The organism is Pseudomonas sp. AO-1 (assembly GCF_019775695.1).
Taxonomy (GTDB): Bacteria; Pseudomonadota; Gammaproteobacteria; order Pseudomonadales; family Pseudomonadaceae; genus Aquipseudomonas; species Aquipseudomonas parakoreensis.
In genome coordinates this window covers 3,376,148-3,491,490 of record NZ_CP079947.1, presented here as the reverse complement: position 1 = coordinate 3,491,490, position 115,343 = coordinate 3,376,148, and the positions used below count along the sequence as shown (strand labels likewise).

General features: G+C 59.3%; 91 protein-coding genes, 1 tRNA gene and 4 pseudogenes (2 of these 96 running past the window's edge). 63 read left to right on the top strand and 33 right to left on the bottom strand.

What is annotated here, in order from left to right:
* The 3 genes in view from KVQ82_RS15895 to KVQ82_RS15885 are tightly spaced (at most 16 nt apart) and all read right to left on the bottom strand, a layout consistent with a single transcriptional unit that may run on beyond the window.
* Nucleotides 1–110 carry the 5' end (the start) of a MaoC family dehydratase gene (locus tag KVQ82_RS15895; RefSeq protein WP_222014418.1) on the bottom strand. Its footprint begins 346 nt before the window's first position, so the window shows 110 of its 456 coding nt (coding positions 1–110); it begins with the start codon at nucleotides 108–110; the stop codon falls past the left edge of the window.
* A 16-nt stretch (nucleotides 111–126) separates the two neighbouring features.
* Nucleotides 127–960 carry a 3-methyl-2-oxobutanoate hydroxymethyltransferase gene (panB, locus tag KVQ82_RS15890; RefSeq protein WP_098479585.1) on the bottom strand — a complete coding sequence of 278 codons (834 nt, stop codon included), beginning with the start codon at nucleotides 958–960 and terminating at the stop codon, nucleotides 127–129.
* Between the two features lie 14 nt (nucleotides 961–974).
* Complete coding sequence (locus tag KVQ82_RS15885; protein WP_222014415.1) at nucleotides 975–1,589, bottom strand: LysE family translocator; 615 nt, start codon at nucleotides 1,587–1,589, stop codon at nucleotides 975–977.
* Nucleotides 1,590–1,728: 139 nt separating this feature from the next.
* Here KVQ82_RS15885 and KVQ82_RS15880 point away from each other — a divergent pair, with 139 nt between their 5' ends.
* Entirely contained in the window at nucleotides 1,729–2,184 is a 456-nt protein-coding gene (locus KVQ82_RS15880; RefSeq protein WP_041064251.1) for an Lrp/AsnC family transcriptional regulator, read from the top strand.
* Nucleotides 2,185–2,476: 292 nt separating this feature from the next.
* Here the strand turns inward: KVQ82_RS15880 and KVQ82_RS15875 are convergent.
* Nucleotides 2,477–2,948: pseudogene (locus tag KVQ82_RS15875) on the bottom strand (LysR substrate-binding domain-containing protein); the annotation flags it as partial.
* 54 nt (nucleotides 2,949–3,002) lie between these two features.
* On the opposite strand from KVQ82_RS15875, the gene KVQ82_RS15870 reads away from it, so the two are divergent.
* The 7 genes from KVQ82_RS15870 to KVQ82_RS15840 all read left to right on the top strand — a co-directional run bounded on the left by KVQ82_RS15870 (nucleotide 3,003) and on the right by KVQ82_RS15840 (nucleotide 11,288).
* Complete coding sequence (locus KVQ82_RS15870; RefSeq protein ID WP_313902810.1) at nucleotides 3,003–3,305, top strand: hypothetical protein; 303 nt, start codon at nucleotides 3,003–3,005, stop codon at nucleotides 3,303–3,305.
* Between the two features lie 79 nt (nucleotides 3,306–3,384).
* On the top strand, nucleotides 3,385–4,257 hold the full coding sequence (locus KVQ82_RS15865) for an AraC family transcriptional regulator (protein ID WP_222014414.1): 873 nt from the start codon (nucleotides 3,385–3,387) through the stop codon (nucleotides 4,255–4,257).
* A 148-nt stretch (nucleotides 4,258–4,405) separates the two neighbouring features.
* Complete coding sequence (locus KVQ82_RS15860; protein WP_222014412.1) at nucleotides 4,406–5,674, top strand: DUF1479 domain-containing protein; 1,269 nt, start codon at nucleotides 4,406–4,408, stop codon at nucleotides 5,672–5,674.
* A gap of 58 nt (nucleotides 5,675–5,732) precedes the next feature.
* Nucleotides 5,733–7,013: an ABC transporter substrate-binding protein gene (locus KVQ82_RS15855; RefSeq protein WP_041064242.1), complete on the top strand. Its 1,281-nt coding sequence runs from the start codon at nucleotides 5,733–5,735 to the stop codon at nucleotides 7,011–7,013.
* Nucleotides 7,014–7,293: 280 nt separating this feature from the next.
* Nucleotides 7,294–8,631 (top strand): aromatic acid/H+ symport family MFS transporter, encoded by a 1,338-nt coding sequence (locus KVQ82_RS15850; RefSeq protein ID WP_101270049.1) that lies wholly within the window; start codon nucleotides 7,294–7,296, stop codon nucleotides 8,629–8,631.
* A 23-nt stretch (nucleotides 8,632–8,654) separates the two neighbouring features.
* Nucleotides 8,655–9,917, top strand: coding sequence for a gallate dioxygenase (locus tag KVQ82_RS15845; protein WP_222014410.1), 1,263 nt, complete (start codon nucleotides 8,655–8,657; stop codon nucleotides 9,915–9,917).
* 123 nt (nucleotides 9,918–10,040) lie between these two features.
* Nucleotides 10,041–11,288 (top strand): OprD family porin, encoded by a 1,248-nt coding sequence (locus KVQ82_RS15840; RefSeq protein WP_222014405.1) that lies wholly within the window; start codon nucleotides 10,041–10,043, stop codon nucleotides 11,286–11,288.
* Here KVQ82_RS15840 and KVQ82_RS15835 read toward each other — a convergent pair.
* Nucleotides 11,263–12,498, bottom strand: coding sequence for a LysR family transcriptional regulator (locus KVQ82_RS15835; protein ID WP_222014404.1), 1,236 nt, complete (start codon nucleotides 12,496–12,498; stop codon nucleotides 11,263–11,265). The genes KVQ82_RS15840 and KVQ82_RS15835 overlap by 26 nt on opposite strands.
* Nucleotides 12,499–12,653: 155 nt before the next feature.
* Between KVQ82_RS15835 and galB the strand changes: the two genes are divergently transcribed.
* Genes galB through KVQ82_RS15820 form a run of 3 tightly spaced genes read left to right on the top strand, consistent with a single transcriptional unit; the run spans nucleotide 12,654 to nucleotide 15,192 of the window.
* Nucleotides 12,654–13,388, top strand: coding sequence for a 4-oxalmesaconate hydratase (galB, locus tag KVQ82_RS15830; protein WP_041064224.1), 735 nt, complete (start codon nucleotides 12,654–12,656; stop codon nucleotides 13,386–13,388).
* Nucleotides 13,385–14,101: a 4-carboxy-4-hydroxy-2-oxoadipate aldolase/oxaloacetate decarboxylase gene (locus KVQ82_RS15825; RefSeq protein ID WP_041064221.1), complete on the top strand. Its 717-nt coding sequence runs from the start codon at nucleotides 13,385–13,387 to the stop codon at nucleotides 14,099–14,101. The genes galB and KVQ82_RS15825 overlap by 4 nt, the downstream gene beginning before the upstream one ends.
* Before the next feature lie 2 nt (nucleotides 14,102–14,103).
* Nucleotides 14,104–15,192 carry a 4-oxalomesaconate tautomerase gene (locus KVQ82_RS15820; protein WP_101270055.1) on the top strand — a complete coding sequence of 363 codons (1,089 nt, stop codon included), beginning with the start codon at nucleotides 14,104–14,106 and terminating at the stop codon, nucleotides 15,190–15,192.
* An 831-nt stretch (nucleotides 15,193–16,023) separates the two neighbouring features.
* Here the strand turns inward: KVQ82_RS15820 and KVQ82_RS15815 are convergent.
* Nucleotides 16,024–16,938, bottom strand: coding sequence for a LysR family transcriptional regulator (locus KVQ82_RS15815; protein ID WP_047294579.1), 915 nt, complete (start codon nucleotides 16,936–16,938; stop codon nucleotides 16,024–16,026).
* Between the two features lie 269 nt (nucleotides 16,939–17,207).
* On the opposite strand from KVQ82_RS15815, the gene KVQ82_RS15810 reads away from it, so the two are divergent.
* The 4 genes from KVQ82_RS15810 (at nucleotide 17,208) to pgm (ending at nucleotide 23,436) form a co-directional block, all read left to right on the top strand.
* Nucleotides 17,208–18,230, top strand: coding sequence for a zinc-dependent alcohol dehydrogenase family protein (locus tag KVQ82_RS15810; RefSeq protein WP_041064212.1), 1,023 nt, complete (start codon nucleotides 17,208–17,210; stop codon nucleotides 18,228–18,230).
* 553 nt (nucleotides 18,231–18,783) lie between these two features.
* Complete coding sequence (locus KVQ82_RS15805) at nucleotides 18,784–20,244, top strand: hypothetical protein (RefSeq protein ID WP_260687672.1); 1,461 nt, start codon at nucleotides 18,784–18,786, stop codon at nucleotides 20,242–20,244.
* A gap of 48 nt (nucleotides 20,245–20,292) precedes the next feature.
* Entirely contained in the window at nucleotides 20,293–21,693 is a 1,401-nt protein-coding gene (locus KVQ82_RS15800) for a GntR family transcriptional regulator (protein WP_222014403.1), read from the top strand.
* A 96-nt stretch (nucleotides 21,694–21,789) separates the two neighbouring features.
* Nucleotides 21,790–23,436, top strand: coding sequence for a phosphoglucomutase (alpha-D-glucose-1,6-bisphosphate-dependent) (pgm, locus tag KVQ82_RS15795; RefSeq protein WP_222014402.1), 1,647 nt, complete (start codon nucleotides 21,790–21,792; stop codon nucleotides 23,434–23,436).
* Nucleotides 23,437–23,619: 183 nt separating this feature from the next.
* Here the strand turns inward: pgm and KVQ82_RS15790 are convergent, their stop codons facing one another.
* Nucleotides 23,620–24,315 carry a pirin family protein gene (locus tag KVQ82_RS15790; protein WP_222014401.1) on the bottom strand — a complete coding sequence of 232 codons (696 nt, stop codon included), beginning with the start codon at nucleotides 24,313–24,315 and terminating at the stop codon, nucleotides 23,620–23,622.
* Nucleotides 24,316–24,592: 277 nt separating this feature from the next.
* On the opposite strand from KVQ82_RS15790, the gene KVQ82_RS15785 reads away from it, so the two are divergent.
* Nucleotides 24,593–27,067 (top strand): UvrD-helicase domain-containing protein, encoded by a 2,475-nt coding sequence (locus KVQ82_RS15785; RefSeq protein WP_222014400.1) that lies wholly within the window; start codon nucleotides 24,593–24,595, stop codon nucleotides 27,065–27,067.
* Between the two features lie 62 nt (nucleotides 27,068–27,129).
* On the opposite strand, the gene KVQ82_RS15780 is transcribed toward KVQ82_RS15785, so the two are convergent.
* Nucleotides 27,130–27,402 carry a DUF1652 domain-containing protein gene (locus tag KVQ82_RS15780; protein WP_222014398.1) on the bottom strand — a complete coding sequence of 91 codons (273 nt, stop codon included), beginning with the start codon at nucleotides 27,400–27,402 and terminating at the stop codon, nucleotides 27,130–27,132.
* Nucleotides 27,403–27,665: 263 nt separating this feature from the next.
* Here KVQ82_RS15780 and KVQ82_RS15775 point away from each other — a divergent pair, with 263 nt between their 5' ends.
* From KVQ82_RS15775 to KVQ82_RS15710, 14 genes are all read left to right on the top strand, one after another.
* Entirely contained in the window at nucleotides 27,666–28,481 is an 816-nt protein-coding gene (locus KVQ82_RS15775) for an AraC family transcriptional regulator (protein ID WP_222014396.1), read from the top strand.
* 52 nt (nucleotides 28,482–28,533) lie between these two features.
* Nucleotides 28,534–29,940: an FAD-binding oxidoreductase gene (locus KVQ82_RS15770; protein ID WP_047294559.1), complete on the top strand. Its 1,407-nt coding sequence runs from the start codon at nucleotides 28,534–28,536 to the stop codon at nucleotides 29,938–29,940.
* Between the two features lie 31 nt (nucleotides 29,941–29,971).
* A complete protein-coding gene (locus tag KVQ82_RS15765; RefSeq protein WP_222014394.1) occupies nucleotides 29,972–30,316 on the top strand; it encodes a cupin domain-containing protein in 345 nt (114 codons plus the stop codon).
* Nucleotides 30,317–30,371: 55 nt separating this feature from the next.
* Entirely contained in the window at nucleotides 30,372–31,457 is a 1,086-nt protein-coding gene (locus KVQ82_RS15760) for a polyamine ABC transporter substrate-binding protein (RefSeq protein ID WP_047294555.1), read from the top strand.
* Between the two features lie 436 nt (nucleotides 31,458–31,893).
* A complete protein-coding gene (locus KVQ82_RS15755; RefSeq protein WP_145598185.1) occupies nucleotides 31,894–33,357 on the top strand; it encodes a serralysin family metalloprotease in 1,464 nt (487 codons plus the stop codon).
* A gap of 91 nt (nucleotides 33,358–33,448) precedes the next feature.
* The gene (locus tag KVQ82_RS15750) at nucleotides 33,449–33,877 is read left to right on the top strand and encodes an AprI/Inh family metalloprotease inhibitor (protein ID WP_198758677.1); all 429 of its coding nucleotides are present in this window, start codon (nucleotides 33,449–33,451) and stop codon (nucleotides 33,875–33,877) included.
* Nucleotides 33,878–34,080: 203 nt separating this feature from the next.
* On the top strand, nucleotides 34,081–35,856 hold the full coding sequence (locus KVQ82_RS15745) for a type I secretion system permease/ATPase (protein WP_047294551.1): 1,776 nt from the start codon (nucleotides 34,081–34,083) through the stop codon (nucleotides 35,854–35,856).
* Complete coding sequence (locus KVQ82_RS15740) at nucleotides 35,853–37,202, top strand: HlyD family type I secretion periplasmic adaptor subunit (protein ID WP_007963525.1); 1,350 nt, start codon at nucleotides 35,853–35,855, stop codon at nucleotides 37,200–37,202. The genes KVQ82_RS15745 and KVQ82_RS15740 overlap by 4 nt, the downstream gene beginning before the upstream one ends.
* A 2-nt stretch (nucleotides 37,203–37,204) precedes the next feature.
* Nucleotides 37,205–38,569 carry a TolC family outer membrane protein gene (locus KVQ82_RS15735; RefSeq protein ID WP_222014393.1) on the top strand — a complete coding sequence of 455 codons (1,365 nt, stop codon included), beginning with the start codon at nucleotides 37,205–37,207 and terminating at the stop codon, nucleotides 38,567–38,569.
* Nucleotides 38,570–38,741: 172 nt separating this feature from the next.
* Nucleotides 38,742–41,693, top strand: a complete 2,952-nt coding sequence (locus tag KVQ82_RS15730) for an autotransporter serine protease (RefSeq protein WP_222014392.1) — start codon at nucleotides 38,742–38,744, stop codon at nucleotides 41,691–41,693.
* A 344-nt stretch (nucleotides 41,694–42,037) separates the two neighbouring features.
* Entirely contained in the window at nucleotides 42,038–45,079 is a 3,042-nt protein-coding gene (locus KVQ82_RS15725; protein ID WP_260688122.1) for an autotransporter serine protease, read from the top strand.
* A 56-nt stretch (nucleotides 45,080–45,135) separates the two neighbouring features.
* Nucleotides 45,136–46,824 carry a polyurethanase gene (locus KVQ82_RS15720; RefSeq protein ID WP_222014390.1) on the top strand — a complete coding sequence of 563 codons (1,689 nt, stop codon included), beginning with the start codon at nucleotides 45,136–45,138 and terminating at the stop codon, nucleotides 46,822–46,824.
* A 197-nt stretch (nucleotides 46,825–47,021) separates the two neighbouring features.
* Nucleotides 47,022–48,875: a polyurethanase gene (locus KVQ82_RS15715; protein WP_222014389.1), complete on the top strand. Its 1,854-nt coding sequence runs from the start codon at nucleotides 47,022–47,024 to the stop codon at nucleotides 48,873–48,875.
* 256 nt (nucleotides 48,876–49,131) lie between these two features.
* Nucleotides 49,132–49,506: a hypothetical protein gene (locus KVQ82_RS15710; protein ID WP_041064152.1), complete on the top strand. Its 375-nt coding sequence runs from the start codon at nucleotides 49,132–49,134 to the stop codon at nucleotides 49,504–49,506.
* A 120-nt stretch (nucleotides 49,507–49,626) separates the two neighbouring features.
* Here the strand turns inward: KVQ82_RS15710 and KVQ82_RS15705 are convergent, their stop codons facing one another.
* Nucleotides 49,627–49,851, bottom strand: a complete 225-nt coding sequence (locus tag KVQ82_RS15705) for a YgdI/YgdR family lipoprotein (RefSeq protein WP_086791308.1) — start codon at nucleotides 49,849–49,851, stop codon at nucleotides 49,627–49,629.
* Nucleotides 49,852–50,056: 205 nt separating this feature from the next.
* Between KVQ82_RS15705 and KVQ82_RS15700 the strand changes: the two genes are divergently transcribed.
* The 4 genes from KVQ82_RS15700 (at nucleotide 50,057) to KVQ82_RS15685 (ending at nucleotide 56,599) form a co-directional block, all read left to right on the top strand.
* On the top strand, nucleotides 50,057–51,709 hold the full coding sequence (locus KVQ82_RS15700) for a VRR-NUC domain-containing protein (RefSeq protein ID WP_222014388.1): 1,653 nt from the start codon (nucleotides 50,057–50,059) through the stop codon (nucleotides 51,707–51,709).
* Nucleotides 51,706–53,997 carry an ATP-dependent DNA helicase gene (locus tag KVQ82_RS15695; RefSeq protein ID WP_222014387.1) on the top strand — a complete coding sequence of 764 codons (2,292 nt, stop codon included), beginning with the start codon at nucleotides 51,706–51,708 and terminating at the stop codon, nucleotides 53,995–53,997. Before KVQ82_RS15700 ends, KVQ82_RS15695 begins: the two co-directional genes overlap by 4 nt.
* Before the next feature lie 76 nt (nucleotides 53,998–54,073).
* Nucleotides 54,074–55,996 carry a PAS domain-containing sensor histidine kinase gene (locus KVQ82_RS15690; protein ID WP_222014386.1) on the top strand — a complete coding sequence of 641 codons (1,923 nt, stop codon included), beginning with the start codon at nucleotides 54,074–54,076 and terminating at the stop codon, nucleotides 55,994–55,996.
* 66 nt (nucleotides 55,997–56,062) lie between these two features.
* Complete coding sequence (locus KVQ82_RS15685; protein WP_041064140.1) at nucleotides 56,063–56,599, top strand: hypothetical protein; 537 nt, start codon at nucleotides 56,063–56,065, stop codon at nucleotides 56,597–56,599.
* 54 nt (nucleotides 56,600–56,653) lie between these two features.
* Here the strand turns inward: KVQ82_RS15685 and KVQ82_RS15680 are convergent, their stop codons facing one another.
* From KVQ82_RS15680 to KVQ82_RS15665, 4 genes are all read right to left on the bottom strand, one after another.
* Nucleotides 56,654–56,950, bottom strand: coding sequence for a hypothetical protein (locus tag KVQ82_RS15680; RefSeq protein WP_222019404.1), 297 nt, complete (start codon nucleotides 56,948–56,950; stop codon nucleotides 56,654–56,656).
* 187 nt (nucleotides 56,951–57,137) lie between these two features.
* Complete coding sequence (locus KVQ82_RS15675; RefSeq protein ID WP_222014384.1) at nucleotides 57,138–58,481, bottom strand: sodium:proton antiporter; 1,344 nt, start codon at nucleotides 58,479–58,481, stop codon at nucleotides 57,138–57,140.
* Nucleotides 58,482–58,487: 6 nt separating this feature from the next.
* Nucleotides 58,488–59,345 carry a glucose 1-dehydrogenase gene (locus KVQ82_RS15670; protein WP_086791300.1) on the bottom strand — a complete coding sequence of 286 codons (858 nt, stop codon included), beginning with the start codon at nucleotides 59,343–59,345 and terminating at the stop codon, nucleotides 58,488–58,490.
* A gap of 206 nt (nucleotides 59,346–59,551) precedes the next feature.
* Nucleotides 59,552–60,706, bottom strand: coding sequence for a MalY/PatB family protein (locus tag KVQ82_RS15665; protein ID WP_222014381.1), 1,155 nt, complete (start codon nucleotides 60,704–60,706; stop codon nucleotides 59,552–59,554).
* 320 nt (nucleotides 60,707–61,026) lie between these two features.
* Between KVQ82_RS15665 and fdnG the strand changes: the two genes are divergently transcribed.
* The 7 genes from fdnG (at nucleotide 61,027) to KVQ82_RS15630 (ending at nucleotide 70,098) form a co-directional block, all read left to right on the top strand.
* Nucleotides 61,027–64,092 carry a formate dehydrogenase-N subunit alpha gene (gene fdnG, locus KVQ82_RS15660; protein ID WP_222014380.1) on the top strand — a complete coding sequence of 1,022 codons (3,066 nt, stop codon included), beginning with the start codon at nucleotides 61,027–61,029 and terminating at the stop codon, nucleotides 64,090–64,092.
* On the top strand, nucleotides 64,093–65,028 hold the full coding sequence (gene fdxH / locus KVQ82_RS15655) for a formate dehydrogenase subunit beta (protein ID WP_222014378.1): 936 nt from the start codon (nucleotides 64,093–64,095) through the stop codon (nucleotides 65,026–65,028).
* Nucleotides 65,025–65,690, top strand: coding sequence for a formate dehydrogenase subunit gamma (locus tag KVQ82_RS15650; protein WP_041064117.1), 666 nt, complete (start codon nucleotides 65,025–65,027; stop codon nucleotides 65,688–65,690). Before fdxH ends, KVQ82_RS15650 begins: the two co-directional genes overlap by 4 nt.
* Before the next feature lie 3 nt (nucleotides 65,691–65,693).
* Nucleotides 65,694–66,620 carry a formate dehydrogenase accessory protein FdhE gene (gene fdhE / locus KVQ82_RS15645; protein WP_222014376.1) on the top strand — a complete coding sequence of 309 codons (927 nt, stop codon included), beginning with the start codon at nucleotides 65,694–65,696 and terminating at the stop codon, nucleotides 66,618–66,620.
* Between the two features lie 49 nt (nucleotides 66,621–66,669).
* Complete coding sequence (gene selA, locus KVQ82_RS15640; RefSeq protein ID WP_222014374.1) at nucleotides 66,670–68,082, top strand: L-seryl-tRNA(Sec) selenium transferase; 1,413 nt, start codon at nucleotides 66,670–66,672, stop codon at nucleotides 68,080–68,082.
* On the top strand, nucleotides 68,079–69,995 hold the full coding sequence (gene selB, locus KVQ82_RS15635) for a selenocysteine-specific translation elongation factor (protein WP_222019403.1): 1,917 nt from the start codon (nucleotides 68,079–68,081) through the stop codon (nucleotides 69,993–69,995). Before selA ends, selB begins: the two co-directional genes overlap by 4 nt.
* Before the next feature lie 7 nt (nucleotides 69,996–70,002).
* A tRNA-Sec gene (locus tag KVQ82_RS15630) sits at nucleotides 70,003–70,098 on the top strand.
* 214 nt (nucleotides 70,099–70,312) lie between these two features.
* Here KVQ82_RS15630 and KVQ82_RS15625 read toward each other — a convergent pair.
* Both KVQ82_RS15625 and KVQ82_RS15620 read right to left on the bottom strand, forming a co-directional pair.
* Nucleotides 70,313–71,605, bottom strand: coding sequence for an OprD family porin (locus KVQ82_RS15625; RefSeq protein ID WP_222014373.1), 1,293 nt, complete (start codon nucleotides 71,603–71,605; stop codon nucleotides 70,313–70,315).
* A 194-nt stretch (nucleotides 71,606–71,799) separates the two neighbouring features.
* A pseudogene (locus KVQ82_RS15620) lies at nucleotides 71,800–73,183 on the bottom strand (aspartate aminotransferase family protein).
* A gap of 159 nt (nucleotides 73,184–73,342) precedes the next feature.
* Here KVQ82_RS15620 and KVQ82_RS15615 point away from each other — a divergent pair.
* Nucleotides 73,343–73,948, top strand: coding sequence for a TetR/AcrR family transcriptional regulator (locus KVQ82_RS15615; protein WP_041064099.1), 606 nt, complete (start codon nucleotides 73,343–73,345; stop codon nucleotides 73,946–73,948).
* A gap of 172 nt (nucleotides 73,949–74,120) precedes the next feature.
* Nucleotides 74,121–75,744 (top strand): annotated as a pseudogene (locus KVQ82_RS15610) (mechanosensitive ion channel family protein).
* A 23-nt stretch (nucleotides 75,745–75,767) separates the two neighbouring features.
* On the opposite strand, the gene KVQ82_RS15605 reads toward KVQ82_RS15610, so the two are convergent.
* Together KVQ82_RS15605 and KVQ82_RS15600 are read right to left on the bottom strand one after the other, a co-directional pair.
* Nucleotides 75,768–76,439 (bottom strand): DUF3313 domain-containing protein, encoded by a 672-nt coding sequence (locus tag KVQ82_RS15605; protein WP_222014372.1) that lies wholly within the window; start codon nucleotides 76,437–76,439, stop codon nucleotides 75,768–75,770.
* A 36-nt stretch (nucleotides 76,440–76,475) separates the two neighbouring features.
* Nucleotides 76,476–76,799, bottom strand: a complete 324-nt coding sequence (locus tag KVQ82_RS15600) for a hypothetical protein (protein ID WP_041064083.1) — start codon at nucleotides 76,797–76,799, stop codon at nucleotides 76,476–76,478.
* 165 nt (nucleotides 76,800–76,964) lie between these two features.
* Here KVQ82_RS15600 and KVQ82_RS15595 point away from each other — a divergent pair, with 165 nt between their 5' ends.
* The 7 genes from KVQ82_RS15595 to KVQ82_RS15565 all read left to right on the top strand — a co-directional run bounded on the left by KVQ82_RS15595 (nucleotide 76,965) and on the right by KVQ82_RS15565 (nucleotide 84,296).
* Entirely contained in the window at nucleotides 76,965–77,675 is a 711-nt protein-coding gene (locus tag KVQ82_RS15595) for a response regulator (protein WP_041064082.1), read from the top strand.
* A complete protein-coding gene (locus KVQ82_RS15590) occupies nucleotides 77,672–79,000 on the top strand; it encodes an ATP-binding protein (RefSeq protein ID WP_041064080.1) in 1,329 nt (442 codons plus the stop codon). The genes KVQ82_RS15595 and KVQ82_RS15590 overlap by 4 nt, the downstream gene beginning before the upstream one ends.
* 62 nt (nucleotides 79,001–79,062) lie before the next feature.
* Nucleotides 79,063–80,247, top strand: coding sequence for a DUF2252 family protein (locus tag KVQ82_RS15585; protein ID WP_222014371.1), 1,185 nt, complete (start codon nucleotides 79,063–79,065; stop codon nucleotides 80,245–80,247).
* A 93-nt stretch (nucleotides 80,248–80,340) separates the two neighbouring features.
* Nucleotides 80,341–81,630, top strand: coding sequence for an FAD-binding oxidoreductase (locus KVQ82_RS15580; RefSeq protein WP_222014370.1), 1,290 nt, complete (start codon nucleotides 80,341–80,343; stop codon nucleotides 81,628–81,630).
* Between the two features lie 13 nt (nucleotides 81,631–81,643).
* Nucleotides 81,644–82,201, top strand: coding sequence for a helix-turn-helix domain-containing protein (locus tag KVQ82_RS15575; RefSeq protein WP_222014369.1), 558 nt, complete (start codon nucleotides 81,644–81,646; stop codon nucleotides 82,199–82,201).
* A gap of 21 nt (nucleotides 82,202–82,222) precedes the next feature.
* Nucleotides 82,223–83,569, top strand: a complete 1,347-nt coding sequence (locus tag KVQ82_RS15570) for a glutamine synthetase family protein (RefSeq protein ID WP_222014368.1) — start codon at nucleotides 82,223–82,225, stop codon at nucleotides 83,567–83,569.
* 325 nt (nucleotides 83,570–83,894) lie between these two features.
* Complete coding sequence (locus tag KVQ82_RS15565; RefSeq protein WP_260687670.1) at nucleotides 83,895–84,296, top strand: hypothetical protein; 402 nt, start codon at nucleotides 83,895–83,897, stop codon at nucleotides 84,294–84,296.
* Here the strand turns inward: KVQ82_RS15565 and KVQ82_RS15560 are convergent.
* Nucleotides 84,293–84,703 carry a VOC family protein gene (locus KVQ82_RS15560; protein WP_222014365.1) on the bottom strand — a complete coding sequence of 137 codons (411 nt, stop codon included), beginning with the start codon at nucleotides 84,701–84,703 and terminating at the stop codon, nucleotides 84,293–84,295. The genes KVQ82_RS15565 and KVQ82_RS15560 overlap by 4 nt on opposite strands.
* A 195-nt stretch (nucleotides 84,704–84,898) precedes the next feature.
* The gene (locus KVQ82_RS15555) at nucleotides 84,899–85,816 is read right to left on the bottom strand and encodes a LysR family transcriptional regulator (RefSeq protein WP_027611750.1); all 918 of its coding nucleotides are present in this window, start codon (nucleotides 85,814–85,816) and stop codon (nucleotides 84,899–84,901) included.
* Nucleotides 85,817–85,995: 179 nt separating this feature from the next.
* Between KVQ82_RS15555 and KVQ82_RS15550 the strand changes: the two genes are divergently transcribed.
* The gene (locus KVQ82_RS15550) at nucleotides 85,996–86,643 is read left to right on the top strand and encodes a hydrolase (protein WP_222014363.1); all 648 of its coding nucleotides are present in this window, start codon (nucleotides 85,996–85,998) and stop codon (nucleotides 86,641–86,643) included.
* A gap of 189 nt (nucleotides 86,644–86,832) precedes the next feature.
* Here KVQ82_RS15550 and KVQ82_RS15545 read toward each other — a convergent pair whose 3' ends face one another.
* The 4 genes from KVQ82_RS15545 to KVQ82_RS15530 form a co-directional block, all read right to left on the bottom strand.
* Nucleotides 86,833–88,143, bottom strand: a complete 1,311-nt coding sequence (locus KVQ82_RS15545) for a glycosyltransferase family 39 protein (RefSeq protein ID WP_222019402.1) — start codon at nucleotides 88,141–88,143, stop codon at nucleotides 86,833–86,835.
* A 347-nt stretch (nucleotides 88,144–88,490) separates the two neighbouring features.
* Entirely contained in the window at nucleotides 88,491–91,112 is a 2,622-nt protein-coding gene (locus KVQ82_RS15540; RefSeq protein ID WP_222014361.1) for an EAL domain-containing protein, read from the bottom strand.
* Nucleotides 91,113–91,250: 138 nt separating this feature from the next.
* The gene (locus KVQ82_RS15535; protein ID WP_222014359.1) at nucleotides 91,251–91,991 is read right to left on the bottom strand and encodes an anti-sigma factor; all 741 of its coding nucleotides are present in this window, start codon (nucleotides 91,989–91,991) and stop codon (nucleotides 91,251–91,253) included.
* Entirely contained in the window at nucleotides 91,984–92,496 is a 513-nt protein-coding gene (locus tag KVQ82_RS15530; protein ID WP_222014357.1) for a sigma-70 family RNA polymerase sigma factor, read from the bottom strand. The genes KVQ82_RS15535 and KVQ82_RS15530 overlap by 8 nt, the downstream gene beginning before the upstream one ends.
* Before the next feature lie 153 nt (nucleotides 92,497–92,649).
* On the opposite strand from KVQ82_RS15530, the gene KVQ82_RS15525 reads away from it, so the two are divergent.
* Nucleotides 92,650–93,618, top strand: a complete 969-nt coding sequence (locus KVQ82_RS15525) for a metallophosphoesterase (protein ID WP_086791274.1) — start codon at nucleotides 92,650–92,652, stop codon at nucleotides 93,616–93,618.
* 14 nt (nucleotides 93,619–93,632) lie between these two features.
* Nucleotides 93,633–93,941, top strand: coding sequence for a plastocyanin/azurin family copper-binding protein (locus KVQ82_RS15520; protein ID WP_041064040.1), 309 nt, complete (start codon nucleotides 93,633–93,635; stop codon nucleotides 93,939–93,941).
* A gap of 289 nt (nucleotides 93,942–94,230) precedes the next feature.
* Here KVQ82_RS15520 and KVQ82_RS15515 read toward each other — a convergent pair whose 3' ends face one another.
* Nucleotides 94,231–95,412 carry an Ig-like domain-containing protein gene (locus tag KVQ82_RS15515; protein WP_222014355.1) on the bottom strand — a complete coding sequence of 394 codons (1,182 nt, stop codon included), beginning with the start codon at nucleotides 95,410–95,412 and terminating at the stop codon, nucleotides 94,231–94,233.
* A gap of 469 nt (nucleotides 95,413–95,881) precedes the next feature.
* Here KVQ82_RS15515 and KVQ82_RS15510 point away from each other — a divergent pair, with 469 nt between their 5' ends.
* The 6 genes from KVQ82_RS15510 to KVQ82_RS15485 all read left to right on the top strand — a co-directional run bounded on the left by KVQ82_RS15510 (nucleotide 95,882) and on the right by KVQ82_RS15485 (nucleotide 101,753).
* Nucleotides 95,882–96,550, top strand: coding sequence for a GntR family transcriptional regulator (locus tag KVQ82_RS15510; RefSeq protein WP_041064037.1), 669 nt, complete (start codon nucleotides 95,882–95,884; stop codon nucleotides 96,548–96,550).
* Between the two features lie 78 nt (nucleotides 96,551–96,628).
* On the top strand, nucleotides 96,629–97,435 hold the full coding sequence (locus KVQ82_RS15505; RefSeq protein ID WP_222014353.1) for an ABC transporter substrate-binding protein: 807 nt from the start codon (nucleotides 96,629–96,631) through the stop codon (nucleotides 97,433–97,435).
* Nucleotides 97,436–97,446: 11 nt separating this feature from the next.
* Complete coding sequence (locus KVQ82_RS15500) at nucleotides 97,447–98,223, top strand: amino acid ABC transporter permease (protein WP_027611757.1); 777 nt, start codon at nucleotides 97,447–97,449, stop codon at nucleotides 98,221–98,223.
* Nucleotides 98,224–98,225: 2 nt separating this feature from the next.
* Nucleotides 98,226–99,005 (top strand): amino acid ABC transporter ATP-binding protein, encoded by a 780-nt coding sequence (locus KVQ82_RS15495; protein ID WP_047294482.1) that lies wholly within the window; start codon nucleotides 98,226–98,228, stop codon nucleotides 99,003–99,005.
* A 20-nt stretch (nucleotides 99,006–99,025) separates the two neighbouring features.
* Nucleotides 99,026–100,117: a polyamine ABC transporter substrate-binding protein gene (locus KVQ82_RS15490; RefSeq protein WP_222014350.1), complete on the top strand. Its 1,092-nt coding sequence runs from the start codon at nucleotides 99,026–99,028 to the stop codon at nucleotides 100,115–100,117.
* Nucleotides 100,118–100,142: 25 nt separating this feature from the next.
* Nucleotides 100,143–101,753, top strand: a complete 1,611-nt coding sequence (locus KVQ82_RS15485; RefSeq protein ID WP_222014348.1) for a gamma-glutamyltransferase family protein — start codon at nucleotides 100,143–100,145, stop codon at nucleotides 101,751–101,753.
* 132 nt (nucleotides 101,754–101,885) lie between these two features.
* On the opposite strand, the gene KVQ82_RS15480 is transcribed toward KVQ82_RS15485, so the two are convergent.
* The 4 genes from KVQ82_RS15480 to KVQ82_RS15465 all read right to left on the bottom strand — a co-directional run bounded on the left by KVQ82_RS15480 (nucleotide 101,886) and on the right by KVQ82_RS15465 (nucleotide 106,364).
* Nucleotides 101,886–102,599 (bottom strand): hypothetical protein, encoded by a 714-nt coding sequence (locus KVQ82_RS15480; protein ID WP_222014346.1) that lies wholly within the window; start codon nucleotides 102,597–102,599, stop codon nucleotides 101,886–101,888.
* 87 nt (nucleotides 102,600–102,686) lie between these two features.
* Nucleotides 102,687–104,246 carry an arylsulfatase gene (locus KVQ82_RS15475; RefSeq protein ID WP_222014344.1) on the bottom strand — a complete coding sequence of 520 codons (1,560 nt, stop codon included), beginning with the start codon at nucleotides 104,244–104,246 and terminating at the stop codon, nucleotides 102,687–102,689.
* Nucleotides 104,247–104,382: 136 nt separating this feature from the next.
* Complete coding sequence (locus KVQ82_RS15470) at nucleotides 104,383–105,057, bottom strand: DUF3313 domain-containing protein (protein WP_222014342.1); 675 nt, start codon at nucleotides 105,055–105,057, stop codon at nucleotides 104,383–104,385.
* 47 nt (nucleotides 105,058–105,104) lie between these two features.
* The gene (locus KVQ82_RS15465; RefSeq protein ID WP_222014341.1) at nucleotides 105,105–106,364 is read right to left on the bottom strand and encodes an OmpP1/FadL family transporter; all 1,260 of its coding nucleotides are present in this window, start codon (nucleotides 106,362–106,364) and stop codon (nucleotides 105,105–105,107) included.
* Between the two features lie 498 nt (nucleotides 106,365–106,862).
* Between KVQ82_RS15465 and KVQ82_RS15460 the strand changes: the two genes are divergently transcribed.
* On the top strand, nucleotides 106,863–108,722 hold the full coding sequence (locus KVQ82_RS15460) for an ABC transporter ATP-binding protein (RefSeq protein WP_222014336.1): 1,860 nt from the start codon (nucleotides 106,863–106,865) through the stop codon (nucleotides 108,720–108,722).
* On the opposite strand, the gene gabP is transcribed toward KVQ82_RS15460, so the two are convergent.
* Nucleotides 108,713–110,119 (bottom strand): GABA permease, encoded by a 1,407-nt coding sequence (gene gabP / locus KVQ82_RS15455; RefSeq protein WP_198758057.1) that lies wholly within the window; start codon nucleotides 110,117–110,119, stop codon nucleotides 108,713–108,715. The genes KVQ82_RS15460 and gabP overlap by 10 nt on opposite strands.
* 407 nt (nucleotides 110,120–110,526) lie before the next feature.
* On the opposite strand from gabP, the gene KVQ82_RS15450 reads away from it, so the two are divergent.
* On the top strand, nucleotides 110,527–110,982 hold the full coding sequence (locus KVQ82_RS15450; protein WP_222014335.1) for a VOC family protein: 456 nt from the start codon (nucleotides 110,527–110,529) through the stop codon (nucleotides 110,980–110,982).
* 755 nt (nucleotides 110,983–111,737) lie between these two features.
* On the opposite strand, the gene KVQ82_RS15445 is transcribed toward KVQ82_RS15450, so the two are convergent.
* The 3 genes from KVQ82_RS15445 to KVQ82_RS15440 form a co-directional block, all read right to left on the bottom strand.
* Complete coding sequence (locus KVQ82_RS15445; protein ID WP_222014333.1) at nucleotides 111,738–111,944, bottom strand: GNAT family N-acetyltransferase; 207 nt, start codon at nucleotides 111,942–111,944, stop codon at nucleotides 111,738–111,740.
* A gap of 173 nt (nucleotides 111,945–112,117) precedes the next feature.
* Complete coding sequence (locus KVQ82_RS31600) at nucleotides 112,118–112,354, bottom strand: hypothetical protein (protein WP_260687668.1); 237 nt, start codon at nucleotides 112,352–112,354, stop codon at nucleotides 112,118–112,120.
* Nucleotides 112,351–113,127, bottom strand: coding sequence for a hypothetical protein (locus KVQ82_RS15440; protein ID WP_260687667.1), 777 nt, complete (start codon nucleotides 113,125–113,127; stop codon nucleotides 112,351–112,353). Before KVQ82_RS15440 ends, KVQ82_RS31600 begins: the two co-directional genes overlap by 4 nt.
* A gap of 186 nt (nucleotides 113,128–113,313) precedes the next feature.
* Here KVQ82_RS15440 and KVQ82_RS15435 point away from each other — a divergent pair, with 186 nt between their 5' ends.
* On the top strand, nucleotides 113,314–114,363 hold the full coding sequence (locus KVQ82_RS15435; RefSeq protein ID WP_011154388.1) for a DNA-binding protein: 1,050 nt from the start codon (nucleotides 113,314–113,316) through the stop codon (nucleotides 114,361–114,363).
* A gap of 135 nt (nucleotides 114,364–114,498) precedes the next feature.
* Complete coding sequence (locus KVQ82_RS15430; RefSeq protein ID WP_033979952.1) at nucleotides 114,499–114,768, top strand: hypothetical protein; 270 nt, start codon at nucleotides 114,499–114,501, stop codon at nucleotides 114,766–114,768.
* 36 nt (nucleotides 114,769–114,804) lie between these two features.
* On the opposite strand, the pseudogene KVQ82_RS15425 reads toward KVQ82_RS15430, so the two are convergent.
* Nucleotides 114,805–115,343 (bottom strand): annotated as a pseudogene (locus tag KVQ82_RS15425) (OprD family outer membrane porin); its annotated part runs 222 nt beyond the window's last position; the annotation flags it as partial.

Genomic DNA, 115,343 nt, shown 5'->3' with positions numbered 1-115,343 from the left:
CGCGATAGCACCTCAAACTGAACGATATCTGCGTGCGAAAAAGTGCGTTTGATTTCGAAAGTATCGCCTTCCTTAAGTCCCTCAATTGCTTTCTGGCGCATTGCGTTCATTGGCATCTCCGACGATTTAAAACGTATGGTCAATCCCTGGGAATGAGCCCGACTCGACGTCTTTAGCAAAGGCTTTTGCAGCGTCACCCATCACCTTTCTCATATCCGCATACTGTTTGACGAATCGCGGCAATTGACCATCACGAAGCCCTACCATGTCCTGCCAGACGAGTACCTGGGCATCGCAGCCAACACCTGCACCGATTCCGACGGTAGGGATGGAGACTGTCTCGGTGATCCTCGTAGCCACGTCTCCTGGCACCATTTCAATAAGCAGGCCAAACGCCCCTGCACGCTCGAAGGCAACGCTCAAGTTAATCAAACTCTGAGCGTCCTCGCCCTTGCCTTGAATGCGGTATCCGCCCAGCTGGTGTTCTGCCTGCGGGGTAAAACCGATATGAGCCATAACTGGAATGCCTGCGCCTACCAACTTCTCAACCTGCGCAAGCATTTCGATCCCACCTTCGAGCTTTACGGCATGAGCGCCGCCTTCCTTCATGAAACGGGCTGCGGTATGGAAACATTGTTCAGGCGATCCCTGATAAGAGCCAAAAGGCAAATCCGCAATGACCAACGCCCGCTCAGTAGCGCGCGAAACCGCCCTGACCAGAGGCAGCATCTCGTCAACTGTTACCGGCAACGTCGAGTCGTGCCCATAAACGTTGTTGGCGGCGGAATCGCCTACGAGCAGTACCGGAATTCCTGCTGCCTCAAACACCGACGCGGCGTACATGTCATAAGCAGTCAACATGGCCCATTTTTGACCCCGTGCCTTCATGTCTTGTAAATGTGGAATTCTTACCCTGCCGAGACGAGGGCTGTTATAGGGGGCGGTGATTTGATCAGACATTTTGCTTCCTTAATTCAAATGGTCAGCCGTTCGGCAGCAAGAACCACAGCAATGACGATCATCGCGGCTCCCGATATCCGGCTCACATAGGTAGCCGCTGCTGGACGTGAAGCAAGCACCGTTCCGGCGCCGTAGCCAACCGCAAGATAGACGACGCCGCAACTGAAACCGTGGATCAAACCTAACGCGATAATCTGAGCCCCTACTGGCCACCCCGCTGACGCATCAGTGAACTGAGGTAGCAGTGCCAGGAACAACAAAAGAACTTTCGGGTTGAGACCGCTGACGCACAGTCCTTTTATCGCCCAGGCCATCCAGCTACTGTCACCGCTGGATGCTCCTTGAGCAGGCAACGAAGGCTTTAGCAACATGTTGAAGCCGAGCCATAGGAGATAGGCCGCCCCCATTAGCGTTAATGTCAGCAACGCATGGGGTATTTTGACCAACACCCCGCCCACGCCTGCAGCGACGATCAACGTGGCCAAAAGGTGACCGGAAAGCATGCCGACTACGGCGGGTAGAACACGACCTCGCAAACCTGCCGATATCGAGTAGGCCCAGTCGACTCCAGGCGTGATAACAAACAAAAATGATACGGCCCAGAAGGCCATCATCAAAGACACTGTCACGATCAAATCCTTCTTTTTTCATCAGTTCAGTGCGTCGTTTACCGCCCTGAAACACTGTCCTGGAAGGATAAAGAATGCCACGTGGTATTATCTTTCAAAGATATACGCAAAGGCGGACTTAATTAGAAGGTTTTTCTGAATGGATCGAATTGATAAGAAGATTCTTGCGCAGCTACAGCAGGATGGTCGCCAGTCGCTGACAGAATTGGCAGACCGCGTAGGTCTCAGTTTGTCTCCATGCCATCGACGTGTTCGGGCGATGGAGGACGCAGGCGTTATCAAAGGGTACCGTGCTCAGCTATCGGCGACCGAGATAGGTCTGAATTTCTCGTCCCTGGTATTCGTAACCCTTCGAGAGGGGCACCAAAAGGCGGTAGCAGATTTCGAAAATGCTCTACCGCGAATTCCTTATATAGTCCAAGCACAAAGACTTTTTGGCGATCCTGATTATCTGCTGATGGTGGTGACAGCAGATCTCCCAGCCTTTCAGAAGCTTTACGATGAAGAACTGTCTAGGCTACCTAACGTACAGCGCCTCACATCGACGTTAGTGATGAAGCACGTCATCACAGACCGTCCTCTGCCTTTAGAATAAGAGCTCAAGCAATACGGGAGAGTCAGTGGGAAGCAGTCATACGTTTGTCGAATCGTCCGATGCTGAGATACGACTACTTGTCTCGAACAAAGACTGTTGCATAGGGTCGTCTATGGCTGATAGCTGCTGCTGTTGAACGACCGGTTGAACCTACAGCCAATAGCTACCACTCAAAGTCAGCAGTAATCGCCCTATTGCAGCCGGTCGCTTCCGGCTGCAACCGATCAAAAGCATTTGCTCATTTACGGGTTTATGGGGCGGATAAAGCTCATGCGCCTTGAAGGTCGATGACTCAGCGCTTGTAGAGTAACGCTTCAACTACAACACCAAACGCTGATGAATGTTCACGACGATTCGGGTAGTAAAGGTGGTAACCGGCAAAAGGTTGGCACCAGTCCTCAAGTACCCCCAACAGTGTGCTGTTGGCCAACTGGCTCATGACCATATCTTCCGGTAGAAACGCCAGCCCCCAGCCTGCCTCCGCCGCACGCCAGATCGGCATGCTGCTGTTGAACGTCTATTGCCACTCAACGCGCACCTTGAGTTCGTGGCCGTCTTTTTCAAATCAGGCTGCCATGGGTAGGCAGGCGCAGATTGATGGAGTTGTGCGCAGCCAGATCGCTCGGTCCCTTCGGGATCAGTCGGTGCTTGAAATACTCGGGAGAACCTACTACCGCGATGCGCAATGACGGGCCGATCGGCACGGCAATCACGTCCTTCTCCACCTGATCGCCCAGACGCACGCCGGCGTCATAGCGCTGTGCATTACCACCGGCACTGCGGAAAGCCTATATCAACCCGATGGCATTCATGGGTGTATGAGTCACATTCTATTGCCCATCCACGATGGGATGTTTCGCTACCTCGGATTCGAGGTTCTTCCTCCTTTTGTCGCATGGATGCCTGGCAGCGTTTCACTTGAGGTGCGCAACGATTACCTGTCTGCTTACGAAACCAGGTTGCGAGTACTTCCAGCTACGCAAACACTGTTCTTCCACCCACGCGAGGATTACGGTAGCGACCAGCGATTGAAACCAAGCGTGCTGGCGCGCTCTGGTTTTCAATGGAATCCTTCTGCAGGTCAATGTCATGATCAGGCGGCCGACGATTTTACGCGTTGAGATCTCGTCAGCTCACTGCAGAAGTAGTGGGTGTTACGATGATGGCGATACAAGTCCCTTGCTAGGCCGAGTCGATGTCATGAAACCCAGCTTCGAGAAAGTACCCACAGAGGCTGCAACCTCTTGGACGCTATTGAACAGGCGTTTGCCGGATGCGATTCCATTCGAGTGGCATCATCATCCCGAATATGAGTTGACACTCACGCTCAATAGTCGCGGCCATCGCTACATCAGTAATGACGTAGCGCGCTATGACGATGGAGACCTGATTCTTGTAGGGCCGAATATTCCTCATAGCTGGTCTTCAGCGGAGCGTATTGATGAGGATCAGCCGCATGTTGCCTTGGTTATCTGGTTTTCCGCTGCTTGGGCCGACTCGCTTGTGACATTGTTTCCGGAAATGGCTGCGGTTCGCCCATTGCTGGCGGCAGCTCAACACGCGGTGAGTTTCAGTGGTACGGCCTCCAGTGAAGTACGCTCCTCCATCGAGGCAATGGTCAATCAGACGCCGCCCCAGCGCTTGATCGCATTGCTAACGGTGCTCGACAGGCTGGCAAGAGACGCTGATGCTACTCGGATCCTGCCGACGCCAGGCGGGCAGGCCGGTGATCAGATTGTCGAAGACGCGCGTATTCATCGAGTTCTGCATTACCTACATGGTAACTACGCCCGGGCAATCAATGTTGCCGAGTTAGCAGAGCTGGCCTGCGTCAGTCTGTCTGCTTTCCATCGAATGTTTCGCCGGCATACACGCTGTACCGCCTTGGACTATATCGTTCGACTGCGCATCGGCCATGCCTGTGCGTTGCTGATGCAGGGCGACTCGCCGGTATCGATAATAGCGGAGGAGGTGGGCTACTCGTCGCTGGCATTATTCAACCGCCAGTTCAAGGCGTTGAAAGGGCTGACACCTTCCGCGTTTCGTCAAACGCACAGCCATCATTTTCAGTGAAGGTCAGAAATCTAGTGGGTTGATACTCCGATCGTATTGGCTCAAAACGCCATTATCGTACTAGTCGACGCTTCAAATGAGGCTGCCGTGTGCTTATTTAAAAGTGGTTCCATACCTGCATGAATAACAAAAACAGCAGGTAGTTCCCATGAGTAAATACCGTGCCTTCGAAAGCGAAACGCTTCCGCAAGATTATCGAGACAGCATCGTCAAAATGAAGCGCGCCTTGCGCGCGCAGATCGGCGACGTTGAATCTTTGTTTGAACAAGTTAGCGAATTCATCGTTGCTGAAATCGACTCAATCAAGGCGCAGGAGGCGCTAACCGGTTCGGCTTGGCCGATCCTTGAGTTCGAGGATATCGCGGTCGGGAAAGTGAGTGCGGACCAGTTGGCGCTAATCAAGCGGCGTGGTTGCGTCGTGCTCAAAAACCATTTTCCTCGAGAGCAGGTTTTGGGGTGGGACGAGAGGCTTTTGGATTACCTTGACCGCAATCACTTCGATGCAATTTATCGTGGTCCAGCGGACCAGTTTTTCGGAAGCCTGGAGGCATCGCGTCCAGAAATTTTTCCGATCTATTGGTCGGAGTCGCAGATGCAGTTGCGTCAGGATGAGCGCATGGGGGCCGCACAATCTTTTCTGAATCGTCTTTGGAAGATCCATTCTCAAGGGCGGCAATGGTTCAACCCTGATATCAATGCCCTATACCCGGATCGAGTACGGCGTCGACCTCCGGGAACACATTCAAAAGGTCTCGGGCCACACACCGACTCGGGCGCCTTGGAGCGATGGCTGCACCCAGCATACTTGAAGGTATTCGACAAAATTTACAGCAACGATTTCAGCGCCTACGACCCTTGGGACGCAGCCTTCCGTACTGAAGTCGATGAGTACGCCTACAAAGATACGGTCAAGTGCTCTGCGTTCCGCACGTTTCAAGGCTGGACCGCGTTATCGGATATGAACGCCGATCAGGGGGTACTGCATACCTTGCCGATCCCCAAGGCGATGGCTTACATGCTGCTGCGGCCACTGCTGGACGATGTACCTGAGGATGAGCTGTGCGGGGTTGCGCCGGGCAAGGTACTTCCGGTGTCCCGACAGTGGCATCCACTGCTGTTCGAAGGGCTGAGTCCGATTCCGGATGTCCGTGCGGGCGATTCGGTGTGGTGGCATTGCGATGTAATTCACAGTGTCGCACCCGTGGCAAATCAACAAGGCTGGGGCAATGTTATGTACGTTCCGGCTGCACCTATGTGTCAAAAAAACCTGCGTTACGCCAAGGATGTGTTCAGGGCATTCGCGCAGGGTGCATCACCGGACGATTTTCCTCGGGAAGACTATGAAACAACTTGGGAAGGTCGTTTCACCTTGGAGCGTCTGAACGCGCTCGGACGTGCCGGTCTGGGGCTCGAATGATTGCGTGAGACTGAGCGAATAGCCCACTACCTCGATAAAAAAACAATAAGGTACTGACATGAACTCAATGAACCGCCTTGCAGCCATGGTTTCTCTTGCCGCTTTATTTCCTCTTGTGATTCAGGCCGCTGAAACCAAGGGAAACGTTGAAGTCGTTCACTATTGGACCTCCGGGGGCGAGGCCAAGTCGGTGGAAGTTTTGAAGAAAATCATCGAGAAAGATGGATTCACTTGGCAGGACAGTGCAGTCGCTGGCGGCGGAGGCAGTGCGGCCATGACTGTGCTGAAAACCCGTGCTGTATCGGGCAATCCTCCCACCGCCGCGCAGATAAAAGCGCCAGATATTCAGGAATGGGGTCGCCTCGATCTTCTTGCCAGCATTGACGACGTCGCCAAGGCGAATAACTGGGACAGCCTGCTTCCCGAGTCCGTCGCCCAAATAATGAAGTACGAGGGGCATTACGTTGCGGTACCGGTGAATATTCATCGCATCAATTGGCTTTGGCTTAACCCTGTCGTTCTGAAGCAGGCGGGCATCTCCGATGTGCCGACCACTCTTGATGAACTTTATGCTGCTGGGGATAAGCTCAAGGCGGCAGGGTTCATAGCTATCGCACATGGCGGTCAGGCCTGGCAGGACACGACAATCTTCGAAAACCTCGTTTTGAGCGTGATGGGCGTTGATGGTTTCAAGAAGGCCTTTATTGATGTCGACGACAGTGTTTTCACCGGGCCGAAAATGATTGAAGTATTCAATGCGCTGCGAAGAATACAGAGTTATCTGGATCCCGATGGCAACGGTCAAGACTGGAATCTGGAAACAGCCAAGGTCATCAATGGCAAAGCAGGCATGCAAATCATGGGGGACTGGGCGAAAAGTGAGTGGAGCGCGGCGGGCAAGTTTGCCGATACAGATTACATTTGTGTGCCATTTCCCGGCTCGCAGGGTGCTTACAGCTATACCATTGATTCACTGGCGATGTTCAAACTTGCCTCGAAGAATGACACCCCTGGCAATATTGCAGCCCGCAACGACCTGGCCAAAGTAGCGCTGGAGCCGTCGTTTCAATATGTTTTCAATCAAAACAAGGGGTCAATACCCGTCATCAAGGGTTTGGACATGAGTCGATTCGATAGCTGTGCACAAGCCTCTGCAAAGGATTTCGCTGCTGCCGAGAAGACTGGTTCACTCGCTCCGAGCATGGCATTCAACATGTCGACTTCTCAGGCGGTGCAGGGCGCTGTGTTCGATGTCGTGACCCACTTCATGAATGACAAGTCCGCCGATGCTGGTAAGGCCGGCAGGCAGTTGCTGGCGGCGATCAAGGCCGCACAATAAATTGCTTTAGTTTTGAGCTGCTCCGTATACCGAATACGGAGCAGCTATTGACGATGCATCTCCTACTAGCGGCTGCTCGTGCCGCAATCATCACCCCCGCTCTACCACGCTCTGTTTATCTCTGTTGATTCCCCGATAAGAAAAATCGATACCCGGTTAATAATTTCCCAGAGGCGGGCGGTATACCTGCGGCTTTACAGTCACCTCCATCGTTTAGCGTGGACAGTCCAATTACAGGCCTCGTCCGTCGGGACTTCTACAAAAATAAGAAGGTGAGAGCATGAGTAGTGAAACGGTGGATATCAAAGCGTGGATTGACAACCGAAAACTGGTGCCGTACCAGTGGCTGATTATGGGTTTATGTTTTTTCATAGTGCTTTTCGATGGCTTCGACGTCGCGGTGATGGGGTTTATTGCCCCCTCGCTGATTCAAGAGTGGGGGCTTTCGAAAGCGGCGTTTGGCCCGGTGATGAGCGCGGGCATGATTGGGCTGGCGATCGGTGCGCTGACCGCTGGCCCTTACGCCGACCGAATCGGCCGCAAAAAAGTACTACTGACGGCGGTGACTGGCTTCAGCGTGCTAAGCCTTGCATGCGCCTTTGCACGTAATCCCTACGAGCTGGCTGCCTTGCGTCTGCTGACCGGTGTGGCGCTGGGCGCAGCATTGCCAAACACCACCACACTGCTTTCCGAGTATTTGCCGGAACGCAATCGGTCACTGTTCATCACGATCATGTTCACCGGATTCAATATGGGGTCGGGGTTGGGCGGATTTCTCGCTGCGTGGTTGATTCCCCATCACGGCTGGCAGTCGGTGTTGCTCGCCGGCGGGATTCTGCCGATGTTGCTGCTGCCCTTGATGTGGCTGTTGCTGCCTGAGTCGGCGCGTTTTCTCGCCGCACGCAACGCGCCCGCCAGCCAGATTGCCAAGGTGCTGAACAAGCTGGGGGGCACGTTCAGCGCAGCGACGAAATTCGTCATTGCCGAACCGCAGACTCAGCAAAAAGCACCGCTGCGCTTGCTCTTCACCGATCACTATCGTTTCGGCACTCTCGCCTTGTGGGCAACTTACTTCATGGGGTTGCTGGTGATCTACCTAACCATGGGCTGGATGCCGACCCTGCTGCGTGAAGGTGGGCTGTCCATCGAACGGGCCGCGACCATCACCGGACTGTTCCAGATTGGCGGTACTGTCGGCGCCATCGTGGTTGGGTGGGCGATGGACCGGCGAAATCCGAACGCGGTGATTGCCACGTCTTACGCTCTGGGTGGCGCTTTCATTCTGCTGCTGGGCGCCTTCAGCCTTGAATCGGGCCTGCTGGCATTCGGCGTGGTGGCGGCAGGTTTCTGTATGAGCGGCGCGCAAACCGGCCTCAATGCTTTCGCACCCGGTTACTACTCGACGGACTGCCGCGCCACGGGCGTCAGCTGGATGCTGGGTATCGGCCGCTTCGGGGCTATCTTTGGTTCGCTCATCGGTGGCGCGGTGCTCAGCCTCGGGTTGGGGTTGCCGCTGCTGTTTGCCCTGTTGAGCGTGCCTGCCTTTATCGCTGCACTGGCGATCCTGGCCAACGGTCATGCACGGCGCCGAGTCAGTCGGGCCTTGCTGGCGCATTAATCTTTTCAATAAAGGAACTCGTTATGGCACGCATCATTGGTGGCCTCGCTGTATCTCACACCCCGACCATCGGCTTTGCAGTCGATCACGATAAGCAGCATGAGGCCGCCTGGGCGCCGATCTTCCGTGGCTTTGAGCCGATCAAGGTGTGGCTGAAGGAGCAGCAACCGGATGTGCTGTTCTATATCTTCAATGACCACGTGACGTCGTTTTTCTTTGATCACTATGGTGCCTTTTCCCTCGGTGTCGATGATCGCTACGAAGTCGCCGATGAGGGCGGCAATCCACGTGAGTTACCGGGGATCGCTGGTCATGCGGCGCTGTCGCGGCACATCGGCGAGAGCCTGGTGGCGGATGAATTCGACATGAGTTTCTTCCGCGACAAGCCGCTCGACCATGGCTTCTTCTCGCCGATGTCGGCGCTGTTGCCGTGCGAGCCGGACTGGCCGGTGGAGATCGTGCCGCTGCAGGTTGGCGTGTTGCAGTTCCCCGTGCCGAGTGCGCGGCGTTGCTACAAGTTGGGCCAGGCGCTGCGCCGGGCGATTGAATGCTACCCCGAGGATCTGAAAGTGGCCATCGTCGCGACCGGCGGTGTTTCCCACCAGGTGCACGGCGAGCGCTGTGGTTTCAACAACCCGGAGTGGGACCAGCAGTTCATTGATCTGTTGGTCAATGATCCCGAGCGGCTGACCGAAATGACCCACGCCGAGTACGCCGCGCTGGGGGGCATGGAAGGTTCGGAAGTGATCACCTGGCTGATCATGCGCGGCGCGCTGTCGGCCACGGTGAAAAACCTGCACCAGGATTACTACCTGCCGTCGATGACCGGCATTGCCACACTGCTGCTGGAAAATCAGGATCGGCCCGTTCCCGTCGACGTCAACGCGCGGCACTTGCTGCACATGCAGCATCAGTTGGCGGGTATCGAGAAGCTCGCAGGCACCTATCCGTTCACCCTGGAACGCAGCGCCAAGGGCTATCGGTTGAACAAGTTTTTGCATCGCATGATCGAGCCGCACTGGCGTCAGCGTTTCCTCGACCAACCCGAAGCGCTGTTCGATCAAGCAGGGCTGAGCGATGAAGAGCGTGATCTGCTGCGACGCCGCGACTGGCGCGGATTGATTCACTACGGGGCGATTTTTTTCGTGCTGGAAAAACTCGCTGCCGTGGTCGGGGTGCCGAATCTGCAGATATACGCGGCAATGCGCGGACAAAGCCTCGAGGAATTCATGAAAACCCGTAATCAGCAGGTGCTCTATTCGGTAGCGGGCAAGGCCCCACGCTAACGACACGGCGTCATCGGCGGCTCGCTCCGGGCCGCTTCGCAACACCCTTGAATGACGTCACTGCGCCCGGCTCATGCGGGCGTAGCGGACTGCTTCATCCCAAAAAAATGGATAACAATAACAATGAAAATCACCGCCAATACACGCGTAGTCTTCACGCTGTCCGCCGTTTGTGCTCTGCCTGTCGAGGCGAGCGCTGCAGGCTTTGTGGAAGACGCCAGGGCCAATCTCAACCTGCGTAACTTCTACATCAATCGCAACTTCACCAACCCGGCCAATGCGCAGGGCAAAGCCGAGGAATGGACGCAGAATTTCATTCTCGATTTCCGCTCTGGATTCACCCAAGGTGCAGTCGGATTTGGTGTGGATGTGCTGGGCCTGTATTCGCTGAAGCTTGACGGCGGGCAAGGCACGGGAGGCACGCAATTGCTGCCGCTGGACAGTGATGGCCGACCTGCCGATCAATTTGGGCGCCTGGCTGTCGCCGGGAAAATGAAAATCGGCAAGACCGAAATCAAGCTCGGCGAGTGGATGCCAGTGTTGCCGATATTGCGTTCCGACGACGGTCGCTCATTGCCACAAACCTTTCGTGGCGGTCAGGTCACTTCACAGGATATCGCCGGGTTGACCTTGTATGGCGGTCAGTTCCGGCAGAACAGTCCGCGCAACGATTCAAGCATGGAAAACATGTTCATGCAGGGCAAAACCGCGTTTGCCTCTGAGCGTTTCAACTTCGTCGGCGGCGAATACGCGTTCAACGAAAAGCGCACGATGATCGGCGTGTGGAATGCTCAGCTAAAGGACATCTATCAGCAACAGTATCTGCAACTGGTTCATAGCCAACCACTGGGTGACTGGACGCTGGGCGCCAATCTTGGCTACTTCTGGGGTCGCGAGGATGGCAGTGCCCGCGCAGGCGATCTGGACAACCGCACGTTCTCGGCATTGCTGTCGGCACGCTACGGCGGCAACACGTTTTACGTCGGTTTGCAAAAGCTCAGCGGCGATGATGCCTGGATGAGAGTCAACGGCACCAGCGGCGGAACCTTGGCCAACGACAGCTACAACAACAGCTACGACAATGCGCGGGAGAAATCCTGGCAACTACGCCATGACTACAATTTCGCCGTACTCGGCGTGCCCGGTCTGACCCTGATGAACCGTTACATCAGCGGCGACGACGTGCACAGCGGGGCCGTCACCGACGGTAAGGAATGGGGGCGCGAATCCGAGTTGGGCTACACACTGCAAAGCGGTGCGTTGAAGAACCTCAACCTGCGCTGGCGCAACTCGAGCATTCGCCGCGATTACAGCAGCAATGAGTTCGACGAGAATCGCTTGATCATCAGCTATCCGTTGAACCTGCTTTAAGCGCCTCAGCGGCCTGTGCCTGGATCACCTGGCGGATCATTTCCATCAACGCCTGCGCCACCGGTGAGTGCAGGCAGCCGCTGCGGTAGGTCAGACCAATGGCTCTGGCGGTCTGTTTCAACTCCAGCGGCAAAATGCACAACTCGCCGCTAGTGATTTCCTGTTCCAGTTGATGCGCTGAAACGGCCGCGAGCATGTCCGAGCGTAACAACAGACCGCGAATGATCGCCATGTCGGCGCTTTCCACCACCGGGGAAGGCGCCGGAATGCCGAAACCGGCGAAGCATTCCTCGAGCATCGTCCGCGCCGGTGAGCCAGCACGAGGCAATACCCAGCGCGCGTTGCCCAGATGACTCTGCAAATCGCCGTTGCCGCAGAGCGGATGATCACGCCGCGCAAGCACGACCATTTCTTCCGTCAGCAGTGACTCGCCGACCAGGTCGCTGGCATAGGTCGATGAACGCAGCGCACCCAAAATGAAATCCACATCGCCGGCACGCAACTCGGTCGCCAGCAGGTCGAAGGGACTTTCATTGGTGATCACTTGAATGCCGGGATGCTCTGCCATCAGGCGCACGATGGCCTCGGGCAGAATGCGCGTGCGGCCGAGGGGCAGGGCACCGACGTGCACAACACCGTGCAAGGCGCCGCGAAGGGCGGTGATGTCGGTGTCGATATGGCGCAACTCGTTCAGCGCACGGCGGATTGCAAACAGGATGTCATGACTGGCGCGGGTCGGCTGCAAGCCGCGTGGCGTGCGCTCGAACAGCGATTGGCCGCAGCCGTTTTCCAGCACTTTCAGCGTCGAACTGACGGCCGGTTGGCTCAGGCCCAGCAGACTGGCCACGGTCTGCATATGGTGGGTTTCACAGAGTTTGATGAACACTTGCAGGCGTCGCGCCTGGAACAGATAAAGCGGTTCAATCGCGGCTTTTTCGCCTAGGCCGAGCAATGTAGGCACGCTCCCAAGCTCCGCCAGCACCCGTCGCGCTCGGGGCAGCAAACGCTCTCCGAAATTGGTCAGACGCATACCGTTGGCATGGCGCTCGAACAGCATTACGCCCAGCCGTTCTTCGAATTCGGAAATGGAGCGGGTGACCACCGATTGCGCCCGGTACAGCGCGACTGAAGCCTTGGAGACGCTGCCGTGATCAGCCACGCGGACGAAGGCGCGCACGTGCATCAGGCTCGGCAGTTCAAGGTTTTCCATGGACAAGGGCTCTGCGGGTCGGCGAATTCGACGACTATGCCGCCGATATTTTCGAGTGGCAATAAAAAAAACGCATACCTCGAACACTCGAACGCATTACTCCGTCGGCGGGGTGCGATGCGATGCTCTTTCGCAACGCTAAAGGAGAATCCGCAATGATCGATTCAACCAAAAACGCGCTGGTCGTCAGCGCCCACTCAGCCGATTTTGTCTGGCGTGCCGGTGGCGCCATCGCTCTGCATGCCCAGCAGGGTTACCACGTTCACATTGTCTGCCTGTCGTTCGGTGAGCGCGGCGAATCCGCCAAGCTGTGGCGCAAGGGCGAGATGAGCGAAGACAAGGTCAAAGCCGCACGTCGCGAAGAGGCTCAGGCCGCCGCCGATATTCTCGGGGCCAGTGTCGAGTTCTTCGATATCGGCGATTACCCGATGCGCGCCGACAAGGAAACCTTGTTCCGCCTTGCCGATGTGTTCCGCCGGGTGCAACCGGAGTTCGTCCTCAGTCACTCGCTCAAGGACCCGTACAACTACGATCACCCGCTGGCCATGAACCTGACGCAGGAGGCGCGCATCATCGCCCAGGCCGAAGGCTATAAACCGGGTGAGAAAATCGTCGGCGCACCGCCGGTCTACAGTTTCGAGCCGCACCAGCCCGAGCAATGCGAATGGCGCCCCGATGTATTGCTCGACATCACGGAGGTCTGGGACAAGAAGTACGCGGCCATCCAGTGCATGGCCGGTCAGGAACATTTGTGGGAGTACTACACGCGCGTTGCCCTGCAGCGCGGTGTGCAAGCCAAACGTAATGTCGGGATCACCTCAACCCGCAACATCGTCTATGGCGAGGGTTATCAGAGTATTTTCCCGCGTGTCACGGAGAATCTGGGATGAGCGAACATATCGGCAAGACTGGCGTTGTCGTGCGCAATATTCAGCGGGCCGAAGCGGCGCTGGTCGATGAGTTGAATCGCTTCGGGGTGGCGACTATTCATGAAGCACAAGGCCGCAAAGGACTGTTCGCGGCTTCGATCAGACCAATTCAACAAGGCTCGGTAATCAGTGGTTCAGCCATCACGGTACTCGTCGCTCCGGGCGACAACTGGATGTTCCATGTGGCCGTCGAACAATGCCGGCCCGGTGATATTCTGGTGGTTGCGCCGAGTTCACCTTGCACAGACGGCTACTTCGGCGACCTTTTGGCCACCTCGCTCAAGGCTCACGGCGTTCGGGCGCTGGTAATTGATGCGGGCGTGCGCGACACCCACACCCTGCGCGAAATGGGCTTCCCGGTCTGGTCCCGCGCCATCAGCCCCCAAGGCACAATCAAAGAAACCCTGGGCTCGGTCAACCTGCCGTTGGTGTGCGGCGGGCAACTGGTGCACCCGGGTGATGTGGTGGTTGCGGATGACGATGGTGTTGTGATCGTGCGACGTACCGAGGTGCAGCAAGTCGTCGAAGCCAGTCGCGCCCGGGCCGACCTGGAGGAACAGAAGGCATTGCGCTTGGCCAAGGGCGAACTGGGTCTGGACATCTACAACATGCGCGCGCGCTTGGCGGAAAAGGGTTTGCGTTACGTCGACAATCTTGAAGAGCTGGGAGACTGAGCATGGCGCAGACCCGCATTCCCTGTCTGTTGATGCGCGGCGGTACGTCGAAAGGCGCTTACTTTCTGGCCGACGATTTACCGCAAGAGCCTGCGCTGCGAGACCGCGTGTTGCTGGCGGTGATGGGCTCGCCGGATGCGCGGCAGATCGACGGCATTGGCGGTGGTGATTCACTGACCAGCAAAGTGGCGATCATCAGACCGTCAAGCCGCGCGGGTGCAGATGTCGATTACCTTTTCGCCCAGGTGCTGGTGGATGAGCCGCGCATCGATTACGGTCAGAACTGCGGAAACATCCTCGCCGGTGTCGGCCCGTTCGCCATCGAGCGCGGGTTGGTGGCGGCGATAGCCGACGTCACCCCAGTGCGGATCTACATGGAAAACACCGGACAGATCGCCATCGCCCATGTACCAACCTCTGATGGTGAGGTGCGCTATGACGGCGACGCGCGTATCGACGGCGTGCCAGGACAGGCCGCACCATTGATTGTCGAATTCAAGGATATCGCTGGCGCCAGTTGCGGCGCCCTGTTGCCGACCGGCAGCGCCCGGGACGTGATCGACGGCGTTGAAGTGACCTGCATCGATAACGGCATGCCCGTAGTGCTGATCAACGCGCAAGAGCTTGGTTGCAGTGGCTATGAGAGTCCTGCGCAACTCGACGTCAATGCTTCACTGAAACAGCGTCTGGAGTCCATTCGACTGCAAGCGGGGCGACGTATGAACCTGGGAGATGTGAGCCAGCGCAACGTGCCGAAGATGTGCTTGATTGCACCACCGCAAATAGGTGGGGCCATCAGCACACGCAGTTTCATTCCCCATCGATGCCACACTAGCATTGGTGTGTTTGGCGCCGTCAGTGTAGCTGCTGCCAGCCTAATTGAAGGCAGTGTTGCGGAGGGCATGGCAGTTGTGGAGGAAGGTGATATGAAGCGCTTGTCGATCGAACACCCGACGGGCGAGTTTACTGTTGAAGTACGGTTAAAGGATGGGAAAATAGCGGGCTGCGGGTTGATGCGCACCGCCAGACTTTTAATCAGCGGCATCGTATTCGTTCCGTCAGGTCTATGGCGTGATATGCCAATCGGTTAAATTCGACCCTCCAATTAAGATCAACCGAGCGATCCTGTAGACACGGTTGTTAGTTTTGGTTGCGGAAACCGAACAAATCATGCGGAAAGGATTTACGAAATCCGCGATTACAATCGCTTACCTCACAAACGACAAAGCCCTGAATAATCATGGCTTTGTCGTATCAAATACGGATGAGGCGGTGGGATTCGAACTCATGGACTTGTTACAGTTGACTGTTTCAATTCCATGACTATAACAAGTAGTTTCAATGGGTTATGGCCCAAAGTATTCCGCTTTGATCGTGTGCAAATGTCACTCGGTACGGTCGCTAACGGGCCAGAGTGTGTAAAAATGTCAGATTGGGTTTTCAGGACATCGAAAATGCTCTAGAAAAAATCGTAGAGACAGGAATTTTCGAGTCTGGCGACATCGTGGATCAGTATGCTCTGGAAGCAGCTCTAACTTAGCTCTGGATTATTTCCGCGCTCATTGCCTGTGCCGACTGAACGGCATCGCTAGACTGCCATCTACGGCGACTGACTCATGTCGACCCAAAGCTGCCATCACTGCTTACGACAATCGATTTAGAACAGACATCGAGACTAGTAGAGTAGAGCCTACACTCTATTGCTACTGATCAAAACAGTTCGTGCGATGGTGGTTGCGAGCAGTAGCGTATGACTTTTCCGAGAAGGGGCTGTCGAACCTTAGGTTGGGGGCATCCTTTTCAAACCATCCAAAGCATGCCCTCAGATGTGCCCCCAATGTAGCAATCCACTGGAAGTGAATGGAGCTCCATGGTTTGTGGAAAGGCAGAAATGATCAGCCGAACAGCCTGCCCGACGACACCTAAAGACTTTCAGGATCGCCGAAGAACATCTGAATCCGCGACCGCAACCAGCGCTCCCCTGGATCGTTGTCCTGCGATCCACGCCAGGCCATGTGCAGCTCAAACGTGCGCGTCGGCAACGGTGGATCTTCTGCGCGCACACCGCCCGCCGCCGTCAGCGCATCCGCCGTGTAATCCGGCACCGTCGCGACGATGTCGGTTCCGGCCAGCAACGTGCTCAAGCCGTTGAACTGCGGCACGGCCAGCACCACGTGCCGCTTGCGTCCGAGTTTCTCCAGCTCTTCATCAATGAAGCCACTGAGGTCGCCGGCGAACGACACCAGCGCATGGGGGCGGGCGCAGTAGTCGTCGAGGCTCAGTGGGCCGGGCACCGTGTCGGCGCGCAGCAGTTTCGGCTGGCTGCGCCGCAACACCTTGCGCTTGGCGTTGGCCGGCAGGTCGGTGGTGTAGCTGACACCGATGGAAATTTCGCCGGAGGCCAGGAGGCTTGGCATCAATATGTAGTTGACCCGGCGCACGACGAGGACGATCCCCGGTGCTTCGGCGCGCAGGCGCTTGAGCAGCATCGGCAGCAGGGCGAATTCGACGTCGTCGGACAGGCCGATACGAAATACCGAGGTGCTGGTGGCCGGATCGAAGTCCGCCGCTCGGCTGACAGCGGTGGAAATCGAGTCGAGTGCCGGCGAGAGCAGGGCAAAGATTTCCACGGCGCGAGCGGACGGTTCCATGCTGCGTCCGGTGCGCACGAACAACGGGTCATCGAACAGGCTGCGCAGGCGCGAGAGCGCCGCACTGATCGCCGGCTGGCCGAGAAACAGCTTCTCGGCGGCGCGGGTCACGCTGCGTTCGTGCATCAGGGTTTCGAACACGATCAACAGGTTCAGGTCGACACGACGCAGGTCATTACGATTCATCTGGAGTCCTGGCAGAGTCATCAAGCTTGACGAGAGCGACCATATGAGAACAATGGCCGGCATGAATATTACGGGGAAAGGCTGGTACTCTGCACCGCTAAATTCAGCTTTACCGAGCCGGTTGCGGCATTTTTTCATCGATTTTGCCAATGCCGTTCATACTGCGGAATCAATGACAGGCATGTCGACTATTAATAGCCACTGATAGTCTTGGGTCAAAAGCCCAGATAGAGTTCAGGGCATTAGAGGTTACTTTGACGAGGTTTGCGATGTCCCGCACGATCCGTTTTCACAAGTTTGGTCCGGCCGAGGTGCTCAAATGCGAAGAGCATGCGGCCGCTCAGCCAGGTCCTGGCGAAGTGCAGGTGCGTGTCGAAGCGATCGGCATCAGCTGGTATGACATTCTCTGGCGTCAGAACCTGGCCTCGTCCCAGGCACGCTTGCCGTCCGGTCTCGGCCATGAAATGGCCGGCGTGGTCACCGCGATCGGTGACGGTGTCGACGACCTGTCGGTTGGCGACAAGGTGGCCAGCTTTCCGGCCGAAAGCCCGAACGACTACCCGGTGTATGGCGAGCAGATTGTATTGCCGCGCACCGCGCTGACGCGCTATCCGGATGTGCTCAGCCCGATCGAAGCCAGCGTGCATTACACGCCGCTGTTGATCGCCTATTTCGCCTATGCCGATCTGGCGCGGGTCAAACCCGGGCAGTTTGCCCTGGTCACTGACGCCAGCCATTGCGCCGGTCCGTCCTTTGTCCAGTTGGGCAAGGCCATGGGGGTGCGGGTGATTGCCGCGACGAAAACCGCAGATGAGCGTGAATACCTGCTGTCGCTGGGGGCCGAGAAAGTCATCGTCACCGAGGAAGAAGATCTGTTGATGCGAATCAACAAAATCACCGACAACCGTGGTGTCGATGTGGTCTTTGACGGTCTTGGCGGCCCGCAGATGTCGTTGCTCGGTGATGTGCTTGCGCCGCGTGGCAGCCTCGTTTTGTATGGCCTGCAAGGCGGTAATCAGACACCATTTCCGGCCTGTGCGGCCTTTCAGAAGAACATCCAGTTCTTTGTGCACTGCATCGGCAATTTCACCGGCAAACCCGAGCTCGGTATCACTCAGGATCACGTCGCCCTGCAGAGGGCCTTGCGTGACATCAACCAGCTCACCGCCGACCGCGTATTGCTTCCGCTCAAGACTCGGGTCTTCCCGTTCAACGAGTTCGTTGAAGCGCATCGTTACATGGACGAATGCCCATGCCGCGAGCGGGTCGCCCTGCAGGTCGAACCCGCGTAACCCCCCGCCCCTCCGATCAGAGTCCGTGGCCCCACGGACTCCAGCGTGTTGCTCCCTTGCCATCACAACAGTTGCCGGATCCAGTGCCTGGCTGTCTGTGCATCTGAACCGGTTTTTGCTCGCGATCTGTATCTTTTAATCGCCCTCTAAGCCCTGATAATTGAATGATTACTTTCATCTCAAGGAATGAGCCATGTCTGTGCATTCTGTTTTCTATCCCGTGTTGAATAATTCATCTCGCGAGCGATATGCCTGTTTCTGTTTAATCGGTGTAGGGTCTTTCCTATTATCGTTCTGCTTTTCTTGTACTCAATGTTCGTGGGACGCTGTAAGAAGTTTCCTCAGATATTTTTCTATCAGGGAAAACCCAGCGCTGGCAGGGGTTTGCGTCACTTAGGGTGGCGTTATTGTCGACTTCTCAGGTGCAAGTGTTTCAAATAACTTCAAAATCATAAGTGTTAGTATTTGATCGTCTATTACTTATTGATGAATTTATTGCGCCAGTGTCTTCACTGATGTGCGATATGAATTTTTTACGCCGGGTAAAGTACTGATGAGCACGATCCATGATCAGGCAATGAACTATGTCTACCAGCAAGTACTGCAACGTTTGCTGAGTTTCTTTTCCAGAGCCGAACGGACTGCGCTGCAGTTGCTGATCCAGCGGCTGATGGTCGCCGCCGGCGGAGCGGAACGCATGGGGGAGTACAAGGTTCTGGTGACACCGTCCGGTACTCGTGACAGCTGCTACACCCTGGCGTTGTTGCGCGCCGCTCAGCTGAGTATCGCCGGCCGCGCACCCGCCACCTTCCAGTTGCGTGTCGCCGTCCTGCGCAGCGGCAGCGTGGGCGGTGCGGCACTCGACAATCTGCACCGCAGCTTTGCTGCACTGTTTCTTTATGATGACCCCCGGGTCGAAATGCTGATGGTGGATCACCGTCAAGTACTGCCGTTCAATCACCAGAAGTCACCCGACAAGGAGAGTGCGGACGCCAATCGCATCAATCTACTGATGATGGGGCACCGCCGGGCGAGGGACGAGCAGCTTGAATTGTGGGACGACGTTTGCCTGGCGCGGGCCGAGTTTTGCGGCCAGATTGCCCGCTGGAACAATGGTGTTGACGCTTGGGTTGCCAGTGAGTCGCCGCGGCGTCAGAAGCAATTCATCAATGATCTCGCGCGAGCGGTGCAGAAAGCCGGCCTGGAGGCTCTGCCATCCAATGCCGTCTCATTCGACGACTTGTTCGCGGTTCTCGACGGCCTGGGAGGGGATCTGTATCGCGGTCTTTACGCCGAATCCGAGCTATTGCGCTGGCGTCCCGAGGACGGATTCGAGTCTTGCCGTCGCACTACATTCGTCGATATTCACGACATGGCAGTGGGCAAGCTGGAGGAACGCTGGCCGTTGCTTAGCGAGTTTCTCGGGTTTCAGGCGGAGGAATGGGTGTTTCATCAGGGCGAAGGTGAATACGCCGATCCTTTGATCGAGGCTCATCTCCGCGGCCTTGAGGCCGAGTTCATTGACGGAAGCGGTTATGAATGCGGTTTTGCGAAACATGTTCAGCTCATGCTGGTAAGAATGCAGCAAATGCAAGTGCCGGATCCGGTTTGTGAGCAGATGATCGCGAGGCTAGGGTTACAGCAGACTGAGGCGTTGCGTGAAGAGGCGGCAACAGCTCTGCACCAGACCTACGGTCTTAACGAAGCGCAATGGGTGTGTCTGCTGTTCACGCCGTTCATCGAGCGGGGGGCCGGGCTTGAGCGGTTTCTGCGCAGTTGTCATCCCGGCATGTTGGTGGCATTGCCCGATTTGCACCGGGCAATGCAAGGGCTGCACGGCCCCGAGCAAGTGTTGCAATGGATGACGGATGTCAGCGGGCTGCCGATCAGGCTGATCGGGCATCTCTACGCCATGGAGCCACTGCCGGCCCGTGGTGCTGCCCGGTCGGCAGGAGGCGCGGCGGATGCTGGTAATGCCGACACCGGCGTGGGTGGCCGGTCAGCGGAGCGTTGAGGTGAGTGATTCATCCTTCAGAGCGCCTGTCGTCCCGGTATCGGGCTCATGAAAGGGGTACGAGAGCCCGGTTTCGCTTATCAGGCCGTTTATCGTTACCTGATGCGATTGATGGCGGAGACGGCCGGTAATGACAACACCAGGCTACCGTCGCTCCGTCAGCTGGCAGAGCGTCTGAATGTGTCGATTTCGACCATTCAATATGCTTATTCGTTGCTGGAGAAAGAAGGGCGGGTCTATTCAGTTGCCAAGTCCGGTTATTACGCCCGGGCGTTAGCGGATCTGTCGTCTCCAGCCGTTGGCAATGACCTGCTTGAAACGCTCTACGTCAATGCGCGGCGCCCGGGAATGCGGCTGTTGAGCGCCGAAGACCCGGTCTCCGTGCAATCGCTGGACAGCCCGTTGCTATTGCTCGAGCGCGAACTGCTGCGGCAGTACCCCCGGCAACCGACGCCGCTTGATCAACCTTGCGGTGAGTTTGAATTACGCACGGTCGTGGCAGCCCGCTACACCACTTCACCGCAGCAGTGCTGGCACGCCGAGGATGTCTACATCGGTGCGGATCTGCGCGGGGTGCTGGAAATTCTGGTTGCCGTTCTACAGCTCAAACACGCAACGGTTCTGGTCGAATCGCCCTGCGACTGGGTCATACTGCGGCTGCTGCAGGCCGCAGAGGTACACGTAATCGAGTTGCCCCTGCAGGCCTGCGGCGGTCTGGAACCGCAACGCCTGGAAGCGCTGCTCAACACTGAACATGTCAGGTTGGTGGTGCTTTCTTCGGGGTTGAGTATGCCGCGTGGCACACAGGTTCCTGCAGGCAACCGCAGCCGCATCGCCGGGCTGCTTGTCAAACACGGCGCCTGGGTTCTGGAAAACGATTGTTATGGTGAGCTTGGCGAAGTCATGGACGGCGATTGCCTGCGTGACTTGCTGGATCCTGATCGGCTGCTGGTCTTCTCCACGTTCGAAAAATTCATCGGAATCGAAGCACCTTACGGGTTCGTGTTGTCGCGCCAATGGAAGAGCGAATTACTGCGACATTTTCTGATGCGTTCGTTCCGACTGTCACCCATCCGCCAGAAGGCTATCGCTCGACTGTATGGAAACGGTCGGATCGATCAGCATCTGCATGTGCTTCGCCGGCTGCTCAGGGAACGTCGAACGCCCATGATCCATTTGCTGCGCGAACGCTTGGGCGATGCACTGCAGGTCGTTGAGCCGCAAGGCGGCGCGACTGTCTGGGTGCGGGCAAGGCGTCCGGTGGACATGCGCGACGTGTTTCAGCGCCTGCTCAGACAACAGATTCTGATCGCGCCGGGGGCACTGTTCAGTTTGCAGGGTTTGCACCGTCGGCATCTGCGTCTGAACCTACTGGATCAGGGGGAAACCGGCTTGAGCGGAGCGATTGCAATGCTCGGGGATGCATTGCGCCTGGCTGCTGTGGAATGAACGTTGGAAAGCGTCGGATAGATCCCGTCGCGCTGCGGTCAAACTGCCAGTAAACTGCGCTGTATTTCCTGAACCACTCTATTTCAGAGGTTTTGCATGACTATCAGTCCTTTTGCGGGCAAACCGGCACCGGCAGAATTGTTGGTCGATATCCCGCGACTGGTAACGGCTTATTACACCGGCCAACCGGATGCTTCGATTTCCACCCAGCGTGTGGCGTTTGGTACTTCCGGGCATCGGGGCAGTTCCTTTGACCTGAGCTTCAATGAGTGGCACGTTCTGGCGATCAGCCAAGCGATCTGCCTGTACCGCGAAGCACAGGGCATTGATGGCCCGTTGTTTGTCGGTATCGACACTCACGCACTGTCGACCCCGGCAGGAGCCAGTGCGCTGGAAGTGCTGGCGGCCAACGGCGTGACCGTGATGATCGCCGAAGGCGACGAATACACGCCGACGCCGGCGGTTTCGCATGCGATTCTCTGCTACAACCGTGGCCGCACTTCTGGCCTGGCCGATGGCATCGTCATCACGCCGTCGCACAACCCGCCACAAAGCGGTGGCTACAAATACAACCCTACCAATGGCGGCCCGGCCGACACCCATATCACCAAGTGGATCGAAGCCAAGGCCAACGAACTGCTGGCCAACAAGCTGGCGGGTGTCAAACGCATCAGCTACGAGCAGGCGCTCAAGGCGAGCACCACGCACCGCCATGACTACCTCAACAGCTACGTCGCCGACCTGATCAACGTGATCGACTTCGATGCCATTCGTGGCGCCAAATTGCGCCTGGGTGTCGATCCGCTGGGTGGAGCAGGGGTGCGTTACTGGTCGGCGATTGCCGAGCATTATCGTCTTGATCTGGACGTTGTTAACAAACAGGTCGATTCGACGTTCCGTTTCATGACGGTCGATTGGGACGGTCAGATTCGCATGGACCCATCGTCCAGCCATGCGATGCAAGGTTTGATCGGTCTCAAGGAACGTTACGACGTGGCGTTCGCCTGCGACCCGGATCACGACCGTCATGGCATTGTTACGCCTTCAGGCGGTCTGCTGGCACCGAACAACTATCTGGCGGTATCCATCGATTACCTGTTCCAGAACCGCCCGCAATGGCGCGTCGACGCTGCCGTGGGTAAAACCGTGGTCAGCAGTGGCCTGATTGATCGTGTGGCCAAGCGCCTGGGTCGGCGCTTGTATGAAGTCCCGGTCGGCTTCAAATGGTTTGCCGATGGCCTGTTCGACGGCTCATTGGGTTTTGGTGGCGAAGAGAGTGCCGGCGCTTCGTTCCTGCGCAAGGATGGCGGCGTCTGGAGTACCGACAAGGACGGCCTGATTCCAGCTCTGCTGGCGGCTGAAATGACCGCGCGTACCGGTCGTGACCCAAGCCAGGCCTATCGCGCCCTGACCGATGAGCTGGGTGAACCGTTCTCGGTGCGCGTCGATGCCAAGGCCAACCCTGAGCAGAAAGCCCTGCTGAGCAAACTGTCGCCGCAGCAAGTGACGTCTACCGAACTGGCGGGCGAGAAGATTCAGAGCATTCTCAGCCATGCGCCGGGCAACGATCAGGCCATCGGCGGTTTGAAGGTGATGACCGAAAACGGTTGGTTCGCCGCGCGTCCTTCGGGCACCGAAGACATCTACAAGATCTACGCCGAAAGCTTCATTGGCGACGACCACCTCAAGCAACTGGTGGCTGAAGCGCAAACCTTGGTGGATGGTGCAATCAGCACCAAGTGATCTTCAGGGAAGTGAGTTCTTTGTGTGGTGAGGGGATTTATCCCCGATGGACTGCGTAGCAGTCCGCTCCATTGAAAAGACGGCCGCTTTGCGGCCTATCGGGGATGAATCCCCTCGCCACAAAAGCTGCAAAAAATGGGCGACCATGACGGTCGCCTATTTTTTTACCTGCATATCAGGCGATCAAGCCAGATCCACCAGCACGATTTCGCTGTCTTCGAGTGCCGTCACCGTCAGTATCGCCTCCTGCTCGACGGCAACGCCATCTCGCGCTTGCGCACGCAAGCCATTGACTTCAATCAGGCCGGTGGCGGGCACCAGATACGCACGGCGTCCTGCATCCAGTTGATATTCAGCTGTTTCGCCCGCCTTGAGGTTGGCTGCGACCAGTCGCGCATCGGCGCGAATGCGCAAGCTCTGATCATCGCCTTCTTTGCCGCTGGCCAGGGTGACAAAGCCTTCGCGCTGACCTTTGGGGAACGGTTTGGCACCCCACGATGGCGGCGCCCCGGTTTCCGTCGGCAGAATCCAGATCTGAAAGATTCGGGTCTCCTTGTCTTCCAGGTTGTATTCGCTGTGTGCGATGCCGGTACCGGCGCTCATGACCTGCACGTCGCCGGCTTCAGTGCGCCCCTTGTTGCCAAGATTGTCCTGGTGAGTAATCGCACCCTCACGCACGTAGGTGATGATTTCCATGTCGCGGTGCGGGTGTAATGGGAACCCGGTGCCGGCGGCGATCACGTCGTCATTCCACACCCGCAGATTGCCCCAGTTCATGCGTTGCGGGTCGTAGTATTCGGCGAACGAAAAGTGGTGATGGGCATCCAGCCAGCCGTGATGAGCGCCGCCCAGTGTGTTGAAAGGTCTGAGTTCAAGCATGATCGTCTCCTCAAAAGGTCCGTCATGGGGCGCAACGCCAGAGCCACGAAGCGAGACCGTCGGTTAATGGTGGGCATCATCCATCAGTCAATCATCGATAAAAAGCGTAAAAAGTGCGGCATTCTCATCGAATCCGTTGATGAGAAGCGGGTTCGAAACGGTCTCATCCCACTTTCACTTCATCGCCTAAACCAATGAGCTGTAAGCATTTCGCTAGAACTCAGGGGCAAATAAAGACACCATAGCCGCAACAGCCTCACACACTGGAGCCCTCAGCGTGGCGCAACACACTCCCGATCTGCCTCCCGAACTCCGTCCACTGGCCGAGATGCCATGGTTCAAGCGTCTGGCCGCGCGTTTCTTCGGCCACGGCCTGACACGCTTGCGCGCTCAACACCGCGCGTCATGGTTGCACGGTCAGGCTGACGGCTTTCGCAGTGGCCATACCGCTGGCGTGGAGTACGGCTTCAAGGAGGGCAAACTCGAAGGCCTGGAGGAAGGCCGGCAAGTGCTGTTGATTCGTGACAGTCGCAGCACCGAACATCGTCCGCCGAGCGTGGACAATCACTTGTTCGACGACTGGCGCCTGCCCCTCAGTGCCGAGCTGAAGAAGCGCATGAAGGCCGATGTGGCGCGCTTGCTGCCCGAACATGCTCAGCCAAGCGCCGCGCAATGGAAGATGATTTTCAGTGATACGCCCTCGACCTCGGTGATTGCCGGTGCCGGAGCGGGCAAGTCGACGACGCTGGTGCTGAGGATTCTGTTGCTCACTCACTACCTGGGCTTTGAACTTGATTCGATGACCGTGGTGACCTTCACCCGCGAGTCGCGCAAGGATTTCATCAACAAACTGATCGAGCTGTTTGCACTCTGGGGCTTGGCCCTGAGCCTGAAACAGGCGCGGGAACTGGTGCGCACCTTTCACTCGCGGATTCTGCCGATGGTACGCAGTCTGCCGGGATTTGAGCGCTTGCAGGCGTTCGAGAACCTCAGCGACCGAATTCAGGGTGCTGACGAAGAGGTCGACAGCAATCCGTTCGATTTGCGGATCAACGACGCTCAGCGCCGCCAGCTCAATGCCTGTTACCACCGGTTGTTCACGGAAGACGAGCGTTTCCGTCAGCTCATTCAGCCGTTGGCCAAGGCGGGTTTGCAGCTCAAGGAGCTGGAACGCGATCACCCGGACGTGCAAAAGCGCATGGCGGTGACGGAGTTGGCGGCCAAGCGCGATGAAGAGCTGTGCGATGCCATCGAAGACTTATGGTTTCGCGCAGGTGCCTGGCCGATCAAAGGCATCGAGCCCAGCCGGCAAACGTTCGAGATCAACGGTTCGACCTTTCACTGCCATGGCTACATTCCCAGTCTCGATGCCTGGGTGATGCTCGGGTTTGATCCTCGGGAAAACCCGCAGATCTGCCGACCCAACGCCAGGCTCGGGGTGCGCGCCGAGTGGGCAGTAAAGCGCACCCTGTTTCAAGCTTTCTGCCGTAAGCCATTGATTTGGATGGATAGTTACGAGGCGTCGAAGGGGGTGTTGTCGACGTTGGCGGGCGACGCGAGCGCCGGTCCAGGCTTCGACTACAAGGTCAAAGGAGAGCTGGTTTCAGCGCCGCTGCTGGACTGTTTTGTCGCGGCGGCCGGCTTTATCGAAAACCTCGGGCTGGACGTGCCGGACGCTGTCGGCCGGATGAGTTTTGCCAAGGACGATCCGGATCGGTTCTTCTTTGAGGCGCTGAGCCTGTTCTGGCGTGCCCTGGAAGATCATTTGCTCGATCAGAAACCGCCGGTGATGACCTATAACCGGATGTTTGCGCTGTTCAGCGAACATTCGCCAGAGAACCTCAAACTGCTCAGTGACGAGCTGCTGCGCCCCATGTCGCACTTGATGATTGACGAGTTTCAGGACGTTTCGCCGCAAATCGTCTCCTGGATCCGTGCCAGTCTGGCGGAAATCCGCAGTCGTGGCCCGGCGATGCATGTTGGGCGAGGCGCGCAGCGTTCGTCGTTGCTGTGTGTGGGCGATGACTGGCAGTCGATCTACGGCTGGCGTGGCAGTTCACCGAGTTATTTCATGGAATTCAACAAGGAATTCCCTTCACCGGGCACTACACGGGTGATGCTCAGCGACAATTACCGCAGTCATCAACACATCATCGATGCCGCTGAACACATCGTCCGCGCAGCGCCGGCAATCCCGGGCAAAAAAGCCAAAGCCAGCGGCGCCCCCAAGGCCTTGCAGCCGGTGAGCGTGCTGGAACGCGATGATCAGGCTTTGGGGCTGCGCCTGGCCGAACACTACAATCGCGGCGACTCAATCTTGATGCTGTATCGAAAAAGCAGTGATAAGTCATTGATTGAACAGCATATTCAGTCTGTAGTTAATGTTGATTCGAGCTTGCCGTATGAAGCGCGACGCCTGAAACAACTGACTTACCACAGTGCCAAGGGACTGCAGGCCGATGCGGTGTTTCTGCTGGGTGACTGCCAGCACCTGACCAGTTCTCCGTTCAAGAACCAGGTGTATCGCATGGCTGGCCTGGGCAAGGCTGGCGACAGTGAGCCCTATGACACGGCGCAGAAGGACGAGATATTGCGGCTGGCCTACGTCGGCATCACCCGGGCGGTCAGCCATTGCTATTGGTACGTCGAACCGCAGGACGCTCAGTCAGTCAATATGCCGAGAGCGTCTGACCGGGTGGCCCAAGACAAGGCATTCTTCGTCGATCAGCGGAAGCAGCCGCAAACCGCGTGATGCACGCCCGCGCACAAAAAAGCCCGCCGGAATTGGCGGGCTTTTTCATTAAAAACAAAAGGTTAAGCGTAACTCTTGAGAGATTCCGGAGGAATGAAAGTCTCCAGTTCGTCTTCCACGGCTTCGATGATTCGTTCGACATCGGCCGCGTTCATCACCGTGGCGCAGGGAATGCCGGCGATGGCGATCATGGTTTCACCGCTGGCACGATCGAACAGGCGGGCAATCATGCTGCCCGGCGCATCCATCGTCGCTTCAAAACCCATTGGATGAAAATGCCAGCGCATCAACTGGCACGCGTTGGGGAAAGTGACTTTACTGGAACCTCTATTCATGTGTTGCCCGCCTTCTTCATCGAGCGATTCCTTTTGCTCATGTTAGGTGGGAAGAGCCTTCATTGGCTCAACCGATCAGTGACATTAAAAGTAGCATCCGCATGTGAATTTTCCGTGAGCTTTTTCAGTTCATTTTGCGATTGCTGCGCATTTTTTGATGTAAGTCACGCCTCCATCACTCATCGCCAAAAGGCCACTACGGTTTACTGATTGATCGTCTGGATGAAGTTGGGCAAGCTCGGTGCTTTTGCGCAGAGCCCTTTATGCATGTCGACGACGACGGCCCAGAACAGACCCCGGCCACGGCCGCTACGGTCATGCGCTATCACTTGAGCTGGAAACATCGCGACCTGGACAGCGTCATGGCGCTGTACCACCCGGACGTTCAGTACAACGATTTCTTTCAGAACCGGGTGCTCGGTTTTGATGAGTTACGTGAGTACGTGCGTGTCAGCATGCCGCGAGAATCCGACGAAGCGCTGGAGCATTGCGACCGGATCCGCGTGGATGGCAACACTGCCTACATTCAGTACGAAGTGACCTTGCGCGGTGGCGACGGACTGGTGTCGTTCCGTTCCAGTGAAGCGATCACGGTGAAGGACGGCCTGATCTGGCGGGTCAACGAATACGCCTCGCTGGTTCGCACGCCAACCAGTGGCGCCGTCGCTCCCAGCCAGCGTCCGGCGGTGAGTCGACTGGGCCTGTCACCGCGCCAGATCAGTTTCATGGCCGAAGACCTGCAGCAATATTTCGAACGGCAACAGCCTTACCTCGATCCCGAGCTGGATCTGCAACGGGTGGCGAAGGAGTGCGGGTACAGCCGCAATCAGATTTCCTACCTGCTCAATCAGGTGCTGGGGCAGAGCTTCTATCGATACGTCAACCAGGCGCGCCTGCAGCACTTGCTCAAGTCACTGGATCACGCCACGCCACCGCTGCGTATCGATGAACTGGCATTTGCTGCCGGTTTCAACTCGCTGTCGGCGTTCTACAGTTGCTTTCGCCAGCACACTGGCCAGTCGCCGAAGGCCTACGCCAAACAAATTTCTTTGCGGACACGCGCGCAAGACAGCCGTTGAAGACTCGCACTAGGATCGACGCCATCGAAGGTTTTCAGTGGCGGAGTCTTGCATGCCGGCGTGGCGCACTATCAGTTTGTGGATGGATCAACTCGACGAGCCGCTGATCGCGCGGCCGGCGCTGGAACAGGATCTGGATGTCGACGTGGCCATCATTGGCGCTGGTTACACCGGGCTGTGGACCGCGTACTACCTGAAAAAACTCGCGCCGGGTCTGGATATCGCCATCATCGAGGCGCAAACCGCCGGTTTCGGTGCGTCCGGGCGCAATGGTGGCTGGCTGATGGGCAATCTGCTGGGCGAGGATCGACTGCTCGCCGGCCTCTCGCCACAACAACGCCGCGCCTCTTTTGATCTGCTGCACAGCATCCCCGATGAAGTGGAAGTTGTCCTCGAACGTGAGGGTATCGACTGCGATTATCGCAAGGGCGGGGTGCTGTACTGCGCCGCTCGCTACCCGGAACAGGAAGCCAGCCTGCGCGAATACCTCGACAAACTGCACGCCCAAGGCCTGACCGACAACGATTACCGCTGGCTGAGCCCCGAACAACTGGCGCAACAGATTCGCGTGGCAAAACCCTACGGCGGCATCTATGCGCCGCACGTGGCGACGATTCACCCGGCGAAGCTGGTGCGCGGTCTGGCGCGTACCGTGCAGAACATGGGCGTGAAGATCTACGAAAACAGCCCGGTCACGCACTGGCAGTCCGGTAGTTTGCGCACGGCCAGGGCCAGTGTGCGCAGCCGCTGGATCGTGCCGGCCGTTGAAGGCTATTCGGTGACGCTGCCGCCGCTGGGCCGCTATCAGTTGCCGGTGCAAAGTCTGATTGTCGCCACCGAACCGCTGTCGGCTGCGACCTGGGACGAAATCGGCCTCAATCGTGGCCAGGCGTTCAGCGAGTTCAGCCGTCAGGTCACTTATGGCCAGCGCAGTGCAGATAACCGTCTGATCTTCGGCGCTCGCGGCGGCTACCAGTTCGCCGGCAAGCTGCGCCACAACTTCGATCTGACCCGCGATGAAGTCGAACTGCGGCGCTATCTGTTCGGCGAGCTGTTCCCGCAACTGAAAAACGTGCAAATCACCCACGCCTGGGGCGGCAACCTCGGCATGTCACGGCACTTCAAGCCGCACATGCTCTGCGATCGCGCCAATGGCATCGCGCTGTCCGGCGGTTATGGCGGGGAGGGCGTGGGTGCCAGCAATCTTGGCGGCCGCACCCTGGCCGATCTGATTCTTGAGCGCGATACCGAACTGGTGCATCAGCCGTGGGTGCTGCCGGACGGCGGGATCCATGCGCTGCGCGCCTGGGAGCCGGAACCGTGCCGCTGGCTCGGTTACAACGCGATCATCAAAAGTTTTGTCCACGAAGACCAGACCCTGGCCAATCCGGCCACCGCACCGTGGCGGCGCAAGCTCGCCAGTCAGGTCGCGGGCTTCATGGAAGGTTTCATGCACTAACCGCCGTTTTCTTCACAAGACAGGTCCCGCCATGAGTATTACGCAGTTCAAGAACGCCGCCAGCCTGCAACTGGACGAATCCAACCCGGTCGCCGTGCCGATCGGCGAGCCGGTCGCGATGGCCTCAACCACCAGCGTCGAGCGCGACGACGGCGTCGAAACCGGCGTCTGGGAATGCACCCCGGGGCGCTGGCGCCGGCAGATTACCGCGCAAGAGTTCTGCCATTTCATCTCCGGGCGTTGCACGTTTACCCCGGACAGCGGCGGTGAAACCCTGCACATACAAGGTGGCGACGCACTGATGTTGCCGGCCAACACGCTCGGCATCTGGGATATCCAGGAGACGGTGCGCAAGACCTACGTCCTTATTTTCTGATTGTTTGATCCTTTGATTGCCTGCCAACAAAAATAGCCACCACAGGAATCACCTCATGATCCAGAAAACCCTCGCTCTGGCGCCGCTGCTGCTGGCTGCCTCCATTAGCCATGCCGCCGAAACGGTGAAGATTTACAACTGGTCCGACTACATCGCGCCGGACACCACGAAAAACTTTCAGAAAGACACCGGCATTGGCGTCACCTACGACGTCTATGACAGCAACGAAACCCTCGACGGCAAGTTGATGACCGGCAAATCCGGGTATGACGTGGTGTTCCCGTCCAACCACTTCATGGCGCGGCAGATCCAGGGCGGGGCGCTGAAGAAGCTCGACAAGAGCCAGTTGCCGAACTGGAAGAACCTCAACCCGGTGTTGCTCAAGGCCTTGCAGGTCAATGACCCGAACAACGAGCACGGCTTTCCGTACCTGTGGGGCAGCACCGGCATCGGCTACAACGTCGCCAAGGTCAAAGCGGTACTGGGCGACAACGCGCCGGTGGATTCCTGGGACCTGATCTTCAAACCCGAGTACATGGAAAAGCTGCAGAAGTGCGGTGTAGCGATCCTCGACAACGGTCCGGAATTGTTGCCGGCGGCACTCAACTACCTGGGCTTGCCACCGCATAGCAAGAACCCCGAGGACTACAAGAAAGCCGAAGCACTGCTGATGAAAGTACGGCCGTATGTCAGCTACTTCCATTCCTCGAAGTACACCAGCGACCTGGCCAATGGCGATATCTGCGTGGCGGTCGGTTTCTCCGGCGACATCCTGCAAGCGGAAAACCGCGCCAAAGAAGCGAAGAACGGCATCGACATTGGTTACGCGATTCCCAAGGAGGGCGCGGCAATCTGGTTCGACATGGTCGCCATGCCCGCCGATGCGCCGGATGAGAAGGCCGGGTACGCGTTCATGAACTACCTGCTGCGCCCGGACGTGATGGCCAGCATCAGCAATTACGTGCACTACGCCAATGGCAACCAACAGGCCGACGGCCTGATCGACCCGGCCATCAAAAGTGACACCAAGGTCTATCCGAGCCCGGAGATGATGGGCAAGCTGTTTGCGCTGGAAGCCATGCCGCTGAACATCGACCGGATCCGCACCCGTGTCTGGAACAAAATCCGTACCGGTAGCTGAGCCAACCCCAAATCCTGTAGGAGCTGCCGCAGGCTGCGATCTTTGATCTTGAATCGAAAGATCGCAGCCTGCGGCAGCTCCTACAGAAAATCGCGTTAATTTAGTTGATATCAATACACTGGCATCGCACTAATAGAGTGCAGGAAAGTGAGACGCGTCTAACAAAAAACAACTTACCAATATTTAATATTTAAATAGAAAATCGTCAGACAATTGGAGGCGGTGAAACCGGGTAAAACAATCTTTCGACCCCGCAGGCTTTGTTTACGGTAGTTTTGCGCAACAGTGCAATTTGATCTCAAAAAAAGGCTAGACGTATGATTTCAAATTGTGTCAGGTTCGTTACGCCTTCATTGGGCGAGTGATAGGACGATCTCGCCAGGGATCGTCGCTATCTGACAAAAACTGTTCCATTGCTAAACAAGGAAGTGTGTTTATGTCGAAAGTAAAAGCTAACGCTATTGATATCACCGCAGACACATTCGTGCCTGTGGGCGCAGTGCAGTCTCTGGCGGCAACCAGTTCCGCCTGGAATCAGATCAATAGCTTCAGCCATCAATACGATCGTGGCGGCAACCTCACGGTCAATGGCAAGCCCTCCTTCTCGGTGGATCAAGCCGCCACCCAACTGCTGCGAGACGGTGCTTCCTGGCACGACCTCGACAACAGCGGCAAGATCGAACTGACCTACACCTTTCTGACCGCCAAAACCGCTAACTTCAGCGGCCTGGGCGTCACCGGTTTCAGTCAGTTCAGTGCCCTGCAGAAGGCCCAGGCCGTGCTCGCCATGCAATCCTGGGCGGATGTCGCCAACGTGACGTTCACCGAAGCTTCCCGTGGTGGCGACGGTCACATGACCTTCGGCAACTACAGCGGCGGCCAGGAAGGCGCGGCGGCGTTTGCGTTCCTGCCAGGCACCGAGCCAGGTTATGACGGTCAGTCCTGGTATCTGACCGGCAGTGGCTACGACGTCAACAAAACCCCGGGTCTGAACAATTACGGGCGTCAGACCCTGACGCACGAAATCGGCCACACCCTGGGCCTGTCTCACCCTGGCGACTACAACGCCGGCGAAGGCAATCCGACTTACAAGGATGCTTCCTACGGGCAAGACACCCGCGGTTATAGCCTCATGAGTTACTGGAGTGAAAGCAACACCGCCCAGAACTTCAGCAAGGGCGGTGTGGAAGCCTATGCCTCCGGCCCGCTGATGGACGACATTGCAGCAATCCAGAAACTGTACGGCGCCAACCTGACCACCCGTACCGGTGACACCACCTACGGCTTCAACTCCAACGCCGGTCGCGATTTCCTCAGCGCCTCGTCGTCGAGCGACAAGCTGGTGTTCTCGGTGTGGGATGCGGGCGGCAAGGACACCTTCGACTTCTCGGGTTTCACCCAGAACCAGAAGATCAACCTCAATGAAGCCTCGTTCTCTGACGTGGGCGGCATGATCGGTAACGTATCCATCGCCAAGGGCGTGACCATCGAGAACGCCATTGGCGGTTCGGGCAACGACCTGCTGATCGGTAACAGTGCGTCCAACGAGCTGAAGGGCGGTGCCGGCAACGACATCATTTACGGCGCCGGTGGTGCGGACAAACTGTGGGGCGGTTCGGGTTCGGACACTTTCGTGTTTGCCTCCAGCTCCGACTCCAAGCCGGGTGCAATCGATCAGATCCTCGATTTCGTCAGCGGTCTGGACAAAATCGACCTGAGCGCCATCACCAACGGGTCCGGCCTGCACTTTGTCAGCAGCTTCACTGGTTCGGCCGGCGACGCGATCCTGACCTCGTCGGGCGGCAACAGCCTGTTGTCGGTGGACTTCTCCGGGCACGGCGTGGCGGACTTCCAGGTCAGCACCGTTGGCCAGGCAGCAACCAGCGACATCGTGGCGTGATGTAACGGGAAAGCGGCGCTTCATGCGTCGCTTTCTTTGCTTGCATCGTGTTGATTGCTGGGCAAGGCTAGGTGCCGGAGCGAATTTTCTGATGATCCGTAAAGTTTTTACCTACAAGGGAATGGCGTGGCTTTCGGCGGCGCTGATCATGATTTCTGGAGAAGCAACCATGGCAAGCAGCCTCAGACTGGAAGACCCCTCCGTGTTCGCCGGGCAGTGGCAGGCGATTCTGACTGCACCCGATGACGCCCCAGAGGCGCAGGCATTGCAGGATAAACCCTCGAACACCTGTCTGATCGATCTGGAACCCAACCAGACACTGGGCAAGGGCGCCGAATGCCTGGGGGCATGGCTTGAGCAAGCGCCAGTCGGCTGGTTTCCTGATCCGGACGGCTTGTCGATTACCGGCAAGGAAGGTTCAAGAATCCAGTTCTTCAGCCGACAACGTGATGGGCTTTATCTGAGCACTTTGAAGTCGGGGCTGGTGATTACGCTGACGCGCCATACACCGCAGCCGTGAACAACGGCACCGACTGAGCGGTTGACTATAAGGTTTGATGTTGCAGTTATAAGCAACAGCTCAATGCAACGACTGGCGTTGAACTGTTGAAAGTTGTTATTGAAGTGTAAATGCAAGTTGAAAGAACCCGTCCGGTCTGTGCACGGATAATTAATAGAAGCGTCTCGCCAAAGAATGGCGGGGATTACATTCAGGAATAATCAATGAAGATGGCGAAGGCCCCAGCCACCGCTCCCTTATTCAAGGCTTTGGGTGACTATAAAAGCATACTGATCAGCGTGGGGTGCTTTACCGCACTGATTAACGTGCTGATGCTGGTGCCCTCCATTTATATGCTGCAGGTCTACGACCGCGTGCTGTCTTCGCAGAACGAAACCACCCTGGCGATGCTGTCCTTGATGGTGGTCGGCTTCTTTGCCTTCATCGGCATGCTGGAAGTGGTGCGCAGCTTCATCGTGATCCGCATCGGCAGCCAGCTGGAGCGCCGCTTCAACCTGCGGGTGTATCAGGCGGCGTTCGAACGCAACCTGTTCAAGGGCGAGGGCAACGCCGGGCAATCGCTGGGCGACCTGACCCACATTCGCCAATTTGTCACCGGGCCAGCCCTGTTCGCGTTTTTCGACGCGCCGTGGTTCCCGGTCTACCTGTTCGTGATTTACCTGTTCAACGTCTGGCTCGGGGTCCTCGCCACGGCGGGTGCGCTGCTGCTGATCGCGCTGGCGTGCCTCAACGAATACATGACCAAGAAGCCGCTGGGCGAAGCCGCCGGTTACTCGCAGAAGTCCAGCCAACTGGCGACCAGCCACCTGCACAACGCGGAAACCATTCAGGCCATGGGCATGCTCGGTGCGTTGCGCAAGCGCTGGTTCGGCGTGCATTCGCGCTTCCTCGGTCTGCAGAACCAGGCCAGCGACACCGGTGCGGTGATCAGCTCGATCAGTAAAACCCTGCGTCTGTGCCTGCAATCGCTGGTGCTGGGGCTCGGCGCATTGCTGGTGATCAAGGGCGACATGACGGCCGGGATGATGATCGCCGGTTCGATTCTGATGGGCCGGGTGTTGAGCCCGATCGATCAGTTGATCGCCGTCTGGAAACAGTGGAGCGGGGCGAAGCTCGCCTACCGCCGTCTGGATGCGTTGCTGCAGGCGTTCCCGCCGAGCGACGAGGCCATGGCGTTGCCTGCGCCAAAAGGCCAGATTGCCTTTGAGCAAGTCAGTGCCGGCCCGCCGGGGCAGCGCGCGGCGACCCTGCATATGGTCAACTTCGCGATTGGCGCGGGCGAAGTGCTGGGCGTGCTCGGTGCTTCCGGGTCCGGCAAGTCGACCCTGGCCCGAGTGCTGGTCGGCGTGTGGCCGACCCTGGGTGGCACCGTGCGCCTGGACGGTGCCGACATCCATCGCTGGAACCGCGATGAGCTCGGCCCCTATATCGGCTACCTGCCACAGGACATCGAACTGTTCAGCGGCAGCATCGCCGAAAACATTGCCCGGTTCAGTGAAGCCAACCCGGAAAAGGTCGTGGCCGCCGCGCAACAGGCTGGCGTACACGAGATGATTCTGCGGATGCCGCAAGGTTATGACACACAGTTGGGCGAGGACGGCAGCGGTCTGTCCGGCGGCCAGAAGCAGCGCGTCGCATTGGCGCGCGCCCTGTATGGCGACCCGAGCCTGGTGGTGCTGGATGAGCCGAACTCCAATCTCGACACCGTCGGTGAGGCCGCGCTGGCCAGCGCCATCGCCCAGCTCAAGGCCAAGGGCACTACCGTGGTGCTGGTCACACACCGCTCTTCGGTCCTGGCCCAGGCCGACAAGTTGCTGGTGCTCAACGACGGTCGTCTGCAGGCATTCGGCAACAGTCAGGATGTACTCAAGGCGCTGTCCGGCGCTCAGGAACAATCACGGGAAAAATCTGCGCAGGCACCGGGCGGGCTCAGCATGAGCCGGCAGTACCAGCCCACGACAAGGAATTCGGGTGTATGAGCAGCGCCAGCATGAACACTGAAAACGAAGCCTCCATGGAACACGCATACGTCACCGAGCGCCCGGAGCGCGATGCGAAATTCTTCGCGCGCATGGGCTGGATTCTGGCCATCGTCGGCGCCGGCAGTTTCTTCACCTGGGCCGCACTGGCGCCGCTGGATCAAGGCATTCCGGTGCAGGGCACCGTGGTGGTGTCGGGCAAGCGCAAAGCCGTGCAGTCAATGAGTGCCGGCGTGGTCAGCCGGATTCTGGTGCGCGAAGGCGAGATCGTGAAACAGGGCCAGCCACTGTTCCGCCTCGACCAGACCCAGGTCGCGGCCGACGTGCAGTCGCTGCAAGCCCAGTACCGCATGGCGTGGGCCAGCCTCGCGCGCTGGCAGGCCGAGCGCGATAACCTCAAGCAGGTGACCTTTCCGGCAGAGTTGAGCAATGATCCGGATCCGCGTCTGGCGCTGGTCCTTGAAGGCCAGCGTCAACTGTTCAGCAGCCGCCGTGAAGCGTTTTACCGCGAGCAGGCCGGTCTGCGCGCCAGCATCGAAGGTGCCACCGCGCAACTGGCGGGCATGCGTCGCGCCCGCACCGACCTCAACGCCCAGGCCGATTCGCTGCAGCAACAACTGAGCAACCTGCAGCCGCTGGCGGACAACGGCTACATCCCGCGCAACCGCTTGATGGAGTACCAGCGGCAGCTGTCGCAAGTGCAGCAGCAACTGGCGGAAAACACCGGTGAAAGCGGCCGGGTGGAGCAGGGCATCCTCGAATCGCGCCTGAAGCTGCAACAGCATGGCGAGGAATATCAGAAGGAAGTGCGCACGCAACTGGCCGACGCGCAGCTCAAAAGCGTGACCCTGTCCGAGCAACTGACTTCGGCCGGTTTCGACCTGCAGCACAGCGAGATCCTCGCCACTGCCGACGGCGTGGCGGTCAACCTCGGCGTACACACCGAAGGCGCCGTGGTGCGTCAGGGCGAAACCCTGCTGGAGATCGTCCCGCAAGGCACCACCCTGGAAGTCGAAGGGCACTTGCCGATCAACTTGATCGACAAGGTCGGCACGCATCTGCCGGTCGATATCCTGTTTACCGCGTTCAACCAGAGCAAGACCCCGCGCGTGCCGGGTGAGGTCAGCCTGATTTCCGCCGACCAGATGGTCGATGAGAAAACCGGCGTGCCGTACTACGTGTTGCGCAGCAGCGTCAGTGATCAGGCGATGGAAAAACTCCACGGCCTGGTGATCAAGCCCGGTATGCCGGCGGAAATGTTCGTGCGCACGGGCGAACGTTCACTGCTCAACTACCTGTTCAAACCATTGCTCGATCGCGCTGGCTCTGCGTTGACTGAAGAATAAGGATGTTCGGCTGTATGAATAAGCTTTCGATGTTGGGGGCGGCGTTCGCGCTGCTCGCAGGAAACAGCGCGCTGGCGGCCATGGGGCCATTCGAGGTCTACGAACAGGCATTGCGCAACGATCCGGTGTTCCTTGGCGCGATCAAAGAGCGCGACGCGGGCCTGGAAAACCGCATCATCGGCCGCGCCGGGCTGTTGCCGAGACTGGGTTACAACTACAACCGGGGCCACAACACCTCGAAGGCCACGCAACTGACCGCTCGCGGCAATCTGACCGAAGACCGCAACTACAACAGCTACGGCTCGACCCTGACCTTGCAGCAACCGTTGCTCGACTACGAAGCCTACGCGGCGTATCGCAAAGGCGTGGCGCAGTCGCTGTTCGCCGACGAAGCGTTTCGCGGCAAGAGTCAGGAACTGCTGGTACGGGTGCTGGACAACTACACCAAAGCCTTGTTCGCCCAGGATCAGATCGACATCGCCCAGGCCAAGAAGAAGGCTTACGAGCAGCAGTTCCAGCAGAACGAACACATGTTCAAACAGGGCGAGGGCACCCGCACCGACATTCTCGAAGCCGAGTCGCGCTACGAACTGGCGACCGCCGAAGAGATCGAGGCGCGCAACGAGCAGGACGCCGCGCTGCGTGAACTGGGCGCGCTGGTCGGCGTGCAGACGGTGGATATCAGCGAGCTGGCACCACTGGATCAGAACTTCCAGACCTTTGCGTTGATGCCGGCCAACTACGACACCTGGCATGAGCTGGCGATCAGCAACAACCCCAACCTGGCGTCGCAACGGCAAGCGGTAGAAGTGGCCAAGTACGAAGTCGAGCGCAACCGCGCCGGGCACCTGCCGAAAGTCAGTGCCTATGCGTCGATCCGCAAGACTGAATCGGACAGCGGCAACACCTATAACCAGCGCTATGACACCAACACCATCGGCTTTGAAGTCAACGTTCCACTGTATGCCGGTGGCGGGGTGTCGGCCTCGACCCGTCAGGCCAGCCGCACCATGGAGCAGGCGGAATACGAACTCGACGGCAAGACCCGCGAAACCTTGATCGAACTGCGCCGCCAGTTCAGCGCCTGCCTGTCGGGCGTCAACAAGTTGCGTGCCTATCAGAAGGCCCTGGCGTCGGCTGAAGCGCTGGTGGTGTCGACCAAGCAAAGCATTCTTGGCGGTGAACGGACGAACCTCGATGCGCTGAACGCCGAACAGCAACTGTTTACCACCCGCCGCGATCTGGCTCAGGCGCGCTATGACTATTTGATGGCCTGGACCAAGCTGCATTACTACGCGGGGACCTTGAACGAACAGGATCTGGTGCGGGTGGATGAGGCGTTCGGACAAGGCCCGAAAACCCAGTAACACTGAAAATCCTGTAGGCGCTTGAAGCAGAGCAAAAGATCGCAGCCTGCGGCAGCTCCTACATTGAGCAAGAACTGGCTGAACAGTAATCCCTGTAGGAGCTGCCGAAGGCTGCGATCTTTTGATCTGGCTGTCAGTGCCTGCAAAACAATAAGAAAAGTGAGTGGTGAACATGGACGTACGCATCAAGCCGGCAGCGGTCGGCACCCTGTTGCTCGCAGTTTCCATCGCGCAAGCCCATGCGCAGTACCTTGAATCCGGCAAGCCCGGCGATCCCGCCAGTTGGCGCAGCGTCGAATTCCAGCGCGACTGGGGCCTGGCGCGGATGCAGGCCGATCAGGCTTACGCCGCCGGTATCACCGGCAAAGGCGTGAAGATCGGCGCCCTCGACTCCGGCTTCGATGCCGCCCACCCTGAGTTCGCCAGCGACCGCTACCACCCGGTGCTGGCCTCCGGCAGCTACGTCGACGGTTCGCTGTTCAACGTCAACGGCACCCTCAACCCCAACAACGACTCCCACGGCACTCACGTGGTCGGCACCATGGGCGCCAGCCGTGACGGCACCGGCATGCACGGCGTGGCGTACAACGCGCAGATCTACGTCGGCAACACCAACAACAACGACAGTTTCCTCTTCGGCCCCAAACCCGACCCGCGCTATTTCAAAGCCGCGTATGACGCGCTGGCCGCCGCCGGCGTACGTGCGATCAACAACAGTTGGGGCAGCCAGCCGCCGGATGTCAGCTACCGCACTTTGGCCGATCTGCACGCCGCATACGCTCAGCACTGGAATCAGGGCACTTGGCTCGACGCGGCGGCGGACGTCTCGCGCCGTGGCGTGATCAACGTGTTCAGTGCCGGCAACAGCGGCTACCCGAACGCCAGCGTGCGCTCGGCGTTGCCGTACTTTCAGCCGGATCTGGAAGGCCACTGGCTGGCAGTCTCCGGGCTGGACCAAAGCAATCAGCAGAAGTACAACCAGTGCGGCATCGCCAAATACTGGTGCATCACCACGCCGGGGGCGAAGATCGACAGCACCATTCCGGGCGGCGGTTATGCGATCAAGTCCGGCACTTCGATGGCCGCGCCGCACGCCACCGGGGCGCTGGCGCTGGTGATGGAACGTTATCCGTACATGAACAACCAGCAGGCGCTCGACGTGCTCCTGACCACCGCCACGCAACTCGACGGTTCGGTCACCGATGCGCCGACCGAGCGGGTCGGCTGGGGCGTGGCCAACCTCAATCGGGCGATGCACGGGCCGGGGCAATTGCTCGGCGCGTTTGATGCCAATCTGGCCGCCGGGCAGAGCGATGTGTGGAGCAATGACATCTCCGACAAGGCATTGATTCAGCGCCAGCGCGAAGACCTCGCCGAACACCGCGCCTGGCAGCAGACCCTGCAGGACAAAGGCTGGCAAAACGGTATTCCGGCCGGCGCCAGTCAGCAGGATCAGACCGACTACGCGGTCGGTATGGCGCGTGATGCCGCAGCGGCGACGCGGGTCTATCAGGGCAGCCTGATCAAGTCCGGGGCAGGGCGCTTGTTGCTGACCGGTGACAACACCTTCCGTGGCCCGACCACGGTCAATGGCGGCTTGCTCAGCGTCAACGGCTCGCTGGCCTCGGCGGTGACCGTCAACGACAGCGGCACCCTCGGCGGTTCGGGTCGGATCGCCTCGTTGAACGCCAACAGCGGCGGCCGCGTGGCACCGGGCAACTCCATCGGCACGTTGAACGTGACCGGTGACGTGACCTTCGCGCCAGGCTCGACCTACGCGGTCGAGCTGTCGCCGACCAGCAGCGACCGCATCGTCGCCGGCGGCAGCGCGAGCATCAGCGGTGCCACGGTCAGCCTGTCGCTGGAAAACAGCCCGACCCTGCTCAGCACCACTCAAGCGCGCAGCCTGCTTGGGCATTCGTACGACATTCTGCAAGCAGCCGGCGGCATTCAGGGTCAGTTCGGCGCGGTGCTGCCGGACTATCTGTTTATCGGCGGCAACCTCGACTACGCGGCCAACGCCATTCAGCTCGACATCCAGCGCAATGCGACCTCGTTCGCCAGCGTCGGGCGGACCCCGAATCAGCGTGCGGTGGCGACTGCAGTCGAAGGTTTGGGCGCCGGCAACTCGGTGTACGAAAGCTTGCTGCTGTCAGCGTCTGCCGCTTCGGCGCAACAGGCGTTCCAGCAACTCAGCGGGGAAATCTACCCGGCACTGGGCTCGATGCTGATCAATGACAGCCGCCAGTTGCGCGACGCGGTCGGCGAACGTCTGCACGATGCCAACGCCACGCCAGGCAATGGCTGGATCAAGGCCCTTGGCGCCTGGGGTTCGACCGACGCCGGTAACGACACTTCGCGCTACAGCACCTCGATCGGCGGCTTGCTCGCCGGTGTCGACGGCGCGCTGGATGAGCAGACGCGCATCGGTCTGGTCACCGGTTACAGCGACAGCTCGCTGAACATGGGCTCGGACACGCACTCGTCGGCCAAGGTCGACAGCTATCACCTCGGCGCTTACGCCGGTCACGACATCGGCGCCTGGCGCCTGAGCACCGGCGCGGCCTACAGCTGGCATCGTGCCGATGTGAAACGCGATCTGCAATACGGCGACGTCAGCGCCAAACAGAAAGCCAAGGTCGATGCGGCCACCACCCAGGTCTTCGGTGAAGCGGCTTATCGCCTGAACATGCAACCGGTCGCGCTGGAGCCGTTCGCCAACCTCGCTTACGTGCATCTGAACACTGAAGGCTTTACCGAAAAGGGCGACGCGGCGGCGCTGAAAAGCTCGGGCGATCAGCGCGACGCAGTGCTCAGCACTCTCGGTGTACGGGCGGTCAAGCGCTTCAATCTGTCGACTCAACAGTCGCTGGATGTCAGTGGTCGTCTCGGCTGGCAGCACAGCCTGAGCGACATCGACGCCGAACAGCATCTGCGCTTCGCCAGCGGCAGCACACCGTATTCGGTCGAGAGTTCGGCACTGGTGCGTGATGCGGCGCTGGTCGGCGTGCAAGCCAGCCTGGCGTTGAGCAAGGACGTACGGGTCAACCTCGATTACAACGGACAACTGGCCAACCGCGAGAAGAGCCATGGCGTGGGGTTGAGCCTGAACTGGCAGTTCTGACGGAGGATGAATACGTCCCCTGTAGGAGCTGCCGAAGGCTGCGATCTTTTGACTTTGATTTTTTAACAACAAGATCAAAAGATCGCAGCCTGCGGCAGCTCCTACAGGGGGGATGTGAGCACACACCTGTGGTGAGGGGATTCATCCCCGAAGGGCCGCGAAGCGGCCCCGATAGTCGGGTGTGCGACTGCTGCGCAGTCGATCGGGGATAAATCCCCTCGCCACAAGCGTTATTTCCCAGGCCCGGGTGTGGGCCTGGTACACGGATTTTTCGCAACAACACTAAGGAAGGTCGCTGGATGAATAACAACAATACCCCCGCGCAAACGGGCGGTCGCTTCGCCATGAAAACCCTCAATTGCGCCATGCTCTGCGCACTGGCCACCTGGGGCACCGCGCACGCGGCGCCTTATGTGGAAAACGGCCGCAGCGGTGATCCTGCCAGTTGGCGCAGCGCCGAGTTCCAGGCGGAATGGGGCCTGGGCGCCATCGGGGCGGATTCCGCTTACGCTGCCGGCTACACCGGTAAAGGCGTCAAACTGGGAATCTTCGACCAGCCGGTGTATGCCGCGCATCCGGAGTTCTCCGGCCCCAACAAAGTCGTGACCCTGGTCACCAGCGGGATCCGCGAATACACCGACCCTTACATCCCGGTCAAAGCCGGGGACGCGTTCCGCTATGACGGTTCGCCCTCGGTCGGTTCCGACGGCAAGCTCGGCGCCCACGGTACTCACGTCGGTGGTATTGCCGCCGGCAGCCGTGACGGCGGGCCGATGCACGGCGTGGCGTTCGGTGCGCAGATCATCAGCGCCGACAACGGCGACCCGGGCCCGGAAGACGGCATTGTCCGTGGCAACGACGGCGCGGTGTACAAGGCCGGTTGGGATGCGCTGATCGCCAGTGGCGCGCGGATCATCAACAACAGTTGGGGCATCGGCATCACTGACCGTTTCGACCTCGGCGGCCGCGACCCGGCGTATCCGCACTTCACCGTCAACGACGCGCAAGTGCAGTTCAACGAGATCCGCACACTGCTCGGCACCAAGCCCGGCGGCGCCTACGACGGCGCGATTGCCGCCGCCCGCAGCGGTATCGTGACGATTTTTGCCGCCGGCAACGATTACAACCTGAACAACCCGGACGCCATCGCCGGCCTCGGTTACTTCGTGCCGGACATCGCGCCGAACTGGATCACCGTCGCCGCGTTGCAGAAGAACCCGGATCTGGCCAGCGCCAACCCGTACATCATGAGTACGTTCTCTTCGCGTTGCGGTTACACCGCGAGCTTCTGCGTTTCGGCACCGGGCACCAAGATCTTCAGCTCGATCATCGAAGGCACCAATGCCGACAACCTGACCACCGGCTACAAAAACTACAACGGCACCTCGATGGCGGCGCCGCACGTGGCCGGCTCGATGGCGGTGTTGATGGAGCGCTTCCCGTACATGACGGGTGACCAGGTCGCCACGGTGCTGCGTACCACCGCCACCGACCTCGGCGCACCGGGCATCGACGCCTTGTACGGCTGGGGCATGATCAACCTGCGCAAGGGCATTGATGGCCCGGCGATGTTCGTCACCGAACAGGACATCCCGGAGGAATTCCGCATTCAGGGTGCCTACGGTTCCGGGCAATTTGTTGCGGACCTGCCGGGCATCGGCGCGATCATCGACAAGGGCAAACCGACCGAGCGCGTGTGCACCGACATCACTTGCGGCCTCGACACCTGGCGCAACGACATTTCCGGACACGGTGGCCTGACCAAGCAGGGCATCGGCACACTGGTGCTGACTGGCAACAACAGCTACAGCGGCCCGACCCTGGTCAATCAGGGGCGTCTGGCGATCAACGGCTCGCTGGCTTCGGCAGTCACGGTCAACGACAGCGGCATCCTTGGCGGTAATGGCCGCATCGGCGCACTGACCGCGAAAAGCGGCGGTACCGTGGCGCCGGGCAACTCGATCGGCACGCTGAATGTCGCCGGTGACGTGACCTTCGAGCGAGGGTCGACCTACGCGGTGGAAGTCTCGCCGACCAGCAGCGACAAGATCGTTGCCGGTGGCAAAGCGCTGATCGATGGCGCCACGGTCAGTCTGTCGCTGGAAAACAGCCCGACCTTGCTGACCACGACTGAAGTGAAGAGCCTGCTCGGTTCGCAGTTCAACATCCTGCAAGCGGCCGGTGGTATTCAGGGACAGTTCGGGCAAGTGCTGCCGAACTACGCGTTCCTTGGCGGTACCCTGGCGTATTCGGCGAACGGCGTGCAACTGGACGTCGGGCGCAACGGCGCGTCGTTCGCCAGTGTCGGCCTGACGCCGAACCAGCGTGCGGTTGGCGCGGCTGCCGAGGGTCTGGGCGCGGGCAATGCGTTGTTCGAAACCTTGCTGCTGTCGCCAAACGCAGCGTCGGCGCAACAGGCGTTCCAGCAACTCTCCGGTGAGATTCATCCCGCCATTGGCACGATGCTGATCAACGACAGTCGTTACCTGCGTGAAGCGGTGGGCGAGCGTCTGCGTGAGCGTGATCTGTTCAATGCCGACGCACCGACTGACGAGCGCAGCAACGCCTGGGTCAAGGTACTGGGTTCGTGGGGCAAGAGCGATGGCGGCCATGAAAACGCCGACGCCAACAGCTCCATTGGCGGGCTGCTGGCCGGTGTCGACGGTTTGATTGCTGAAGATACGCGTCTGGGTTTCGTTACCGGTTATAGCGACAGTTCGTTGAACATGGGCAGTGGCACGCATTCGTCGGCCTCGGTCGACAGCTATCACTTGGGTGCGTACCTGGGGCATCAGATCGATGCGCTGCGTCTGACCGCCGGTGCGGCTTACAGCTGGCACCGAGTGGACGTGAAGCGTGATCTGCAGTTCGCGGGCGTCAATGGCAAAGAGAAAACCAAGCACGATGCCGCGACCACTCAGGTGTTCACCGAAGCGGCTTACGATCTGCGTCTGCAACCGATGAATCTGGAGCCGTTCGCCAACCTGTCGTACGTGCACTTGAACACCGAGAGCTTCACCGAAAAGGGTGATGCCGCGGCGCTCAAGGGCGGCGAAGACAATCGCGACGTGGTGCTGTCGACCCTTGGTGTGCGTGCCAAGCGCAGCTTCGCGCTGTCGGACAAGCATCAGCTGGAGCTGGGCGCGACCCTCGGCTGGCAGCACAATCTGAGCAGTGTCGATGCTGACAGCCACTTGGCCTTCGCCAATGGCAACAGCGCCTTCACCGTACAGAGTGTGTCGATGGATCGTGACGCGGCGGTGGTCGGCGTACGCGCCGGGCTGGCGCTCAATCGCGATGTCCGGGTCAACCTGGACTACAACGGACTGATCGGTAATAACGAGAAGGACCACGGTGTGGGTCTGACCCTCGACTGGCAGTTCTAAACGCGTGCCGGCAGTCCCTTGCGGGCTGCCGGTTTTGAAGGAAGAGAGAGCACAACATGGGATTGTTCGATTACAAAAATGCCGATGGCAAAGCGTTGTACAGCGATGCCATCGCCCTGACGCTGTATGCCTACACGCCCACCGGCCAGCCTTTGCCGGCCACCGCCTGGAAACCGCTCAGCGCCACGGCACTGGGGTATCAGGGCAAGGTCGGCGCGCAAGGCACGTTCTTCGGCGAGAAGGACGGCTTCACCAGCGCCGAGGCCGAAGTGCTTGGCAAGTACGACGCCGGCGGCAAATTGATCGGCATCGGCGTGGCCTTTCGCGGCACTGGCGGGCTGGGCTACAGCGACACCTTCGGCGACATGAAGAACAATTTGCTCGCCGCCATCGGCCCATCGGATTACGCGAGCAACTACGCGAAAAACGCCTTCGACAATCTGCTCAAGGCCGTCGCCGCGTTCGCGCTTGCCAACGGCATTGCCGCCAAGGACGTGCTGTTCAGCGGTCACAGCCTCGGTGGCCTCGGGGTCAACAGCGTCGCCGAGTTGAGCGCCAGCAACTGGGGCGGATTCTTCAAGGACGCCAACTACATCGCGTTCGCTTCACCGACCCAGAGCAGCACCGGCAATCACGTGTTGAACATCGGTTACGAAAACGATCCGGTGTTCCGCGCACTGGACGGCACCACGTTCAGCAGCGGGTCGCTGGGCAAGCACGACGGGCCGCATGAGTCGACCACCGACAACATCGTTAACTTCAATGACTACTACGCGTCCACCGCGCAGAACCTGGTGCCGTTCAGCATCGTCAATCCGCTGAGCTGGTCGGCCCACGGCTCGTTGGGGTATGCCGACGGCTTGAACCGGGTCATCGACTCGAAGTTCTACAACCTGACGCACAAGGACTCGACCCTCATCGTCTCCAACCTTGAGGAAGCGTCCCGGGGCAAGACTTGGGTCGAGGACTTGGGGCGCAGCGGCGAGCCGCACACCGGCAGCACTTTCATCATCGGCACCCAGAGCGGCGACTGGCTCAAGGGCGGGGCGGGTAACGACTTCCTCGAAGGCCTGGGCGGTGATGACCGGTTCCGCGATGACGGTGGCTTTAACATTCTGCTCGGTGGTCAGGGCCACAACACGTTCGAGCTGCAGAAACCGCTGCAGAATTTCAGCTTCGCCAACGACGGTGACGGCACGCTGTATGTGCGCGACGCCTACGGCGGCATCAGCATGACCCGCGACATCGGCGCGCTGGTGAGCAAGGAGTCGGGTTCGTGGTGGGGCAGCAAGGACATTACCTGGGGCGTCACGGCCAAGGGTTTGACCAATGGCAACGAGCTGACCCAGTACACCCATTCGCTCAATGGCGATGCGTACGGCAATGCGCTGCACGCCAGCGCCGACGGTGACTGGCTGTTCGGTCTGGGGGGCGATGACAAGCTGATCAGCGACAAGGGCCACGTGACCTTCGTGGGCGGCGCCGGCAATGACGTGATGACGGCGGTGGGCGGCAACAACACCTTCCTGTTCAGCGGCGCGTTCGGTTTTGATGCGATCAATGGTTACCAGGGCAGCGACAAACTGGTGTTCATGGGCGTCGAAGGCGCGGGGCAGGGCTATGACTACAAGCAGCACGCAGCACAATCCGGCGCGGATACGGTGCTGAAGATTGGCGAGTATGCCGTGACCCTGGTGGGGGTGGGAGTGGCTAACCTGTCGGACTCGGCGTTCGTTTTCGCCTAGCTCTAATGTGGGAGCGAGCTTGCTCGCGAAAGCGGTGTGCCAGCCAAGCAAATGGCAGCTGACACTCCCTCTTCGCGAGCAAGCTCGCTCCCACAGATTTGATGTGTAAGTAGTGAAAATGCTCCGGGGCGTGCCCGTGAGGGGCGCCCTGGCTGTGAGCTATCTCTGACAATTCCAACAAAAGAGAGGCAATAGCAATGGGTGTGTATGACTACAAGAACTTCGGTACAGCCGATTCCAAGGCATTGTTCAGCGATGCCATGGCGATCACGCTGTATTCCTATCACAACCTCGATAACGGCTTTGCCGCCGGTTATCAGCACAACGGTTTCGGCCTCGGCCTGCCCGCCACGTTGGTGACCGCGCTGCTCGGTGGCACCGATTCGCAAGGGGTGATCCCCGGCATTCCGTGGAACCCCGACTCGGAAAAACTCGCCCTCGACGCGGTGAAAAAGGCTGGCTGGACACCGATCACCGCCTCGCAACTGGGCTACGACGGCAAGACCGACGCGCGCGGAACCTTCTTCGGCGAGAAGGCCGGTTACACCACCGCTCAGGTGGAAATTCTCGGCAAGTACGACGCTCAGGGGCATCTCACGGAAATCGGCATCGCTTTTCGCGGCACCAGTGGCCCACGGGAAAACCTGATCCTCGACTCCATCGGCGATGTGATCAACGACCTGCTGGCAGCTTTCGGCCCGAAGGACTACGCCAAGAATTACGTCGGCGAAGCGTTCGGCAATCTACTGAACGACGTGGTGGCGTTCGCCAAGGCCAATGGCCTCAGCGGCAAGGATGTGCTGGTCAGCGGCCACAGCCTCGGAGGACTGGCGGTCAACAGCATGGCTGACCTGAGTGGCGGCAAGTGGGGTGGATTCTTCGCCGATTCCAACTACATCGCCTACGCCTCGCCGACCCAGAGCAGCACCGACAAGGTGCTCAACGTCGGTTACGAAAACGATCCGGTGTTCCGCGCCCTCGACGGCTCGACCTTCACCGGCGCCTCGGTCGGCGTGCACGACGCGCCCAAGGAATCGGCCACCGACAACATCGTCAGCTTCAACGATCACTACGCCTCGACCGCGTGGAATCTGCTGCCGTTCTCCATCCTCAACATCCCGACCTGGATTTCGCACCTGCCGACTGCGTACGGCGACGGCATGAACCGGATCATCGAGTCGAAGTTCTATGACCTGACCAGCAAGGACTCGACGATCATCGTCGCCAACCTGTCGGATCCGGCGCGGGCCAACACCTGGGTGCAGGACCTGAACCGCAACGCCGAAACCCACAAGGGCAGCACCTTCATCATCGGCAGCGACAGCAACGACCTGATCCAGGGCGGCAGCGGCAATGACTACCTCGAAGGGCGCGCCGGCAACGACACTTTCCGTGACGTTGGCGGCTACAACGTGATTCTTGGTGGCGCGGGCAACAACACACTCGAGTTGCAGAAATCGGTGAACACCTTCGACTTCGCCAACGACGGTGCCGGCAACCTGTACATCCGCGACGCCAATGGCGGGATCAGCATCACCCGTGACATCGGCAGCATCGTCACCAAGGAGCCAGGCTTCCTCTGGGGCCTGTTCAAGGACGACGTGACCCACAGCGTCACGGCCAGCGGTTTGAAGGTCGGCAACAACGTCACCCAGTATGAGTCCAGCGTCAAAGGCACCAGTGGCGCCGATACGCTCAAGGCGCATGCCGGCGGTGACTGGCTGTTCGGCCTGGACGGCAACGACCACTTGATTGGTGGCACGGGTAACGACGTGTTTGTCGGTGGCGCCGGCAATGACCTGATGGAGTCCGGGGGCGGGGCGGATACGTTCCTGTTCAACGGCGCGTTCGGTCAGGATCGGGTGGTGGGTTTTACGGCCAACGACAAACTGGTGTTCCTTGGCGTACAGGGTGTGTTGCCCAATGATGACTTCCGCGCACATGCCTCGACGGTGGGGCAGGACACGGTACTGAAGTTTGGCGGTGACTCGGTGACGCTGGTTGGGGTGGCGCTGAATAGCCTCAGCGCCGATGGAATTGTGATCGCCTGAGGTTGAAGCGGCGTCTGTAAGGACGCCATCGCGGGCAAGCCCGCTCCCACAGGGTTTTGCGGCGTACACAAGCTTTGTGAACGGCCTATAACCTGTGGGAGCGGGCTTGCCCGCGATTGAAGGATTACTCGGTATCAAAAGTGACTCGATAGCCACACCCTGACTCAAAAGCTGTGCAAACAGCAAAAGCGGCCTAAAGCCAGCACGTGCCCACACGTTCTATAGCCAGCCGCCATTGAGTACAGGAGATGCACACGTGAGAAGGGTCAAGGGGTATGTCGGACTTGTCGGACTGGCGCTGTTATCGGCCAATGCCTGGGCCGATCTGCCGCCAACCTCGATTCTGAGCCGCTATGGCATCAGCAGCGATCAACTGCCGAAACCGGCGAAGACGGAAGCAATCGAACCGGTTGAAGAGAAAAGCCTGTTTCAGATCCAGCCCGAACAGCCGTTCGTGACCATTCGCCTGGGTGACGGTAAACAACAGCAGGCCACTGGCAATCTGAGCATTGACCGCATGACCCAGCAGGATCTGGAGCGCTGCCGACGTCTGCAAGCCGAGCTGGCGCGGCGCGGTGAGCAGTATTTCAGCTGTGATCACAGCCTTGTGGGCTTGCCTGCTTTCGAATAACCCACACAGATCACGCTCTCCCTGTAGGAGCTGCCGCAGGCTGCGATCTTTTGATCTTGTTTTTAAAATCAAAATCAAAAGATCGCAGCCTGCGGCAGCTCCTACAGGTAAAACGGGGTGTCAGTCTTCCTTGCGTACGGTCGCTACTTCATCGGAGCGGACCTTCACCTTGGTCCCGGAAATGTCCTCGAACTCATAGAATCCGTCCTTGTTCTTGGTTTTCGGCATGTCCTTGGTCAAATACTGGGTGCCGTTCTGCAAGGTCACCACGGTCGGTGTCGAGCAACCGCCCAATGCCAGTAAGGCGACTACCGCCAGGGGAAGACCCAGAGTCTTGATATTCATACCCACCTCAAATACCTCATTCCATATGAATTGACCGTATCCGGTCTCTAACGCGGTTGGTGCCATCGAACCGAGAAAAGTTCGATGTCACCCTGAAAAAATCCCGATTGCCGCTGCCATTGATCTTTTTCCGTTTGCACGCGACCGGGCAGAGCTGGTATCTGTACGCATAACCAGTACTCGCTCGCCATGGCCCTGAATTCCCGTGACTGCCAACCCACTCGACGATCCGTTCTATTACCTCAACAACTTCCGGCAAGTACTTGATTGGCTTGAGCTTCGCTATGCCGATGTGATGAGCGAATCCGAGCATGGCTTCATCCGCGACTTCAAGATCTTGCCGCGCGCTTCGCAGGGGCTGCTGGTGCGCATGGTCATGCGCAAGGGCGTGCATTTTCGCCTCGGCAAACTCAACTACCCGGAAATCGGCGACATCAGCGACGCTGCGCAGCCATTGTTGAGTCACGGCTGGCTCGACGATCAGGCTCTGTTGAGCGTGGCCGAGGTGTTCGACGTGTTGCTCAAGGCTGAACTGCTGCAGGCGTTCGGCCAGTTCATCGAACAGCCCAAGGGGCGCAAGGACGACTGGCTGCCGGCGCTCGCCGAGCAATTCAGCGAGTCGCGCAGCCTCTCCGATTGGGCACCGACGCTCGGCGACCGCTTGCTCAGCCTGACCATCATGGACCTGTGCGACCGTCTGCGTCTGATGTTCTTCGGCAACCTGTACCAGGACTGGTCGGAATTCGTCCTCGCCGACCTCGGCATCTTTACCTACGAAAAAGTCGAATTGTGCGCCGACTCCCGTGGCCTGCGCAGCCGCGAAGACGTCGACGCCTGCCTGTTCTTGCATCAGTGCCAGCAACGCTTTGAAGCGGGTGAGCCGTTGGAAGCCATTGTCGAGCAGGTCAGCGCACTGCAATTCGACAACCCGTGGCTGCAACGGCGGCGCGGCAAGGTGTTGTTCCAGATCGGCCAGTATTGCGAACGCATCACTGAGTTCGCCCTGGCGCTGAGCATTTACCGCGATTGCGCCTACCCCGGCGCCCGTCAGCGAATGATCCGGGTGCTGGAGCGCTGCGGCGAATACGCACGGGCGCTGGAGCTCGCGACGCTTGCCGAACAGGCGCCGGAAAGCGCCGCCGAACAGCAGAGCCTGCAACGGATGTTGCCACGGCTGCGGCGCAAACTCGGCGGGCCGCCACTCAAGCGGGCAGCGCCACGCCCGGTCGAGCGCCTCGATCTGCAACTGCCGCGTACTGATCCGGGATTGTCAGTGGAGTTCCATGTGCAAGCGCATCTGCACGAAGACAGCGGCCCGGTGCATTACGTCGAGAACAGCCTGATCAACTCGCTGTTCGGCCTGCTGTGCTGGCCGGCGATTTTCGCACCGTTGCCGGGGGCGTTTTTTCATCCTTTTCAGCGCGGGCCGGTGGACCTGCTCAACGAAGACTTTCAGCAACGCCGCGCCGAACTGTTCCAGGCCTGCCTTGATCAGCTCGACGATGGCCGTTACGCCGCAACCATTCGTGAGCGGTTCGTCGCCAAATGGGGCGTGCAGTCGCCGTTCGTGTTTTGGGGCGCGTTGAATGAGCAACTGCTGGAGCAGGCGCTGGCGTGCTTGCCTGCCCAGCACCTCAAGCACTGGTTCAATCGCCTGCTGCTCGACATCAAGGCCAACCGCGCCGGTATGCCCGACCTGATCCAGTTCTGGCCGCAGCACAAGACCTACCGGATGATCGAAGTCAAAGGCCCGGGTGACCGCCTGCAGGACAACCAGCTGCGCTGGCTGGAGTTCTGCCACCAACACCAGATGCCGGTCGCCGTGTGCTACGTGCAATGGGCGGAGCAGAGCGCTTGAGCTACAGCATTGCCGTGCGCGCCCTGTGCGAGTTCACCGCCAAGACCGGCGACCTCGACCTGCGTTTTACCCCTTCGCCGACAGCGCTCGAAGGCATGCTCGGGCACCGTACCGTGGCTTCACGGCGCAGCGATAAATACCAAAGCGAGGTGGCACTGGAAGGCGAGTTTCTGCAATTGAAAGTCAGGGGCAGGGCGGACGGCTACGACCCGGCGCAGAACTGCCTGGAAGAAGTCAAAACCTATCGCGGCGACCTCAGCAAGCAACCGGCCAACCACCGCCAGTTGCATTGGGCGCAGGCGAAAATTTACGGCTGGCTGATGTGCCGCAAGCTTGAACTTGAACAGATCAATCTGGCGCTGGTGTATTTCGACATCGTCAGCGAAAAGGAAACCTGTCTGGTCGAGGCCTTCAGTGCGCCGATCTTGCAGGCGTTTTTCGAACAACAATGCCGGTTGTTCCTGAACTGGGCCGAGCAGGAAATGGCCCATCGCGAGGCGCGCAATCTGGCCGCACAGCAATTGGCCTTTCCCCATGCCGACTTTCGCCCCGGCCAACGGCATCTGGCCGAATCGGTGTTCAAGGCGGTCAGCACCGGCCGTTGTCTGATGGCCCAGGCGCCCACCGGGATCGGCAAGACCCTCGGCACGTTGTTTCCCCTGCTCAAGGCGCTGGCGCCGCAGCAACTGGACAAGGTGTTTTTTCTGACCGCCAAGACCCCGGGGCGCAAACTGGCGCTGGATGCCAGTCAGGTGTTATTCGATCAAGCGCAACATTTGCCGCTGCGGGTGCTGGAGATGGTCGCCCGGGACAAGGCTTGCGAACACCCGGACAAAGCCTGTCACGGCGAATCCTGCCCGTTGGCCCAGGGCTTCTATGATCGCCTGCCCGCCGCCCGGCAAGCGGCCAGCCGGATCAATCTGCTCGATCAGGCGGCGATGCGCGAAGTGGCCCGTCAGCACACGGTTTGCCCGTATTACCTGAGCCAGGAGATGGCGCGCTGGGCCGACGTGGTGGTAGCGGACTACAACTATTACTTCGATTTCAGTGCGCTGCTGTTCGGCCTGGCTCAGCTCAACCAGTGGAAAGTCGCGGTGCTGGCCGATGAAGCGCACAACCTGGTCGAACGCGGGCGCTCGATGTACAGCGCCAGTCTCGATCAGGCCGCGCTGGTCAGCGTACGCAAGTCCGCCCCCGAAGCCTTGAAGAAATCCCTGCAACGGGTCAACCGCGAGTGGAACGCGCTGCATCAGCCGCAGCTGGCGCCGTATCAAGCCTACGACAAGGCCCCGGAGAAACTGCTGCAAGCCGTGTCCCTGTGCACTGCGGCCATTGGCGATTACCTCAATGATCATCCGCAGGGGCTCGACAGCGCGCTGCAAACCTTCTATTTCGACATGCTGCAGTTTGGCCGGGTCGCGGAGCTGTTCGACGAGCATTACCTGTTCGACATCAGCAAGCGCGACCTCGAGCGTAAACGACCGCTGTCGCAACTTTGCCTGCGCAACGTGGTGCCGGCGGCGTTCCTCGGCCCGCGCCTGAAAGCGGCGCGCAGCAGCGTGCTGTTCTCGGCGACACTTAGCCCGCGGCGCTATTACGCCGATCTGCTCGGCACGCCCGCCGACACGGTCTGGATCGATGTCGAATCGCCGTTCAGCGCCGAACAGCTGCAGGTGCAGATCGTCAGCCGCATTTCCACGCGCTTCAATCATCGGCAGGCGTCGCTGGAACCGATCGTCGAGCTGATCGCCCGCCAGTTCAGTGAACGCCCGGGCAATTACCTGGCGTTCTTCAGCAGCTTCGATTACCTGCAACAGGTACTGACGCTGCTCGCCGAACGCCATCCGCAGATCAATCTGTGGCAGCAGTCCCGGGGCATGGCCGAAGGGCAGCGGCAGGCCTTTCTCGATCAGTTCACCGCCGACAGCCAGGGCGTCGGCTTCGCCGTGTTGGGCGGTGCGTTCGGTGAGGGCATCGACCTGCCCGGGGCACGGCTGATCGGCGCGTTCATTGCGACTCTGGGGCTGGCGCAGCTCAACCCGGTCAACGAACAGTTGAAACGGCGCATGGCGGCGATTTTCGGTGCCGGTTACGACTACACCTATCTGTATCCGGGCGTGCAGAAAGTGGTGCAGGCTGCCGGGCGGGTGATCCGCACGCGTGAGGATCGCGGCGTGGTGATGCTGATCGATGACCGCTTCGCCGAACCCAGGATCCAGCAACTGTTGCCACGCTGGTGGTCGCTCGGCACAGACGCGCCCTCGATCAATCCGCTGATCACGCCGTGAATTGAAGCGCGTTTACACCTTCCCATGGCGCCGGATTGCCGCATACTTGCGCTAATGAAAACCAGCGGTGAACCTGATGAGTGACAACCCGAGCAAAACTGCCGCGATCGAGGAGATGCGTTTTCGTCTGCTGATCGATGCGGTGGTCGATTATGCGATTTACATGATCGATCCGGACGGCATCATCACCAGTTGGAACACGGGGGCCAAACGCTTCAAGGGCTACGACAAGCAAGAAATCATCGGCGAGCATTTCTCGCGTTTCTACACCGAGCAGGACCGCGCGGCAGGCTTGCCGCAACGGGCGCTGGACACCGCAATTCGCGAGGGCCGATTCGAAGGCGAAGGCTGGCGCGTTCGCAAGGACGGTATGCATTTCTGGTGCCATGTGGTAATCGACCCGATCATCGATCCGGACGGCACGCTGCTGGGCTTCGCCAAGATCACCCGCGACCTGACCGACCGCAAAATGGCCGAAGAAACCCTCAAGCAAAGCGAGCAGCAGTTCCGTCTGCTGGTGCAGGGCGTCACGGACTACGCGCTTTACATGCTCAGCCCCGACGGTCGGGTATCCAACTGGAATCAGGGCGCCCAGCGAATCAAGGGGTATCGGCCGGAAGAAATCATCGGCGAGCATTTCTCGGTCTTCTACACCGCTGAGGACCGCGAGCGCGGCGAGCCGCAACGGGCGCTGGAAATCGCGGCGCGGGAAGGGCGTTTCGAAAACAAAAGCTGGCGAGTGCGCAAGGACGGCAGCCGATTCTTCGCCCATGTGGTGGTGGATGCCATTCGTGGCGAGACCGGGACATTGCTCGGCTTCGCGAAAATTACCCGTGACGTGACCGAGGTCCATGAGTCGCAGCAGGCGCTGGAGAAAACCCGCGAGGCATTGCTCCAGGCGCAGAAGATGCAGGCCATCGGTCAGCTCAGCGGCGGCATTGCCCACGACTTCAACAACCTGCTGACCGTGATCCTCGGCAACCTGGAAATTGTGCGCAAGCGTGTGGGTGACGACCCGAAAATCAATCGCCTGCTGGAAAATGCCACACAAGGTGCGCTGCGTGGCGTCTCACTGACCCAACGCATGCTGGCCTTTGCCCGGCGTCAGGAGCTCAAGACCGAACCGGTCGACATCGTGCAACTGGTGCAAGGCATTACCGGGCTGTTGCGCAGTTCGCTGGGGCCGGGGATCAGTATCGAAACCTCGCTGCCCGCGGGACTGGAACCGGTACTGGCCGATACCAATCAACTGGAACTGGCGGTGCTCAATCTGGCAACCAATGCCCGCGACGCCATGCCCGATGGCGGCAGCGTGGTGATCAGCGCCCGGGCGGAAGTCGTCCTTGAACCGAGCGATTCGACCCTGGCGGCGGGACGTTATGTGTGCCTGAGTCTGCGCGACACCGGCGAAGGCATGGACGAGCATACGCTGGCCTCGGCCCGGGATCCGTTTTTTACCACCAAAGGCCTGGGCAAAGGCACCGGGCTGGGGCTGTCGATGGTGCACGGATTCATTGAGCAGCTCGGTGGCCGTTTCATCCTCAAGAGCGAAAAGGGACAAGGCACGACAGCCGAACTCTGGTTACCGGTCGCGGCGGAAGGCGCACAGGCCCCACGGGTGCTGCCAGGCAGCGAAGCCATCACGGTGCCACGCCTCAGCGTGCTGGTCGTGGACGACGATTCGCTGGTGTTGACCAGCACCACGCTGTTGCTCGAAGACCTTGGCCATCGTGTGGTCAGCGCGACCTCCGGTGCCAGGGCGCTGGCGTTGTTCGAGCAGGGCGAAGTCATCGATTTGATGATCACCGACATGGCCATGCCGCAGATGAGCGGCGCGCAATTGGCGCACGCAGTGCGTCTGCTCAAACCGGATCTGCCGATCGTCCTGGCGACCGGTTACGCCGAACGTCTGGAGGGTTTTGCCGCGCAATTGCCGCGTCTGCCCAAGCCGTTCACCCAGTTGAACCTGATGGAAATCATCGCCCGGTCGATGAAGTGAATCCGCCTGAACTTGTCCGGGGCAGGGGCCTTCTAACAGGTTTCCCCGCCCCGGAGCGTGCGTCCCTTGCCTCGCATATTGACTCAGCCCAGCGCTGAAGAGCACCTGACCGAACACGATGCCAAGATGTTCGGCTCACCCAAGGAACGGCTGGATTTCTATCGCAAGGAAATCCAGTACGAAACCAGCATTCTGGCCAATCGCACCGATGCCTATCTGGCCGCGCAGTCGTTTCTGGTGATTGCGTTTGCTTCGTGCATGTCCAACCTCAACCCCGAGTGGGGCAAACTGTTCACGCTGGTGGTGCCGCCGTTTCTGGCGCTGCTCGGGCTGCTCAGCTCGCTCAATGCGTGGCCGGGGATTCGTGCCGCGTACGACATCATTGATCACTGGCATTACAAACAGAGCGAGTTGTTGCGCAGCGAACCGATCATGGGCATGGCTTACGACGAGTCGCCACTGTTCAGCGAGATGGAGTCAAGCCATAAGGGCTATCGTAAATCGCTGTTGTTTTCGGTCCGCACGCCGTGGATTTTCGCCACGTTCTGGATCCTGCTGGGCGCTTATGCGGTGTTCATTCAGGTGACCAACCCCGGGGGGTGAGCGCCGCCCAAAGAAAAAGCCCGGACTTCGCAGCCGGGCTTTTTCTTGTGCGCTTTATTCGACGGTTTCAAGCTGCCGACGCAATGCCTGCGAGTGATGCGGGGACATCGGAATCGGCGGAAAGTCCTCGTTGAGCACGCACAAGTGATCGATGGCTTCTTCGAACTTCGTATCGGCTTTGCGGCGCAGTGCTCGATAGTGCTCAAACTGCTCAAGGTCCAGATTGTCCGCTTCCAGCAGCTCGTAAGCGGCGCGGTTGAGGGCGTGGGCATCTTCGAACAGTTGACGATTGCGTTCCAGGGCCAAAGCCCTGCAAGCCTTGATTTGTGCCGGAGTCGAGCATTCTTTCATGACCGTGACCTTGTTATCCAAAGATTCCTCTTCATGGGCTGCAAGCCGCAGGGGAACCGAACCTGCCGGACCCCGCCGAGTGCATCCAGCGAGGGGTTATGGTTGTGACTGTCGGAATCTGGAGAGGGATCCATTTATTTTCAGAAAAAACTTCGATGGATTTCCCAAGATAATCCCACCGGAAAAATCAGCTTTTTCGTTTTTGCCGTTGCTCATAGCGCGCCAGCAACGTCTGAGTGCTGATGCCATGCAGCAAAATGCTCAGTGCCACCACCGACAAGGTGATGTGGGTGCACAACGTCGCGACTGAAGGACTCAGACCATGGTTCAAGGCATAAAACAGATAAAACAGACTGCCGATTCCGCGAATGCCGAACCAGCCGATCAACAGGCGCTGACCACCATCGAGCAAGTTACCCCATGGCATCAGCGCGACGCAGAGCGGACGCACCACGAAAAACAGCACCGCGCCGATGACCAACGCCCGCCAGTCCCAATGCGGCACCAGTACCACGCCGAGCAGCGTGACCAGAAACACTTCCATGGCCCGTTCCACCAGGCTGCCGAACGAAAGCATGTCGCCCATCATGATGCCGGCGGCGACTTGGCTGCTTTCCAGTCGTTTGGTATCGCCGTGCACCGCGTTCTGCGGTTCGATGTTCTGATGGCCCACCACCGGTTGCACCAGATGCTCGGCCGGCGGTTGGCTGGCGCCGGTGGATTTGACTTCCTCCTGGCGCAAGCCGAGACCGGCAGCGAACACCGACAGAAAACCATAACCGCCAATCGCCTCTGCGCCGACGTAAGCCAGGGCAATCAGTGACAGCGCCAGGTAGTCATTTGGGCTCAGGGTGCTGTCGTCGTTACGAATGCGCAGGGACAGGGTCAACCGACCGATACCGCGACCCATCCAGTAACCGCTCAGCAGTCCGACCGGCACTGCCCAAAGCAAACCGTGCAGCACCCAATCGGTCAGTGCGCCGGGTTGCGTGTCGGCCTTCAACAGCAGCAAACCGAGCATCACGAACGGAAACGCGATGCCGTCATTGAGCCCGGCCTCACCGGACAGGCCAAAGCGCACACTGTCGACGTCCCGCGCATCGTTGACCTGTACCAGCGCCGCCAGCACCGGATCGGTCGGCGCCAGCATTGCCCCGATCAGCAGTGACAGGCCCCACGACAGTTGCAGGCCCCAATGCAGCAATACGCTGACCCCGGCGATGGTCAGCACCATCACCGGGCCGGCCAGCCCGAACGCAATCCGCCAACGCCTGTCGCGCAGTGGCAGGCGCAGCTTGAGGCCGCAGACAAACAGCGAAAACAGCACCGCCACTTCCGTGAGGTGTTCCATCCACACCGAGGCGTCTTCCAGTGACAGCTTCAGCAGGTCCAGACCGCTGGGGCCGATGCCGATCCCCAGCAACAGGCACACGGCCGAGGTGGTGACCGGCATCCAGCGCAGGTACGACGAGGTCAGCGCGAGGGTCAGCAACACCGCGCCAAGCACCGCGACCCAGATGACAAAGCTCATGGAGGCTTACAACATCGGCTTGCCGCCGGTGACGCCGTATCGCTGCCCGGTGATGTAACTGGCTTCATCCGAGGCCAGCAGCACGTAGATCGGCGCCACTTCCACCGGTTGTCCTGGGCGACCGAGCGGGGTTTCGCGGCCGAAGTTCTGCACTTCCTCATCGGGCATGGTCGAGACAATCAACGGCGTCCAGATCGGCCCCGGGGCCACACAGTTCACGCGGATTTCTTTCGGCCCGAGTATCTGCGCCAGACCGCCGGTGAAGTTGGCAATCGCGCCTTTGGTGGTGGCGTAGGCCAGCAGGGTGGGTTTGGGCATGTCCGAGTTGATCGAGCTGGTGTTGATGATCGACGCGCCGGGGCGCATGTGTTTGATCGCCGCCTGGCACAGCCGGAAAATCGCGGTGATGTTGACGTCGAAGGTCATCACCCATTCTTCATCGGGGATTTCTTCAAAGGTCTCGTGAGTCATCTGGAACGCGGCGTTGTTGACCAGAATGTCGATGCGCCCGAAGCGCTCAACGGTCTTGTCCACCAATTCCTGGCAATGGGCCTTGTGCGCGAGGTCGCCGGACAGCAGCAGGCACTGACGGCCCGCCTGCTCGACCCAGCGCGCGGTCTCTTTGGCGTCGTCATGTTCATTCAGATAGGCCACGACGACATCGGCGCCTTCACGGGCGAAGGCAATCGCCACCGCACGGCCGATGCCGCTGTCGGCGCCGGTGATCAGCGCAATCTTGCCGGCCAGCCGCCCGGAACCGACGTAGGTCTGCTCGCCGCAATCGGGGTAGGGCTGCATGTTGCTTTGCGAGCCCGGCACGGCTTGAGCTTGTTTGGGGAAGGGTGGTTTTGGGTAATCGGTCATCACAAATCTCCGAGGTTCTCAGGGCGGGTATGGGCGGTTGACCCGGACGGTTTGCCGTGAGTTCGATCGGATTTGCGCTGCACACCAACAGCAAACACAAACCCCCTGTAGGAGCTGCCGCAGGCTGCGATCTTTTGACTTTGGTTTTTTAAAACAAGATCAAAAGATCGCAGCCTGCGGCAGCTCCTACAGGGGAGGTGGTGTTTTCAGGTATTGCGCTGGATCAGGGCTTGCTCCATGCGGCGGATGCCTTCTTCGAGCAACGACCGCGGGCAGCCGAAGTTCAGGCGCACAAACTGTTGGTGCTGATCACCGAAATCCAGTCCGGCACTGAGGCCGACTTTGGCCTGTTCGAGGAAGAACTGCTGCGGATTGTCCAGGTCCAGCGCCGAGCAATCGAGCCACGCCAGATAGGTCCCTTGCGGCACATTGAGGGTCACGCCCGGCAAGCGGCTGCGCACCGCAGCCACCAGCCAGTCACGATTGGCCTGCAGATAGGTTTTCAGTTCGGCCAGCCACGGCGCACCTTCGCTGTAGGCGACGCGGGTGGCTTCCATGCCCAGCGGGTTGACGCTGTCGACCATGCCGCAACGGGCGTGGTTGACGCGCTCGCGCAGGGCGGCGTCCTGGATGATCATGAACGAGGTCTTGAGGCCGGCAATGTTGTAGGCCTTGCTCGCCGACATCAGGGTGATGGTGCGTTTGGCGATTTCCGGGCTCAGGGAGGCGGTCGGAACGTGCACGCGGCCGTCGAAGCACAGCTCGGCGTGGATCTCGTCGGAGATGATCCAGGCGTCATGTGCCAGGCAGATGTCGGCGATATCCGTCAGCTCTTGGGCGCTGAACACCTTGCCGATCGGGTTGTGCGGGTTGCTCAGGAGCAGGGCGCCGCCACCGTTCAGCGATTCGCGCAGGGTCTCCAGCGGCGTGGCGTAGGTGCCATCGGCCTGAGGGATGAATTCCAGCTCGACCTTGTTCAGCCCCCAATGCCCCGGCGCATGCCGCAGCGGCGGGTAGTTTGGCACCTGCACCACGACGTTCTGCTGCGGCTGCACGAGCGCTTTCAAAGCCATGTTGAAACCGGATTCAACGCCCGGCAGGAAGATCAGCTCCTGCGGTTTGACCTGCCAGGCGAACTTGTTCCACAGGTCGGCGACGATGGCTTCACGCAGATTGTCCTGCGCCACGCTGTAGCCCACCAGCGGGTGCAACAGGCGTTGTTGCAATGCCTCGATGATCACCGGCGGCGCGGCGAAATCCATATCCGCGACCCACATCGGCAAGACATCGGCCGGGTAGCGGCTCCACTTGGTGCTGCCGGTGTGGTGGCGGTCGAATACCTGATCAAAATCGAAAGTCATGCGCGGTCTCGTGAAGGCGGGGTTGGTTCTGGGCGCCATTCTAAGCCCAACGTGACCCATGTGGGAGCTGGCTTGCCAGCGATGGCGTCGTCACTGTCGCTATTAGTGTTGACTGATCCACCGCTTTCGCTGGCAAGCCAGCTCCCACAGGGTTTTGCGTTCATTGGCCAATAGACCGACAAACGGCCGACGGTCGGTTTTCACACAGAGCGTGTGGTCATTGTCTACAGTGAAAAAGCCGGCAGCCATTCTGCCGTAACCGTGTTTGTCCAGAAAAAGCCCGGCTCAAGTACCGGGTTCCACCTGATCAGGAGTGCACGATGGATCTCAGCCGTCGTCAATTCTTCAAGGTCGCCGGTATCGGCCTTGCAGGCTCTAGCCTGGGCGCGTTGGGCATGGCCCCGACGCAGGCCTTCGCCGAGCAGGTGCGTCACTTCAAGCTTGCCCACACTCATGAAACCCGCAACACCTGTCCGTATTGCTCGGTCGGTTGCGGGTTGATCATGTACAGCCAGGGCGATGCCGCGAAGAACGTCGCGCAAAATATCATCCATATCGAGGGCGACGCCGACCACCCGGTCAACCGCGGCACCCTGTGTCCAAAAGGTGCAGGCCTGCTGGACTTCATTCACAGCCCGGGCCGTTTGCAGTACCCGCAAATGCGCAAGCCCGGCAGCAGCGAATGGACGCGGATCAGTTGGGATGAAGCGCTGGATCGCATCGCCGACCTGATGAAGGCCGACCGCGACGCCAACTTCATCGAGAAAAATGCCACCGGGCAAACGGTGAACCGCTGGCTCACCACCGGGTTTCTCGCCGCCTCGGCAGCGTCCAACGAAGCGGGCTATATCACCCAGAAGGTGATTCGCAGTCTCGGCATGCTGGGGTTCGATAACCAGGCGCGTGTCTGACACGGCCCGACGGTGGCAAGTCTTGCCCCGACGTACGGCCGTGGTGCCATGACCAATACCTGGACCGATATCGCCAACGCGAATCTGATCCTGGTGATGGGTGGCAACGCAGCAGAAGCGCATCCGTGCGGCTTCAAATGGGTGACCGAGGCCAAAGCGCACAACGCTGCCCGGCTGATCGTGGTCGACCCGCGTTTTACCCGGACCGCTTCGGTGGCCGACTATTACGCGCCGATTCGCACCGGCACCGACATCGCCTTCATGGGCGGGCTGATCAATTACTTGCTGACCGAGGACAAGATCCAGCACGAGTACGTGCGCAACTACACCGACGTTTCGTTCATCGTCAAAGCCGGGTTCAGCTTCGAAGACGGTCTCTTCAGCGGCTATGACGCGGCCAAGCGCAGCTACACCGACAAATCCGGCTGGGGTTACGAGCTGGGCGAGGACGGCTTCGTCAAGGTCGACCCGACCCTGCAGGACCCGCGCTGCGTCTATCAATTGATGAAGCAGCATTACAGCCGCTACAACATTGATCTGGCGAGCCAGATCTGTGGGATGCCGGTCGAGGCGATGCAGAAAATCTGGGATGAGATTGCCACGTGCTCAACGCCGGGCAAGACCATGACCATCCTCTATGCCCTCGGCTGGACGCAGCACTCGATTGGCGCGCAGATCATCCGCAGCGCGGCGATGGTGCAATTGCTGCTGGGCAACGTCGGCATGCCCGGCGGCGGTGTGAATGCCTTGCGCGGCCACTCGAACATTCAAGGCCTGACCGACCTCGGGTTGTTGTCCAACGCACTGCCGGGTTATCTGACCCTGGGGGGCGATGCCGAGCAGGACTACAACGCCTTCATCAAAAAGCGCACGCAAATGCCGCTGCGTCCTGGGCAGTTGTCCTACTGGCAGAACTACAGCAAGTTCCACGTCAGTCTGATGAAGTCGTGGTACGGCGCCAACGCCACTGTCGAGAACAATTGGCTCTATGACCATTTGCCGAAACTCGACATTCCCAACTACGACGTGCTGAAAATGTTCGACCTGATGAGCCAGGGCAAGGTCAACGGCTACATGTGCCAAGGCTTCAACCCCATCGCCGCGCTGCCGGACAAGAACCGGGTCATGGGCGCACTGGCCAAACTCAAGTGGCTGGTGGTGATGGACCCGCTGGCCACCGAGACCTCGGAGTTCTGGCACAACGTCGGGCCGTACAACGACGTGAAAAGCGCGGAGATCCAGACCGAAGTGATTCGCCTGCCCACCACTTGCTTCGCCGAGGAGGACGGCTCGCTGGTCAACAGCAGCCGCTGGCTGCAATGGCACTGGAAAGGCGCCGACGGCCCCGGCGAAGCGCAGACCGACATTCGCATCATGAGCGAACTGTTCCTGCGCCTGCGCAAGCGTTATCAGGCCGAGGGCGGCAAATTCCCCGACCCGCTGCTGAAACTGTCGTGGCCGTACAAGATCCCCGACGAACCTTCGCCGGAAGAACTGGCGAAGGAAATCAACGGCAGCGCCATGGCCGACTTCACCGATGCCAGTGGCGCGACGGTCAAGGCCGGTTCGCAACTGGCGGCATTCGCTCAGCTCAAGGACGACGGCAGCACCGCGTCCGGTTGCTGGATCTTCGCCGGCAGCTGGACCGAGGCCGGCAACCAGATGGCCCGGCGTGACAACGCCGACCCGTATGGCATGCACCAGCATCTGGGCTGGGCCTGGGCGTGGCCGGCCAACCGGCGGATTCTCTACAACCGCGCTTCGGCAGATGTCGCGGGCAAACCGTGGGATCCGAAAAAACGTCTGGTGTGGTGGAACGGCAAGGCCTGGGGCGGCACCGATGTGCCGGACTACAAGGCCGATGTACCGCCGGAAGCCGGGATGAACCCGTTCATCATGAACCCCGAAGGCGTGGCGCGGTTCTTCGCCGTCGACAAGATGAACGAGGGGCCATTCCCCGAGCACTACGAGCCGTTCGAAACGCCGATCGGCATCAACCCGCTGCACCCGCAGAACAAGAAAGCCACCAGCAACCCGGCGGCGCGGATCTTCGATTCGGTCTGGGAAAGCCTCGGCGAAGCCAAGGACTTCCCGTACGCCGGCACCAGTTACCGGCTGACCGAGCACTTCCACTTCTGGAGCAAGCATTGCAAGTTGAATGCGATTGCCCAACCCGAGCAGTTCGTCGAAATCGGTGAAGTGCTGGCGAAGGAGAAGGGCATCGCGGCCGGGGATCGGGTGCGGGTCAGTTGCAAGCGCGGGTTCATCGAGGCGGTGGCGGTGGTGACCAAACGCATCCGGCCGCTGCAGGTCAACGGCCAGGTGGTGCATCAGATCGGCATCCCGCTGCACTGGGGGTTCACCGGTCAGACGCGTCACGGTTACCTGACCAACACCCTGGTGCCGTTCCTCGGCGATGGCAACACACAGACCCCGGAATCCAAGTCATTCCTGGTCAACGTGGAGAAATTGTAAATGGCCAGCCAAGACATCATTGCCCGCTCGGCCACCACCACGGTGCCGCCCTCGGTGAGGAATCAGCAGGAAGTCGCCAAGCTGATCGACACCACCAAATGCATCGGTTGCAAGGCCTGCCAGGTCGCCTGCTCGGAATGGAACGAGCTGCGCGACGAGGTCGGCCACAACCACGGGACCTACGACAACCCGCAGGACCTGAGCGCAGAAACCTGGACCTTGATGCGTTTTACCGAACACGAAACCGACGCCGGTAACCTGGAGTGGCTGATCCGCAAGGACGGCTGCATGCATTGCGCCGAGCCGGGTTGCCTGGCGGCCTGCCCAAGTCCCGGGGCGATCATCAAGCACGCCAACGGCATCGTTGATTTCGATCAGGATCATTGCATCGGTTGCGGTTATTGCATCACCGGTTGCCCGTTCAACATTCCGCGGATTTCGCAGAAAGATCACAAGGCCTACAAATGCACCTTGTGTTCGGATCGGGTGGCGGTAGGGCTGGAGCCGGCCTGCGTGAAAACCTGCCCGACCGGCGCCATCGTCTTCGGCAGCAAGGAAGACATGAAGGAGCACGCTGCCGAACGCATCGTCGACCTGAAAAGCCGTGGCTTCGACAATGCCGGGCTGTATGACCCGGAAGGCGTCGGCGGCACTCATGTGATGTACGTGCTGCACCACGCCGACACGCCGAAGATCTACGCCGGATTGCCAGAGGCGCCGGCCATCAGTCCGCTGGTGGGCTTGTGGAAAGGCATCAGCAAGCCGCTGGGCTTGCTGGCAATGGGTGCGGCGGTGCTGGCCGGGTTCTTCCACTACGTGCGTATCGGGCCGAATCGCGTCGAGGAAGATGAACATCCGACGCCGCCGGATACTTCGGTGCACGTTGTCGACCCGGCGGTGCACACCTTCGATCCACGCGGGGAGGACCGGCCATGAGCAACAAGACGATCCTGCGCTACACCGCCAACCAGCGCACCAATCACTGGCTGGTAGCGATTCTGTTCTTCATGGCCGGGCTGTCGGGGCTGGCATTGTTTCATCCATCGATGTTCTGGCTCACCCACCTGTTCGGCGGCGGGCCGTGGACGCGGATTCTGCACCCGTTCATGGGCGTGCTGATGTTCGTGTTGTTCCTCGGTCTGGTGTTCCGTTTCTGGCGCGCGAACTTCTTTATCGACAATGACGGGAAGTGGCTGCGCCGCATCGACCGGGTGCTGGTCAACGATGAAGAAAGCGTGCCGCCGGTGGGCAAATACAACGCCGGGCAGAAGCTGCTGTTCTGGACTTTACTGCTGTGCATGCTCGGCTTGTTGTTCACCGGGCTGGTGATCTGGCGCGCGTATTTCAGCGCGTACTTCGGCATCACCGTGATTCGCTGGGCCATGCTCCTGCATGCGCTGGCGGGGTTTGTGCTGATCCTCAGCATCATCATTCACATCTACGCCGGGCTGTGGATCAAGGGCTCGGTGGACGCGATGCTGCATGGCTGGGTCAGCCGCGCCTGGGCCAGGAAACACCACGAACTCTGGTATCGCGACATCACCCGTAATGAACGCAATCCGGACGTGCCGGAGCGACCGATCACCAAAAAGGGCTGACTTTTGCCAACCATTCTTGAACCTGGGGAAATCGAAGCGGCGGCCAGTTCGCCGCCGTTTCTGCACCTGCCGCCGCACAACCTGTTCACTTTGCGCGCCCAACGCCTGGAGCAACTGGCTCAAGGGCATCCGCTGGCTGATTACCTGCGACTGATCGCCGGATTGTGCCGGGCTCAGCAGCAGGTTTTCGATGATCCGCCGCTGACAGCACCGTTTGATCAACAAAGGATCGAAGCCTGTCAGCAACATGGTTTACCGCCATTCGCCGCCGACACACTGGTGCGCGAAGACGCTTGGCAGGCTTATCTGGATGCTTTATTGCAACGTTACGTGGCGCCCGAGCAACCCGCCGTAGTCGACGCGCTCGCCACATTGCGCGGCGCCAGTGTCGGGCAATTGCGCGCGTGGGCTGTGGCGCTGGTCAGCGGTCAGTATTCAATGGTGCCGGCGGCGCTGGTGCCGTTCCTCGGCGCCGGCCTGCAAGCGGCGTGGAGCCATTGGCTGCTCAGCGCACCGAACCTGCAACTGAAACCCGGCGACAGCCTCAGCCAATGCCCGGGCTGTGGTTCACCGGCGATGGCCGGAGTCATTCGTCATCGCGGCAAACACAATGGTCTGCGTTATCTGGTGTGTTCGCTGTGCGCCTGCGAATGGCATGTGGTGCGGGTCAAGTGCGTGTATTGCGAGTCCAGCAAGGGGCTGGATTACCTGAGCCTCGAAGACGATCGCCACGCTGCCAATCAGGCGCCGATTCGGGCGGAGGTGTGCCCGGGCTGCAACAGCTACCTGAAGCTGGTGTACCTGGAAAACGATGCCGAAGGCGAAGCGCTGTCGGCGGATCTCACCAGCCTGCTGCTCGACATGCGTCTGGCGCAGGACGGTTATCAGCGTCTGGCACCGAATCTGTTGCTGGCGCCGGGAGACGAATGACCAGAACGTCTACACTCGCCGGACAGTCTTGTTTTTTCGGGAGTGGCTGATGTCCGCAAGTGTGGCCCCGCGTTTACCTTCCATTGATGGGTTGTTACGTCACCCGGCCTGTCTGCCGTTGGCCGAGCGTTATGGGCGTGAGTCGTTGCTGGCCAGTTTGCGCCAGTTGCTCGATGAGTTGCGTTTCAGCGTATTGAACGGGCAATTGTCGGCGATAGAAATCAGCCCCGACGTGCTCGCCGGCCGTGTCGGCGAACGTCTGGCCCAGCAACAGCGCAGCAACGTACGGCGGGTGTTCAACCTGACCGGCACGGTGCTGCACACCAATCTTGGCCGGGCGCTATTGCCGGATGAAGCCATCGACGCGGTGCAGATGGCCGCACGTTACCCGCTCAATCTGGAATTCGATCTGGCCAGTGGCAAACGCGGTGATCGTGATGACCTGATCGAAGGCCTGATCCGCGAACTGACCGGCGCCGAAGCCGTCACCGTGGTCAACAACAATGCCGCGGCGGTGCTGTTGACGCTCAACAGTCTCGGCGCGCGCAAGGAAGGCATCATCTCGCGCGGCGAACTGATCGAGATCGGCGGCGCGTTCCGCATCCCCGACATCATGACCCGCGCCGGCGTGCGCCTGCACGAAGTCGGCACGACCAACCGCACCCACGCCCGCGACTACGAAGCCGCGATCAGCCCACGCAGTGGCTTGATCATGCGCGTGCATGCGAGCAACTACAGCATCGAAGGCTTTACCGCCCGGGTGCCCACCGCCGAACTGGCCGAACTGGCCCATCGGCATGGTTTGCCGTTGCTGGAAGATCTGGGTAGCGGCAGTCTGCTCGACCTGACTCGCTGGGGCCTGCCAGCGGAACCGACAGTAAGGCAGGCGCTGCTTGATGGCGCGGACATCGTCACCTTCAGTGGCGACAAATTGCTCGGCGGGCCGCAGGCCGGGTTGATTGTCGGGCGCAAAGACTTGATCACAAAGATCAAAAAGAATCCGTTGAAGCGCGCCTTGCGGGTCGACAAGTTGACCCTGGCCGCACTGGAAGCGGTGCTTGGCCTGTATCGCGATCCGGATCGCCTCGCGGAACGTCTGCCGAGTTTGCGGCTGTTGACTCGTCCGCAAGCCGAGATCCTCGCCCAGGCTTGTCGTTTACAACCGGCGATGGCTGGCGTCTTGGGTGAACCGTGGCAGGTCAGCGCCGTGCAGGCCTTGGGCATGATCGGCAGCGGCAGCCAACCGGTGGCGCGGTTGCCGAGTGCGGCGCTGTGTCTGCGCCCGCAGGTGTCGAAACGCATGCGCGGGCGTTGTCTGCTGACTCTGGAAGCGGCGCTGCGCGGGTTACCGATCCCGGTGCTCGGGCGTATTGACGATGATGCGCTGTGGCTCGATCTACGCCAACTCGACGATGAACCGGCGTGGCTGGCGCAGTTGCCGCAGTTGCAGGTCGAGTCGTGATCGTCGGCACCGCCGGGCACATCGACCACGGCAAGACTTCCTTGCTGCAAGCCCTGACCGGGCAAACCGGCGACCGCCGCCCGCAGGAGCGCGAGCGCGGGATGACCATCGACCTCGGTTATCTCTACGCGGAGCTGGAGCCCGGTGCCGGGCTGACCGGGTTCATCGATGTACCGGGCCACGAAAAATTCACCCACAACATGCTCGCCGGCGCGCAGGGCATCGATCTGGTGTTGCTGGTGGTGGCGGCGGACGACGGGGTGATGCCGCAAACCCGTGAGCATCTGGCGATTGTGCAGTTGCTGGGCATTCCCCGGGCACTGGTGGCGATCACCAAATGCGACCGGGTCGAACCGGGCAGGGTGGAAGAGGTTGAACGTCAGGTACTCGACCTGCTGGAAACCGGGCCGTTTGCCGAAGCACCGATGCTGACGGTGTCGAGCGTGACCGGGCAGGGCGTCGATGAACTGCGCCAGAACTTGCTGCAGGTTCAACGTGAAGTCCATGAGCGCAGCCGCGAAGGTGGTTTTCGCCTGGCCATTGATCGCGCCTTCAGCGTGGCGGGCGCCGGGATCGTGGTGACTGGCACCGCGTTGTCGGGCGCGGTTTGCGTCGGCGATAAACTGGCCCTCGGGCCGTCCGGTAAAGCGGTGCGGGTGCGCGGGTTGCACGCGCAGAATCATGCCGCCGAACAGGCCTTTGCCGGGCAACGGGTGGCGCTGAATATCAGTGGTGACCGGTTGACCCTGGAGCAGATTCATCGCGGCCAATGGCTGCTGGCCGAGTGGCTGCACGCACCGACGCAACGGGTCGACATTGAATTTCAACTGCTGCCTGGCGAGCGCACGTTTGAACACTTTCACCCGGTGCACGTGCACCTCGGCACTCAGGACGTCATCGCCCGTGTGGCATTGCTTGAAGGCCCGCGTTTGCGTGCCGGCGAGCGCATGTTCGCGCAACTGCTGATCAACGGGCCGGTGCACGCGGTGAAGGGCGACCGCCTGATCCTGCGTGACCAGAGCGCGCAACGCACCCTCGGCGGCGGTCAGGTGCTCGACCCGTTCGCCCCGGCCCGGCAGCGCCGCAGCCCGGAACGGTTGGCACAGCTGCAAGCGCTGGCCGACAGCGACAGTCTTGAGCAAGCGCTACCACTGCTGCTCGACCACAGCGCGGGCGGCCTCGATCCGCAACGGCTGGAGCGCCAGTTCAATCGCCAGCTTGAAGACTGGTCACTACCGGCCAACGTGCGCCTGATCGATACCCGCCAAGGCCCGGTGCTGTTCAACGTGCAGCGCTGGGGGCAATTGAAGTTCACCCTGTTGGAGCAGTTGGCCAAACTGCATGAGCTGGAACCGGACCAGATGGGACCGGATCGCGACCGTCTGCGACGCTTCAGTGGTCTGGCGCTGGAGCGCTCGACCTTTGCCAGCCTGCTGGAAGAACTGCGCAGCGCCGGATCGATCAACGCCAGCGGGCCGTGGCTGCATCTGCCAGATCATCAGGTGCGTTTGAATGCCGAAGACGAAACCCTGTGGCAACGCATGCAGCCGCTGTTCGAAGAGGCCGGCTACGATCCGCCGTGGGTGCGCGATGTTGCGAAAATGCTCGGTGAAGACGACGCGGGGGTGCGCCTGCTGCTGCGCAAACTGGCGCGCCTGGGGCTGATGCATCAGGTGGTGCGCGACCTGTTTCTGTCTGCCGGGCAACTGCGGCGCATGGCCGACGTCCTGTTGCAACTCGAGCAGGAAAATCCACAGATCCAGGTGACAACTTTTCGTGATGCGCTAGGCTTGGGACGCAAACGCTGTATTCAGTACCTGGAATACTTCGACCGCGTCGGCCTGACCCGACGCATTGGCGAATCCCGCGTGATTCGCCACGATAATGCGCTGGCCAGTGCCGACGCACCCTGAGTTCAAAGGAAGGCAATCGCGCCCGGTGGCGCGGCCGGGCTTCAAACCCGGTTGGGGACGGCATCCGTTCCCGGGCAGGTTCGACTCCGGCTGCCTTCCGCCAATTACCGCAGCATTCATGACGCACTGAATCCCCTGTGGGAGCGAGCTTGCTCGCGAATGCGGTACGTCATTCGACATCGGTGTCGACGGATTGACCGCTTTCGCGAGCAAGCTCGCTCCCACAGGGGGGGCGTTGTCGGCGGCTTCGTGGAGTCTTTCCAGTCGATGGATTCGTAGGTGACGTCGGCTCTGAGTCTGGGTTTAACCACCCGCCATCAAAACCCCAACGGATACTGAATCACCACATAAATCCGGTCGATATCATCGCCGGCCTGTGCCTCATTCGCTCGGTGCGAGACGTGCGACAGCTGCACCGACAAATCCTTTGCTGCTCCCGATTGCACAATGTATTTCAGGTCGATATCCCGTTCCCAATGTTTGCCGCCAGCGCCTTGCTGCGGTTGATAGTCGCCGGTGTCGGCATCGAACGGGTTGTACGCGCCGCCCTTGGGCGCGTGGGTGCCGTCGATGTGGCTGCCGCGAACATATCGGGTCATGAAGGTCAGGCCGGGGATGCCGAAGGCGCCGAGGTCAAGGTCGTAGCGTGCTTGCCAGGAACGTTCACCGGCGCCGTTGAAGTCGGCGTATTTGATCGAATTGGCGAGGTAGATCGAGTCGCCGCCCACGAAATCGAACGGTGTATCGCCATTGATGCGTTGCCAGCCGAGCATCAATCCATGCGGGCCAAAGTTGTACTTGCCGGACAGGCTGAACGCCGTGTTATCGATGGCGCCGGCCAGCGCGCGGCCGGTATCGCGGGTGTGGTAGAGGTTGGCGTCGAGCAGCAGGCCGGACTGTTTGACGTGCAGATTGGCGTAGTACTGATGCCAGGTGTCTGTCAGTTCCGAAGCGTACAGCGAACCACCGACGGGTCTGTCGCCATACAGGTCGGCGCCGAGAAAACTGATTCCGCCGGCCTCGGTGGTGGCGCCGTAGCCGGAAAAGTCGCCGTGGCTTGAAGAACTGTCCTGATTCTTGAACGCGGTGAAGTGTCCGGCCGTGAGGTTTACGTTGTCGATTTCACGGCTGTTCAACAGTAAACCTGTGGCGTATTCCGGTTGCAGGCGTTTGTCCGAGGTGTCGAACACCGGGGTTTCCACGGTCATCTCGCCGAACGCGAGGGTCGTTCGCGAAACCTTGAGTTTGAACGCGCCGCCGGCGCTGGAGTAGTTCGGTTCACTGCGACCGCTGCTGTCGACCGGCAACAGCCCCGTGCCGGAATGACCTTTGCCGCCGTCGAGTTTCAGGCCGAGAAAGGCGTGGGCATCGATGCCGAAACCGACGCTGCCCGGTGTGTAGCCAGAGGTGAACGTGCCAATAAAACCCTGGGCCCATTCCTGCTTATAGTTTTTGCCGGAGGGCGAGGGCGAGCGGTAGTCGTTGCTCAGGAAGAAGTTGCGGCTGAGCACGTCGGTTTTGGCGTCGTTGAAGAAGTCGCTGGCGAAAACAGTGTCGGTCGCTGCGCAAAGCAGGGCCAACAGTGCAAAGCGTGGTGTCGAGGGAGCCATCGAGGGAGACCGACAATCAGGGAAAGTCTCCGATGATGGGCACGATCAACCGGGCCGGATTGAGCCGATGTGCTGAGTTCAACCGAGTGCCCTTGTGGGAGCTAGCCTGCTAGCGAAGGCGGCCTGCCAGTCGACATTGATGTTGAATGACACTCCGCTTTCGCCAGCAGGCTAGCTCCCACAGGGGGTATGGGTTACAGGCGGCCGTATTCGCGAGCGGTGCGATCCACGGCGATGCGCGTTTTGTCGACCAGCTCATCCAGCTCCGCCCGCGTGGCAATCAATGCGGGGGGCCATGATCATTCGGCCCAGCGTCGATCGAATGATCAGGCCTTCCTCAAAACCAATGGTGCGGCAGCGCCAGGCGATGTCGTTCTCGTTGGCAAAGCGCTTGCGGGTGGCTTTGTCTTCGGCGAATTGCAATGCCGCCACCAGCCCGACGCCCTGAACCTCGCCCACCAGCGGATGGTTGCCGAACACTTCGCGCAGGCAGCTTTGCAGGTACGGACCGGTGTCGTTTTTGACCTGTGTGACCACGCCTTCATCGCGCAAGGCCTTGAGGTTGGCGATGGCTACCGCCGCCGCCACCGGGTGACCGGAATAGGTCAGGCCGTGAGCGAACACGCCGCCTTTTTCCACCAGCGCTTCGGCCATGCGTCGCGACAGGATCAGGCCGCCCATGGGGATGTAGCCGGAGGTCAGGCCTTTGGCGATCGACAGCGTGTCCGGTTCAAAACCGAAGGCCTGGTGCGCAAACCATTCGCCGGTGCGACCAAACCCGCCAATCACTTCGTCGGCGCACAGCAACACGTCGTACTTGCGGCAGATGCGCTGGATTTCCGGCCAGTAGGTGGCGGGCGGGATGATCATGCCGCCAGCGCCCTGGAACGGTTCGGCGACGAACGCGGCGACCTTGTCGGCGCCCAGTTCAAGAATCTTGTCTTCCAGTTGCCGCGCTGCCTGCAGGCCGAACTCTTCGCGGCTGAGGTTGCCTTCGTGGGCGAACCAGTATGGTTCGTCGATGTGCGCGACGTCAGGGATGGTGCCGCCCATTTCGTGCATGAATTTCATGCCGCCCAGCGCCGTCGCGGCGAGAGTCGAGCCGTGGTAGCCGTTCCAGCGGCCAATCATGATTTTCTTCTCGGGCTGGCCCATCACCTGCCAGAACTTGCGCACGGTGCGGATCAGCACCTCGTTGGCTTCGGAGCCGGAGTTGGTGTAGATCGCGTGGCTGTAGTGCCTGGGCAGCAGGCTGAACAGCAGTTCGGAGAGCTCGATCACCTGCGGGTGAGTGGTGTGGAAGAACATGTTGTAGTAGGGCAGTTGTTGCAGCTGCGCGGTCGCGGCGGCGGCCAGATCCTTGCGTCCGTAGCCAAGGTTGGTGCACCACAGCCCGGACATGCCGTCCAGGTAGCGCTTGCCGTCGTTGTCCCACAGCGCCAGGCGATCCCCGCTGACCATCACCCGCGGGCCTTCCTCGTTGAGCGCCTTCTGGTCGACGAAGGCGTGAATGTGGTGGGCGGCGTCGGCGGCCTGGTAATCGCGGGTGCTGCGGGTCGGATCGAATACGGCGGACATGGCGGTTCTCCAGAGAAACGGGGCAAGTGAGTGCGCGTTCATTCCAGCGGTGCACGGCTAATATTTGTCACTTAAAAATATTTTTGTAAAGAAAATATTTGTCGGTGAAAAAAGAAATCCGTAGGCTGACGCCCATCAGCAAGACAGGACACCAGCACCATGAGCGGGCTCAGAGAACGGCAAAAGGAACAGCGCAGGGAAGTCATTGCGCAGGCGGCGCTGGAGCTGTTCATCAGCAACGGCTTCGGCGCGACCACGCTGGAGCAAATCGCCAATCAGGCCGGGGTTTCCGCGCCAACGGTGGTCAATTATTTCGGCGGCAAACAGGAAATTTTGCTGGCCTTGCTCAAACAGCCGGACGAGCAGGCGATGCGTGATGCGCGGGCCAATCTGGACGACGACAGTGATCCGCTGGAGGCGCTGTGCGAGTTTGAAGGCTTGATGACCGACTACCAACTGCAAGCGATGCCGGCCTCACTGTGGCGTGAGTTGGCGCCGTTTCTGCTCACGGGTGAACTGGCTCAGGCATTGAGTCCGTGGAATGCGGCGGTGATCGAGGAGACCAAAGCGCTGCTCGGGCATTTCCAGACGCAGGGCAAGCTGCGTGCGTCGGTCGATCTGGACGTGGCGGCAACGCTGTTCAACCAGTACGCGAACATGGCGTTCATCCGTTTGGCGACCCAGGAAGTGCCGGACCGACCGGCGCATGCCTTGCACATGCGCGGGGTGCTGACGCTGTTGTGTCACGGCATGCTGGAAGGTTGAACGGACTGACAGGTCCGACCCGTCAGAGGCGAAGGCTGTCCGCAGAGTGAATGGCAGCAATGAAGAAATACTGTCACCACCCTCATCCTGCAAGCCGATCTGACAACCGTTCAGCGCTCAACTACGCTGCCTTACGTATTCCTCTGACACCCGGGCGTAAGGAAACACGCGCATGCGAAGCAGGCTGCTGGCGGTAGCGATGATGGTCTGTGCCTTGCTCGGGTCCGCAGGTGGCTGGGCGCTTGAGGAGACGGCAAAGCCTGCGAATGAAGCGGTGGAGCTGAAGGTCGCCAACCGCAGCATCATGCTGTTTCGCGCGACGCTGCTGGGCGAATCGCCGGCGACGCGGGTCAAGCGAGCGAAGACGGTCATCACCGAGGCGCTGGACGAGTCGGAGAATCTGACGGTCTCGATCGACCCGATCCAGAACAGCTACATGGTTTTACTGGGCGACAAGCGCGCGTTCATCGTCGCGCCCAAGGACGTTGATGGCCTCGAATACGCCTCAGTGCAGCAGGCTGCCGAAGGCGCGGCCGAGAAACTGCGCCAGGTGGTCACAGAAACCGGTGAGGCGCGCAGCCTGCATCTGATCCTCAGGTCTTTGGCGCTGGCGGCAGCGTCCACTGTGATCTATGTCGGCTTGCTCTGGTGCCTGGCCTACCTGCGTCGCAAGTTGCTGAGCAAATTGCCCGAGTTGATGGAGCGCCATACCCAGGTGCTGAAAGTCGGGCGGGTGCAGTTGATCGACGCCAATTTCCTTTATCCGTTGGTCAGTCGCCTGCTGTTGGTGTTGCGTTGGCTGGTGATTGCGCTATTGACCTATGAATGGCTCGGGTTTGTCCTGTCGCGATTTCCCTACACCCGGCCGTGGGGTGAAAGCCTCAACAACTACCTGTTCGAGTTGGCCGGTTATCTGCTGGATGGGATTGTCGGGGCGATTCCCGGGCTCGGCGTGGCGCTGGCCATTTTCTTTATCGCCCGTGGGGTGACGGCGTTTGCCCGGCGCATTTTACGGCGCATGGCGACCCCAGGCACCTTCAGTTGGCTGAACCATGAGACCCTGCAACCGACCCAACGCCTGACCTCGCTGGCCATCTGGCTGTTTGCCCTGGCGATGGCGTATCCGTATCTGCCGGGTGCCGGCACCGATGCGTTCAAGGGCTTGTCGGTGCTGATCGGCCTGATGATTTCCCTCGGTGCCACCAGTGTGGTGGGGCAGGCGGCAGCCGGATTGATCCTGACCTACACGCGCACTTTGCGCCCCGGCGAGTTCGTCAGGATCGGCGAATATGAGGGCACCGTCACCGAGCTGGGCATGTTCACCACACGCATCCGCACCGGGTTGGGTGAAGTGCTGACGCTGCCCAATTCGATGATCACCGGCACCGTCACCAAAAACTACTCGCGCACCGTGAAGGGTCCCGGTTACGTGGTCGATACCGTGGTCACCATCGGTTACGACACCCCCGTGGCGGCAGGTCGAGGCGATGTTGCTGGAGGCGGCCCGCCGCACGCCGGGTGTTCTGGAAGACCCGCCGGCTCAAGTCTTCCAGACTGCCTTGTCGGATTTCTATCCCGAATATCGCTTGGTGGCGCAGGCCATTCCGAGCCAGCCGCGTCCGCGTGCGGTGTTGCTGAGCATGCTTCACGCCAATATTCAGGATGTGTTCAACGAATATGGCGTGCAGATCATGTCGCCGCATTATCTGGATGACCCGCAGCAAGAGAAGCGAGTGCCGAAGGACAAGTGGTTCACGGCCCCCGCACAAAAACCGGAGGGTCAGGATTTGCCTTAGTCAGTGCCGTTCTTTGGGGGGCGTCAGCGCCGGATCGCGGCATACGACTTGCCCAGATCGCTGGCCCAGCCGTCCAGCACGCCTTTGACGTCATCGGCAGTCAGCACCTGTTTGTCGTTTTCCAGCGGCACGCCGGTGCCCTTGCGCACCACTTCGGCGACCACTTCGCCGGTGGAGCCGTCCTCGAACGAGACTTCGGTGGTGATTTCGCTGTCCTGATCGCGGATGCCGGTGGCGGTGCTCACGCCGGCGGCAACCAGGGTCACCGGCAGCCATTCATAAAAGCGCAAGCCTTGGGTGCTGGCGGCGACGCGGGTAATCGCTGGTCTGACGGTCAGGGTGTTCGGGCCGGGTTGCGATACCAGGTGCATGACCTTGCCCAGTTCCAGCCTGAGCGCGGCGTCGTAGTAGTCGGTGACGCCGGACAGCGTGCTCAGCGGAACTCGCTCGGTCGGCGCGGCGCTGGGGTAGAACTGGCTGGGCGCCAGATAGGCCTGGGTGTAACGCCCCCGCGCTAGCGCCGGGCTGACCCAACTCAACACCGTCTGCCCAGATGGCGACTGGCGCTCGCTCAGCACGCTGTAATCGTGCAGAAATCCCGTGTACTTCTGCGGTTCAACGGTTTTGCTGCTGCAGGCCGACAGGCTCAGCGACGCTGTGCACATCAGTGTCATCAAGCAATGGCTTTTTATCATGCGAATCCTTGTTTTGCGCTTTTTGACCCGCGTCGTTCAAGCGCGGGCAGTGATTGGGGAGGAGAGCGGCGGGGTGTTGTCCGAGCATTCGATGTGCAGTTGGCCGTGGCTCATGATCCACTGGATGAGGTCGGCGGTCGGAATCGAATGCACGTACTCCACCCATCGGGCGTCTGCCGGGTCGTACTGTTCGAAATAGCGGCGCAGGACGATACGGCTTTGGTCATCTGACAGGCCCAGGCAGAACTCCTGAAACAGCAACGGCGTATTCTGATCAGGCGCGCTGGTGCGCTGGCTGAGAATCAACGGATAGCGGGCGTCGTGGCCCTCGGCGGTGTACCTGTCGTGCAATGCGCTCATTGAATGCCCCCCGGTTGTCGATGGCGAGCAGAGTGCCTGAGGGGTTTTGCCGCAGCATGTCCGCTTGATGTCCGCGACGAAGGAATGTTGCTCGATTGAAATATATGACCTGGCGGCCAGAATGGTTTTAGATGCGTTCTTTTTTGGCCTGAGGATCCTGTGCCCGTGAGCAGACTGCTGATCGTCGACGATGACGTGGAAATTCTCGCCCTGCTGAAGAAGTTCTTCGTCCAGCACGCCTACGAGGTCGATGTCGCCGCTGATGGCGCAGCGATGTGGGCGGCGATTGCCCAGCAGCGCCCGGACACGATCATTCTCGATCTGATGCTGCCCGGTGAAGGCGGCCTGAGCCTGTGCCAGAAAGTGCGGGCGCAGATGGGCATTCCGATCATCATGCTGACTGCCATGGGCGAATTGAGCGACCGGATTGTCGGCCTCGAACTGGGCGCCGACGACTACGTCACCAAACCGTTCGCCCCGCGTGAACTGCTGGCCCGTCTGCGCGCCGTGCAGCGTCGTGCCGGTGAGCAGGTCAGCCCTGTCAGCGAACCTTCGCGACCGGTGATTGCTTTCGCCGGTTGGCATCTGGATATCACTTGTCGCGAACTGCGCTCCCCGGAAAACGTGATGATTCCGCTGTCCGGTGGCGAGTTTGATCTGCTGGTGGTGTTTCTCGAACACCCGCAACGCATTCTCACCCGTGAGCAACTGATCGACCTGTCTCGCGGCCAGGGCCACGACGCCTTTGATCGCAGCATCGACGTGCAGGTCAGCCGCTTGCGCCGCAAGATCGAGCCGGACAGCAAGCGTCCGGACCTGATCCGCACCGTGCGCAACGGCGGTTACCTGTTCACCGCCAAGGTCACGCGCGCATGATCCGTCGCTTCCTGCGCCGTGATCCGCTGAGTCGGCGGATCGCCCTGACCATCGTCGCGGCCATGCTCGCTTCGCTGGCGCTCAATTTTCTGTTCGTGGAGGTGGCAGGGACCTGGGCGCGACCACCGATTGAGCGCACCGGGTTGCTGGAGCAGATTGCGGCGACCGTCAAAGTGATCGAGGCTGCACCAGCGCCTTTACGCCCGAAACTCGCGCACGCGGCAACCGGCCCGACGCAGGAGGTGACGTGGAGTGCGCAACGTGACGAACTCGGATTGCCAGCAGGGGGTACGCAGCTCATCGCCAACAAGACGTCGGGGTTGCATCAGTTGCTGGGTGATGAGCGAGACATTCGGGTGTTCAATCCCGCCGACTGGCCGAGCGGCAGTCCGCTGGCGCGCTACGCGGCGCTGATTCAACTGCCGGATGCCAGCTGGTTGTTGTTCTCTTCGCCTGAACGCTCCTGGGGCCTGGACATCGGCACACGCATCGCGATCATCATCGCCCTCGGTCTGATCGCCACCGTGCTGGTGGCCTGGCTTGCCACACAGCAACTGGCCAAACCGCTGCAACGCTTTGCCAGTGCCGCCCGCCGCTTTGGCGGTGATCTGCGCGCGCCGCCGATCAAAGTCGAAGGCCCGGACGAGATCCGCCAGGCAATCATCGCTTTCAACACCATGCAGGCGCAGATCCAGCATTACATCAGCGAGCGCACGCACATGCTCGCGTCGATCTCCCACGACTTGCGTGCGCCGCTGACCCGCATGCGCCTGCGCAGCGAGTTCATGGAGGACTTTGATCATCAGGGCAAACTGATCCGCGACATTGAAGAAATGCAGTCGATGATCAACGCTGCGCTGGCGTTCTTTCGGGAAGACACTCAACCGGAACAGAGCACCGCATTCGACCTGTCGGAGTTGCTGCAGACCATCATCGACGACTACCGCGACCAGAACATCGCCATCGATTTCCATGGCCCGGCGCATCTGGTCTACGAGGGCCGCCCGCTGGGAATCAAGCGTGTGATCGTCAATCTGCTGGAAAACGCCGAAAAGTACGCGCAGCAGCCGGCCATTACCTTGAGCAGCGATGGCTACAGCGTTTGCGTTGACGTCAGCGACGAGGGGCCGGGGATTCCCGAAGCGTCGTTGCAGCGGGTGTTCGACCCGTTCTTCCGCCTGGAAACTTCGCGCAACCGGGAAACCGGTGGCGTCGGGCTTGGGCTGTCGGCGGCGCGGGCGATCGTGCGCGAGCAGGGCGGCGAACTGACGTTGAGCAATCGCAGCAGCGGCGGCTTGCAGGCTCGGGTTGAGCTGCCTCTGTAATACTTTGAAACATTTGCGCGTGACGGACGGTCAACAGGACACATTCTCTGCAAGAAGCGTCCATGAAAACCCCACGGCCCTCCGCACGCCTCGAACCGCTTTCACAACTTCGCAATCTGAAAATGGCCCGTTCCGCGCACGCTTATGTGCGCGGCAGTACGGTGCAGTTTTATGAGTGGCTGCACAGCCAGCCCGGGCGCCGCCTGCCGAAAGGGCCGGCGGTGTGGATCTGCGGCGATTGTCATGCCGGCAATCTGGGACCGACCGGCGATCTGAAAGGGCGCATCGATATCCACATCCGCGACCTCGACCAGACGGTTATCGGCAATCCCGCGCATGACCTGGTGCGACTCGCACTGTCGCTGGCGACTGCCGCCCGGGGTTCCGATCTGCCCGGTGTGGCCACCGCACGAATGCTCGAGGAGATGATGCGCGGCTACGAGCAGGCGTTTGAAGACGACGTCGACAAAGAGCCGCCACGCCCCGCGCAAGTCAAGGCCGGGATGCGCAGCGCAGTGCAACGCACGTGGAAGCATCTGGCCCAGGAACGCATCGAAAACACCAAACCGACGATTCCGCTGGGCAAGCACTTCTGGTCGCTGTCACGCGAAGAGCGCAGTGCACTGAAGACCCTTTGCGCCACGCCAGACCTGCACACGCTGGTGACCTCATTGAAGGGCCGCAACAAGGACGACCGGGTGAAAATGCTCGACTCGGCCTATTGGGTCAAAGGCTGCAGTTCGCTGGGACTCAAGCGTTATGCGGTGTTGCTGGGCGTGGGCGAGGGCGACAATCAGGAATATTGCCTGCTTGATATCAAAGAGGCAGTTGCTGCCGCCGCACCCCGGGTCGCCCGCGCCGCGATGCCCCGCGACAACGGCAAACGTGTGGTCGAAGGCGCGCGGTTTCTCTCGCCGGGCCTGGGTAACCGGATGATCGCCACCCGGGTGCTCGACCATGGCTTCTTCATCCGCGAACTGCTGCCACAAGACATGAAACTGGAGCTCGATCAGTTGAGCCAGACCGACGCGATGCTCGCCGCCGGCTATCTGGCTCGCGTCGTCGGGCTGGCCCATGCCCGGCAGATGGACATGAGCACCCGCGCCTCATGGATGCGCGAACTGCAGGCGTGTCGCTCGAAGACACTGGATGCGCCGTCGTGGCTGTGGTCCAGTGTCGTGCAATTGGTGGGTCGTCATGAGAAAGGCTATCTCGAACATTGTCGGCGTTATGCGCTCGAGCATTGATCTGTGTGAGTGAAACAGTTGCCGGTTGCCGATATGAAATTTGTTCTGTAGATTTTCATGAAATTATAAGAAATAAATTTCATGAGGCGCCGAATGTTTCAGCAATCCCAGCAGCATGTCGCCAGTTATTACGCCCACAGTTGCGCCGATGTTCTCAGCACGCGGCCGGCGCTGGAAGGCGCACACGACACCAACGTGGTGATCATCGGCGCCGGATTCAGCGGGCTGCACACCGCGTTGCGTCTGGCTTTGGCCGGCAAGCGCGTCACTGTGCTTGAAGCCAGTCGCGTGGCCTGGGCCGCGTCGGGACGCAATGGCGGGCAGGCAATTCTGGGCTGGTCGTGCGACATGCCGCCGCTGGAAGCTGCGCTCGGCTATGAGCGCGCCCGTCGCCTATGGGACGGCATGCGCTGGGCCGCGCAGGAACTGCGTGAATTGCCCGGGCGGCATGGTTTCGATTGCGACTATCGCCCCGGCCATTTGTGGACTTCGGTGATGCCGCGTCGGGTCAGCCTGCTGACTGAATGGCAACACGAAGCCAGTCACAAATGGGGCCATGACGGTCTGCAATTCATTCCCCGTGAAGACCTGCCGCAATGGGTCGCCAGCGAACGCTATCAGGCCGGTCTATACGACGCTGAAGGCGCGCACCTCAATCCGCTGAAACTGGCGCTTGGCCTGGCCGCCGCCATCGAGCGCGCCGGCGGGCGTATTCATGAGCAAAGCAAAGCGTTGAGTTATCAGCAGGAGGGCAATGGCTTCCGGGTCAATACCGAGCGCGGTTCGGTGAAGGCCGACGTGCTGATATTGGCCTGCAATGCCTATCTCGATGAACTCGATCCGCAGCTCTCCCGTTGCATCCTGCCGGTCGGCACCTACCAGGTCGCCACCGCGCCACTGACGCCGGAGCAAGCCACCGCGCTGCTGCCGAGCAACGTCTGCGTGACCGACAACCAGTTCGTCCTTGATTACTTCCGCCGCACGCCGGACAACCGCTTGTTGTTCGGCGGCGGCTGCACCTATCTGGGTGGCATGCCCAAGGACATTGCGGCGGCGACCCGGCCGTTTCTCGAACGGGTGTTCCCGCAACTCAAGGGCGTTGAACTGCAATTCGCCTGGGGCGGGCACATCGACCTGACCATGAACCGTACGCCTGATGTCGGCGGCGAGGGCAACCGTTATTGGCTTCAGGGTTATTCGGGGCACGGCGTGCTGCCGACACTGGCCGCCGCCCGTGCGGTGTCCGATGCAATTCTCGGCGAGACGGATGAATTGGCGTTGTATCAGGGCGTTAGCAATGGCCGTTTCCCCGGCGGCAAGCACTTCGCCGCACCGCTGGAAGCCATCGGCAAGGCCTGGTATCGGCTGCGCGACAGTATTTGATGAGATTTTGACCATGAACAAGCAAGAAGAAATCGCGGCGCTGGCGATCCTGATCCACGACCTGCGCAAGCACAAGAAATGCACCCTCAAGGAACTGGCGGACAAAATCGGCCGTTCGGTGGGGTTTCTCTCGCAAGTCGAACGCGGCCTGTCGCGCCCGACCGTGGCCGACCTCACCGCGATCAGCGAAACCCTCGGCGTGCCGACCACCTATTTCTACAGCCTGCCCAAACCCAGACAAGTGCCGTGGGTCACCCGTCCGGACGAGCGCCGCACGCTGTATTACGCCAGCGGCATTACCGACATTCTGGTATCGCCGCAGATGCGCGCCTCGTTCTCGATGCTCGAAAGTCATCTGGAACCGGGCGCGAGCAGCGGTGACCGGCACATGAGCGACAGCTCGGAGCAGGGCGGTTACGTCCTCGAAGGCGAGCTGACCTTGTGGCTGGGCAACGACGACGAACCGGTGACCTTGAGCGCCGGCGACAGCTTTCAATTCGACAGTCACACCCATTGCCGCTACGGCAACCGCACCGGGCAGCTCACTCGCGTGCTCTGGGTCTACACCTGATAACAACAAAGGATGAACACGATGGACGCTGTCTGCTCTGACCTGCTCGCCGAAGTGCGCGCGTTTCGCCAACGCTACCCCGAGGTACGCTATGTCGACCTGATTTCCCTGGACATTCCGGGGCATTTTTACGGCAAGCGCTATCCGGTGGACATGCTCGAAAAAGTCGCGGCGGGCAGCGCTTTGAAACTGCCGCAGAACTGCGTGTTGCTGGGCGTGCAGGGCGGTCTGTTCAAGATCGGTGATTACTGCTTCAACGACGGCGACCCGGACGCCGTGCGCCGCTTGGTGCCAGGCACTTTGAAGCCCGTGACCTGGGAAGCGCAGCCGCTGGGGCAGATGCTGATCACCTCCGACGGCACCGCCAAACCGATCGAATTCGAACCCCGCGAGGTATTGGCGAAAGTGCTGGATCGACTGGCGGCCAAGGGCATTCACCCGGTGGTGGCCTTCGAACTGGAGTTCTATCTGTTCGACAAAAAACTGCGCGACGGGCTGCCGCAATTCCCGCGGGATGAGCTGACCGACGACTCCGATGATCAGCCGAACATGCACATCGAACGTCTGTCACGTTTCGCCCCGGTGCTCGACGAAATGGTAGAAGCAACGCGAGCTCAGGGCATTGACGCCACGGTAATCACCGCCGAGCTGGGCCCGGGCCAGTTCGAAATCAATTTCGGCCATCTGGATGACGGTTTGCGCGCCGCCGACTGGGCGGCGCTGTTCTGTCGCAGCACCCGCGGCGTTGCGCTCAAGCACGGCTATCGCGCCAGTTTCATGGCCAAGCCGTACGTGCAGCATCCGGGCAGCGGCATGCATGTGCATGTCAGCCTGTATGACGCCGCCGGCAACAATCTGCTGGCCGCCAATCACCAACAGCCGCTGCGTCATGCAGTGGCGGGCTGCCTGGATTTGCTGCCGCACAGCATGCCGATCTTCGCGCCGAACCAGAACGCCATGCGCCGCCTGAGCGGCACGGTAAACACCGCGACCAAGGCGAGCTGGGGTTACGAGGATCGTGACGCCTGCCTGCGCATCCCCGAGTCGGACACGAAAAACCTGCGCATCGAATACCGGCTGGCCGGCGCTGACGCCAACCCGTATCTGGTGCTGGCGGCGATTCTGGTGGGCGTGGAACATGGTCTGGCATCAGGCAAGGAACCGATCCCGCCCCTCAACGATGACCGCAACAGCGGCATCGCTTTCCCCACGGAAATCCTCGATGCCGTGCGCGCGTTGCAGCATCAGCCGCAACTGCGGGCGGGACTGGGCGCCGAGTTTGTCGACGTGTATTGCGAGAACAAACGTCAGGATCACCTGGCATTCATGCAGGAGATCAGCGCGCGGGAGTATCGCTGGTATTTGTGATCACTGGTTCAGCGCCACACTTGAGTCAGGTCCAGCGGCCGCCATGAACGGATGGAATTCAGTACCGGTGAATTCCATCGTTCATCAAAATTGATGAGCGAGCCACGAGGTATTTTGAACACGGGGCGTGAGGAAGGCGGAAGAACGGCTTCGAATGACGTTTGGAGATAATCCAACGCCATCCCTTGAAATGTCTGCGGCTGAGTTGGAAATAGTTGACTTTGGCTGGCAGCTATCGGCCAGAAGCGGACGATTAATTAGTAGTTGTAACAAAGAGTTGTCCGCCATTTAATGAGTGATCGAACACCAGGTTGATGAGCCGAAAATGAGTAAATTGGGTTGCACATGTGGCCATGTGATTACCGATCAGACCGACGGCTTGCCCTATAAGGCGAGCCTGCTTCGCGACGAGGTAGAAAATGAATTTTGGGATGAGGTGCACCGTGAACTCAAACCTCTTGTAGAGGCGGCGGAGTCCGGAGACAAGGCTGCGATCTCCGATGCATTTGGCGAGTTTTCACCCTGGTTCAGCGCTGCTGACAAGCTGCAAGACCGGATATCCGGCCTCTACATTCGCCGAATGTCGAGTGCCTATGAGTGCCAGAGCTGTGGACGCCTTTGGGTGCAAAAAGATGACAGTGAAAGATTTGTTTCCTATGTCCCTGAGGAAGGCGCATATGGCGCAATCCTGGCAGTAGCATCAGGAGGATCTGAAAATCTGAATTAAGCGTTCGCGATTGGTCGGAAGCTGAGATAACCGTCGGGATCCTGGACGATGAATTCGCGCTGGCCTATTTCTACATTGTCAGCCCGATACCAGGTGTCTTTGCATTCTCGATAGAGTGGACATCCAGACTCATCAAGTTTCTGGATGATGGGTGCGACAGCCTCAACGTCAATCTGTAAGTTGATGCCTCTTCCAAACGGCTTGGCCAACGGCGCAGTCAGCCATTGACCCGCGTCGGAATCAATCTGCTCAAGCATTACTTGCGCACCGTTCAAATCAAGATATGCAAATCCATCTTCCGGGCGTTGATAAGCGACTTTGAACCCCAGACGAGAAACCCAAAAAGCCAGGCTGCTATCCAGGTTGGTGACCATCAATTCCGGAACCAGTTTGTTACGTTCGAACATGAGATGACTTCCGTTTCATAAGGCTCGTTTTGCGGACGGGCAGGTTCTGCACTGATGGCTGCGATACCACGACGGGATCGTGGCGAGCGCGATGATGCATGCTCGGGTGGGAATTACCGAGTCGCGTTGACCGGAAGCTGCCCGACGCGAATGGCAGATAAAGAGGAACGTCTGTCGCTCTCGCTTAGACCAACCTCATGCCAGCGCATCATCCTGATGTGACAGCGGCTGCACCGCCAGGTGTGGCGTTTCGCCGAAGAACTCGATCAGTAGTTCAGTGAGCACACGAATTTTGCGCGCAGGATGCGGACCCGGCGGGCGGAGGATGTAGGCACCGGCCGGAGGGGGAGGATGGTTTGTCATGATCGGCACGAGTGCGCCGGATGCCACGTGTTCATGGGTGAGGCAGTCGGGCAGGTAGGCGACACCCAGGCCTGCGGTCGCGGCGGCGACCAGGGCGATGCCGTTGTCGGCCTTGAAGCGGCCTTGCGGACGAACCGTGATAACTTTGTCGCCATCCATGAATTGCCAGGCTTCGGTGCCCTGCATGAGCGCCTGATGGGCAATCAGTTCATCCGGCGTCTGGGGTTCTCCATGCGCGTTGATGTAGGCGGGGCTCGCGACGAGCTTGGCGTAGACCGGGCCAATCCGTCTGGCGATCAGATTGGAGTCCTGCATATAGCCCACCCGGATGGCGCAATCGTACCCCTCGGCAATCAGGTCAACGAAGCGATCGCTGTAACACGTCTGGATGTGCAGCTGCGGATGCCGACGCGCCATTTCTGCCAGCATCGGGGCGAAGTGACTCTGGCCGAACGACAGCGGCACGGCTACGCGCAAGCGGCCGCGGAGGGCGCCGGCGGGCAGGATCGTTTCCTTGGCAATGTCGATCTCGGTGCAAACCCTGGCGGCGTAGTCCCGGAACGTCGCACCGGCCTCGGTAAGCGCCGCGCCGCGCGTGGAGCGTGCCAGCAATTGCACACCCAATTCGGTTTCAAGCCGAGCCAGGCGGCGGCTGACGATCGATTTCGACACGCCAAGACGCAGGGCAGCCTGCGAAATGCCCCCGGCATCAGCCACTTCCACGAAGGTCTGCAGTTCTTCGATATCCACGCTTGCGTTCCTCTTTTCGCGACACAGCACGTCGCGCAATGCTACTACTGCGTCGAACATGGGAACAGCACAATGGATTTTCCGGGCATGGCGTCATTCGCACGTGTCTCGGAATCCATCACCCGCACAGGCTCCGGCCTGATTCACAAACGTGCGTCACCCATGAAAAGGATTTACCAATGGCAAGCGAGACTCTCCGCAACCCCCATACCGATCAGCTACTGACCCCGGAAAACTCGGCGTTGATCATCATCGATTATCAACCTGTTCAGGTTTCTTCGATCCGCTCGATGCCGCGTGATGAACTCGTCTTCAACATAACCAGCGTCGCGAAGGCGGCGGTCAACTACAACCTTCCGATCATTCACTCGACAGTCAATGTCGCGACCGGCCGCAACAAGCCGCCGATTCAGGAGTTGCAAACGGTGCTCGGCCATCTGCCGACCTATGACCGCACATCGATCAACAGTTGGGAGGACACGCAATTCAAGCAGGCAGTCAAGGCGCTCGGGCGCAAGAAGCTCATCATGACTGCACTCTGGACCGAAGCGTGCCTGACATTCCCGGTGCTCGACGCGATCCAGGAAGGTTATGACGTTTATGTGCCAGTCGATGCGGTCGGCGGCACATCGCTCGCCGCGCACGAGGCGGCGTTGCGCAGAATGGAACAGGCGGGCGCGAAGCTCATCAGCCGGGTGCAAATGTACTGCGAACTACAGCGCGACTGGGCGCGAGAAGTGACCGTGCCGGGCTTTCTGGGCGTATTCGAGAACTTCGACGGGTTCAACGCTGAAAAAGCGCTGGAAGAGGCGAACAAGAAGGCTTGATTAGGGGGCTGTGGATGAAGGTGTCGCTCGCGATAGCGGGCGACATCTCTATTTTTTCCCGCTCCAAACGACCGCTTTTGTGCAGGCCCTGCCGCCGATTCAGTACCTTGGATGCGTCATGACCCTGTCAGATATCAACATGTGGATACTGAATAGTCGTGTTGCTTACTCATGAATCAGGAAGAGGCTTCACCAAAACCAATACGGCAAAAACTTCGGTGTGGGTTCGATCATGAGTTCCAGGTGATAGGTGATCGGGTTGAAGAAAAACATATCCAGAATCAGAAAAGCCGCTACGCCAAACGACAGCGTCATGAACTCGCGATAGGGATGCTCGGCGAAATACTGGTGTTTGCCATGGTAGAAGCTCAGTAGCGCAGACAATCCCAAGACTACGCCCAGGTAGTTGGGCTGTAACGAAACATCGGCGAAGTTGTTGTAGACCAGCACCGCCACCAGCATCCCCAACCCAAGCAGGGGCAACTTCAGGCAGACGTTGAGCAGGCCGTTTTTGGCGCGGACGAAGGCGGCTTCCTTGCTGACGAAGAGGTAAGCGGCCAGCAGTGAAATTGCCGGGGTGATTGCCAGGATATAGCGTGCTTTCTTGGAACTCGGAAGGGTGAACAGCACCAGCAGCACTAGCAGCCAGCCGGTTAGATAGCGCAGCAGGTCGATGTTTCTATCGCGGTTCGAACGGAAGAACAGTTTGTACTTCTTGAGAATGACGTTGATGGCGTAAAACACCGTGATGCCGTAGGTCAGCAGACCTGCCGAGAAGTAGAAGTAATAGCGTGGCGCGTGGTCGGAACCGAAGCGTGCGATGCCCTGCATGTTCAGCACTTCGTCGAGGAACGCTGGCCCTCCTTGCACGTAGGCCGCCCAGGCCAGTAACACCACCCCAACAGTCAGAATCACCCCCGAGAGCAGTGAAAACAACAGCAACATGCGCCACTGCCGGCTCAGTAAGTAATAAGCGCCAATGACACTCGCAGGTCCGATCAAGCCGATAGGCCCACGAAAAGCGAAACCCAGTGCCAGCCCGACGTACAGAAACACCAGGCGGCGCGGGTCTTTTTTGATCTCGGCCGTATAGGCAAAGTAGAAGCACATCACCGTTAACAGTGCCGGATAGATATCCAGTGCCAGCGAGTTGACGCCGTCGAGAAAAGCCCAGGTCAGCAGACTGAAAAGAACGCCGTACGCCCCCCACTTCTTGCTGTGCAGCGCGCCCAGTCGATAAATGAATACCAGCATCAGCGACGCGGCCACGCAGGACGGAAAACCCATGGAAAGAACGGATACCCGGCCGAATGGCAAGGACACCAGGTAGACCAACAAGGTATTGAGGACCGTGTAGTCGGGATAGGGTTTGAGGTCGTCGGCAATCGGGAACAGTGTGATGCCGTGCAGCAACATGTAGTCGGCAAAGTCGACAAAGCGTGTTGTGTAGTTGAGGACCGCGGGTTTGTACTGCAATGCCATGAACACGGCCAGTGTCATGAAAAAAATGCTCAGGCATGGATTTCTTGCAATCAATCCTTTCAGCAACACTGCCCGCCAAGTGCGCTCGACCACAAGCGGGGCATCATATCGATCCATCGTTAATCCTTTGCTGCAGTTGTTCTTTTTGCCCGCAATCCTGGAAGCCCGGTAACGCCGGAAGTGAAGTTATGTGTTTCGCAAAATTGGATTTGAGCCTAGTCCAGGGTGAGGACTATTCAAGCATGACGGCCCTAAACACACCCTGAACAAAACCAATTGAAGTCAACAGGAAAACCGTATTAACAACGCGTGTCGAAACGGGCTTTGTGCATTTCAATGATTGAATGGCAGTGATACAAGGCCGGCTAGATGACGCGACCTTTCTTCGACGGCGCATGATCGGCCGGCCCGGTTCTGGCGGTTTGCAGCAACCGGGCGAACGCCGCTTTGTCTATTGGCCGACTCATGAAATAGCCCTGAACCTCGTTGCACTGATCCTTGCCCAGAATCGCCAGTTGCTCCTCGGTTTCCACGCCTTCGGCGGTCACGGTCAGGCCCATGGCTTTACCCAGGCCGATGATCGCCTGGACCACGGCGCGATCGTTGGCGCCGTTGCTGATCGAGGCGATGAAGCGCTTGTCGATCTTGATCCCGTCGAACGGGTAGGCGCGCAGGTAGCCGAGAGACGAATAGCCGGTGCCAAAGTCGTCCATGTTCAGGCGCACGCCGAGTTGCTTGAGCGCATTCATCGTGGCCAGCGCGCCGTCGGTGTCGACGAGCATCACGTTTTCGGTGATTTCCAGTTCCAGGCGACTGGCCGGGAAACGGGTCTGGATCAGCGCTTCGCGTACGTCTTCGACGACATCGCTGAGGGCGAACTGTGCCGGGGACAGGTTGACTGACAGGAGGATGTCTGATGGCCATTCGAGTGCGGTTTCACAGGCTTCGCGCAACACCCAGCGTCCCAGCGCCACGATCAGATCGGTCTGTTCCGCCAAGCCGATGAACACGTCCGGTCCCAGCAGGCCCTTGGTCGGGTGCTGCCAGCGCACCAGCGCCTCGACCGAGACGATGTGCTTGCCGTCGACGGTGTAGCGCGGCTGGTAATGCAGAATGAATTCGTCGTTTTTCAGCGCGCCGCGCAGGTCGCTTTCCATTTGCCGGCGGGTCTGGATCTGGTCGTTCATGTGCGCTTCGAAATAGCACCAGGTGTTTTTGCCCTCGGACTTGGCCTGATAGAGCGCGATGTCGGCGCAACGGATCAACTCGCTGGGCACGAAGCCCTGGCGGCGGCTCAGGGCGATACCAATGCTGGCCCCGACGTGCAACGGATGGTGCTCGAAGAGCATCGGTTGATGCAGGCTCTCGACCAGCCGCATACAGAACCGGTCGACTTCCTGCCGAGTGTCCATGCCATTGAGCACCACAACGAATTCGTCGCCACCCAGGCGTGCGACGATGTCGTGCTCGCGGGTGCATTCACGCAGACGACTGGCGACTTCCTGCAACACCGCGTCGCCTGCCGGATGGCCGAGGGAGTCGTTGATCGGCTTGAAGTTGTCCAGGTCGATCACCAGCAGCGACAGCGGCGGCGCGTGCTCCTTGAGCAGCAGCGCTTCATCCAGATAACGCGCCAACTGGTTGCGATTGGGCAGGCCGGTGAGGGCGTCGTGCATCGACAGGTGCTGGATCTGCGCATGGGCGGCGACTTCGTCGGTGATGTCGCTGGCGGTGCCGCGATAGCCGACCACGGTTTGCTTCTCGATAATTGGCCGCGCCGACAGTCGACAGTGGCGTTGCTGTCCGGCGTGATCGCGGTAGGTGCAACGCAAGTCGCTGGCATTGCTGTCCTCGGTGAGTTTCTTCAGCCACAGCTCCAGCGGCGTGGTATCGCACGACACCAATTGACCAATGCCCTGGCCCAGCCACTCGCTTTGCGGGTAGCCGGTCACTTCGCTGAAGCGCGCCGAGAGATAGGTCAGGCGCAAGTGTCTGTCGACTTCCCAGATCCAGTCCGACGCCGCTTCGGCGACCGCGCGAAACCGTTCTTCACTGGCTTCCAGCGCATGGTTGGCCGCCTCCAGTGCCTGATTCGAAGCCTGCAAGGTGCTGAAACTGTGGTCGACGTAGGTTGAAGACCGCACGGCGTGACGCAAGAAATAGGCGGTCAACAGCATCAGCACGGCCAGCACGGCGCCAAGCGTGGGCAGCAACGACCACAACAATTGCTGCCCCGGTCGTTTCAGATCCGCTATCAAGCTGTAACCGGTGCTGTCCAGCGGTACTCGTGGTTGTTCTTCGGCACGTTGTCCGTCCGGAGTCAGGGTCAGGTTGCTCAGGCCATAAGCGACTCCGATCACCCGCAGTTTGGCGGGCGTCAGCTTGTCGACGAACACCAGCACCGAGGTCTGTGTCGGATCGCCCACTGGACGTTCGTCGTTGGGCAAAATTGCCGCCGCCGTAACCAGTGCCGGCCATCCGTCGAACAGTGAGTAGGTGCTGACAGGCACCGTCAGACTGGATTGGCTTTGCACCTGATCAATCAGTGAGGCGGCAGAGACCTCGAGCCAGCGCGAGATGTCACTGTCTTTCTGTTGCCCTTGCACCACGGCGTATTGGGTCCCCTGTCGATTCAACACAAAAACACCGTCATAACCGTCGGTGGTGAACAGGGTTTTGCCGATATTTTGCTGGTTGTACGCCCAGTCGGTATCGACATGTGGATGCAGGTGTTCGTAGGCCGTGTTCCAGTCAGCGTAACTGGTGATGTAGCTTTTGGAGGTCGCGATGCGATTTTCCAGGGCGCGGGCCGTATAGAAGCGGGTTTGCTCGACATCCTCGCGATCCAGGCGAGCGGCAATGCTGAGCAGGGTGCCAATCGCAGCAATCACCCCGACGATAAACAGCGTGGCAACCGCAAATGCCAGGCGGCGGGTAATGGCGCTTTGCTGAGGCGGAACCGGCGTGGCAGGAGCGAAACTGTCCATATGCTCGTCCTTGGTAGCTAGGGTTTGCTCATCTGGAACAGCGGCCCGAGCGCATTGTTCAATCTGTTGTTGGCAATGGCGCTGCGGCGGATTTCTCAAGCGTAGTGAATACGCGGGGATTTTGCCTTTGGCGCAACGTCATTGCGCTCTGAGCAACTGCCCCAAGACCTCCAATTCTCCTTTCTCCACATCCGACACCAGCACGAAACGCATATGAGCGGCCTGCCACGAGACCACGTTGAATCCGCGCACGCTGTGACTCTGCACGGCTTGGTCTGCCTCGTTCGTCGGCAGGATGAACAGGTTGATGATGTGCTTGGCATGCCCGTAGCTCAGGGCGGCGGTGGTCTGGTGTTGCAGGTAATCCAGACGCCCGCCAAGCAAGGGGAAGCCTTGCGCCGTGTAGTCGAATACCGGCGGCGAGAAATCGAGTTTGCCGGTGAACCACGGTTTGACGGTGTGGCGATCGGACGACACCACGTCGTTGAGGTGTTCGCCCATCAACGAGCGTACGTGGCTGGACACGGCCTCGTCGATCAAGGGTTGCTCGTTGCCGGGAGTGGCGACATACAGCACCAGTGCCAGCGCCAGCGCGGCGGCGGAAAAGGCCGGGGCGAGCCATTTTTTCCAGCGTTGGATGAATATCGGCTCAGGTTTGTCTGCGGCGAACACGCTCGCCGCTAATGCAGCGGGCGCGGGGTAGTAGGGTACATGGCGCTTCACGCTGACCTTGAGCAACATCGCTTGCTCGTGCAGCTGCGCGCATTCGGCACAGGTGCTCAAGTGCGCGGTCACCTGCGCCGCCGTCGCCGGATCCAGTTCCTGATCCAGATAGCCGTGCAACTGTGTCTGGCAAACCGCGCAGTCGAGTTCATTCATGATCGTGCAACTTCAGTAGTTCGAGCTTGAGCTGGGCACGTGCCCGGGCCAGTCTGGACATGACGGTGCCAATCGGAATATCGACCACCAAGGCGATGTCCTTGTAAGGCATGTCTTCGAGTTCCTTGAGCACAATCACCTCGCGAAACACCGGCGGCAGGGCACTCAGCGCCTGCTGGAGCAAGGCGGCATTTTCCATGTGAATGGCCAGCAGTTCCGGGGTCTGGCTGTGGCTCAGCGGGCCTTCGTCAGCGACCCGATCGTCATCGATGGCGACCCAATGGCGCCCGGCCGAAGCCTTGAGCCAGGTGTAGCTTTCGTTGCGCACGATGGTCAGAAACCACGCCTTGGCGTTGCCGTCGGCGAAACGTTGCAAAAACCGGAAGGCGCGCAGGGCGCTTTCCTGCACGACGTCGCGCGCAGCGCTGTCGTTGCCGGTAAGCCAGCGCGCAAGGTTGTAGGCCGCGTCCAGATGGGGCGCAATCAATTCCTCAAATCGCTTCATGGTCGGTTCCGCACCGTCACCCCCCTGTAACCGCGCTGCGGCGGGTTTTATTCGCGCCAGAACATTTATTTTTTGCCGTGGAATAAAGCCTCACGCCACAAGGTTTACCTCGTGTCAGCTACCTCACTGTAGTTCGCCCGCGAGGACACATCGATGGACATTCAAGCAAAACACCCGCTGCGCACCGACGGCCCGCTCAACCCGGACCGGCGAACCCTGCTCAAATGCTCGGCGTGGGCCGGGGCCGGGGTTCTCTGGGCCCTGAGCGGCGGCATCCCCAAAGCCTTTGCGCTGGATGACGCAGGCAACGTCAGCGATCCCAAGGCGCTGGACAGCACCTTTCACTTCGTGCAGATCAGCGATTCGCACATCGGCTTCAACAAGGAAGCCAATCCCGAACCGGTCAAGACCTTGCAGGTGGCCATCGACAAGGTCATCGCGCTGCCCAGACGGCCATCGCTGATCTTGCACACTGGCGACATCACCCACCTGTCCAAGCCCGAGGAATTCGACACCGCCGCACAGTTGCTCAAGGGCCTGCCATCCACCGTGCATTACGTCCCCGGCGAACACGACACCCTCGACGAGGGCGGCGGCAAGCTGTACCTGGAGCGTTACGGCAAGGGCACCAAAGGTAACGGCTGGTATAGCTTTGATGATCATGGCGTGCATTTCATCGGGCTGATCAATGTCTTCAATTTCCAGGCCGGTCATGAAGCTACCCTCGGCGCCGAGCAACTCGCCTGGCTGGCCGATGACTTGCGCGCAGTCAGCAGCAGCACGCCCATCGTCGTGTTCACCCACATCCCGTTGTGGACGGTTTATCAGCCGTGGGGCTGGGGCACCGAGGACGGCGATCAGGCGATCGCGATGCTGCGCAAGTACGGCTCGGTGACGGTGCTCAACGGGCACATCCATCAGGTGATTCAGAAAGTCGAGGGCAACATGACCTTCCACACCGCCCGTGGCACCGCTTATCCGCAGCCGGCACCGGGCGCAGCACCGTCACCGGGGCCTATGACGGTGGCGGCGGATCAGCTGCGCAATTACCTGGGGATCACCGACGTGCGCGCGACCCAGGGCGATCACCCGCTGGCCCTGATTGATTCGACACTGGTGTAACCGAGGGCAAACCGATGAAAACGCGACTATTGGCATTGGTGGGCCTGTTGCTGGCGATGCCGGTGTGGGCAGCGGAAGTGAAGATCGACATCAAGGAATTCATGTTCGCCCCCAAGGACCTGACCGTGGCCGTCGGCACCAAGGTGACGTGGGTCAATGATGATCAGATCCCGCACACGGTGGCGGAAACCCACAAGGTGTTTCGCTCGGGTGCGCTGGACACCAATGACAGCTTTTCCTGGGTATTCGATACGCCGGGGGAGTTTGAATATTTTTGCGTGTTGCATCCGCAGATGATCGGCAAGGTGGTGGTGACGCAGTGAAACGGACCGCAGGGGACGGTGCGGTCTGCAGCAATACGCACCTGCACAAGTTTAAAATCAATGCTGAACGTTTTTGAGCGTCGGACCTGCAATGAGCCCGTCAGTAATTTCTTGAATCCGACGGTGGTTGACAGCGTGTGGCCAAACAAGGGAACAGAGAAAAACCCTGCAGTTGAACTGCAGGGTGTGGAGAGGTTTCGACATTGAGTGCCACTAACTCGCGATCGCTTTAAGCAGGCATGGCACGTTTCTACTTCATAATTTATTGGTCGAGAGGGTAAGCTCAGAACTATTTAGGCACTGGAAAAGTCCACTCATTCGAGCGACTGCTCTGCACTCCATCTGTTCCTGCTTGCGTGGCATACACTCTATATTGACCCTGATCAGACTCTATGTCTTTCATATAAGGATACATATTCCAACTCCCGTCCTGCTTGGCTGTGGTCGTCCCCAGTGCCTTGGAGGCTTTTATGTCGAAAAGAGTCACTTTGGCAACGGGTATAGCGGTACCTGTGTAATGAATAATAGCTTCTCCAAGTGGGCCAAATTCAAGTTTTGCTTGGCGAATTTCAGGAGGGGTTGTGACGTTGCCTGGAGCTGACCTATTCACCGTGAAAGACACATTTTCCGCCCATCCGCTCTGCCCATTTGTTCCAGATTGGGTGGCAGTCACCTCATATTGCTGGCCCCGGACACTGGCCTCGTTACAGCGAATGGACCAATTCCCGTTCTGATCGGCATAAGTCGTTCCCAACAAGGTCCCGACATAGCTTTTGTATAGCTCTACTTTTGCATAGGGCTTAGCCATGCCACTGACTTCAGGATTAGGATCGACAAATGACCCGCGGCCCGGGCGTTGAATTACAGGAGGGCCTTGAACGATGAGTTCTACGGTGAAATACACATTATCTGCCCAATCGCTCTCTGACCCATTCTTCCCCCTCTGCTTCGCAGTCACGCCATATTGCTGCCAAGGAATAATGGCTGCTTCGTAGACGGCAGACCAGCGCCCGTCTTCACCTGCATAAACAGGCCCTCCTACAGGGTTACCGCTACCAGCTTCATATAGCTGTATCTCAGCGCGCGACGTAGCGGTGCCTTCAACTAAAGGTCTAAGCGGGGTGATTTCTCCTGATTGCGGGCGCTGAATTGCAATAGAGCCACTGAGATTAACCCCAAAGTCGCCATCGACGACCTTAAAACTGACATTATTTGCCCAGCCCGACGGGGTACCATCGCTGTCAAACTGTCGAGCAGTTATCCAGTAGGTCTCATTAGGGTCTGCGGCGAGAATAAGTTGGATCTCCCAGATTCCACGCGAGTCAACCCAGCCTACCCCCCATTCATATCCTGTACCTGATTGATTGATGGTCACTTTGCAATTGGGTTTGCCGCGACCGCGAACAACCGAAGTCGTCTGCATACTTGCGCCATTTTCGGGTGTGTCGATGATAGGGGCACTTATGGACATAATGTTTCTCCTGTTATTAAGGAACCACTCCAAATAAACAAAGGCCAAAAGTGTTCAATTGAAAAGCGTGGTGTTGGCGTGAGAGTAAGGCGTGCTCAAAACCAGCACTACTGTCAGTTCTGACAGGGCATAAGAGTCATTGGTAATAATTTTAGTAGTTGTTATCGCGGTTTTAATGGAAGTTAAGTGAGCCTGCAGAAAGATGATGGTGACGAAGTGAAACGGACCGCAAGCGTGCCGTGCCGGGGCTTGTCGTGGCGTGTTACCCGGCTACCGAATTGCACCTTTGTGGAGCTCGTCATGGGCGATCGGGTAGCACCTCTCGAGTCTTGCACGGCAGGGGCTTATGGTAGATTTGCGACTTAAACCATACAAATCAAAAGCATGGAACGCTCATGCGAAATCTGGCATGCATTGTGCTTTTTTGTATCCGTGGATAATTGGATACAAAAAGACAAAAGGTGCTGCCATGCAATTCGCTCCTGCCTTCGATCAACGTCAACCGATGACCGCCGAAGAAGAGGCCTACAACTTTCTGTTGGAGGGCATCTGCGGTGGTCGGTACCGCAAGGGCGACCGGTTGATCGCCGAGGACATCGCCAGTGAAATCGGCATGAGCCGCATGCCGGTGCGCGAAGCGTTTCGCCGTCTCGATGCGCAGGGTCTGGTGACGCTGAGGCCCAATCGCGGCGCGGTGGTCAGCGGTCTGGATGTCGAGCAGATGCACGAAGTGTTCGAGATGCGCAGTGCGCTAGAGGGCCTGGCGATTCGCATCGCGGTGCCCAAAATCAGCGAGCGTCAGTTGACGGCGCTGGAACGGCTTCTCGATGAAATGGATGACTACCGCGACGAGAGTGCGGCGTGGGTCAGCCGCCATCGCAAGTTCCATGAATACCTGTGCAGCCTCAGCGAACGCCCTCGGTTGCTCAAGCAGATCAGCGCCCTCTACGCGCTGATCGAAGCGCCCATGCGCCTGTGGCTGCAGCACATCGAAAAGCCCCTGAGCGCCCGCCAGGAGCACCAGATCATCCTTGATGCGATTCGTGCCGGCGACGCCAGCAAAGCCGAAGCCGTGGTGCGCGAGCACATCGAAGGCACGGTGCCCGAGCTGATCAAATTTTTGCAATCGGAAAAATAACCACAGAGCGGAACACGAGTCCGCCGATGTTTTGACGTTGAGTACTGCCCGTTACTAACCGAACTGGAGTGTCTGGTCATGCATACGTCTCGCCTGTTATTGGCTGCAATTTCCCTCGGACTCTGTTCGCAATGGGCGCTCGCTGCACCCACGGTGCCGGAGCGTCTGGTCAAGGTCGACAAACTGACCTATTGCTCGGGCATGGATTCGCCGCCGCTGGTGTCTTTCGATGAAGCGCAAAAGCCCAAAGGACTGACCGTCGACCTGGGCCTGGAAATCGCCAAACGCCTGGGCGACAAGAAGGTCGATTGGCGGGTGATTCCGTTTTCCGGACTGCTCCCGGCCTTGCTTGCCAAACAGTGCGACATGATCGTCGACCAGCTGTTCGACAAGCCCGAGCGCCGCGAGGTGATCGACATCGTCAACTACATGTATTCCAGCCAGGCAGTCGTCGTGCCCAAAGGCAATCCGAAGGCGCTGAAAACCCTGGCGGATCTGAGCGGGCACAAGATCGCAGTGCTTAACGGCTCGACCATCAAGACCTTGCTCGATGCGGAAAATGAAAGCCTGAGCAAGGCCGGTAAGCCACCGATGAAACTGGTGGTCTACAACACCGACACCGATGCCTTCCAGGCCTTGCGCATCAATCAGGTCGACGCTTACGGCACCACGGTGGAAACCGCCGGCTATTACGCGGCGATGGCTCCGGATCTGTTTGAAGAAGGCGTGCCGGCCTTCAGCCGGATCCTTACCGGCCTGGGCATCCGCAAGGACGATGCGCAACTGAGCGCTGCGGTGCAGCAGATCATCACCGACATGCGCAGCGACGGCAGCTACAACCAGCTTCTGAGCAAATGGCACGTTTCCAGCGACACACTCGATTGAGGTAAGCGTTGATGAACTTCAATTGGGATGTGTTCTGGCAATACCTGTTGCAGCCGAGCGGGGTGTATCTCACCGGGCTCTGGCTGACCTGCCTGATCAGTGTGCTGGCAATGCTGCTGGGCTGTGTGCTGGGGTTGGCCGCTGCATTGTTGCGTTTGTCGAAGAACCCGTTGCTGCATCTGCCCGTGCGTTTTTATGTGTGGCTGATGCGCGGCACGCCGTTGCTGGTGCAGATCGTCTTCCTCTACACCGCGCTGGCGGCGGGCGGGATTTTTCGCTTCGAAGACATTGAGCTGTTCGGGCTGGTGGTGCCCGGCAACATTCAGGCGGCGATCATTGCTCTGGGGCTCAACGAAGGCGCGTACATGGCCGAGATCATCCGCGCCGGTATCGGCGCCGTGGACAAGGGCCAGTACGAGGCCGGGCGTTCGCTGGGCATGACCTTCGCCAAACTGATGCGTCGCATCGTCCTGCCGCAAGCGTTCCGGGTGATCGTGCCGCCGCTGGGCAACGAGTTCAACGTGATGCTGAAAAACACCACGCTGGTCAGCGTGATCGGCGTGCAAGAGCTGTTGCTCAGCACGCAGATGGTCACCTCGGCGACTTTTCGGGTGTTCGAGTTGTACCTGGTGGTGGCGATTTATTTCCTGTTGCTTACCACGCTGTGGGGCTTCTTTCAGCGCTGGCTGGAGAACCGCTTCGGTCAGTCCGACCGACCTTCTTCGCCACCGCCGGCCTCCAGTCGGATGTTCGGTCGCAGCACTCTGAAACTGCTGAGGGGACGCTAATCATGGCGCAGCCAAATGACGAACTGATCATCGAAGCGCTGAACATTCACAAGTCCTTCGGCGATCTGCAGATTCTCAAGGGTATCTCGCTGCAAGTACGCCGTGGCGAAGTGGTGGTGCTGATCGGCGCTTCGGGCTCGGGCAAAACCACGTTCATCCGCTGCATCAACCTGCTCGAAGACATTCAGGGCGGGGAGATCCGGGTCAGCGGTCGGCCCATGGGCTATCGCACCCGGGCGGACGGCAGTCTGGTGCGTGATTCGGAACGCAACATCGCTCGCCAGCGCCGCGACATCGGCATGGTGTTCCAGCGCTTCAACCTGTTCCCGCACATGACCGCGCTGGAAAACATCATCGAAGCACCGATTCAGGTGTTGGGTGTGCCACGCCAGGCAGCGCTGGAGCAGGCGCGAGCCTTGCTCAAGCGAGTCGGGCTGGCAGACAAGGCCGGGCATTACCCGTCGATGCTTTCCGGCGGCCAGCAGCAACGGGTGGCGATCGCCCGAGCGCTGGCGATGAAACCGCAGGCGATGCTGTTCGACGAACCCACCAGCGCCCTCGACCCGGAAACCGTCGGCGAGGTACTGCAAGTGATGAAAGAGCTGGCCGAGGAGGGCATGACCATGGTCGTGGTCACCCATGAAATGGGCTTTGCCCGCGAGGTCGCCGACCGGGTGGTGGTGCTCGATCAGGGCGAACTGATCGAACAAGGCCCGCCGGAACAGATCTTCAGCCGTCCGACTCATCCCCGAACCCAGGCCTTCCTCAGCCGCGTGCTGTGAATTTCACAAGGAAATCGACGATGCGTTTATCGAATGTGTTCGCGGCGCTGTGCTGCGCCGCCGTGGTCCCCATGCTTCAGGCCGCCGACTCGGTGGTGAAGGTCTACAACTGGTCCGATTACATCGGCCCCGATACGCTGAAGAACTTTGAAAAGGCCAGCACGATCAAGGTTCAGTACGACATTTTCGACACCAATGAAATGCTCGAAGCCAAGTTGCTCTCCGGGCATTCGGGCTATGACGTGGTGGTGCCGTCCAGCCAGTTTTTGTCCAAGCAGATTCGCGCCGGCGCCTATCAGCCGCTGCAACGCGGATTGCTCGATAACTGGAAGCACCTCGACCCGCGTTTGATGCAACGTCTGCAGGCTGCCGACCCCGGCAACCAATACGCTGTTCCGTACATGTGGGGCACGGTAGGCATCGGCTACAACGAGGAGAAAGTCCGCGCCGTGCTGGGCAAGGATGTGCCGCTCGATTCCTGGTCAATGGTGTTCGATCCGCAGAGCCTCGCCAAACTGAAAAGCTGCGGCGTGGCCTTTCTCGATGCACCGGTGAAGATCATTCCCCAGGCCCTGCTTTACCTCGGGCTGGACCCTAACAGCGTCAAGCCTGACGATTACAAGCAGGCGTCGAAACTGCTGATGACGTTGCGGCCTTCGGTGACCTATTTCAACTCATCGAAGTACACCGCCGACTTGGCCAACGGCGATATCTGCGTGGCGATCGGCTATTCCGGTGACGTGATGCAGGCCCAGACCCGGGCGCGCGAGGCGGGCAAAAACATCGACATTCGTTACCTGATTCCCAAGGAAGGCGTGAACCTCTGGTTCGACATGCTGGCGATCCCCAAAGACGCCGCTAACGTCGCCAACGCCCATGCGTTTATCAATTACCTGCTGCGCCCAGAGGTGATTGCACCGGTCAGCGATTACGTCGGCTACGCCAACCCGAACAAGGATGCCACGGCGCTGATGGACCCCAAGGTCAGCGGCAATCCGGGGATCTACCCGACTGACGACGTGATCAACCATGCCTTCGTCTCCGCCGATCTGCCGGAAAACATCCAGCGTCTGATCACCCGCGAATGGAACCGGATCAAGTCCGGCCAATGAATTGCTGATTTGAAGAGCCTTTGCCATGTTGAAATTTTCTGCTCACGAATACCCTTATCCGTCGCAACGCCAAAGCGTCTTCGCCCGTCGTGGCATGGTTGCGGCGTCCCAACCTTTGGCCGCGCAGGCCGGTATCGAGATGCTGCAAAAGGGTGGTAACGCGATCGACGCCGCCATCGCCACGGCGGCGGCGCTGACCGTGGTAGAGCCTACGGGGTGTGGCCTGGGCGGCGATGCGTTTGCGCTGGTCTGGTTCAAGGATCAGTTGCATGGCCTCAATGCCAACGGCCATGCCCCGGCCGGTCTGAGCATCGAAGCGGTGAAGGCGGCCGGCCATGAGCAAATGCCGTTGTATGGCTGGACGCCCGTGACGGTGCCCGGTTGCCCATCGGCCTGGGCCGAGCTGTCGCAACGTTTTGGTGTGTTGCCGTTCGCCGATCTGCTGCAACCGGCGATCAGTCTGGCCAGAGACGGTTTTCCGCTGTCGCCGGTGGTTGCCCATCAATGGCAGATCGCGCTGGATGAATTCAGTCCCCATCGCAATGAAGTGCTGCAGGCCTGGTTCGACACGTTCCTGATTGACGGTCGTGCGCCCAGGGCCGGAGAGATTTTCCGTAACCCGGCGCAGGCGCGAACCCTCGAAGAACTGGCCCTCACGCGTTGCGAGAGTTTGTATCGCGGCGATTTGGCGCAACGCCTGGATGCGCATTCGCGGGCAACGGGCGGCTATCTGCGCGCCATGGATCTTGAGCATTACCGCGCGCAGTGGGTCGAACCCATCCACGTCAATTATCGCGGCGTGGATGTCTGGGAAATCCCGCCGAGCGGGCAGGGGCTGGTCGCGCTGATGGCGCTGAAGATTCTTGAAGGCTTCGACTTCGACCACCGTGACAGCCAACAGACCTGGCACCGCCAGCTGGAAGCGATGAAACTGGCCTACAGCGATGGCCTGCACTACATCACCGATCCGCTGCACATGCGCGTGGCCGTGGCCGATCTGTTGAGTGACGGCTATAGCGCCCGCCGCCGTGCTCAGATTGGCGAACAAGCGCAGCCGCCGAAGCCGGGCGATCCACACGCCAGTGGTACGGTGTACCTGGCCACGGCGGACGGGCAGGGCAACATGGTCTCGTTCATCCAGAGCAATTACCACGGCTTCGGCTCCGGCGTGGTGCTGCCCGACAGCGGCATCGCCCTGCAAAACCGAGGGCAGGAATTCAGCCTTGATCCCGAGCATGCCAACGCGTTGGCGCCGGGCAAAAAGACCTTTCACACGATCATTCCCGGCTTCCTGACCAAGGACGGCCAGGCGCTGGGACCGTTCGGCGTAATGGGCGGCTACATGCAGCCGCAAGGCCATGTGCAGATGGTCATGAACCTGGTGGACTTCGGCCTGAACCCGCAGTCGGCACTGGACGCGCCGCGCTGGCAGTGGCTGGGCGGGATGAAGGTCGGCATCGAGCAGGGCGCTTCAAGGGATCTGGCCAATGCGTTGGCCCGTCGTGGACATGAGGTGCAGATCGCCAGTGACCTGACGGATTACGGACGCGGGCAGATCATTTTGCGTGATCCGGTGACGGGCGTGCTGTGTGGCGGGACCGAGCCGAGGGCGGATTCGCATATCGCGGTTTGGTAAAGCAGGTTGATTGCCAGGAATTGGCGAATTTTGCCCCTCTGACCGTCTGCGCGGAGAACGGTCAAAGGGGCGAGGTAACAGGTAGGTTGACCAATACATATCTACTTTTAGCCACACGCTACTTCTAGCGTTTTAAGGTTTCAGTTCCCACGCTTTGAGTTTTTTCGCAGCGGTGCCGAAAGGCCCCAACTGGTAGACAGCCGCGCCGGCCGGCGAGAAAACAAACGACTGGAATGCCTCGGTATTCATCTTGTCGAGATAGACACGAGGCGCAATGCCCGTGCTGACGTGTGGATTGAAATTCTCACCCGACATTTTCGGAACAAATGTTGATACGTATTGGATGAGCGCCGCGTCATTGGTGGGGTTGTCGTGCGCAGCAGTAAAAGCGTCGATAGGTCCGGATTCCACCGCAAAGGGCTTTACAGCGGCGATGATGTCCGTTTGCAACTTGATGATTTCCGGCGTTGGCTTCACGCAAATACCTGCGACCCCGACCGCTCCAACGGGAGCGTAGTAGTACTTGAACGCCTCCAGCTTCATCGCGTTCACATTGGCGCTGACGAGGACCTTCTCAGCAGCGGCATAGACCTTGCCGAGATCCTCTGTGCGGACGAAACGCTGAATCAGCGTGATATGTGGACGGTGTTCGGCATCCAGGGCGAAACCCTTCGGGAACACAGCAAGCAGGCGTGCGTTATTGGCGTCGGAGTATCTAAGCATCGTGCTGTCTGGTTCCAACAGGATGTCGATGGCGATGACTTTGGACTGTGCGCTGGTCGCTATCAATGCAAGTACGCTAACCACTACGGCGACCAGGACCGTTTGTATGCGCATAGTATTCATGGGGGCGACTCTCAAAAATAGAAGTCGCACCCAGTGAAACGGGTGCGGCTCGGTTAGCGGGCTCAGCGTTTCATTTTGTGAACATCATTATTGTTTCCCTGCTGACATGTCTTCGATCTGTTTCTGCATCTTTGTCAGATTGAATGAGCCGGGCGTCTGGCTAGGCGGGTAGTCCTTTATGGTCATCAGGAATTTGCCGACCATTTCGGTGATTGGCACGATCGCGTAAACGTGATCGATCCACCAATCGTTGTAGGTATTCGAGTTATGTTGAGCTTTCTCGAACGGGTCGCGGCGCAGGTTGAAGATCAATGGCGCACGCAGTTCAACGAATGGTTCGCGCCAGAGATTCATGGTTTCTTCGCGATTTTCCATGAAGACAACCTTCCAGTCCTGGAAGCGAGCGGCGACGATCTCACCAATGTCATTCACATAGATGAACTCTTTGCGCGCAGAGTCTTTCGTCTTGCCAGTGAAGTAATCGAGCTGGTTGTAGCCATCGATGTAGTTTTTGTAATGACGGCCATTAAGGTCGGTGCCTTTAAGCAACTGTTCCTTGATGTCCGGCACACCGGCAACGGCAGCGAAGGTCGGCAGCCAGTCTTCATGTGCAACGATGCCGTTAAGCGTGGCGCCTGCCGCAAAATGGCCGGGCCAGCGCACAAACATCGGCACCCGGTAAGCGCCTTCCCAGTTGGTGTTCTTTTCACTGCGGAAGGGAGTGGTGCCTGCATCAGGCCAACTGTTGTAGTGCGGACCGTTGTCCGTTGAATACTGAACAATCGTATTGTCGGCGAGGCCGAGGTCATCAATGACCTTGAGCAGTTCGCCTACTTGCATGTCGTGCTCGACCATGCCGTCGCTGTATTCATCCTGCCCGGAAATACCGCGATGTTCGGCCTTCACATGGGTACGAAAGTGCATGCGTGTGCCGTTCCACCAGACGAAGAACGGCTTGCCGGCTTTGGCTTGAAGCGTAATAAACTCCTTGGCGGCCGTGACGGTCTCTTCATCAATGGTTTCCATACGCTTCTTGGTGAGCGGGCCGGTGTCCTGGATGGTCTGGCCACCCTTGCCGTCAGCGAACGTGTGGAGCACCCCGCGCGGTCCGTATTTCTTCAGGAACGCAGGGTCTTTCGGATAGTCCAGATTCTCTGGTTCTTCTTGAGCGTTCAGATGGTAGAGGTTGCCGAAGAACTCATCGAAGCCATGCATGGTGGGTAGATGCTCGTCCAGGTCGCCCTGGTGGTTCTTGCCGAACTGGCCAGTGGCGTAGCCCTGACTCTTGAGGATCGTGGCCATGGTCACATCAGTCTTCTGCCAGCCTTCCTTCGCGCCGGGCAGGCCGACCTTGGTCATGCCGTTGCGAATGGGGACGGAGCCACCGATGAAGGCAGCACGTCCGGCGGTGCAGCTTTGCTGAGCGTAGTAGTCAGTAAAGCCCAGGCCCTCCTTGGCGATGCGGTCGATGTTAGGCGTCTGGTAGCCCATCATGCCGCGGTTGTTGTAACTGATGTTCTCGATGCCGATGTCGTCTCCCCAGATGACCAGGATGTTGGGCTTTTTGTCAGCCGCGTGAGCCATGGCTGATAGGAGGACAATCCCGACGACGGCAAATAGCCTGCTCGGGGTTCGTTTTAACATCATGTGATTTCTCCTTGATTGACTCAGCAATCAAATAATGAAGTCTCGTTTTAGTGCGGGATGACTCCTTGTGTTTATTGCCCGTCAGCGCGGAAACAATTGCAGGGGATTGGCTTACATGCGCCTTTAAGCCGGGTTGCTATTTGAGCAGTGCGCTCATATCGTCCGTGACGCCTTTGATGGCAGCCTTGAAGTCATTGGCGGTAATCGCCTGACTGTTGTTTTCCAGGGTTTTGCCGAACACTTTGCGCACCACTTTTACAACCGTTAAACCGGAGGTGGCATCCACAAAGTAGGCCTCGACATACAGTTCGGTATTCTGATCACGATGCCCCGTGGCGGCAGAAACCCCACCCACAACGGCCGCGATCGGCACTATTTCATACCAGTGCATGCCCTCATTGGAGGCTGAAACGCCTGTGATCGCCGCCCGCATGATCAAGGTACGTGAACCGGCAGGTGCGGCTTGCAGGGTGGGTACGACTCTGTATCTTTGCGACAGGGTGTTTTTTACGCTGGTGCTGGCGTAGACCTGCAACGACTGCAGGGTTTGCATGTTGACTCGTTCAGTCGGTTTCGGCGTCGGGTACATTTCCAACTGATTGAAAACCACGGTGTCATAAGCACTCGGTTTGAAGCCGGGAGCCATCCAGCGCATGGTTTTCTGACCGCTCGGAGTCGAGACTTCCTTTAAACCGTCATAACTGGGCAAGAACCCTGAATACTGGTTTTGCTCGGTCACTTTCGAGACGCAACCCGCGAGTAGCAGGCCGCTCAACGCTACACCAATAAATAACGTGCGAGACATGTTCATTTGACGTGGTACTCCAGGGTTGCTTTTTGTTATTCACTGGTCAGGCGCTAGAAGCGCCAAGTCATATTGCCGGTCAAGGTTTGAATCCAGGCATTACTGAACTGGCCGGAAGTACGTTGGCCAGACAAGGACTTAGTTTGATCAACTGGCAAGTCGCCCATCCAGACCACATCCCAGCTGAAGTTCAGGAGGGTGCTTTTATCCAGCGCATAGCTGGCGCCAGTACCCAGGCGCCATGTGGCACCCACCGGCACAACCAGGCTTCGATTTGCGTCGGATACTGCGGAGGTGTCATATGCAACGCCCACATTCCACAGCAACTTTGGGGTTGCCTGATATTGCGCACCCAGCGCCAGTTGGTAGGTGTCTTTGAAGTTGGCATTGACAGTGGTCGACTGAGCTCCGGCGGCATTGGTGTCAACTTGCAGGGAAATTTCTCCTAAACTTGACCAGTCCTGCCAGTTGACGGTAGCCAACAACGCCCATTGCAGATCGAGCTGCTGATAAAGACTGAGCGTGGCTGTTTGCGGCACACTCATACCGATCCTGGTACTCAGACCGTCCAGATTATTTAACAATGGCCCCGAGCTTTTAACGTCCAGACGATCTTCGAAATCAAGATCGACTTCGCTCGTGTAGGCCAGACCGATCCGGGTAGCTGCCTGAGGTGAATAGATCACACCCAGGTTGGCGCCATAGCCCCAGGTGCCGTCTTCATACTTGTATTGGCCATCGCTGCGGTCGAGCAAACCGAGGGGCGCGCGATTAATCGCTGTCTGCGATTTCAGCATGCCGTACATGGATTTCAGGCCAACGCCCAGCGACCACTGATCATTAAAGCGATAAGCCACACTGGGAACCAATGACAGGCCGACAATGCTGGCGTCCTGCACGTAATAACGGCCAGTCCAGCTATTACCAAAACTTTCCGCCAGACCGAAGTCGCCATAGGAGCCAAATCCGATACTCCATTGATCATCCAGTTGATGGCTGATAAAAAAGCTGGCCCCCGGTGTCAGGCCCAAACCGTTGTCGCCATTACCCCCGCTACTGGTGGTAGACGAGTCTTGATCAAAACTCACATTGCCAAACAGCAGTTGGGCACCGGCACTTATTTGTGTGCCCTCCAGATAGCTCATACCTGCCGGGTTGCTGGCGATAGTCGACGGACCTTGAGCTCGTGCAGCAGCGCCGGCATTGACCAGTCCCGTATTATCGCTGCCGACTTCATACAACATGATCCCACCGGCGTGCGCCCACGAAGAGACACAAAGGCACAACGTGCCGCAGATCAGTTTCTTGGCCATCTGAGCGTCCCTGGATTTTTTCAATCCACTGTTATTAGTCTTATCGGAATCAGGCTAAAGATTACGAGGACCGATGAACGTGATCTCGCTGAACGTTCCGAGCACTTTGTTGACGCCCTTCAATGAGGAGTGTCGATGAACGCGGGTCGACCGGGTTGATAAATATCAAGTAACCCCTTCGTTTCCCTCAGGCTGACGCCAACGCGCTAGTTCCTCGTTGCCGTTGCCCCGAAGCGCCACTTTCAGCCGTGGGAAACCCTTGAGCGCATGGCGTCGTCTGTGTTGTAGAGTTTGCGCATTTATTTGGAATCAAACTCTTCCTGCTGAGGCGCATTGACGCTCTGGTATCAACCCGAGGTTGAAAGCGCGTGATCTCGACTAGTCATGTGGACGACCATCAAAGGGAGCCATCCAGATGAGAACACACTTCTTCACAAACACCTCCCGGGATCCAATCGATGGCAGAATCTCCCTGACTTGACTGTTTTGGAGAACACCATGCTTCGTGTGTTTGAACGAAGACTCGATCCATTCCCGCCTGACGAGTTGCCACCGCCGCCCAACGGTCTGGCCAGGTTTCTCTGGGCCTGCACTCGGGGGGCGCGCGGCTACGTCCTCGCGCTGGCGTTGCTCAGCGCCGCCGTGTCGGTTTATGAAGCGTGGCTGTTTTCCTTCCTCGGCCAGGTCGTCGATCTGCTCTCGACCTGGCAGGCGGGCGGGGAAGCGGCTGCGCAGGAGCGTCGCGTGTTGTGGGGCATGGGCATCGTCATGGTGCTCAGTATCGGGCTGGTGGCGTTGCGTACCATGGTTCAGCACCAGATTCTGGCAATTAACCTGCCGCTGCGCCTGCGCTGGGATTTTCATCGGCTGATGCTGCGGCAAAGCCTTTCGTTTTTCTCCGATGAGTTTTCCGGACGGGTCACGACCAAGGTGATGCAGACAGCGCTCGCGGTGCGCGACGTGCTGTTCACCATGATCGAGATTCTGCCGGGGATTGGCGTGTACTTCATCGCGATCATCGCCCTGGCCGGCGGTTTTGCGCTGAAGCTGATGCTGCCGTTTCTCGCGTGGGTCGTGTTGTTCGGGCTGGCCATGGGGTACTTCGTGCCGCGCCTGGGCAAGGTCGGCCAGGAGCAGGCCAATGCGCGCTCGATGATGACCGGGCGTATTGCCGACGCGTACACCAACATCACCACGGTGAAACTGTTCTCCCACTCCAACCGCGAAGCGCACTTTGCACGGGCGGCGATGGAGGATTTCAAACAGACCGGCTTTCGCCAGATGCGTCTGGTCAGCCTGTTCGAGATCGTCAATCAGGCCCTGGTGGTGGCATTGATCATGTCAGCGGGCGGCTGTGCCCTGTGGCTGTGGCACCAGGGCGATGTCGGCGCCGGCGCGGTGGCGGCGATCACCGCCATGGCGTTGCGGATCAATGGCATGTCGAACTGGATCATGTGGCAGATGACCTCGCTGTTCGAAAGCATCGGCACCGTTCAGGACGGCATGGCGACCCTGACCCAGGGCACCAAGGTGCAGGACGCGCCGGATGCCGGCGTGTTGGTGACCTCGGGCGGCGCAGTGACGTTCGACAAAGTGAAATTCAATTACGGTGGCGAGCGTCAGGTGCTCGATGGCCTGAGTCTGAGCATCCGTCCCGGGGAAAAGATCGGCCTGGTGGGCCGCTCCGGTGCCGGCAAATCGACGCTGATCAACTTGCTGCTGCGTTTCTACGATGTCGACAGTGGCGAGATTCGGATCGACGGCCAGAACATTGCGCACGTGACTCAAGACAGCCTGCGCAGTGCCATTGGCATGGTCACGCAGGACACTTCGCTGCTGCACCGCTCGATTCGCGACAACATTGCCTACGGCCGGCCCGACGCCACCGACGCGCAGATCCGCCGTGCGGCGGCCAACGCCCAGGCTGACGAATTCATCAGCCAGTTGAGTGACCGCCAAGGCCATACCGGTTACGACACTCTGGTGGGCGAGCGCGGGATCAAGCTGTCCGGCGGCCAGCGCCAACGAGTGGCGATTGCCCGGGTGATGCTGAAGAACGCGCCGATTCTGCTATTGGACGAAGCCACCAGTGCGCTGGATTCGGAGGTTGAAGTGGCGATTCAGGAAAGCCTCGACGACATGATGCAGGGCAAGACCGTGATCGCGATCGCCCATCGACTGTCGACGATTGCGGCGATGGACCGGCTGATTGTCATGGATGACGGACGCATCATCGAGCAGGGCACCCACGCCGAATTGCTGGAGAAAAACGGCGTGTATGCACGGCTGTGGGCGCATCAGAGCGGCGGCTTCCTGGGTGAGGACAAAGGCGTGATCGAGGCGGTGGATCAAGCCTGACCCACCGACGTTGCTCGCGTCGCCGGGGCAGGGTGACGCGACGTCATCAGGCCGATCAAGGAGATTGCCAGCGCCAGACCAATAGTGGTGGTGACTTCGGTGCGGTGCTGCGGAGTAATCATCATGACCGCCAGCGCCGCGCAGATGAAGCCGATCACCAGCCACGTCAGCCAGGGAAACAGCCACATGCGGAAGGTCAGCTCGACCTTGCGCTGTTGCAATATCCGCCGCATGCGCAGCTGCGACACCGCAATCGCCAGGTACACCAGCAAGGCAATCGCCCCGGAACTGGCCAATAGAAACTCGAACAGCCCGGCGGGCATGAAGTAGCTCCATACGGTGATCGATGCGCCCAGCACGGTGCTGGCGATCACGGCGGCCCGTGGCACGCCAGCCGCGGAAGTCGCCTTCAGCGCTTTTGGTGCATCGCCTCTACGACCCAGCGAGTACAACATGCGCGAGGCAATGTAGATCGAGGAGTTCATGCAACTGGCCACCGCGATCAGCACGACGACGTCGACCATGAACTTGGCATTTGGAATGTTCATGATTTCCAGGGCGCGCTGATACGAGCCCACCGAGGCCAGCAACGGATCATTCCAGGGCACCACGGAGATGACCACGAAGATCGACAGCAGGTAGAACACGCCGATGCGCCAGATCACCGAGCGGGTGGCCTTGGCAATGTTCTGCGCCGGGTTATTCGATTCGGCGGCGGCAATGGTCACCGCTTCAGTGCCGATGAAGCTGAACATGATCGTGATGAAAGCGCCGACCACCGCCGACAAACCGTTGGGCGCAAAACCGCCGTGCGTGGCCATCAGACTGCTCAGCCCGCTGACTTCACGGTCGGGCACCCAGCCCATCAACACGGCAAAACCGACACCGATGAAGCCGATGATCGCCACCACTTTGGCCATGGCGAACCAGAACTCGAACTCACCGTATTTGGACACGCTGAACAGGTTGGTCACCACCAGCGCAATGATCGATCCCAACGCGAACAGCCACGCATCGACCTGCGGAAACCATTGGTTCAACACATGCCCGGCTGCCAGCGCTTCGATAGGAATGACCAGCACCCAGAACCACCAGTACAACCAGCCGATGGTAAAACCGGCCCAGCGGCCGATGGCCTGGTCGGCATAGGTGGAGAACGAGCCGGTGTCCGGATTGGCCACCGCCATCTCGCCGAGCATGCGCATGACCAGCACGACGAGCAAACCGGAAAACAGATAGGCGAGCAGCACCGCCGGCCCCGCTGCGGCAATGGCGTGTCCTGAACCGACAAACAAACCGGCGCCGATAATCCCGGCGATGGACAGCATTGTGACGTGACGAGGCTTGAAGCCCTGCGCCAATTGGCTACTCGAATCCATGGAGTTCGGGCTGATCATCGGTATTTTTATTCTCTGCTGATCGACATTTAAGCGAATTGAACGGGCACCCGATCGAGCACCATCGTTGCCTGCTGAAACTCCCGAAAGAAGCCCGTCCAACCGCCGCAGTTCTTATCAACCCCATGATCCGAGCGGGGTCGTTTGATACGAAGACACGGCACCTTAGCCGGCCTTGTCGCTGATTCAGTAGCCTGATTGCGCCATGATCGTGTCTGATATCGACATGTGAATACCATGGGGTCGTATTGGAATTTTCTACGAATCTCTCAGCTATTCGACCGAACCGCGCATCAGCAGGGAAAAGATCGATGCGAATATGTCAACATTCAGGGCGGTAGTTCAGACAGCGCCCGCCGGCGGGCGGCTGACTATTACGATGGGGGCTTTTGGACAGGGGCTATGCAATGGATCTGAAGTTCAGTCATGTAGATGTACTGGTCAATAATCTCGAGGAAGCCTGTGCTTACTACGCACACATACTAAACGCCAGGATTTCCAAAACGCTTGTCTGGGAGCGGGGCGGTCTGCATGTCCGCTACGCGATTGCATTGATAGGTCAAGAACGTTTCATGCTGGTGCAACCGTTGGCAGGCAATCTGAAAGAGCTTTTGGATTCCTCGGGTGAAGGCATGATTTACCGCCACTGCTACTCAACGAAAGATATCGAAAAAGCCTATGACGAGCTGATGGACGCGGGTGTTCAGCCTCAAGACGAAAATGGAGCGCCATTGCCTCGCGCGAATCTGCAATCCCCGGCCGGCGCACGCATTATCTGGTTACCAAAGCGCTTCGGGCATTTCTCTATCGAAATACTCGAAGAAAAGGCGCTGGAAGCGTTTATCGAGGCTGCGTTTATCTGAAAAACAGCGGCCACTCCTGGATTAAGTGACTTGGCAATGGCAGCGAGCGGCGCAGTGCCCACGCCGGCTTTTATTCGATTGCAGCCCTTCGCTAACAGGCAACAACTGGGATAGGTCGGCCAAAAGCAGCCGTTAGGGAAAGACGGATCTACAAAGCAGGCACTGCCTGCCATCGGATCAAGTTCGCTTGAGTTGGAACGCAATCTTAATCGCGGCTTCAGCCTGGCCAGCGAGCAAAGCTATTTGCGGGGGGATGAGAACCTCGCCCCAAGACAAGTTTGTCGCGACGGACACAATCAAATGCAGCTCGTAATGGCGTCCGTTTAACTCGGTTTTGACCCAAGCAAGAGTGCTACCTAGAGTGTCAACTGTTACTGGGATAGAGATAAACCTGCTTTGGTCCGTCGGTCGCACACCGCCGCGACGACATTCAAAGTGAACAGCCATCCGTTCATAGGTCTGAGCGTCAATGCCATGCACGACGACGAAATAGTTTGAGCAATCATATTGGTCCACCGTAGTAATCATAAATTTACAGTCCATTGCAGAGACCAATCTGCGTTGATATCTAAGCAGCTAAAGTTTTCTTGGGGCCGGTTTCTGCCATTATCCATTATTGACTGACTGCCTTGGGTCCGTAATCAGTCGACCGGTTGAATCCGCAGCCGATAGCTGCCACCCACAAACAACTGTCATAGGCCAAAAGCCGCCCACCAGCAGCCAATAAATCTGCCATCCTCTCTCGCTACAAAGCGTTACTCACCAAGCCACCATTCAAGTACCGGCAGTTGCCGGGGCTCGCCACACACCGGGCGCGATGCATTGCGCACATGCCGGGCACCGAGTCGCTCGTAGAAGGCTTGGGCCGACGGATCGGACTCCACCGACAAGGTGGACACGCCCAGGCCGCGTGCCACAGCCAGTGCATGCTCCACCAGGCGTCGTCCGTGGCCTCCGTTCATGGCCGACGGGTCGACCCAGCAATGCTCGGGGGCGTGCCGAGATAAGCCAAAAATTAGGACATTCGTTCTGTAAGTAACTGTTTTTAAGGGAACTGCTCATGTGCTGCGGAAGGACGGTCGAGAATAGAGGGTGGCCACTTGGGATTCTAACCAGCCCTGCTTACAAACCTTGGCTACGGTTTGCGTCGTAATAACGAGCCAGCCGCATTCTCCTCGAAAGCTCCAGCTTCCTCGATATAGCCGTGTACGGTGCCATCGTGCCGCCAGCCACCCTGTCGTTTGATCTCAAGGAAATCCGCCCCAGCCCGATGCGCACTGGTAGCCAGTCCCCGACGCAGACTGTGGCTGCTCAGTTCGGGCACATACAACAGCCCTGCGGCTTCGGCACGTGCCGTCAGGATGGTATTCACGCTGCCCTCGTGCAGTGCCACCTCGCCGAGTACGCCCCAGCGGCTGATGCGCCGGAACAGTGGCCCTGAACGATCTGAGCCGCGTCCAACCACCGGCGTAGCGCTGTCGCGGGGCAGCAGATGCTGTCGCCGTATGGGATCGCCTTGTCGAGTCCCTCGCCCTCCTGATCGGTCTTGGAACGGGGCAGCGTGATCCGTAGACCTTCCTGCTCCCACTCGAGGTATTGCATCTCCAGCGTGACCAATTCGCTGCGCCGGAACGCACCAAAATACCCGACCTGGAGCAGTGCACTGTCCCGCAGTGTCGCCAGTCCGTCGAGCGTGTTCAGGTGCACCACGATGCGTTCGAGATCCTCTAGGACCAGGGCCTTGGCTTTTTGTCGAGGCCGCCCGTTCACCCGCTCAATACCGCGCAAGGTTTTGCCCACGGTGGCGCTGGCGGTAGGGTCAGGAAAACCCTGATAACGGTGCCATTGCGACAGCGCCGTGAGGCGCAGGGCCAGGGTGCGCGGGTTCAATACTTCCGCAAAAGACAATAGATAACGAATCAGCGCGGCTTCATCGCACGGCAGCACGCCGCCCCAGGCGAGAAAGTGGCGAATGGCCGAGCGGTAGGTGCGCCGGGTGTTGTCGGTTGTCGCGGCGGCGAGAAAACGCTGATGTTGCTCAGCCAATTGTTCGGGGGTGGTGAGCGTACCGGGGGTACGCGCAAGTACTGTCGGCTCTTCGTGCCGCCTGGTGGGGAGGTTTTCGTCATTATTGCCGGCTGTCATCACGAAGCGCCTGTTTAGGCCATGTGTACCGCAGATTATAGACACAACCCTCGATCGCGATGACTTAACTCACGATAACCGCGCTTATCGTGGGCCAAGCAGCAGTTACTCAAGGTTGAGCTATTCTGTACTTAAATTGCTGTATTACGTTTTCCATAATACGGTACGAAAAAATCCGAGGTGTTCATGGCCCGTTCCGGCGTCCTCTACCTGCATGTTGCCCAGGCGGCCACCCAACTGGTGGCTGCGGGCCACAACCCCACCATTGACAGCATCCGCGTCGCCCTGGGTGGGACGGGCAGCAAAAGCACGATTGCTCCGTTGTTAAAGCGTTGGAAAGCCGCGCATCCCGGCACGCTGGCCCAGGCCGAACTGGGATTGCCCGCGGAGCTGGTCCTGGCGCTGAAAGGACTGTACGAAAAAGTTCAGGCGGAGGCGGCCGTCCAACTCCAGCAGGCCGTAGCGGCTCACCAGGCAGAGGCCGACGCGTTGCAGGAACAGTTGCAGCAGGCATTCGTCGAGCGCGACGCGCAACTCAGCGTTCAGGAGCAGCAGGCCCAGGCACTTGCCGTAGCCACTACGCGCAGCCAGGGGCTGGCTGACACCCTGCAGCGTCAGGAGATCGCCCTGGCCAGCCTGGGCAGTGAAAAGACCGGGCTCGAACAACGTCTGGCTGACCGCGCCGCCGAGGCGGCCGCACTGACCCGGCAACTGCAACAAGCGCGGGAGCAGTTTGAGCACTACCAGGCATCGGTCGCGCAACAACGCAGCGACGAGCGCCAGGCCACTGAGCAACGCCAGCAGCGCCTGGAACACGAATTGGCAGCGCTCCGGCAGCGTCTGCTCGCGCAGCAAACCCGCCTGGGCGAACTGCAGGCGCAGGAACAACGCCTGGTGCAGGACCATGATCGTCTAGAGAGCACCCTGCTCACGACGCAAGCGACGCTCGCGCAGAGTCAGATTGCGCATGAACACGTCTTACTTCAATTCACCGACTTGCAACAGTCGCATCAGGCACTGGAGCAGCGCCATGGCCAAGGTGAGCAGCGTTTGGCTGAGACGCGGACTTACCTGGCCGTCAATGAACGGGAGCGAAGCCTGCTGGCGGAACGCTTAAGCCAAACTGAAAGCCAATTGAGCCAGTTGGCCACAGAAAAGCAGCTTCTCGTGCAAGACAACGCGGTGCTGTCAAGCCAGCTCGCAGAGTCCAGAGCGATGAAGCCGAAGACTTGTTGACCGAAAAAGGCGCCTACCTCAGGCGCCTGAAACCATCCTCCAAACCAAAGGAGCCAAACAGGAGGACAGTGGAGCAATCAACTCTTCAATACACAGCCTGGCTGGAAACCAAGGTCGTAGATGAGGAGAGTCGCCATGCGTAACGCCATTACCTACACCGTCCTTGCTACCTTCATAGCCCTTGGAACTGTTGCCACGGGATTTGCCGAACAGGCCAAAGCCCCCGCCCAAAGCAGTGCCGAGACAAATAAGGGTGAGGACATGCACATGATGGACGGCAACCATATGCCGATGATGGACATGCAGGAAATGTCCAAGATGATGAAAAACTGCAATACAATGATGGAGAACATGAACCAACACATTGGAATGGAGTCCCCGAAGGGCGATAGCAAGGCACAATAGCGATCTGGTTCACGTCGGCCGTCTCCGTCCCTCGCCGGTGTGCGCCCCGACACGGAGGCCGACCTTGCCGCTCCAGGTATCGTTCTCAAAACTGCCGAGGAGCTGCTTCCCCTCATCGACGGCCTTGTAGTAATTCAAACCACCGACCAAGGCGACATCATCTGCAAGCGGGTAGCTCCAGGTAGTGCCGGTATAGTATTGGTTTCAGGCATCCTTGAGACAACTGGTGTAAAGGCTGAAGCCAAGGTTGTCGTTGGGTGTGTAATCACCGCCGACTATCCACGGAGAGCCGACTTCGCCTGCGTAGAAGGTTGCAAAATCATCCCGCATGCTGCTGGAGCTGGGTTGGCTCATCGCGTGCAGGCGTCCGCCCTGTAGCACCAAGCCCTCGACACTGGTGTTGTATGCGGTGACGCCGCGGAAGCTTTCCGGAAGCAGTCGCGAATCGCCGTACTGCACGACAGGCGTGACAGGGAAGACATCGCCTACTTTGATTTCAGTGTCCAGGAAACGGGTCTTTACGGCGCCGCCGAGCTTGGAGTAATTGTCCTCGGCCTGGCCGAGCCCGACTCGAA

Bases quoted from the DNA above. Each gene is read 5' to 3' on its own strand.
- KVQ82_RS15500 (WP_027611757.1), top strand. From the start codon at position 97,447: ATGAACTTCAATTGGGATGTGTTCTGGCAATACCTGTTGCAGCCGAGC.
- KVQ82_RS15845 (WP_222014410.1), top strand. From the start codon at position 8,655: ATGGCACGCATCATTGGTGGCCTCGCTGTATCTCACACCCCGACCATC.
- KVQ82_RS15450 (WP_222014335.1), top strand. From the start codon at position 110,527: ATGGATCTGAAGTTCAGTCATGTAGATGTACTGGTCAATAATCTCGAG.
- KVQ82_RS15580 (WP_222014370.1), top strand. From the start codon at position 80,341: ATGTTTCAGCAATCCCAGCAGCATGTCGCCAGTTATTACGCCCACAGT.
- KVQ82_RS15515 (WP_222014355.1), bottom strand. From the start codon at position 95,412: ATGTCCATAAGTGCCCCTATCATCGACACACCCGAAAATGGCGCAAGT.
- KVQ82_RS15490 (WP_222014350.1), top strand. From the start codon at position 99,026: ATGCGTTTATCGAATGTGTTCGCGGCGCTGTGCTGCGCCGCCGTGGTC.
- KVQ82_RS15540 (WP_222014361.1), bottom strand. From the start codon at position 91,112: ATGGACAGTTTCGCTCCTGCCACGCCGGTTCCGCCTCAGCAAAGCGCC.
- KVQ82_RS15625 (WP_222014373.1), bottom strand. From the start codon at position 71,605: ATGGCTCCCTCGACACCACGCTTTGCACTGTTGGCCCTGCTTTGCGCA.
- KVQ82_RS15825 (WP_041064221.1), top strand. From the start codon at position 13,385: ATGAGCGAACATATCGGCAAGACTGGCGTTGTCGTGCGCAATATTCAG.
- KVQ82_RS15495 (WP_047294482.1), top strand. From the start codon at position 98,226: ATGGCGCAGCCAAATGACGAACTGATCATCGAAGCGCTGAACATTCAC.
- KVQ82_RS15820 (WP_101270055.1), top strand. From the start codon at position 14,104: ATGGCGCAGACCCGCATTCCCTGTCTGTTGATGCGCGGCGGTACGTCG.
- KVQ82_RS15600 (WP_041064083.1), bottom strand. From the start codon at position 76,799: ATGAGCGCATTGCACGACAGGTACACCGCCGAGGGCCACGACGCCCGC.
- KVQ82_RS15840 (WP_222014405.1), top strand. From the start codon at position 10,041: ATGAAAATCACCGCCAATACACGCGTAGTCTTCACGCTGTCCGCCGTT.
- KVQ82_RS15690 (WP_222014386.1), top strand. From the start codon at position 54,074: ATGAGTGACAACCCGAGCAAAACTGCCGCGATCGAGGAGATGCGTTTT.
- KVQ82_RS15680 (WP_222019404.1), bottom strand. From the start codon at position 56,950: ATGAAAGAATGCTCGACTCCGGCACAAATCAAGGCTTGCAGGGCTTTG.
- KVQ82_RS15725 (WP_260688122.1), top strand. From the start codon at position 42,038: ATGAAAACCCTCAATTGCGCCATGCTCTGCGCACTGGCCACCTGGGGC.
- KVQ82_RS15740 (WP_007963525.1), top strand. From the start codon at position 35,853: ATGAGCAGCGCCAGCATGAACACTGAAAACGAAGCCTCCATGGAACAC.
- KVQ82_RS15670 (WP_086791300.1), bottom strand. From the start codon at position 59,345: ATGACCGATTACCCAAAACCACCCTTCCCCAAACAAGCTCAAGCCGTG.
- KVQ82_RS15565 (WP_260687670.1), top strand. From the start codon at position 83,895: ATGAGTAAATTGGGTTGCACATGTGGCCATGTGATTACCGATCAGACC.
- KVQ82_RS15590 (WP_041064080.1), top strand. From the start codon at position 77,672: ATGATCCGTCGCTTCCTGCGCCGTGATCCGCTGAGTCGGCGGATCGCC.
- KVQ82_RS15605 (WP_222014372.1), bottom strand. From the start codon at position 76,439: ATGATAAAAAGCCATTGCTTGATGACACTGATGTGCACAGCGTCGCTG.
- KVQ82_RS15705 (WP_086791308.1), bottom strand. From the start codon at position 49,851: ATGAATATCAAGACTCTGGGTCTTCCCCTGGCGGTAGTCGCCTTACTG.
- KVQ82_RS15815 (WP_047294579.1), bottom strand. From the start codon at position 16,938: ATGAATCGTAATGACCTGCGTCGTGTCGACCTGAACCTGTTGATCGTG.
- KVQ82_RS15615 (WP_041064099.1), top strand. From the start codon at position 73,343: ATGAGCGGGCTCAGAGAACGGCAAAAGGAACAGCGCAGGGAAGTCATT.
- gabP (WP_198758057.1), bottom strand. From the start codon at position 110,119: ATGATCAGCCCGAACTCCATGGATTCGAGTAGCCAATTGGCGCAGGGC.
- KVQ82_RS15855 (WP_041064242.1), top strand. From the start codon at position 5,733: ATGAACTCAATGAACCGCCTTGCAGCCATGGTTTCTCTTGCCGCTTTA.
- KVQ82_RS15585 (WP_222014371.1), top strand. From the start codon at position 79,063: ATGAAAACCCCACGGCCCTCCGCACGCCTCGAACCGCTTTCACAACTT.
- KVQ82_RS15880 (WP_041064251.1), top strand. From the start codon at position 1,729: ATGGATCGAATTGATAAGAAGATTCTTGCGCAGCTACAGCAGGATGGT.
- KVQ82_RS15560 (WP_222014365.1), bottom strand. From the start codon at position 84,703: ATGTTCGAACGTAACAAACTGGTTCCGGAATTGATGGTCACCAACCTG.
- KVQ82_RS15810 (WP_041064212.1), top strand. From the start codon at position 17,208: ATGTCCCGCACGATCCGTTTTCACAAGTTTGGTCCGGCCGAGGTGCTC.
- KVQ82_RS15800 (WP_222014403.1), top strand. From the start codon at position 20,293: ATGAAAGGGGTACGAGAGCCCGGTTTCGCTTATCAGGCCGTTTATCGT.
- KVQ82_RS15475 (WP_222014344.1), bottom strand. From the start codon at position 104,246: ATGATGTTAAAACGAACCCCGAGCAGGCTATTTGCCGTCGTCGGGATT.
- KVQ82_RS15750 (WP_198758677.1), top strand. From the start codon at position 33,449: ATGATCCGTAAAGTTTTTACCTACAAGGGAATGGCGTGGCTTTCGGCG.
- KVQ82_RS15430 (WP_033979952.1), top strand. From the start codon at position 114,499: ATGCGTAACGCCATTACCTACACCGTCCTTGCTACCTTCATAGCCCTT.
- KVQ82_RS15485 (WP_222014348.1), top strand. From the start codon at position 100,143: ATGTTGAAATTTTCTGCTCACGAATACCCTTATCCGTCGCAACGCCAA.
- KVQ82_RS15665 (WP_222014381.1), bottom strand. From the start codon at position 60,706: ATGACTTTCGATTTTGATCAGGTATTCGACCGCCACCACACCGGCAGC.
- KVQ82_RS15545 (WP_222019402.1), bottom strand. From the start codon at position 88,143: ATGACACTGGCCGTGTTCATGGCATTGCAGTACAAACCCGCGGTCCTC.
- KVQ82_RS15470 (WP_222014342.1), bottom strand. From the start codon at position 105,057: ATGAACATGTCTCGCACGTTATTTATTGGTGTAGCGTTGAGCGGCCTG.
- KVQ82_RS15865 (WP_222014414.1), top strand. From the start codon at position 3,385: ATGAAACCCAGCTTCGAGAAAGTACCCACAGAGGCTGCAACCTCTTGG.
- KVQ82_RS15480 (WP_222014346.1), bottom strand. From the start codon at position 102,599: ATGAATACTATGCGCATACAAACGGTCCTGGTCGCCGTAGTGGTTAGC.
- KVQ82_RS15505 (WP_222014353.1), top strand. From the start codon at position 96,629: ATGCATACGTCTCGCCTGTTATTGGCTGCAATTTCCCTCGGACTCTGT.
- KVQ82_RS15520 (WP_041064040.1), top strand. From the start codon at position 93,633: ATGAAAACGCGACTATTGGCATTGGTGGGCCTGTTGCTGGCGATGCCG.
- KVQ82_RS15870 (WP_313902810.1), top strand. From the start codon at position 3,003: ATGAGTCACATTCTATTGCCCATCCACGATGGGATGTTTCGCTACCTC.
- KVQ82_RS15715 (WP_222014389.1), top strand. From the start codon at position 47,022: ATGGGTGTGTATGACTACAAGAACTTCGGTACAGCCGATTCCAAGGCA.
- KVQ82_RS15570 (WP_222014368.1), top strand. From the start codon at position 82,223: ATGGACGCTGTCTGCTCTGACCTGCTCGCCGAAGTGCGCGCGTTTCGC.
- selA (WP_222014374.1), top strand. From the start codon at position 66,670: ATGTCCGCAAGTGTGGCCCCGCGTTTACCTTCCATTGATGGGTTGTTA.
- KVQ82_RS15850 (WP_101270049.1), top strand. From the start codon at position 7,294: ATGAGTAGTGAAACGGTGGATATCAAAGCGTGGATTGACAACCGAAAA.
- KVQ82_RS15770 (WP_047294559.1), top strand. From the start codon at position 28,534: ATGCCGGCGTGGCGCACTATCAGTTTGTGGATGGATCAACTCGACGAG.
- KVQ82_RS15735 (WP_222014393.1), top strand. From the start codon at position 37,205: ATGTTCGGCTGTATGAATAAGCTTTCGATGTTGGGGGCGGCGTTCGCG.
- KVQ82_RS15805 (WP_260687672.1), top strand. From the start codon at position 18,784: ATGAGCACGATCCATGATCAGGCAATGAACTATGTCTACCAGCAAGTA.
- KVQ82_RS15465 (WP_222014341.1), bottom strand. From the start codon at position 106,364: ATGGCCAAGAAACTGATCTGCGGCACGTTGTGCCTTTGTGTCTCTTCG.
- fdxH (WP_222014378.1), top strand. From the start codon at position 64,093: ATGGCCAGCCAAGACATCATTGCCCGCTCGGCCACCACCACGGTGCCG.
- galB (WP_041064224.1), top strand. From the start codon at position 12,654: ATGATCGATTCAACCAAAAACGCGCTGGTCGTCAGCGCCCACTCAGCC.
- KVQ82_RS15525 (WP_086791274.1), top strand. From the start codon at position 92,650: ATGGACATTCAAGCAAAACACCCGCTGCGCACCGACGGCCCGCTCAAC.
- KVQ82_RS15745 (WP_047294551.1), top strand. From the start codon at position 34,081: ATGAAGATGGCGAAGGCCCCAGCCACCGCTCCCTTATTCAAGGCTTTG.
- KVQ82_RS15765 (WP_222014394.1), top strand. From the start codon at position 29,972: ATGAGTATTACGCAGTTCAAGAACGCCGCCAGCCTGCAACTGGACGAA.
- panB (WP_098479585.1), bottom strand. From the start codon at position 960: ATGTCTGATCAAATCACCGCCCCCTATAACAGCCCTCGTCTCGGCAGG.
- pgm (WP_222014402.1), top strand. From the start codon at position 21,790: ATGACTATCAGTCCTTTTGCGGGCAAACCGGCACCGGCAGAATTGTTG.
- KVQ82_RS15755 (WP_145598185.1), top strand. From the start codon at position 31,894: ATGTCGAAAGTAAAAGCTAACGCTATTGATATCACCGCAGACACATTC.
- KVQ82_RS15460 (WP_222014336.1), top strand. From the start codon at position 106,863: ATGCTTCGTGTGTTTGAACGAAGACTCGATCCATTCCCGCCTGACGAG.
- KVQ82_RS15550 (WP_222014363.1), top strand. From the start codon at position 85,996: ATGGCAAGCGAGACTCTCCGCAACCCCCATACCGATCAGCTACTGACC.
- KVQ82_RS15445 (WP_222014333.1), bottom strand. From the start codon at position 111,944: ATGAACGGAGGCCACGGACGACGCCTGGTGGAGCATGCACTGGCTGTG.
- KVQ82_RS15860 (WP_222014412.1), top strand. From the start codon at position 4,406: ATGAGTAAATACCGTGCCTTCGAAAGCGAAACGCTTCCGCAAGATTAT.
- KVQ82_RS15730 (WP_222014392.1), top strand. From the start codon at position 38,742: ATGGACGTACGCATCAAGCCGGCAGCGGTCGGCACCCTGTTGCTCGCA.
- KVQ82_RS15530 (WP_222014357.1), bottom strand. From the start codon at position 92,496: ATGAAGCGATTTGAGGAATTGATTGCGCCCCATCTGGACGCGGCCTAC.
- KVQ82_RS15775 (WP_222014396.1), top strand. From the start codon at position 27,666: ATGCATGTCGACGACGACGGCCCAGAACAGACCCCGGCCACGGCCGCT.
- KVQ82_RS15575 (WP_222014369.1), top strand. From the start codon at position 81,644: ATGAACAAGCAAGAAGAAATCGCGGCGCTGGCGATCCTGATCCACGAC.
- KVQ82_RS15535 (WP_222014359.1), bottom strand. From the start codon at position 91,991: ATGAATGAACTCGACTGCGCGGTTTGCCAGACACAGTTGCACGGCTAT.
- KVQ82_RS15440 (WP_260687667.1), bottom strand. From the start codon at position 113,127: ATGACAGCCGGCAATAATGACGAAAACCTCCCCACCAGGCGGCACGAA.
- KVQ82_RS15675 (WP_222014384.1), bottom strand. From the start codon at position 58,481: ATGAGCTTTGTCATCTGGGTCGCGGTGCTTGGCGCGGTGTTGCTGACC.
- KVQ82_RS15650 (WP_041064117.1), top strand. From the start codon at position 65,025: ATGAGCAACAAGACGATCCTGCGCTACACCGCCAACCAGCGCACCAAT.
- KVQ82_RS15790 (WP_222014401.1), bottom strand. From the start codon at position 24,315: ATGCTTGAACTCAGACCTTTCAACACACTGGGCGGCGCTCATCACGGC.
- KVQ82_RS15835 (WP_222014404.1), bottom strand. From the start codon at position 12,498: ATGGAAAACCTTGAACTGCCGAGCCTGATGCACGTGCGCGCCTTCGTC.
- KVQ82_RS15720 (WP_222014390.1), top strand. From the start codon at position 45,136: ATGGGATTGTTCGATTACAAAAATGCCGATGGCAAAGCGTTGTACAGC.
- KVQ82_RS15760 (WP_047294555.1), top strand. From the start codon at position 30,372: ATGATCCAGAAAACCCTCGCTCTGGCGCCGCTGCTGCTGGCTGCCTCC.
- KVQ82_RS15510 (WP_041064037.1), top strand. From the start codon at position 95,882: ATGCAATTCGCTCCTGCCTTCGATCAACGTCAACCGATGACCGCCGAA.
- KVQ82_RS15435 (WP_011154388.1), top strand. From the start codon at position 113,314: ATGGCCCGTTCCGGCGTCCTCTACCTGCATGTTGCCCAGGCGGCCACC.
- KVQ82_RS15780 (WP_222014398.1), bottom strand. From the start codon at position 27,402: ATGAATAGAGGTTCCAGTAAAGTCACTTTCCCCAACGCGTGCCAGTTG.